Source organism: Streptomyces sp. NPDC019890, assembly GCF_044903445.1.
GTDB lineage: Bacteria > Actinomycetota > Actinomycetes > Streptomycetales > Streptomycetaceae > Streptomyces.
Genome location: NZ_JBJDQK010000009.1, coordinates 1 through 115343, shown reverse-complemented (window position 1 = coordinate 115343; position 115343 = coordinate 1). Strand labels below are relative to the sequence as shown.

The window sequence follows — 115343 nt, the reverse complement described above, 5'->3', positions numbered from 1 at the left end:
GAGCCGACCACGACGGCCTTCCAGCGGCCCTGGGACTTCTCTTCGACGCCGTGGAGGGAAAGCCCCTGCTGGGTGCGGATGGCGCGGAGCTTGGCCCCGAGCTGTTTTGCGTATTCGCTGGACATATAGCTCCCCGGACGCTGAGACAACGTGCGGCTCCGCCGCGCGGCTGGTAACTCACTGTGAGGTTACGCAGCGTTACTTGGATGCGTCAAGCCGAAATGGTCCGGACCGGTCTCTTGTCAGGGCCGCGACCGACGCCCCGGCAAGGCCCTGGTACCGTAGGTGGCGCAATTTAGACGTCCTTTAAGGTCCGTCCCGTGAGGCGGAGAAGGAGGTCCGTTTCATATGGACGCACAGCACAGCCCTGATGTGGCACGCCCCGTTCTGGAGGCGCCCGACATCGCGCGGGTACTGACCCGCATCGCCCACGAGATCGTCGAACGCGCCAAGGGCGCCGACGACGTGGTGCTTCTCGGCATTCCGACCCGCGGAGTCTTCCTCGCCCGCCGGCTGGCCGACAAGCTCGAAGAGATCACCGGCCGCAAGATCCCGGTCGGATCGCTCGACATCACCATGTACCGCGACGACCTGCGCATGCGGGCTCCCCGTGCGCTGGGCCGCACCGAGATCCCCGGTGACGGCGTCGACGGCAGGCTGGTCGTCCTGGTCGACGACGTGCTCTTCTCCGGCCGCACGATCCGCGCCGCGCTCGACGCGCTCGGCGACATCGGCCGGCCCCGCGCCGTTCAGCTCGCGGTCCTCGTCGACCGCGGCCACCGCGAACTCCCGATCCGCGCCGACTATGTCGGCAAGAACCTCCCCACGTCGCTGCGGGAGACGGTCAAGGTCCAGCTCGCCGAGGAGGACGGCCGCGACACCGTGCTGCTCGGTCTGCGTGAGCCCGCCCCGGCGGGCGAGCAGTAGCACCACCCCTCGTACGACCGGTGATCCGCCGTACGACCGAGCCTGCTCGTCCGCATGCCTGCCCGGCTTCCGGGAGCTGCCACACCAGCGGCCGACGCCGCGGGCCCCGGACCCCGACCTCCACAGACCTGGAGAACACCCAGATGAAGCGCCACCTCATCTCGGCCGCCGACCTCACCCGCGACGACGCCGTGCTGATCCTCGACACCGCCGAGGAGATGGCCCGGGTCGCCGACCGGCCGATCAAGAAACTGCCGACCCTGCGCGGCCGCACCGTCGTCAACCTCTTCTTCGAGGACTCGACGCGGACCCGGATCTCCTTCGAGGCCGCCGCCAAGCGGCTCTCCGCGGATGTCATCAACTTCTCCGCCAAGGGGTCGTCGGTCTCCAAGGGCGAGTCGCTCAAGGACACCGCGCTGACCCTGGAGGCGATGGGCGCGGACGCCGTCGTCATCCGGCACGGCGCTTCCGGAGCCCCCTACCGGCTCGCCACCTCCGGCTGGATCGACGGCGCGGTCGTCAACGCGGGCGACGGCACCCACGAGCACCCCACCCAGGCGCTGCTCGACGCCTTCACCATGCGCCGCAGACTGGTCGGGGCCGACGCCGGCACAGGGCGCGGTCTGGACGGCCGCAGGATCACCATCGTCGGCGACATCCTGCACAGCCGGGTGGCCCGCTCCAACGTCCTGCTGCTGAACACCCTCGGCGCCGAGGTCACCCTGGTCGCCCCGCCGACGCTGGTGCCGATCGGCGTCGAGAACTGGCCGTGCGAGGTGTCGTACGACCTCGACGAGGTGCTGCCGAAGTCCGACGCGGTGATGATGCTGCGCGTGCAGCGCGAGCGGATGAACGCCGCCTTCTTCCCGACCGAGCGCGAGTACTCGCGCCGCTACGGCCTGGACGGCGACCGCATGGCCCGGATGCCCGAGCACGCCATCGTCATGCACCCGGGACCGATGAACCGCGGCATGGAGATCACCGCCCAGGTCGCCGACTCCGACCGCTGCACGGCCGTCGAGCAGGTCGCCAACGGCGTCTCGACCCGGATGGCCGTCCTGTATCTGCTTCTGGGCGGCAATGAGCCCGCCGTCAGCCCCAACCACGCCCGCACCGAGGAGAACAAGTAGCCATGAGCAAGACCCTTATTCGCGGCGCGAAGGTGCTGGGCGGCGAGGTCCAGGACGTCCTGATCGACGGCGAGACCATCGCCGCGGTCGGTACGGGCCTGCAGGCCGAGGGCGCGACGGTGATCGAGGCCGAGGGCCAGATCCTCCTCCCCGGCCTGGTCGACCTGCACACCCACCTCCGTGAGCCCGGCCGCGAGGACTCCGAGACCGTCCTCACCGGCACCAAGGCGGCCGCCGTCGGCGGCTTCACCGCCGTGCACGCCATGGCCAACACGTTCCCGGTCGCCGACACCGCCGGTGTCGTCGAGCAGGTCTACCGCCTCGGCAAGGAGTCCGGCTACTGCGACGTGCAGCCCGTCGGCGCCGTCACCGTCGGCCTGGAGGGCAAGCAGCTCGCCGAGCTCGGCGCCATGAACGACTCCGCCGCGGGTGTGAAGGTCTTTTCCGACGACGGCAAGTGCGTCGACGACGCCGTGATCATGCGCCGCGCCCTGGAGTATGTGAAGGCTTTCGACGGTGTCGTCGCCCAGCACGCCCAGGAGCCCCGGCTGACCGCGGGCGCCCAGATGAACGAGGGCGTCGTCTCCGCCGAGCTGGGCCTGGGCGGCTGGCCGGCAGTCGCCGAGGAGTCGATCATCGCCCGCGACGTCCTCCTCGCCGCCCACGTCGGCTCCCGCGTCCACATCTGCCACCTCTCCACCGCGGGCTCGGTCGAGATCGTCCGCTGGGCCAAGTCCAAGGGCTGGAACGTCACCGCCGAGGTCACCCCGCACCACCTGCTCCTCACCGACGAGCTGGTGCGTACGTACAACCCCGTCTACAAGGTCAACCCGCCGCTGCGCACCGAGGCCGACGTGCTGGCCCTGCGTGAGGCCCTCGCCGACGGCACCATCGACTGCGTCGCCACCGACCACGCGCCGCACCCGCACGAGGACAAGGACTGCGAGTGGGCCGCGGCCGCCATGGGCATGGTGGGCCTGGAGACCGCGCTCTCCGTCGTCCAGCAGACAATGGTCGACACCGGCCTGATCGACTGGGCGGGTGTCGCGGACCGGATGTCCTTCCGCCCGGCGCAGATCGGCCGCCTCGAGGGCCACGGCCGCCCCGTCTCGGCAGGTGAGCCCGCGAACCTCACGCTCGTCGATCCGGCATACCGTGGACTCGTGGACCCCGCGGGCTTCGCATCCCGCAGCCGCAACACCCCCTACGAGGGCCGTGAGCTGCCGGGTCGCGTCACCCACACCTTCCTGCGGGGCCGTGCCACGGTCGTCGACGGGAAGCTCGCGTGACAACTGACATCATCCTGGCCGCCGAGGAGAAATCGGCGGAGGTGACCAACTGGGCCGGACGCATCGGCTGGGTGGTCGGACTGCTGCTCTTCGTCGCCTTCGTCTACTGGCTGATGCGCCAGGGATGGAAGTGGCGCGGCAGCCTCCAGTCCGACCTTCCCGAGCTGCCAACCGCGCCCGAGTCGCCGGGCGAGCCGACACTGAAGCTGACCGGCCGCTACCACGGCTCCACGACCGCCGGGCAGTGGCTGGACCGGATCGTGGCCCACGGCCTGGGCGTACGCAGCCGGGTCGAGCTGAGCCTCACGGACGCGGGCCTTGAGGTCGTACGCCCCGGGGCGAGCGACTTCTTCGTCCCGAAGGCGGCCCTGCGCGAGGCCAGGCTGGACAAGGGCATCGCGGGCAAGGTCCTCACCGAGGGCGGGCTCCTGATCGTCACCTGGGCGCACGGCGAAAGGCTGATCGACTCCGGCTTCCGCTCCGACCACGCGGCCGAACAGGCCGCCTGGGTCGACACCATCAACAGCATGATCAACACGACGGAAGGCACCGCACGATGACGACCTCCACTCGGGGAGCCGCCAAAGCTCCCGCCGTACTCGTCCTGGAGGACGGCCGCACCTTCCGCGGCCGCGCCTACGGGGCCGTGGGGGAGACCTTCGGCGAGGCGGTGTTCAACACCGGCATGACCGGCTACCAGGAGACGCTCACCGACCCGTCGTACCACCGCCAGGTCGTCGTGATGACCGCCCCGCACATCGGTAACACCGGCGTCAACGACGAGGACGACGAGTCCAAGAAGATCTGGGTCGCCGGCTACGTCGTGCGGGACCCCGCCCGCGTCCCGTCCAACTGGCGCTCGCAGCGCACGCTCGACGACGAACTCGTCGCCCAGGGCGTCGTCGGTATCAGCGGCATCGACACCCGCGCGCTGACGAGGCACCTGCGCGAGCGCGGCGCGATGCGCGTCGGCATCTTCTCCGGCGAGGCGCTCGCCGACGAGGCCACGCTGCTCGCCCGGGTGCAGGAAGCCCCCCAGATGAAGGGCGCGAACCTCTCCGCCGAGGTCGCCACCACCGAGCCGTACGTCGTGCCCGCGATCGGTGAGAAGAGGTTCACCGTGGCTGCCATAGACCTCGGCATCAAGGGCATGACCCCGCACCGGATGGCCGAGCGCGGCATCGAGGTGCACGTCCTGCCCGCCACCGCCACGGTCGACGAGGTGTACGCGGTCAGCCCCGACGGCGTCTTCCTCTCCAACGGCCCCGGCGACCCCGCCACCGCCGACCTGACCGTCGTCAAGGGCGTCCTCGAGCGCAAGACGCCGCTCTTCGGCATCTGCTTCGGCAACCAGCTGCTCGGCCGCTCGCTCGGCTTCGGCACGTACAAGCTGAAGTACGGCCACCGCGGCATCAACCAGCCCGTGCAGGACCGCTCGACCGGCAAGGTCGAGGTCACCGCGCACAACCACGGATTCGCCGTCGACGCGCCGCTCGACAAGGTCTCCGACACCCCTTACGGCCGGGCCGAGGTCTCTCACGTCTGTCTCAACGACAACGTGGTGGAGGGCCTTCAGCTGCTCGACCAGCCGGCCTTCAGCGTCCAGTACCACCCCGAGGCGGCCGCGGGCCCGCACGATGCCGCGTACCTCTTCGACCGCTTCGTAACCCTGATGGAGGGCCAGCGTGCCTAAGCGCTCCGATATCCAGTCCGTCCTGGTCATCGGCTCCGGCCCGATCGTCATCGGCCAGGCAGCCGAGTTCGACTACTCCGGCACCCAGGCCTGCCGGGTCCTGAAGTCCGAGGGTCTGCGCGTCATCCTGGTGAACTCCAACCCGGCGACGATCATGACCGACCCGGAGATCGCCGACGCCACCTACGTCGAGCCGATCACCCCCGAGTTCGTCGAGAAGATCATCGCCAAGGAGCGCCCCGACGCGCTGCTGCCCACCCTCGGCGGCCAGACCGCGCTCAACACCGCCATCTCCATGCACGAGCAGGGTGTGCTGGAGAAGTACGGTGTCGAGCTCATCGGCGCCAATGTCGAGGCGATCAACAAGGGCGAGGACCGCGACCTGTTCAAGGGCGTCGTCGAGGCCGTCAACGCCAAGATCGGTCACGGCGAGTCCGCCCGCTCCGTCATCTGCCACTCCATGGACGACGTCCTGAGCGGCGTCGACGAGCTCGGTGGCTACCCCGTCGTCGTACGGCCGTCCTTCACCATGGGCGGCGCCGGCTCCGGCTTCGCGCACGACGAGGACGAGCTGCGCCGCATCGCCGGCCAGGGCCTCACGCTCTCGCCGACCACCGAGGTGCTCCTTGAGGAGTCCATCCTCGGCTGGAAGGAGTACGAGCTGGAGCTGATGCGCGACAAGCACGACAACGTCGTGGTCGTCTGCTCCATCGAGAACTTCGACCCGATGGGCGTGCACACCGGCGACTCGATCACCGTCGCGCCGGCGATGACGCTGACCGACCGTGAGTACCAGCGGCTGCGTGACGTCGGCATCGCGATCATCCGCGAGGTCGGCGTGGACACGGGCGGCTGCAACATCCAGTTCGCCGTCAACCCCGAAGACGGCCGGATCATCGTCATCGAGATGAACCCGCGCGTCTCGCGCTCCTCGGCGCTCGCGTCGAAGGCGACCGGCTTCCCGATCGCCAAGATCGCCGCCAGGCTCGCCGTCGGCTACACCCTCGACGAGATCCCCAACGACATCACCGAGAAGACCCCGGCGTCCTTCGAGCCCACGCTCGACTACGTCGTGGTCAAGGTGCCGCGGTTCGCCTTCGAGAAGTTCCCCTCCGCCGACGCCACCCTCACCACCACCATGAAGTCGGTGGGCGAGGCCATGGCGATCGGCCGGAACTTCACCGAGGCGCTGAACAAGGCGCTGCGCTCGCTGGAGAAGAAGGGCAGCCAGTTCTCCTTCACCTCAGAGCCCGGCGACAAGGCGGGGCTGCTGGAGACCGCCAAGGTTCCCACCGACGGCCGGATCAACACCGTCATGCAGGCCATCCGCGCGGGCGCCACGCCCGAGGAGGTCTTCGAGGCGACCAAGATCGACCCGTGGTTCGTCGACCAGCTCTTCCTGATCAAGGAGCACGCCGACGAGCTCGCCGCCGCCGAGAAGCTCGACCCCGAGCTGCTTGCGGACGCCAAGCGCCACGGCTTCTCGGACGCCCAGATCGCCGAGATCCGCGGGCTGCGCGAGGACGTCGTACGTGAGGTCCGGCATGCGCTGGGCATCCGCCCGGTCTACAAGACGGTCGACACCTGCGCCGCCGAATTCGCCGCGAAGACCCCGTACTTCTACTCCTCGTACGACGAGGAGAGCGAGGTCGCGCCGCGTGAGAAGCCGGCCGTGATCATCCTCGGCTCCGGCCCGAACCGCATCGGCCAGGGCATCGAGTTCGACTACTCCTGTGTCCACGCCTCTTTCGCGCTGAGCGACGCGGGCTACGAGACCGTGATGGTCAACTGCAACCCGGAGACCGTCTCCACGGACTACGACACCTCCGACCGGCTCTACTTCGAGCCGCTCACGCTGGAGGACGTACTGGAGATCGTGCACGCCGAGTCGCTGGCCGGGCCCATTGCCGGCGTCATCGTCCAGCTCGGCGGCCAGACCCCGCTGGGTCTCGCGCAGGCGCTCAAGGACAACGGCGTGCCGATCGTCGGCACCTCGCCCGAGGCGATCCACTCCGCCGAGGACCGTGGCGCCTTCGGCCAGGTGCTCGCCGACGCCGGTCTCCCGGCCCCCAAGCACGGCACCGCGACCACCTTCGCCGGGGCCAAGGCCATCGCCGACGAGATCGGCTACCCCGTCCTCGTACGCCCCTCGTACGTGCTCGGCGGGCGCGGCATGGAGATCGTGTACGACGAGGCGCGTCTTGAGGCGTACATCGCCGAGTCCACCGAGATCAGCCCCACCCGGCCGGTCCTCGTCGACCGCTTCCTCGACGACGCGATCGAGATCGACGTGGACGCCCTGTACGACGGCACCGAGCTCTACCTCGGCGGCGTCATGGAGCACATCGAGGAGGCCGGCATCCACTCCGGCGACTCGGCGTGCGCGCTGCCCCCGATCACCCTCGGCGGCTTCGACGTCAAGCGGCTGCGGGCCTCGACCGAGGCGATCGCCAAGGGTGTCGGCGTACGCGGCCTGATCAACATCCAGTTCGCGATGGCCGGCGACATCCTCTACGTCCTCGAAGCCAATCCGCGCGCGTCGCGGACCGTCCCCTTCACCTCGAAGGCGACCGCCGTTCCGCTGGCGAAGGCCGCGGCCCGCATCTCGCTGGGCGCGACCATCGCCGAGCTGCGCGCCGAGGGCATGCTCCCGGCGAACGGCGACGGCGGCACGCTCCCGATGGACGCGCCGATCTCCGTCAAGGAGGCCGTGATGCCGTGGTCGCGCTTCCGCGACATCCACGGTCGCGGTGTGGACACCGTGCTCGGCCCGGAGATGCGTTCCACCGGCGAGGTCATGGGCATCGACTCGGTCTTCGGGACGGCGTACGCCAAGTCGCAGGCGGGTGCGTACGGCCCGCTGCCCACCAAGGGCCGCGCGTTCATCTCCGTCGCCAACCGCGACAAGCGCTCGATGATCTTCCCGGCGCGCGAGCTGGTCGCCCACGGCTTCGAGCTGCTCGCCACGTCCGGCACGGCCGAGGTGCTCAAGCGCAACGGCATCAACGCCACGATCGTGCGCAAGCAGAGCGAGGGGCAGGGCCCGAACGGTGAGCGGACCATCGTCCAGCTCATCCATGACGGCGATGTGGACCTCATCGTCAACACGCCGTACGGAACGGGTGGCCGCCTCGACGGCTACGAGATCCGTACGGCGGCGGTGGCGCGCTCCGTGCCGTGCCTGACGACGGTGCAGGCGCTCGCCGCGGCCGTCCAGGGCATCGACGCGCTCAACCGCGGTGATGTGGGCGTCCGTTCACTCCAGGAACACGCGGAACACCTGACCGCGGCCCGCGACTAGCAATCGGAGAGGGGGACACCGGAAACGGTGTCCCCCTCTTTCTGAGGACACGTCTATGTACAAGCTCTTCTTCCACCTCGTCTTCAAGCGGATGGACCCGGAGCAGGCCCACTATCTGGCCTTCCGCTGGATCCGGCTCGCGGCCCGCATCCCCGTACTGCGCACCCTCGTCGCGGCCGTCCTCGCGCCTCGCTACAAGGAGCTGCGCACGGAGGCGCTCGGCCTGCGGATGCACGGTCCCTTCGGCCTCGCCGCCGGCTTCGACAAGAACGCCGTCGCCATCGACGGCATGTCGATGCTCGGCTTCGACCACATCGAGATCGGCACGGTCACCGGAGAGCCGCAGCCCGGCAACCCCAAGAAGCGCCTCTTCCGCCTCGTACCGGACCGCGCGCTGATCAACCGCATGGGCTTCAACAACGAGGGCTCCGCCGCCGTCGCCGAGCGTCTGAACGCGCGCGTGCCGGTCTTCAGGACCGTCGTGGGCGTCAACATCGGCAAGACCAAGGTCGTGCCGGAGACCGAGGCCGCCGCCGACTATGTGAAGTCGGCGGAGCGGCTCGCCCGCCACGCCGACTACCTCGTCGTGAACGTCTCCTCGCCGAACACGCCCGGCCTGCGCAATCTCCAGGCGACCGAGTCGCTGCGCCCGCTGCTCACCGCCGTGCGCGAGGCGGCCGACCGCAGCGTGGCGGGCCGTCGCGTCCCGCTGCTCGTCAAGATCGCCCCCGACCTGGCGGACGAGGACGTCGACGCGGTGGCCGACCTGGCCCTCGAACTCGGCCTGGACGGCATCATCGCCACCAACACCACCATCGCCCGCGACGGCCTCGGCCTGAAGTCCGACCCGGCGCTGGTCAAGGAGACCGGCGGACTGTCCGGCGCGCCGGTCAAGGACCGCTCGCTGGCGGTCCTGCGCAGGCTGTACGCGCGCGTGGGCGACCGGATCACGCTGGTGGGCGTCGGGGGCATCGAGAACGCCGAGGACGCCTGGCAGCGCATCCTGGCGGGCGCCACGCTCGTCCAGGGCTACAGCGCCTTCATCTACGAGGGCCCGTTCTACGCCCGTGCCATCCACAAGGGGCTGGCCGCGCGGCTCGCGGCCGGCCCGTACGCCACCCTCGCCGAGGCGGTGGGGGCGGCCGTCCCGAAGAACCACGCGTGAGAGCACCCGGAGGCGTCCGGCGGCTGCCGCCGGACGCCCGCCGCAGCCGCCTCGCCGCGCGCTGCACGATCATCCACGGAGGAACTGCCTTGACCGACACCACCGAGTCCTTCGGCGCGCGCCTGCGCCGCGCCATGGACAGCCGCGGTCCGCTCTGCGTCGGCATCGACCCGCACGCGTCCCTGCTCTCCGCCTGGGGACTGAACGACGACATCCGGGGTCTTGAGACCTTCACGCGTACGGTCGTCGACGCCCTGGCCGGCCACGTCGCCGTCGTCAAGCCGCAGAGCGCCTTCTTCGAGCGCTTCGGCTCGCGCGGCATCGCGGTCCTGGAGCAGGCCGTCGTCGACCTGCGGGACGCGGGCGCGCTGGTCGTCATGGACGCCAAGCGCGGCGACATCGGCTCCACCATGGCGGCGTACGCCGAGACCTTCCTGAGCAAGGACTCGCCGCTGTTCTCGGACGCGCTGACGGTCTCGCCGTACCTCGGCTACGGCTCGTTGAAGCCCGCGGTCGACCTGGCGCGCGAGAGCGGGGCCGGACTGTTCGTGCTGGCCCTCACCTCCAACCCGGAGGGCGCCGAGGTCCAGCGGGCGGTGCGCGAGGACGGCCGCACCATCGGCGCGACGATGCTCGGCCACCTCGCCGACGAGAACGCGGGCGAGACCCCGATGGGCTCTTTCGGCGCGGTCGTCGGCGCGACGCTCGGCGATCTGTCGTCGTTCGACCTGGACATCAACGGCCCGCTGCTGGCCCCCGGCATCGGCGCGCAGGGCGCGACCCCGGCCGATCTGCCCGGTGTCTTCGGCGCAGCCCTGCGGAACGTCGTACCGAACGTCAGCCGAGGCGTGCTGAAGTACGGCCCGGACGCGGCGGCGCTGCGCGAGGCCGCCGCGCGGTACGCGGACGAGGTCCGTTCGGCGGTTTCGGGCGCCTGACACCCCCGGCAGACGGTCCTCGCCGCGCCGACAGGTGTCCTCGCAAAGCTGTCCAACGACCGCATTGACAGATTCTTGGCCGAAATCCCAGTTGTTATGCCCTAAATGTCCTGGTCGGTCTATGCTGACCAGGACTTTTCGTCTGTTCTCGCTGACTGGAGCGGTCCTGGCCGCTAGTCTCCGTCGAAGAGCGAACGTGCAGTGCGTTGCTCGTTGCTCGCCAGGTGAGGGGCGACTAGGTTCCTCACCGGTCCGTATCCGACAAGTTCGACATCCGAGGTGACGTAGGCGTGGCTCTTCCGCCCCTTACCCCTGAACAGCGCGCAGCCGCGCTCGAAAAGGCCGCCGCGGCTCGCCGGGAGCGGGCCGAGGTCAAGAATCGACTCAAGCACTCCGGCGCCTCGCTCCACGAGGTCATCAAGCAGGGCCAGGAGAACGACGTCATCGGCAAGATGAAGGTCTCCGCTCTCCTTGAGTCCCTGCCAGGCGTGGGCAAGGTCCGCGCCAAGCAGATCATGGAGAGGCTCGGCATCTCCGAGAGCCGTCGTGTGCGCGGTCTCGGCTCTAACCAGATCGCCTCTCTCGAGCGCGAGTTCGGCGGCGGCGCCGCCTGACGTTCTCGGGCACTCCTGAGAACCTGGATAATCGCTGCATGGCAGCAGAGGTACGTCCGCGGCTGACCGTGCTCTCCGGCCCCTCAGGGGTCGGTAAGAGCACGGTCGTCGCCCATATGCGCAAGGCCCATCCCGAGGTATGGCTCTCGGTGTCGGCGACCACACGAAAGCCTCGCCCCGGCGAGCGCCACGGCGTTCACTACTTCTTCGTCACCGACGAGGAGTTCGACAAGCTGATCGCCAATGGCGAGCTGCTCGAGTGGGCCGAGTTCGCGGGCAACCGCTACGGCACGCCGCGCCGTGCCGTCCTCGAGCACCTCGAGGCGGGCGAGCCCGTGCTGCTGGAGATCGACCTTCAGGGCGCCCGGCAGGTGAAGGAGTCCATGCCGGACTCCCAGCTGGTCTTCCTGGCTCCGCCGAGCTGGGAGGAACTGGTCCGCCGGCTCACCGGTCGCGGCACCGAGTCCCCGGAGGTCATCCAGCGCCGACTGGAGGTCGCCAAGGTCGAGCTGGCCGCCGAGTCGGAGTTCGACATCACCCTGGTCAACACCTCCGTCGAGGATGTGGCGCGTGAGCTGCTAGCCTTGATGGCGGTGTCTCCTGGGGACTGAGCCTCAGATCCCCAGCACTGTTTGATCTTTTTCCCATCTTCGGAAGGTAGAGCGTGTCCTCTTCCATCACCGCGCCCGAGGGCATCATCAACCCGCCGATCGACGAGCTGCTCGAGGCCACTGACTCGAAGTACAGCCTCGTGATCTACGCCGCCAAGCGCGCGCGTCAGATCAATGCGTACTACTCGCAGCTCGGCGAGGGCCTGCTTGAGTACGTCGGTCCGCTCGTTGACACCCACGTGCACGAGAAGCCGCTCTCGATCGCCCTGCGCGAGATCAATGCGGGTCTGCTGACCTCCGAGGCCATTGAGGGCCCGGCTCAGTAAGGCGCACATCAGCACTTCATCCCAGGCCCGGCGGCGAGACTGCCGGGCCTGTGGTGTGTCATAGGTACCGAGTCGAGTGCGGGGAGATCCTGTGGACAAGCCGAAGGTCGTTCTGGGGGTCAGCGGGGGCATCGCCGCGTACAAGGCGTGCGAGCTGCTGCGCAGGCTCACCGAGTCGGGACACGACGTGCGCGTGGTGCCGACCGAGTCGGCGCTGCACTTCGTCGGCGCCGCGACCTGGTCGGCGCTCTCCGGCCACCCCGTGTCGACCGAGGTCTGGTCCGATGTGCACGAGGTTCCGCATGTACGGATCGGGCAGGGCGCTGATCTGGTGGTCGTCGCGCCCGCGACCGCCGACATGCTCGCCAAGGCGGCCCATGGCCTCGCCGACGACCTGCTCACCAACACGCTCCTCACCGCCCGCTGTCCGGTCGTCTTCGCGCCCGCGATGCACACCGAGATGTGGGAGCACCCCGCCACCCAGGAGAACGTCGCGACCCTGCGCCGCCGCGGGGCCGTCGTCATCGATCCGGCGGTCGGCCGGCTCACCGGCGTCGACACCGGCAAGGGCCGGCTGCCCGAGCCCGGCGAGATCTTCGAGGTCTGCCGCCGGGTGCTCGCCCGCGGCGTGGCCGCCCCGGACCTCGCGGGCCGCCATGTGGTCGTCAGCGCGGGCGGCACGCGCGAGCCGCTGGACCCGGTGCGCTACCTGGGCAACCGCTCCTCCGGCAAGCAGGGGTACGCGCTGGCCCGCACCGCCGCGGCCCGCGGCGCCCGCGTCACACTCATCGAGGCCAACACCGGACTGCCGGACCCGGCGGGCGTCGACGTCGTCCACGTCGGCACGGCCGTCCAGCTGCGCGAGGCCGTGCTCAAGGCCGCGGCGGACGCCGACGCCGTGGTGATGGCCGCGGCTGTCGCGGACTTCCGCCCCGCCACGTACGCCACCGGCAAGATCAAGAAGAAGGACGGCCAGGAGCCGGCCCCCGTCGAGCTGGTCCGCAACCCGGACGTTCTCGCCGAGATCTCCGCCGAGCGGGCACGCTCCGGCCAGGTGATCGTCGGATTCGCCGCCGAGACGGACGACGTACTCGCCAACGGCCGCGAGAAGCTGCGCCGCAAGGGATGCGACCTGCTGGTCGTCAACGAGGTGGGGGAGCGCAAGACCTTCGGCTCCGAGGAGAACGAGGCCGTGGTGCTCGCCGCGGACGGCGGCGACACGCCGGTGCCGTACGGGCCGAAGGAGTCCCTCGCGGACACGGTCTGGGACCTGGTCGGTCCACGGCTCGGGTGAATTCTTGATTTCGCCTCAGTGGCCGGAAGAAATCGCGTGAAATGCGACATATCTAGGCGAGAGTGAGGGCTCTCGCTCCAGCATTCTGCGTCTGTTCTGCGCCGCAGTACAGGTCACGCGGCTCCCACGGAGCGAGACGGGTGGACCGCTGTGGGAGGGCGGCAGATAAGCTGGCCGTGGAACGTCGCGGGGCGCAGCCCCCGGCCGGTCCGCCAATGATCAGCCAGCAGCCGCTGCAACCCCAGGGAGCATTGTGTCCCGTCGACTGTTCACCTCGGAGTCTGTGACCGAGGGTCACCCCGACAAGATCGCTGACCAGATCAGCGACACGATTCTCGACGCCCTTCTGCGGGAGGACCCGACGTCCCGGGTCGCCGTGGAGACCTTGATCACCACGGGTCTGGTGCACGTCGCCGGCGAGGTGACCACCAAGGCGTACGCCGACATCCCCACGCTGGTGCGCAACAAGATCCTCGAGATCGGCTACGACTCCTCGAAGAAGGGCTTCGACGGCGCGTCCTGTGGCGTCTCGGTCTCCATCGGCGCGCAGTCGCCGGACATCGCGCAGGGTGTCGACACCGCGTACGAGAAGCGGGTCGAGGGCGACGAGGACGAGCTCGACAAGCAGGGTGCCGGCGACCAGGGGCTGATGTTCGGCTACGCCTGCGACGAGACGCCCGAGCTGATGCCGCTGCCGATCTACGTGGCGCACCGGCTCTCCCGCCGGCTCTCCGAGGTCCGCAAGAACGGGACCATCCCGTACCTGCGCCCCGACGGCAAGACCCAGGTCACCATCGAGTACGACGGCGACAAGGCGGTGCGCCTCGACACCGTGGTCGTCTCTTCGCAGCACGCCTCCGACATCGACCTGGACTCGCTGCTCGCCCCTGACATCCGTGAGTTCGTCGTCGAGCACGTGCTCAAGCAGCTCGTCGAGGACGGCATCAAGCTGGACACCGACGGCTACCGGTTGCTGGTCAACCCGACCGGCCGCTTCGAGATCGGCGGCCCGATGGGCGACGCCGGCCTGACCGGCCGCAAGATCATCATCGACACCTACGGCGGCATGGCCCGCCACGGCGGCGGCGCGTTCTCCGGCAAGGACCCGTCCAAGGTGGACCGCTCGGCGGCGTACGCGATGCGCTGGGTCGCGAAGAACATCGTCGCGGCAGGCCTCGCCGCCCGCTGCGAGGTCCAGGTCGCCTACGCGATCGGCAAGGCCGAGCCGGTCGGCCTCTTCGTCGAGACCTTCGACACCGAGACGATCGAGGTCGAGAAGATCGAGCAGGCCATCTCCGAGGTCTTCGACCTGCGCCCGGCCGCGATCATCCGCGACCTGGAGCTGCTGCGCCCGATCTACGCGCAGACGGCGGCGTACGGTCACTTCGGCCGCGAGCTGGCGGATTTCACGTGGGAGCGCACGGACCGTGTGGAGGCACTGCGCCAGGCTGCGGGGCTGTAGGCCACGACGCACAGATGACGGCCCCGGACCGGCAGGTCCGGGGCCGTCCTGCGTCCGCAGGCGGGTCCCGGGCAGGTATCCGGGCCCGTCCTGGGCATGCGGGCGTATCCAGGCCGGTCGGACTGTCAGTGACGTCTGGTAGGAATTTGGCTGTGAGCAGCGACAACAAGCAGCCCGAAGAGCCCGCCGCCGGTGGGCCCGAGCAGCTTGCGCTCATACGGGAGACCGTGCGCAAGGCCCAGGTGCCGAAGGCCAAGCCGCGGACCTGGCGGGGGGCCGCGCTGGCCAAGGAGCTGCCCGTGGCCAGGGTGATGGTCAACAAGGGTGTGCTCCATCTCGATCAGTACTTCGACTACGCCGTGCCCGAGGAGCTCGACGCGGACGCCCAGCCCGGAGTGCGGGTGCGCGTGCGGTTCGGGGCCGGGGCGCATCGGGTGCGGGAAGGGCGGCGTGAAGGGGGCGGCCTGATCGACGGGTTTCTCATCGAGCGCCGGGCAGAGAGCGACTACGGGGGAGCGCTCGCCGCGCTCGCGTATGTCGTCTCGCCCGAGCCGGTGCTCAGCCCGGAGATGCTGGCCCTCGCGCGCGCCGTGGCCGATCGGTATGCGGGCAGCTTGGCGGATGTGCTGCAGCTCGCCGTCCCGCCGAGGAACGGCCGGGCCGAGGCGAAGCCGTCGCCGGAGCCGCTGCCGCCGCCCGCCGCGCCCGAGGTCGCGAGCTGGGTGCGGTACGGGCGGGGGGCGGCGTTCTTGGAGGCGCTGGCGGCCGGGGGTGCGCCGCGAGCCGTGTGGACCGCGTTGCCGGGGCCGCACTGGCCGGACGAGCTGGCGCGGGCCGTCGCCGCGACACTTGCCTCGGGGCGCGGCGCGTTGGTCGTCGTGCCCGACGGGCGGCGGGCGGCCCGGGTCGACTCCGCGCTCACCGCGCTGCTGGGAGAGGGCAGGCATGCGCTGCTGACGGCGGAGTCCGGTCCCGAGAAGCGGTACCGGCAGTGGCTCGCCGTGCGACGCGGGTCGGTGCGGGCCGTCGTCGGGACCAGGGCCGCGATGTTCGCCCCCGTCCAGGACCTCGGGCTGGTCGCGGTCTGGGACGACGGCGATTCCAGCCACAGCGATGAGAACGCACCGTTCCCGCACGTCCGCGAGGTGCTTGAGCTCAGGGCCGCGCACGACAAGTGCGGCTTCCTGCTGGGGAGTACGAGCTGCACGGTCGAGGCGGCCCAGCTGGTGGAGAGCGGCTGGGCGCTGCCGCTGATCGCCGACCGCGAGCAGGTCCGCGCCGCCGCGCCCCTGGTGCGTACGGTCGGGGACCAGGACCTGGCACGCGACGAGGCCGCACGGGCGGCCCGGCTGCCGAGTATCGCCTGGCAGACCGTGCGGGACGGGCTGAAGAGCGGACCGGTGCTGGTCCAGGTGCCCCGGCGCGGCTATGTGCCCAGGCTCGCGTGCGAGCGGTGCCGTGCGCCCGCGCGATGCCGGCACTGCGCGGGGCCGCTGGAGGCGCCCGACGAGCGCGATCTGACGTGTGGTTGGTGCGGTCGTGGTGCGCCGGACTGGCACTGCGTGGAGTGCGGGAGTGCGCGACTGCGCGCCCAGGTCGTGGGCGCACGGCGTACGGCGGAGGAGCTCGGCCGGGCCTTCCCCGCGGTCCAGGTCCGGACGTCCGGCCGGGACCATGTGCTGGATTCCGTGCCGCGGCGCCCCGCGCTGGTGGTGAGCACCCCCGGCGCGGAGCCGGTCGCCGAGGGCGGATACGCGGCGGCGCTGCTGCTCGACGGCTGGGCGATGCTCGGACGACCCGATCTGCGATCGGGCGAGGACGCACTGCGCCGCTGGATGGACGCCGCGGCTCTGGTACGGGGTCAGAGCGAGGGCGGCACCGTGGTGATCGTCGCCGAGCCGACGATGCGGCCCGTGCAGGCGCTGGTGCGCTGGGACCCGGTCGGGCACGCGCAGCGCGAGCTGGCGGAGCGGGCGCAGCTAGGGTTCCCGCCGGTGTCGCGGATGGCGTCGGTGACGGGGCGGGCAGAGACGATCGCCGCGTTCGTGGCGGCGGCCGAACTGCCGGGCGACGTGGAGGTGCTGGGTCCCGTGCCGCTGCCGGTCACGGACCCGGGCAGGCCACGGCGGCCGGGTGATCCCCCGGTGGGCGAGACCTGGGAGCGGGCGCTGCTGCGGGTGCGGCCGGGCAGCGGGGCGGCGCTGGCGGCGGCGCTGAAGTCGGCGCAGGCGGCGAGGATGGCGCGCGGGGGCGTGGATCCGGTGCGGATCAGGATCGATCCGCCCGACATCGGCTGACGGCCCGCGCCGCGGCTCGCGGTGCGCCGTCCGGCATTGGGCGGGCGGCTGCGCGCGGTGCGACGCCCGCCGCGCGCACGCAAGGCGGGTACGAGGTCATCCCGTGGCGGTTCGCCCGAGAAGCCACCCACCGGACAGCAACCGCCAACGCCCCCTGGCCCACGCCCACCACGAACCCGGTGACTCGCCCCGGCGTCTCGCACACATGGCGGCTGCCCCCACCCGTCAAAGGGCGGGGGCAGCCGGGGGAAGCTCAGCCGTTGCGCGGGCCGGGGAAAGCGCTCGGGCGGGCCTCCTCGCGGAGGGCTTGGCTGGTGATCGTCGGCTGTGGCGACATCGTGCGGGCGGCGGGGACGGCGGGCAGGGCCGGGACCACCGGCAGCGTGCGGGTCGTCGACGTCTCCGTGCCCCGGTCCACATCCGCGGAGCCCGACTGCTGCGCCGCTCGCCGCGCGCCGTAACGGCGGTGCACCGCCTGCTTGGTGACCCCGAGGGCCGAGCCCACCGCGTCCCACGAGAAGCCCAGCGAACGGTCGAAGTCCACCGCCGCCGTCACCAGTGTCTCGACGCTGTCCCGCAGCTCCTGCGCGAGACGGACGGTCGGGGCCGGGGCTCTGCCGTAGACGACGAAGCCCGTGGACGGGCCGGAGCGGCGCGGGCGGTAGACGTTCCCCAACTGGGCGGTGAGCGTGCGCAGTGCGTCCACCTGTCGGCGGACCCGCTCGATGTCGCGCACCAACAGGTGCAGGCTTGCCCGGGCTTGGGCGTCGTGGGTTGCGTGGTCGGCCATGGAAAAGCCTCTCGAACCGGCGTTGAAACGGGTCCGGGCCGCAACCGGGGCGGCCCGCTTCGGTCAATCTCTCTTGACCAACGCTCCACCCGGCAATGTGGTCACGCTCCTGAGGCGTATGCGCATATGCCAGGGGCGCGCGGTCATCCGTACGCCCCGCTGTCCGCCCCGGCCTGTGGACCGTCCCCCCGGCCAATAGACTGGTGCGTTGCCCGCCACCGACCCGAGACAGACAGGCAGTCAGCCACCGATGAAGCTCGTCTTCGCAGGCACCCCCGAGGTCGCCGTACCCGCCCTGGACGCCCTGATCGCCTCCGACCGGCATGAAGTGGCCGCCGTCGTCACCCGGCCCGACGCGCCTGCCGGACGGGGTCGCCATCTGGTGGCCAGCCCGGTCGCCCAGCGGGCCGAGGAGGCCGGGATCGAGGTGCTCAAGCCGGTCAAGCCGGGCGACGAGGCGTTCCTGGCCCGGCTGCGCGAGATCGCGCCGGACTGCTGCCCGGTCGTCGCCTACGGCGCGCTGCTGCCCAAGGTCGCCCTCGATGTGCCCGCCCGGGGCTGGGTCAATCTGCACTTCTCGCTGCTCCCTGCCTGGCGCGGCGCCGCGCCCGTGCAGCACGCGATCCTCGCCGGGGACGAGATGACGGGCGCCGCGACCTTCCAGATCGAGGAAGGCCTTGACTCCGGCCCCGTGTACGGCGTGATCACCGAGCATGTACGGCCCACGGACACCGCGGGCGACCTGCTCACCCGGCTCGCCTTCGCCGGCTCCGGGCTGCTCTCGGCGACGATGGACGGCATCGAGGACGGCACGCTCAAGGCCGTTCCGCAGCCGACCGAGGGCGTCTCGGTCGCGCCGAAGATCTCCGTCGAGGACGCCCACGTCGACTGGCACGCCCCGGCGCTCCGCGTCGACCGCGTCGTCCGCGGCTGCACCCCCGCGCCCGGTGCGTGGACGGTCTTCCGCGGGGAGCGGCTCAAGCTCATCTCCGTACAACTGCTTCCCGACCGCACGGATCTCGCGGCCGGTGAGCTCTCCGTCGGCAAGAACAATGTGTACGTCGGCACCGGATCGCATGCCGTCGAGCTGCTCTGGGTCCAGCCGCAGGGCAAGAAGCCGATGCGCGCCGCCGACTGGGCGCGCGGGGTGCGGATCGCCCCGGGCGAGAGGGTGGGCGCGCCGGACGTACGCTGAGAGGGTTCGTCCCATTCTCAAACGCGGAGCACCTTTGAACGAGCAGGCACGTCGCCGTCCCCACAAGCCGTACCGCCGCCCCAAGAAGGATCCTGTGCGGATGCTTGCCTTCGAGGTGCTGCGGGCCGTCGACGACCGGGATGCGTACGCCAATCTCGTTCTGCCGCCCCTGCTGAAGAAGGCACGGGAGAAGGACGACTTCGACGCGCGCGACGCGGCGCTCGCCACCGAGCTGGTGTACGGGACGCTGCGCCGCCAGGGCACGTATGACGCGATCATCGCGGCGTGCATCGACCGGCCGCTGCGCGAGGTCGATCCGCCGGTGCTCGATGTGCTCGCGCTCGGCGCGCACCAGCTGCTGGGGACGAGGATCCCGACGCATGCCGCGGTGTCGGCGAGCGTGGAGCTGGCACGGGTGGTGCTCGGCGACGGACGGGCGAAGTTCGTCAACGCGGTGCTGCGCAAGATCGCGCAGGACGATCTGGACACCTGGCTGGAGCGGGTGGCACCGCCGTACGACGAGGACGCCGAGGACCATCTGGCCATCGTGCACTCGCATCCGCGGTGGGTCGTCTCCGCGCTGTGGGACTCGCTCGGCGGTGGGCGCGCGGGGATCGAGGACCTGCTGGATGCCGACAACGAGCGGCCCGAGGTGACGCTCGTCGCCCGGCCGGGACGCTCCACGACCGACGAGCTGTTCGATGTGCTGGGCGAGGAGTCCGGGCTGCCGGGGCGCTGGTCGCCGTATGCGGTGCGGCTGGCCGAGGGCGGCGAGCCCGGCGCGATCGAGGCCGTACGGGAGGGGCGGGCCGGCGTGCAGGACGAGGGGAGCCAGCTCGTCGCGATCGCCCTGGCCAATGCACCGCTGGAGGGTTCCGACGAGCGCTGGCTGGACGGCTGCGCGGGCCCCGGCGGCAAGGCCGCGCTGCTCGCCGCGCTCGCCGCGGAACGGGGCGCGTCCCTGCTGGCCTCCGAGAAGCAGCCGCACCGCGCCCGGCTGGTGGAGCGGGCGCTGGCGGGCAACCCCGGCCCGTACCAGGTCATCGCCGCGGACGGCACCCGGCCGCCGTGGCGTCCCGGCTCCTTCGACCGGGTACTCGTCGACGTCCCGTGCTCGGGTCTGGGCGCGCTGCGCCGACGTCCTGAGGCCCGCTGGCGTCGGCGTCCCGAGGACCTGGAGGGCTTCGCTCCGCTCCAACGGGGGCTGCTGCGCGAGGCGTTGAACGCGGTACGGGTCGGGGGAGTGGTCGGATACGCGACCTGCTCGCCGCATCTCGCCGAGACCCGGGTGGTCGTGGACGATGTCCTGAAGGGCCGCGGCGGCCCGCCGATGGAGGCGGAGTGGCTGGACGCGAGGCCTCTGATGCCGGGCGTTCCCGCACTCGGCGACGGGCCGGACGTGCAGCTGTGGCCGCATCTGCACGGCACGGACGCGATGTATTTGGCCCTGCTGCGCCGCACGGCCTGACGCGACGCTGCTGCTGCTCCCCGCCGAGTCGGTCTCAGTGAGACTGCCCAGCCTTCTGCGACACGCTCAGGTCCGGTCCGGCCGATCTTGCCGGGCTCGCCTGGACAGGACCTAGGCGCAGGACGGGCACAGCCCGCGGTAGGTGACCTCGACCTCGGACACCGTGAAGCCGAACCGTTCCTCCGCCGGGAGGGCGGCCAGCGGGTTGCCGGTCGGGTGGACATCGCGGATGGTGCCGCAGTGGGAGCACACCAGGTGCTGGTGCGGGTGGTGCGCGTTGGGGTCGTAGCGCTTGGCGCGGCCTTCGGTGGAGACCTCTATGACCTCACCCAGGGAGACCAGCTCGCCCAGGGCGTTGTAGACGGTTGCCCGGGAAATCTCGGGCAGCCGCTCCGCCGCGCGGGCGTGCACCTCGTCGGCCGTGAGATGCACGTGGTCGCCGTCGAGGACCTCCGCAACGACACGCCGCTGGGAGGTCATTCGCCAGCCACGCCCTCGCAGTCGCTCCAGCAGGTCACTCATATCGGTTCACCTATTCATGCTCGGTGGGATACCCGAAGTTTACGGGTGGACATCCGGGTTCCTATTGGATATGGGTTTGGCGCGCTTATTGACTTGGACTCTGTCCATCGTAGGATCGGTTCCGGTAATAGCCAAGGGACAGGAAGACTCCAGTACGGCATGACCCAGAGACGTGACGGGACCACCGCCGAGGAACTGCGCGGTACCGGCCTGCGGGTGACGGCCGCCCGCGTCGCGCTGCTCGAGACCGTCACCTACTGGCGCCTGTGCCCCGGCTGCTCCACCGCCCGCAGTTCCTGAGCAACGTGATCCGCCCAGTCCGGAAGGATTCCCATGTCCGAGAACCACGATGCAATCGTCACAGACGCGAAAGCGGAGGGCGCAGGTGGCTGCCCGGTCGCGCACGGGCGCGCCCCGCACCCGACTCAGGGTGGCGGAAACCGCCAGTGGTGGCCGGAGCGGCTCAACCTGAAGATCCTCGCCAAGAACCCCGCCGTGGCCAACCCCCTCGGCGAGGAGTTCGACTACGCGGAGGCGTTCAAGACCCTCGACCTCCCGGCAGTGAAGCAGGACATCGCGGAGTTGCTGACGACCTCGCAGGACTGGTGGCCCGCCGACTTCGGCCACTACGGCCCGTTCATGATCCGGATGGCGTGGCACAGCGCGGGTACCTACCGGATCAGCGACGGCCGCGGCGGCGCCGGGGCCGGCCAGCAGCGCTTTGCCCCTCTGAACAGCTGGCCGGACAACGGGAACCTCGACAAGGCCCGCCGCCTGCTGTGGCCGGTCAAGAAGAAGTACGGCCAGAGCCTCTCGTGGGCCGACCTCATGATTCTCGCCGGCAACGTCGCCCTGGAGTCGATGGGCTTCGAGACCTTCGGCTTCGGCGGCGGTCGTGCCGACGTCTGGGAGCCCGACGAGGACGTCTACTGGGGTCCCGAAACCACCTGGCTCGGCGACGAGCGCTACACCGGCGACCGGGACCTGGAGAACCCCCTGGGCGCCGTCCAGATGGGCCTCATCTACGTCAACCCGGAGGGCCCGAACGGCAACCCGGACCCGCTCGCCGCGGCCCGCGACATCCGTGAGACGTTCCGCCGGATGGCGATGAACGACGAGGAGACGGTCGCCCTGATCGCGGGCGGTCACACCTTCGGCAAGACCCACGGCGCGGGCCCGGCGGAGAGTGTGGGCGCCGACCCCGAGGGAGCCTCGATCGAGGAGCAGGGCCTCGGCTGGAAGAACTCCTTCGGCACCGGCAAGGGTGGCGACACGATCACCAGCGGTCTCGAGGGCATCTGGACCAACACCCCGATCACCTGGGACAACAGCTTCTTCGAGATCCTCTTCGGCTACGAGTGGGAGCTGTTCCAGAGCCCCGCCGGTGCGAACCAGTGGCGGCCGAAGGAGGGTGCCGGGGCGGGCACCGTGCCCGACGCCCACGACGCGTCGAAGAGCCACGCCCCGACGATGCTCACGACCGACCTCTCGCTCCGTTTCGACCCGGCCTACGAGCAGATCTCGCGGCGCTTCCTCGAGAACCCCGACGCGTTCGCGGACGCCTTCGCCCGCGCGTGGTTCAAGCTGACCCACCGTGACATGGGCCCGATCGGGCGCTACCTCGGCTCCGAGGTGCCGACCGAGACGCTGCTGTGGCAGGACCCCCTCCCCGCCGTGACGCACGAGCTCGTGGGCGCCGAGGACATCGCCTCCCTCAAGAGCCAGATCCTGGCCTCGGGTCTGTCGGTGTCCCAGCTCGTGTCCACCGCGTGGGCGTCGGCCTCGTCCTTCCGCGGCAGCGACAAGCGCGGCGGCGCCAACGGCGCGCGCATCCGCCTCCAGCCGCAGAGCGGATGGGAGGTCAACGAGCCCGACCGGCTGGCGACGGTGCTGCGCACGCTGGAGGGCGTCCAGGAGTCCTTCAACGCGGCCCAGACCGGCGGCAAGCAGATCTCGCTCGCCGACCTGATCGTGCTCGCCGGTGGTGCGGCCGTCGAGCAGGCCGCCAAGGACGCCGGCTTCGACGTCGAGGTCCCCTTCACGCCGGGCCGCGCGGACGCGTCGCAGGAGCAGACCGACGTGGAGTCGTTCGCCGCGCTCGAGCCGACCGCCGACGGGTTCCGCAACTACGTCGGCAAGGGCAACAGGCTGCCGGCCGAGTACCTGCTGCTCGACAAGGCGAACCTGCTGACTCTGAGTGCTCCCGAGCTGACGGTCCTCGTCGGTGGCCTCCGCGTGCTGGTCGCGAACTACCAGCAGTCGCCGCTCGGCGCCTTCACCACGGCACCCGGGTCTCTGACCAACGACTTCTTCGTCAACCTGCTCGACCTGGGCACGACGTGGAAGGCGACGTCCGAGGATCAGAACACGTTCGAGGGCCGCGACGCGGCCACGGGCGAGGTCAAGTGGACCGGCACCCGTGCCGACCTCGTCTTCGGGTCGAACTCCGAGCTGCGCGCGCTCGCGGAGGTCTACGCGAGCGATGACGCGAAGGGGAAGTTCGTGAACGACTTCGTCGCGGCGTGGGACAAGGTGATGAACCTCGACCGGTTCGACCTCGTCTGATCCTGACGTCCAGGTCGGCCCGCGTCCGGCCGACCTGGACGTCCCCAGTCCGCGGAACCTGCCGCCGCCGTGATCCGCCGGAGTTCGAGTGGCTCGCTGCCGACCCGGACCGGTTGTCGGACCGCTCCGCTACGTTGCCGCCATGACGGAATTCGTACTTGTTGCAGGCGCGTGGCTCGGGTCGTGGGCATGGGACGAGGTGGTGCCGCAGCTGCGTGCGGCCGGCCACGGCGCCCACCCGTTGACGCTGTCCGGCCTCGCTGAGAAGCAGGGCGTGCCGGCCGGGCAGCAGACCCACGTCCAGGACATCGTTGACGAGGTCGAACGCCGGGATCTGCGCGGCGTCGTCCTGGTCGGGCACAGCTACTCGGGCATTCCGGTCGGTCAGGCCGCCGAGCGGATCGGCGACCGGCTGGCCCGCGTGGTCTTCGTCGACTCCAATGTCCCGGCCGACGGCGAGTCGTTCGTCTCCGGCTGGTGGGAGGGCCCGGCGAAGCTGGAGGCTTCGATCGCCGGGAACGGCGGATTCTGGGCACCGCTGACCGCGGCCGACTACGACGGTCAGGGCCTCACCAATGAGCAGATCGCACGGATCGTGGGCGGCTCGACGCCGCACCCCGGTGCCTCGCTGGCCGAGCCCGCCGTGCTGGCACGGCCACTCGGCGAGCTCCCGGCGACGTACATCAAGTGCCTGCTCGACGGCGCCGAGCCGAGCGACGACGTGGCCGAGCTGCTGACCGGCGAGCACTGGCGGCTCGTCGAGATGGACACCGGCCACTGGCCGATGTTCTCCCAACCGGGCGAACTGGCGCAGCTCTTGCTCGACGCGGCCGGGGAGTGACCGCAGTCCGAGCGCGCCGTGCACGGCAAGGGCGGAGCAGCGGCGAGGCCGGGCTGCTCCCTCCGTACGAAGAGAGCAGCCCGGCCTCGTACCGCCGCTGCGGTGGACGACCATCGGCCGCGGGCCCGGAAGGGGCGCGCGCGGTCGGTCAGCCTCCGAACGTGCCGGTGGTCTCCGGCTTCCAGGCACCGCCCGTGACCCTGTATACGGTGAGCTGCTTGTTGGTGGCGTCGCCGTATTCGTCGAAGGAGACCTTGCCCATGACTCCGTCGAAGGAGACATTCTGCAGGGCCTCGGTGACCTTGGCGCGGGCGTCGGAAGGCAGCTTGCCGTCCTTGGCCACGACCTTCACCGCCTGGATGATCGCCCAGGCCGAGTCGTAGGAGAAGCCGCCGTAGGCTCCGTACGCCTCCTTGTACCCGGCCGCCTTGTAGTCCTCGATGAACTTCTTGGCGGAGGGCAGGCCCTCGACGGGTGCGCCGACGGACGTGGCCAGGTCGCCGTCGCCGCGGGCGCCGGTCAGCTTGAGGTACTCGTCGCTGTAGATCGCGTCGCCACCGATGAGCGGGATCGTGGCGCCCGACTTCTTGACCTGCGCGCTGAGCGGGCCGGCCACCGGGTACTCACCGCCGTAGTAGACGACGTCCGCCCCCGAGTTCTTGATCTCCGTGGCCACCGAGCCGAAGTCCTTGGCCTCCGGGTTGACGTGATCGGTGCCGACGACCGTGCCGCCGAGCTTCTTGAAGTGGGCGGAGAAGGTCGCGGCCAGACCGGCGCCGTAGGTCTTCTTGTCGTCGACGACGAAGACCTTCTTCTTCTTGGCCGTGTTGTACAGATACTCGGCGGCGAACGGGCCCTGGATGGCGTCCGTGGTCGCGGTCCGGAAGTACGTCTTGAACGGCCGGGCCTTGTCGCCCTTGTCCCACTTGTCGCCCTGGGTGAGGGCGGGGTTGGTGTTCACCGAGACCTCGGACACCTGGGCGGCGTCGAAGACCTTCTGCATGGACTGGGCCACGGAGGAGTTCAGCGGGCCGACGACTCCGAGAACGCTCTTGTCGGCGACGAGCTTGGTGGCGTTCTGCTGGCCCGAGGAGGGCTGTGCCTGGTCGTCGAGAGCCTGGATCTTGAAGGTGACGCCCGGCACCTCCTTGTTCTTGTTGGCCTGCTTGACCGCGAGGTCGACCGAGTTCTTCATGCCGAGGCCGAGAGCGGAGAGCTCCCCGGTCAACGGCGCGTCGAAACCGATGGTGACGACAGTCGAGCCGTCGCCGGAGGCGTCGTTGGCCTTGCCTGTGTCACGGGAGCCGCACGCCGTGAGCGAGAGTGCTCCGGCGGCGAGCGCGGCGGTGACAGCTATGAGAGAACGGTTGCGCACGATCGGTCCTTTCCCCTTCGAGTCGCTGACCGCGCCGGGGCCGAAGATCGGCTCTCTGGCGCGGCGGCTGGCGTGACTCTAGATGGCGCCCACCCGAAGCGAGCAGAGGACACGAACCGATGTGATTCTCTTGTTATGGCGCTGCTCCGGCGGAGGACTTCCCTTCCGCAGGCCGGTTCCGCGGTCACCGTGCGGCGGTTGTGGGCTGCCCGGTCGGGCCCAAGTGGTCCGCCGGCTGCCCGGCCACAGTAAGCGGGCCGTCAGGGGCCGTCGCCCCGCGTCGTACCGTCGGTCGGGTCGCTCGGTCCCCGGCCGGCGCCGCTGTCAGGCGCCGGATCGACCGCCGCCGCGCTGCGCGCCGCCCGCGCGGCGACGGCTGCCGGGCCACCCGTCGTGAGCTCCTCGCGGGACAGCCGGTGTGGCCACCACACCCTTGGACCCACGTCCAGGAACAGGGCCGTGACCAGCACGGACCGTACGACAAGTGTGTCCAGCAGGACGCCCAGAGCCACCGCGAAGCCGATTTCCGCGAAAGCCACCATCGGCAGCGTGCCCAGCGCCGCGAAGGTGCCCGCCAGGACCAGGCCCGCCGACGTGATGACCGCGCCCGTTGCCGCCAGACCCGTGAGCACGCCCGCCCTCGTGCCCTGGTGGGTCGCCTCCTCGCGGATGCGGGTGGACAGGAAGATGTTGTAGTCGATGCCCAGCGCCACCAGGAAGACGAAGACGAAGAGCGGGAAGTCCGTCGACTCGCCCGCGTAGTCGAAGAAGTACCGGAAGGCGAGCGCGCTCAGGCCCAGGGCCGAGGCGAAGGACAGCACGACCGTCGCGATCAGCAACAGCGGGGCGATCACGGCGCGCAGCAGCACCGTGAGTACCAGCAGCACCACCGCCAGGACCAGCGGAATGATCAGCATGTTGTCGTGGGTGGTTGCGGCCTCCATGTCGAGCAGGGCGGCCGTGCCGCCGCCCACCCGGGCGTCGGCGTCCGGGACCGCGTGCACCGCGTCCCGTACCCGCTCGACGGTGTTCTTGGCAGCCGTGCTGTCCGCCGGGTCCGTCATCGTCGCCTCGAACAGCACCCGGCCGTCGTTCACCGGCCTGGTGCCGGGCGGCACGGCGATCGACCGCGGCACCACGCCACTCGTCGCGGCGACGGTCTCACCGACCTGACGGGCCTGTGCCGCATTGCTGACGATCACCAGCGGGTCGCCGCTGCCCGCGGGGAAGTACCGGGCCTGGACCTGCTGCCCGACGATCGAGTCGGGTTTGCCGGTGAACGAGTCGGCGTTGCTGATGCCCTCGGCCCGCAGCTGGGTCAGCCCCATGGCGAAGGCGGCCAGGATGAGCGCGGTGACGGCCCAGGTCGCACGCGGACGGGGGGCGATGCGTGCTCCCGTACGCGCCCAGAAGCCCCGCTCGGTGGGCTCGGACGAGCCGACGTGCGGGATCGCGGGCCAGAAGATCCACCGGCCGAAGATCACCAGCAGCGCGGGGAAGAGCGTCAGCATGGCCACCAGGGCGACCGCGACGCCGATCGCGGCGACCGGGCCGAGCCCGCTGGTGGAGTTCATCTCGGCGGCCAGCAGGACGAGCATGCCGAGCACCACCGTCGCGCCGCTGGCCAGCACCGCGGGCCCCGCGCGGTGCAGCGCCAGGGCCATCGCCTCGTGCCGGTCCTCGTGACGGCGCAGCTCCTCGCGGTAGCGGGCGACCAGCAGCAGGGCGTAGTCCGTGCCCGCGCCGAAGACGAGGACCGTCAGGATGCCCGCGCTCTGCCCGTTGACGGTCAGATCGGCGTGCTGCGCCAGCAGATAGATCAGTGCCTGCGCCGCGGCGAGCGCGCCGACCACCCCGATCACCGGGACCAGCAGGAGCGTGGGACTTCGGTAGGTGATCAGCAGAATCACGATCACCACGCCGAGCGCGGAGAGCAGCAGGGTCGAGTCGATGCCCTCGAACGCCTCGGAGAAGTCGGCCGCGGTGCCGCCAGGGCCGGTGATGTGCACCGTGAGGCCGGCCCCGCCCTCGCCGGTCTCGTCCCGGATGGAGCCGACGGCGGGCGCGATCCGCTCCCAGCCCTTCTCGTCCATCGTGATGGGTACGAAGACCTGGGCGGCCCGCGCGTTCTCGGGACGGTCCAGAATCGGGCCGCGTACCTCGTCGCCGCGCAGACCGTGGTCCCGCAGCTCCTTGATCGCAGAGACATCCTCGGCGATGCGCCGCTGGTCGGCCGCGGTCAGACCGCTCGGGCGCGCGTAGACGACGACCGCGGGGATGACCTCGGGCCTGAACCCCTTGGACTCCTGGAGGACTTGCGTGGACTCCGCGCTGCCGGGCAGCCACGATGCGGCGTCATTGTCCTGCGCGTCGGTGAGTTTCTGGGCCAGGGGGAAGGCGAGCATCATCACGGCCAGCCAGATCGCCACCACGACCCACTTGCTGCGCCGACCGCAGACCAGCCATGCGACGCCTGTCCGGGGCCGTTCTCTTCCCTGGTGTGCGTCCGGCATGACGCCCCCAATTGCACGTCGTGGTGGGCCGAAACGCCAGGATTGCACGGACTGTACTGATCCGGGGACCCCCAGGTCCGTACCGGAGGCCGTACCGGGGAGGGGAAGAGCCCCGGAACATGGCAGGCTTGGCCCATGGCCGTTCAGATCAGTCCCAGTATCCTCTCCGCCGATTTCTCCCGCCTGGCGGATGAGGCGAAGGCAGTCGAAGGCGCCGACTGGCTCCATGTCGATGTCATGGACAACCACTTCGTGCCCAACCTCACCCTCGGCGTGCCGGTCGTGGAATCCCTCAGCAGGGCGACGGACACCCCGCTGGACTGCCATCTGATGATCGATGACCCCGATCGATGGGCCCCGCAGTACGTCGAAGCGGGGGCCGGATCCGTCACCTTCCATGTCGAGGCCGCGGCCGCGCCCGTGCGTCTGGCGCGGGAGATCCGGGCCAAGGGCGCCCGTGCCTCGATGGCGCTCAAGCCCGCCACACCCATCGAGCCGTACGAGGACCTGCTCCCCGAGCTCGACATGCTGCTGATCATGACCGTGGAGCCGGGCTTCGGCGGCCAGGCATTTCTCGACATCATGCTGCCGAAGATCCGCCGCACCAGGGAACTCATCGCCAAGCACGGCCTCGAGCTGTGGCTCCAGGTCGACGGCGGCGTCTCGGATTCGACCATCGAACGGTGCGCGGAGGCGGGCGCGGATGTGTTCGTCGCCGGTTCGGCGGTCTACGGAGCCCAGGACCCGGCGCAGGCGGTGCGCTCGCTGCGTACGAAGGCGGAGCAGGTGACTGCCTCTGCGGCCTGGGCTTGCAACCACTGAGCCACAAGCAAGTGAACTCAGCCCATCAGGGCTGATCAAGAACCGTCGGATCTGACAGGATGACGGATCCGGAGTGTGTACAGCAGTGAGGAGATCGTGGTGTCGACGGGCCGGTCAGCCATGCGGATGGGACCCGCAGAGCTGGTGCAGGCGGCGGCCATGGCTCGCCGCTTCTATCTCGAGGGCAAATCCAAGATCCAGATCGCGGAGGAGTTCGGCGTAAGCCGCTTCAAGGTCGCGCGGGTCCTGGAGACGGCGCTCGAGCGTGATCTCGTACGGATCGAGATCCGTGTTCCCGCAGAGCTGGACGCGGAGCGCTCCGACGCGCTCCGTGCCCGCTACGGACTGCGGCACGCGGTCGTCGTCGAGTCTCCGGCGGAGGGCGCCGACGAGTCGCCCGACCCCGAGAACCTCGGCGAGGTGGCCGCCGATCTGCTGGGCGAGCTGGTCAACGAGGGGGATGTGCTGGGGCTGGCCTGGGGCCGGTCCACCATTCACATGGCCGCCGCGCTCGACCGGCTGCCGCCGTGCACGGTCGTCCAGCTCACGGGTGTGTACGACGCCGGGACCGCGGAGCGCGGCTCGGTCGAGGCCGTGCGCCGGGCCGCCCAGGTCTCCGGCGGCGAGGCGCACCCGATCTACGCGCCGATGCTGCTGCCCGACCCGGCCACCGCGGCTGCGCTGCGCAACCAGACCGGGATCGCGCGCGCCTTCGAGTACTTCGACAAGGTCACGGTCGCCTGCGTCTCCATCGGCTCCTGGGAGCCGGGCATCTCGACCGTGCACGACATGCTCACCGACGAGGAGCGCGCGCACTACGCCTCGCTCGGCGTCGCCGCCGAGATGTCCGCGCACCTCTTCGACGCGGAGGGGCGGCGGGTGGGGCGAGACCTGGGCGAGCGGTGCATCACGGTGGAGGCGGACCGGCTGCGCCGTATCCCCGAGGTGGTGGCGATCGCGGGCGGCCAGCGCAAGGCGGAGGCGATCGGAGCCGTACTGCGCTCCGGTCTGGTCACCAGCCTGGTGACGGACACGGCGGCCGCCGACGCGCTGCTTGTGGCGCACCCGGGCCCGCGGCCGGCGCTGGACCGGGCCGATCCGGACGACTGAGCGCGGCGGTCCCGACCCGGGCGGCTGGGCGGAGGGGCGGGATACGGACGGGGCTGGGGCGCGGACCGGGCGGCTGGGGCGCAGGGCGGGATGTGGGGCGGATATCGGCGGTGAGCCCGGCCAGGGGGTGGGTTCTTTGGAGGATCCGCTCGACGGCACGCCCAGGCGCTGGAGCTTTCTCCCGGGCCTCGCATGCACACCGCCATGGGACAATGAAGTACGTGCGATTTCCCCGGCTGACATGCCCGGGGGCCAACTCCGATCGACTGGGATGTTCAGCACGTGCGTTTCCTCAATGACCTGAAGCCGCCGTACGACCTCACGTATGACGACGTATTCATGGTGCCGAGCCGCTCCGCCGTCGGCTCCCGCCAGGGCGTGGATCTCTCCTCGCCCGACGGCACCGGCACCACCATCCCGCTGGTCGTAGCGAACATGACCGCCATCGCGGGCCGTCGGATGGCCGAGACGCTCGCCCGCCGCGGCGGCCTCGTCGTCATCCCGCAGGACATCCCGATCGAGGTCGTCACCGAGGTCATCTCCTGGGTGAAGTCGCGCCATCTGGTGCTCGACACCCCGATCGTGCTGGCCCCCACCCAGACCGTCGCCGACGCGCTCTTCCTGCTGCCGAAGCGGGCGCACGACGCGGGCGTCGTCGTCGATGCCGACCAGCGGCCGATCGGCGTCGTCACCGACGCCGACCTGTCCGGGGTCGACCGCTTCACCCAGCTGTCCGAGATCATGTCGAAGGACCTGCTGCTGCTCGACGCGGACATCGACCCGCGCGACGCCTTCAACAAGCTCGACAGCGCGAACCGCCGCTACGCCCCTGCCGTGGACAGGGACGGCCGCCTCGCCGGCATCCTGACCCGCAAGGGCGCGCTGCGCGCGACCCTCTACAGCCCCGCGGCCGACGCACAGGGCAGGCTGCGCATCGCCGCCGCCGTCGGCATCAACGGCGATGTGGCGGGCAAGGCCAAGCAACTCCTCGACGCCGGTGTCGACACTCTCGTCGTCGACACCGCGCACGGTCACCAGGAGTCGATGATCAGCGCGATCAAGGCGGTCCGCGGGCTCGACCCGCAGGTGCCGATCGTCGCGGGCAACATCGTCGCCGCCGAGGGCGTGCGCGACCTCGTCGAGGCCGGCGCGGACATCATCAAGGTCGGCGTGGGACCCGGTGCCATGTGCACCACCCGCATGATGACGGGCGTGGGCCGTCCGCAGTTCTCGGCCGTGCTGGAGTGTGCCGCCGAGGCGAAGAAGTACGGCAAGCACGTCTGGGCCGACGGCGGTGTGCGCCACCCGCGCGACGTCGCCATGGCGCTCGCCGCCGGTGCGTCGAACGTCATGGTCGGCTCCTGGTTCGCGGGCACCTACGAGTCGCCGGGCGACCTGCACCAGGACGCTGACGGCCGGCTGTACAAGGAGTCGTTCGGCATGGCGTCGGCCCGTGCCGTGAAGAACCGTACGAGCGAGGAGTCGGCGTACGACCGCGCCCGCAAGGCGCTGTTCGAGGAGGGCATCTCCACCTCGCGCATGTACCTCGACCCGGCCCGCCCGGGCGTCGAGGACCTGATCGACTCGATCATCGCGGGCGTCCGCTCCTCCTGCACCTATGCGGGCGCCGGCTCCCTCGAGGAGTTCGCCGAGAAGGCCATTGTCGGCATCCAGAGCGCCGCCGGTTACGCCGAGGGCAAGCCGCTGCACGCCAGCTGGAGTTAGGGCCTGCCCTGGCCCGGCCCCTGCGCGGTACGAACCACCCGCGTCCGGCCGTCGCGTTCGTCGCGGCGGCCGGACGCGGCGTTTCCCTCGCCCTCTCCGTCGAGTTTTCTGTCAACTCGTCGAATCCGCAGGCATGTGTCGAGTGAGCCGGGGTATACGCGCCCTGCATTGTCCACGAGCAGGGGAGGACGAAGTGTCCACGGCGAGCACGGTCGCGACCGAACTCACACAGCCTGGAACACAGCGCCCGAACATGGCGGAGCTGGATCTTCCGGACGTGCCGAATCCCGGGGAGGTTGCCCCCAGCGACGCACGCCAGATCTCGAAGGTCTTCTTCGTGCGGCTGGCCTCGCTGGAGGAAGGTACCCATGAGCACCAGTACGTTCGGAACACGCTCATTGAACTGAACCTGGCCCTGGTCAGGTACGCGGCAGGCAGGTTCCGCAACCGGGCGGAGCAGATGGAGGACATCGTCCAGGTCGGCACCATCGGGCTGATCAAGGCGATCGACCGGTTCGAGCTGAGCCGCGAGGTGGAGTTCGCGACGTTCGCCGTCCCGTACATCGTCGGCGAGATCAAGCGGTTCTTCCGCGACACGAGCTGGGCCGTCCATGTGCCGCGCAGGCTGCAGGAGTTGAGGATAGATCTGGCCAAGGCGACCGACGAGCTCTCGCAGGAGCTGGACCGCTCGCCGAGCACGGCCGAACTCGCCGAGCACCTCGGGCTGAACGAGGAGGAGGTCATCGAGGGTGTGGTCGCGAGCAACGGCTATACGGCCGGCTCGATCGACATGCCCGTCGACGACGCCTCCGACCATGCGCCGGTGCCGCTGTCGGACCGGCTGGGCGCGCCCGACGCCGATCTGGAGACGGCGGAGAACGTCCAGGCGCTCAAGCCGCTCATCCAGGAGCTCGACGACCGGGACAAGAGGATCCTGCGGATGCGCTTCGGCGAGGAGATGACCCAGTCGGAGATCGGCGTGGAGCTGGGTGTCTCGCAGATGCATGTGTCCCGGCTGCTGACGCGCATCACCTCGCGGCTGCGCGAGGGTCTGCTCGTCGTGGAATGACCCCCCACGGGAGAAGCGGCGTCCCGGCCGACCGGGGCGCCGCTCTGGCATGAGCGTGGGGACTGGGCGCCGCTTCGGCATGAGCTCACGAGCTTGGGCGGGCTGCGGTCAGCCTGCCTGTACGGCGTCCACCGCCGGCCGCTTCCAGGTCGCCTGCACACGCTTGCCGTTCGGCAGCGGGGAGATCTCGACCTGCCCGGCGAGTTTGAGCACCATGTGCCAGCCGAAACCGCCGCCACCAGTGAAGTCGGGCTCGCGCGGCACGGGCGGCAGTGGGCTGGAGTCGTCCATCTCCACCACCAGCTTGTCCTGTCCCGCCGTCAGATGCAGCCGCCACCAGCCGGCGGTGTGCCGTGCCGCATTGGCGACGAGTTCGGAGACGACCAGCAGCACCGCGTCCAGGTCGGCCCAGGGGCAGTGCTGCACCAGAAACTCCGCGGTGGCTCCTCGGGCCCCCGCGCTGTCCCTGTGGGGTGAGTGGTCGATCACCACATGCGGTTCTGCGTTCATCTCCGGTCGCATACCCCACGTGTCGCACCTTTATCAGCCGGTGCTCTTACAAAAGTTTCGTTCTGAGCGCCTCGGCCACCGCGGCCGCGATCACGGCGTGGCCCTCGTCATCGGGGTGCACGCCGTCGGCCAGCTGCCCCGGGCCGATCAGATCCCGTCCCGGCAACAGCGCGAGCCGCTTGTCGCCGAGCCGGCTCGACGCAGCGGACCCAGGGGCCCCGCCGGACCTACCGGACCCGCCGTCCATGCGGTCTCGTACCGCCTGTTCCATGGCTGTACGCAGCTCGGCGAGCGTGGCGCCCAGCCGGTTCGGTCTCTGCTCGGCCCCGGGGCGCAGCACGGGCGAGACCAGGAGCAGTGGGGTGTCCGGATGCCCCTGCCGTACGAGAGTGAGGAATGCGCGCGTCGTCTCGTACAGCAGCGGGGCCGAGAAGGGAATGCCGGTCCAGCAGTTGGTGCCGAAGGCGAGGGTGATCACATCGGCGGGCAGGTCCGAGAGCTGCTCCGCGATGGGAAGTTCGCCCCTGGCCGTGCCCGCGTAGCCGAGGTTGACCGTGTCCAGGCCGAGTAGGCGGCCGGTGGTGGCGGGCCACGAGTGGGCGGGGCGGGTGGACCACCAGCCCTCGGTGATGGAGTCGCCGTGCACCAGCCAGCGAGGCTGCCGGGGTGCGGGCGTGAGGGAGCCGCCGACGCCGCGCAGGCCCCGGATCACGGGGGACTGGGCCTGCGGCGGATGGATCGTGAACGGCGCGTCCGATCCGGTGGGGAGCGGGATGGTGATGACCGCCTCCTCGGCCGGCTCTGTGATCGTCTCGGAGACACAGCGGCCGCCCTGCCAGAGGGCGAAGCAGTGGGCGAGCGCCCGCAGAGCGTCGGTCTCACGCGGTACCGAGGCCCGGTAGCGGAGCTCGACCGACTGCGCGCCCTCGGCGGTGAACTCCAGCCGGACGCCGATGGGCAGTGCAGATCGTTCGGCGGTGTCCCATGGCAGCCGGGCCAGATCCGCCGGGTCGGCGCGCACCGGGCGCCCGTCGTCGAGCCAGGCCACACCGCGGAGAAAGGGTTTGGGGTCGAGCCAGTTCACTGACATTCACCTCGCGAGGACGGTCGGTCTGGGCCAGGGTGTCCGGGGGTCTTCCCCCGGGTAGGCACAGCTGTTGGGCCGGGACTGCGGGGGATGTCCTCCCGGGTTGGGTCGGTTACCTGCAGGAACATTGCGCTGTCCATGCCACTTCCCGTAGCTTGACTGCCCCTACCCGACGGTAACCATCGCAATCAGTTGTCCTATTTGCTCTCTGGGGAGACCATGCGCCGGCGACTGCGCCGACCCACGATCCGAGGACGGATCGTGACCCTGACGGTCGTACCCGTCATCGCACTGATGGCGCTGTGGACGTTCGCCATGGTGTCGGTGACCGGAGACCTGCGGGCCCTGATTCGCGTACAGGGTGTGTACGAGAGTTTCGGCACCCCGGTCGACACGGCCGTCGGCCAGATCCAGATCGAACGACGGATCTCCGCCCAGTATCTGGGCGCGGGACGCAAACAGAGCCCGGTCGCCGTCGCCGCCCTCACCGCGCAGCAGCGCTCGACGGACCGGGCCGTGCGTGCCATGCGCGAGGCGATCGGCAACCAGGAGCGGCGAGGAGACCTGTCCGACCGTCAGCGGCAGTCTCTCGATGCGATGGCCGGCGCCGTCGACGGGCTCGAGGACCTGCGGGACAAGGTGATGGCCCGCACGATCTCCTGGGACGAGGCCGTCGAGGCGTACACCGCAATGGTCGAGCCGACCTTCGACGTGCAGTCCACGCTCACGGCGCTGCAGGCCGGTCAGCTGGCCCGTGAGGCGCAGGTCGTCGTCGAGCTGGTGCGAGTGAGGGAGTTCGTCTCGCACGAGGACGCACTCGTCGCCGGGGCGCGCGCCGCCGGGGAGCTCAGCGATCGCCAGTACGACACTCTCACCGCCACCATCGAGGACCGGCGGGTCTTCCACCGTACGTACGTCGCCGACCTCCCGGACGACTCCCGGCAGCTGTTCACGGACTTCGAGCAGAGCACGGAGTACCGGTCGCTGACCGCGGGCGAGGACGCCCTGCTGCGGGCGGGCGCGTCCGGTGCGGGCAGCGCCATGGCCGCGGACTCCTGGCGCAGCACGACGGATCGCGCGGTCAAGCGCTACATGCTGCTGTGCACCCGGTCGGCGCTCAACACCGCCGACCGCGGCCGGGCCTTCGCCTACCGCGAGATGGTCAAGGCCGCCGTCGTCGGTGTGGTCGGACTGATCGCGGTCGGTCTGTCGATCCGGTTCTCGGTGGTGGCGGGACGGCGCATCTCACGCCGTCTGGAGGAGCTGCGCGACGCCGCCGAACTGCTGGCCACCCGCCAGCTGCCCGAGGTGATGGAACGGCTCGGCGCGGGCGAGGAGGTCGACGCCGCCGCGGCCGCCCCGCCGCTGGACTTCAGCGACGAGTCCCACGGCATCGACGAGATCGGCCAGGTCGGAGAGGCCCTCAACACGGCGCGCCTGGCGGCCGTCGAGGCCGCCGTCAAGCAGGCGACACTGCGCCGCGGCGTCTTCGCGGTACTGCTCAATATCGCCCGCCGCAACCAGGCGCTGGTCCACCGCCAGTCGAAGCTGGTCGACACCCTGGAGCGGCGCACCAGCGATCCGGACACGCTCGAGGACCTGTTCCGGATCGACCATCTGACGACCCGGATGCGCCGCCATGCGGAGGGGCTCATCATTCTCTCCGGTGCCACGCCCGGACGCCGCTGGCGCAAGCCGGTGCCCGTCGTCGACATCGTGGCTGCGGCGGTCGGCGAGATCGAGGACTACACCCGTGTCGTGGTGCCGCCGATGCCGTCCGTCGGCATCAGCGCGGAGGCGGTCGCCGACGTGGTCCATCTCGTCGCCGAACTGGTCGAGAACGCTGCCGTGTTCTCCCCGCCGCACACCCAGGTGACCATGCGGACCGGGCAGGCCCGTAACGGCTTTGTGCTGGAGATCGACGACCGCGGTCTCGGCATGGACGCGGAGGAACTGGAGCAGGCGCACGGGACGCTGGCCCGTCCCCGTGACTTCGACCCGGCGCAGGACGAGCGCCTCGGTCTCTATGTCGTCGGCGTGCTCGCCGAGCGGCACGGCATCGGGGTCACGCTCACCAGGTCCCCGTACGGCGGCACCACGGCCGTGGTGCTGCTGCCGCACACGATCCTCGCGCCGGTCGACCAGCCGCCCGCCGCGGAACCGGAACAAAGGCCGCGGCCCGTGCGGCCCGTGCCCGCCGCGCGGGCGCTCGAGGCCGTGCCGCCGGTGCACGACCGCGTCGCCGAGGAGCCCCCACCGGCGCCGTCGGACGGGACGGGCCCGCCGGTCCACGGGCTGCCGACCCGGGTGCGCCAGGCCTCGCTCGCAGCCCCGCTGCGCGATGCGCCCGCCACCGAGCCGGCGGGCTCCGAACGTGAGGTGTCCGCGGAAGAGATGCGCTCGATCTTCGGGGCTTTCCAACGGGGCCTCGACCGCGGCCGCAAGGGCGATACGGTCGGCTCCGAGTCGGCGGGTTCCGCACCGCGCCCCCGTACGACAGATGAAGGGACGGCCGACGATGGCTGACGAAAACACCGGCGACCAGTCGGGCCTCGGCTGGCTCCTCGACGATTTGCTGGCCAGAACCGACCACGTCCGCCAGGCGGTGCTGCTGACGGCGGACGGCCTGGTCAACTGCGCCTCCCGGGGCATGGTCCGCCGGGACATCGAGCATCTGTCCGCCGTGTGTGCGGGCTTCCACAGCCTCGCCAAGGAGACGGGCGACCGCTTCCAGGCCGGGAACGTCCGGCAGACCATGGTCATGCTCGACAACGCCTTCCTCTTCATCACCCCGGCCGGTGACGGCAGCCGGCTCGCGGTGCTGTCCGACATCGAGACCGACGTCGGACAGCTCGCCCACGAGATGGCGCTGCTGGTCAAGCGAGTGGGACGGCATATGGCCGTGCCCACCCGGTCGGCCGCCGAGGCCGCCACGCCCGACCCGTGAGCGACCACTGGTACGAGGACGAGACCGGGCCCCTGGTGCGGCCGTACACCGTCACCCGGGGCCGGACCCGTCCCGCCTCCGAGCACCACATCGATCTGATGTCCCAGGTCACCGCCCTCGATACGGTCGATCCCGAGCCACGGCTCGACCATGCCCGCAGGTCGCTGCTCGAGCTGGTGCGCCGTGAGCCGCGCCCCGTCGCGGAGGTCGCCGCCGATGCGGACCTGCCGCTGACTGTCGTACGCGTCCTGCTCGCCGATCTCGTCGACGCCGGCCTCGTCAAGGTCAGCGCCCCGGTCACCCACGAGGGCCTCGACGACCCCGATCTGCTGCGCGAAATCGTTGCTCGTCTTCGGGAGCTGTGAGGGTCTCGTTCATCCGAGCGCAATGTTTCCCCGTGGCGCCGGTCAGCGCGCAATGATCGTCCGCGGATGCGCAACAACGATGCATTACGGGCTGTAGCCGACGGCTCATAGGCTCAGGCCCCGAACCTGGAGTGGCGGTGGACCGTCTGCTCGGCGGTCCCCCTCATGCACGGGCACATCCGTCATGCCCGTGGGCCGCAGCCGGTCACCCGTCGCCGACCCGCAGCCATGAAGGAGCCCCGCAGTGCTGGACCACGGCGAAGCCCCACCCACGACCGAGCAGGCCACCGCCCCGAGCCAGGGCGCGAGCCAGGGCTTCGGCGCCCGGCTGATGCGGCGCAAGCCCGTCGAGACCCTGGTCGCCGAGGGCGGCCAGGGTGAGGGCGGCACACTCCGCCGCTCGCTCACCATGTGGCAGCTCACGATGATCAGCATCGGTGCCACCCTGGGCACCGGCATCTTCGTCGTACTCGGCGAGGCCACGCCGCTGGCCGGCCCGGCCGTCGCCATCTCGTTCGTCATCGCAGGCCTGACCGCCTTGTTCTCTGCGCTCTCCTATGCCGAACTCGCCGGTTCCATACCGGTCGCCGGCTCTTCGTACTCGTACTCGTACGCCACCATGGGCGAGGTCGTCGCCTGGATCTGTGGATGGTGTCTGATCCTGGAGTACGGCGTCTCGGTCGCGGCCGTGGCCGTCGGCTGGGGCGAATACCTCAACGAACTGCTCGACGGCACCATCGGTGTGACCATCCCGGCAGCGATCTCCGCTCCGCTGGGCGAGGGCGGCTTCATCAACCTGCCGGCGCTGGTCGTCGTGCTGCTTGCCATGGTCTTCCTGATGGGCGGCGCCAAGGAGAGCGCCCGGGTCAACTCGATCATGGTCGGTGTGAAGATCGTGACGCTGCTGCTCTTCATCGGCATCGGCTTCATGGGCATCAAGGCCGGCAACTACACCCCGCTCGCCCCGCTCGGCGTCACCGGGATCAGCGCCGCCGCGGCCAGCCTCTTCTTCTCGTACATCGGCTTCGACGCGGCCTCCACCGCCGGTGAGGAGGCCAAGAACCCCAAGCGGGACCTGCCGCGCGCGATCATGCTGTCGCTGCTGATCGTCACTGTGCTGTACTGCCTGGTCGCGCTCGTCGCCGTCGGCGCCATGCCGTGGCAGGACTTCGAGGGCACCGAGGCGGCCCTGGCCCAGATCATGAAGGACGTCACGGGCCAGAGCGTCTGGGGCGTGGTGCTCGCCGCGGGCGCGGTCGTCGCCATCGCCTCCGTGGTCTTCGCCGTGCTCTACGGCCAGACCCGCATCCTGTTCGCGATGTCCCGCGACGGCCTGGTCCCCAAGCTGTTCGCCAAGGTGAACCCGCGTACCGGTGCCCCGCGCGCCAACACCGTCATTGTCTCGATCTTCTGCGGTGCCCTCGCGGCCTTCATCCCGCTGGGCGAACTGGCCAACGCCACCAGCATCGGCACCCTCTTCGCCTTTGCACTGGTCAACGTCGCCGTGGTGATCCTGCGCTACAAGCGCCCCGACATGAACCGCACGTTCAAGGTGATGCTCTTCCCGGTCACCCCGATCCTCGGCTTCCTCTTCTGCGGCTACCTGATGTACACGATGCCGAGCACCACCTGGATGGTCTTCGGAGGCTGGATGATCGTCGGCCTCGTGTTCTACTTCGGTTACGGCATGCGCCGCTCCCGACTGGCCACGGCAGAGAAGTGATCCACCCGCAGTGCGACTGAACGATCTCGACGAACGCATCGTCCACGCCCTCGCCGAGGACGCCCGCCGCTCCTATGCGGACATCGGCTCCGAGGTCGGCCTCTCCGCGCCCGCCGTCAAACGGCGGGTCGACCGACTGCGCGCCGAAGGTGCCATCACCGGATTCACCGTTCGGGTGGACCCGGCGGCGCTCGGCTGGGAGACCGAGGGTTACGTCGAGATCTACTGCCGCCACAACACCTCGCCCAACGACATCCGCCGCGGCATGGAGCGCTATCCAGAGGTCGTGTCCGCCTCCACCGTCACCGGTGAGGCGGACGCGATCGTCCAGGTATTCGCCTCCGACATGCGCCACTTCGAGCGGGTGCTCGAGCGGATCGCGGGCGAGCCGTTCGTGGTGCGCACCAAGTCGGTGCTGGTGCTCTCCCCGCTGCTGCGGCGGTTCTCGTCGGGCGCGCCCGCCTGAGCCGAGGGAACCCGAGGCGTCAGGGGCCCTCCCCCGCCCGGCGGGGGAGGGCCCAGTCGGCTGCCGCCGCAGCCGCAGGGCGGTACGACCGTGGTCTGACGGAGCAGCGCGCAACGAATCACCGGCAGTGCCTCCGATTGCGCAATGGATCGACCATCGGCGCGCAACGCTCGCGCCTTGTCCGGGCAGACGCCCGAACGTACCGTCGTAAATGTCTTCCTCATCCCTGCACACCGCCGAGGTCAGCCCATGCCGCCGCTGCGCACCGCACTGCTCCAGAGTTCCGGCCGACCGGGCTCGGTCGCCGAGAACCTCAAGGTGCTCGACGATGCCGCGAGCAATGCCGTTGCCGCCGGCGCCCGGCTGCTGGTCTGCCCCGAGATGTTTCTGACCGGGTACGCGATCGGCGACGAGGTGCCGGTGCTGGCCGAGCCTGCCGACGGCCCCGGAGCCCGGGCCGTCGCAGAGATCGCCGGCCGCCACGGCATCGCGGTGATGTACGGCTACCCCGAGCGGGACGGCGAGAAGATCTTCAACTCCGGGCAGCTGATCGGCCCCGACGGCGTCAGCCTCGCCAACTACCGCAAGACTCACCTCTTCGGCTGCTTCGAGCAGCAGTGGTTCACCCCGGGGGAGCAGCCCGTCGTCCAGGCGGAGCTCGACGGGATCACGATCGGCATGCTGATCTGCTACGACGTGGAGTTCCCGGAGAACGTACGGGCGCATGCACTCGCCGGCACCGATCTGCTGCTGGTGCCCACCGCGCAGATGCATCCCTTCCAGTTCGTCGCCGAGTCCCTCGTGCCCGTGCGGGCCTTCGAGAACCAGATGTACATCGCGTACGTCAACCGGACGGGCCCGGAAGGGGAGTTCGAGTTTGTCGGCCTCAGCTGCCTGGCGAGCCCCGACGGAACGACCCGCGTCCGGGCCGGTCGCGGCGAGGAGCTGGTCGTCGGCGAGGTGGACCTCGCCCTGCTGAGCGCCTCACGCAAGACCAATCCGTATCTGCGTGACCGCCGCCCCGGTCTCTACGCGTCCCTGATCTGAACCCTCCCCGCTCGGAAGCCCTCCCCGCTCGCCGCACACGCTTTGTCGCAAGGAGTCCGTACCTCATGACGTCCACGGTGCCCACCACTGCTGTCCAGCACACCGACGAGCAGCCGCCGATCACCATGTTCGGTCCGGACTTTCCGTACGCGTACGACGACTTCCTCGCCCACCCGGCCGGCCTGGGCCAGATACCGGCGACCGAGCACGGCACCGAGGTCGCGGTCATCGGCGGTGGACTCTCCGGCATCGTCGCCGCGTACGAGCTGATGAAGATGGGCCTCAAGCCCGTCGTCTACGAGGCCGACCAGATCGGCGGCCGGCTGCGCACCGTCGGCTTCGACGGCTGTGATGACGAGCTGAGCGCCGAGATGGGCGCCATGCGCTTCCCGCCCTCCTCCACCGCGCTGCAGCACTACATCGACCTGGTCGGCCTGACCACGCAGCCCTTCCCCAACCCGCTCGCCCCTGTCACCCCGTCGACCGTCGTCGACCTCAAGGGCGAGTCGCACTACGCGGAGACCATCGACGACCTGCCACAGGTCTACCGCGACGTGATGAACGCGTGGAACGCCTGCCTCGAAGAGGGCGCCGACTTCTCCGACATGAACCGCGCCATGCGCGAGCGCGATGTGCCCCGCATCCGCGAGATCTGGGCGAAGCTGGTGGAGAAGCTCGACAACCAGACGTTCTACGGCTTCCTCTGCGAGTCCGAGGCCTTCAAGTCCTTCCGGCACCGCGAGATCTTCGGCCAGGTCGGCTTCGGCACCGGCGGCTGGGACACCGACTTCCCCAACTCCATCCTGGAGATCCTGCGCGTCGTCTACTCCGAGGCCGACGACCACCACCGCGGCATCGTCGAGGGCAGCCAGCAGCTGCCGCTGCGGCTCTGGGAGCGCGAGCCGGAGAAGATCGTGCACTGGGCGCAGGGCACCTCGCTGTCCTCCCTGCACGACGGTGAGCCGAAGCCGGCCGTGACCCGGCTGCACCGCACCGCGGGCAATCGGATCACCGTCACCGACGCCGCCGGTGACATCCGCACCTACCAGGCGGCCGTCTTCACCGCGCAGTCCTGGATGCTGCTCTCCAAGATCGCCTGTGACGACTCGCTCTTCCCCATCGACCACTGGACGGCGATGGAGCGGACCCACTACATGGAGTCGTCCAAGCTGTTCGTACCGGTCGACCGGCCCTTCTGGCTGGACAAGGCCGTCGACAGCCAGGGAAACGCGACCGGCCGGGACGTCATGTCGATGACGCTGACCGACCGGATGACGCGCGGCACCTATCTGCTGGACAACGGTCCGGACAAGCCGGCCGTCATCTGCCTCTCGTACACCTGGTGCGACGACAGCCTCAAGTGGCTGCCGCTGTCCGCGAACGAGCGGATGGAGGTCATGCTCACGTCGCTCGGCGAGATCTACCCGAACGTCGACATCCGCAGCCACATCATCGGCAACCCGGTCACCGTGTCCTGGGAGAACGAGCCGTACTTCATGGGCGCGTTCAAGGCGAACCTGCCCGGTCACTACCGCTACCAGCGGCGGCTGTTCACCCACTTCATGCAGGACCGGCTGCCCGCGGACAAGCGTGGCATCTTCCTCGCGGGTGACGACATCTCCTGGACGGCGGGCTGGGCCGAGGGCGCCGTGCAGACCGCGCTGAACGCGGTGTGGGGCGTGATGGCCCACTTCGGCGGTACGACCGACCCGAGCAACCCCGGCCCCGGTGACCTGTACGACGAGATCGCTCCGGTCGAGCTGCCGGAGGACTGAGACCAACCGTCCGGGGCCGGCCGCGATCCGGCCGCCCCCGGACGGTGTTCAACTGCTCGGGCGCCGGCCCCATCAGGCCGACTTACGGCCAGGGTGTGAGCAGGCAGCGGCCGACGAGGCCGACGCCGGCGTCGAGGCGCTGCGTGAACTCCTCGGCCAGATCCGGGAGTTTCCGCACTCCCCAGAGCAGCCGCGCCGCCGACCAGGCTCCGTCGCGGGCCCGCTCCAGGCTCCAGGAGCCGAGCAGATGCGTGAGCGGATCGGCGATCTCCAGCAGGTCGGGTCCCGGCATCAGATCCTCCCGGATGCGCTCCTCAAGGAGCGTGAGGATGTCACCGACGCGGTCGAACTCTCCTTCCAGATCGGCCGGTTCGCAGCCCAGCGCACGACAGGTGTCCACCACGGCGAGCGCCAGATCGTGCCCGATGTGGGCGTTGATCCCGGCGAGCGCGAACTGCAGGGGCCGTACGCCGGGATGGCGCCGGTACTGGAACAACGGCCGCCAGCAGGCCGGCGGGCGGCGTCCGGCGGCCGCAGTGTCCACGGCCGTGAGATATCGCCGGGCGAAGAGGACATCGAGTGTGACGGCGGCACGCCGGTCGGCGAACTCGCCACCGTCGATGCGCCGGCCGATCTCCTCGGTCACCGCCAGATAGACCCGGTTGAAGACCGCGAGCCCGTCCGCCGCCGGCCAGTTCGCGCGGAACGAGCGCATGCGCTCCACCACGGAGCCGACCGGGGGAGGGCTGCGGTCGGCCCGTGTGTCGAACTGTTCCGTCTGTGCCATTCAGGCAGCGTCCCAGCCGACCGCCCGATGACGCGGTGACGGGCCGGGGCTTCCCCGGAACGGGGGAGTGGCCCTACGCTCGCACGGTCTCGTTCATGAATCCCGTTCACATATCTGATGGGAGTGCTCGATGACCGGAAGACCCCGACGCCCCCCGGGAGTTCTGCTCACCGCTGTGGCCGCCTGTGTCACCGTCCTGGTGCCGATCGCATCGTCGCAGGCCGCCGCCGTGTCCGGCCCGCACCGGGTGCCGAAGACGGTGGTGATCGACGGAGATCGGCTCCAGCAGGCCAAGGCGCGGCTCGGCCACGGCGATCCGGCACTGCGGAAGGCCGCCAGAAGTCTGGTCGCCCGCGCGGACGGCTGGCTCGGGCAGGGACCTTGGACCGTCGTGGACAAGCCCAAGCCGGCGCCGAGCGGCGACATGCACGACTATCTGAGCCAGGCGCCCTACTGGTGGCCCTCCCGGCCCAAGACGCCCGAGAATCCATGGGGTTGTCCGTACGTCCAGCGCGACGGCGAGCGCAATCCCGAGGTCGACACCGGCACCGACCGCCCCGATATCGGCAAGGTCGTGAACTCGGTGACCACGCTGAGCCTCGCCTGATACTACACCGGCAAGAAGCAGTACGCCGAGCACGCGTCGAAGATCCTGCGCACCTGGTTCGTGGATCCGGCGACCCGGATGAACCCCCATCTGAACCACGGCCAGTTCATCCCCTGCAAGTACGACGGCCGGGCGATCGGCATCATCGACTTCTCGCAGCAGTACACCAGCGTCCTGGACGCCATCGCGATCCTCGACACCGGGGCGCCCGGCTGGTCGAAGGGTGACCGGGCCGGCATACGGGCGTGGAACACCGCCTTCCTGGACTGGCTGGTGAACTCTCGCTTCGGCAACGAGGAGGCGGCGGCGAAGAACAACCACGGGACCTTCCACGGACGGCAGCCAGCCGCAGGAGCTCGCGCGGACCCGCAGCTGGCACTACTCGACCTTCGATCTGGTCGCGTACACCCGGCTGGCGGCGATCGGCTCGCACGTGGGCGTGGACCTGTGGGCCTATCGGGGGCCGCAGGGGCAGAGCCTGTTCAAGGCGGTGGAGTATCTGCTGCCGACGGCGACGGGTTCGGTTGCGTGGCCGCATCCGGAGCTGGAGTTCTACCGGTACGCGGCGAGCGACGTGGTCCACGCGGCGGCGGACGCGGGCGACGTCGGGGCGCGGGCGGCGGTTTTGCGCTTGGAGGCGCCGCCGGGGGGTGACGTGTGGGCGTTGCGCCCTGCGGCGGAACAGCTCGACTCGATCGCGGGCTGATTCATTGGAGCCCGTCCGGCGATTGAGGACATGCGGCCGAAGGTCGCATGTGGGGGTCCGGGGGCGGAGCCCCCGGTGGCGGGGTCCAGGGGCGGAGCCCATGGTTCGGGAAGGGGCGGGGTGGGGAACTGTTCGCCTCTGCTCGGGCTCAGCGCCGCGGCTCCGCAACCGCCTCCGCCGACCCCGACTCCACCCTCCCGCCGCCCCCCGACCGCAGCACCCCCGCCCCCACCACCAAGCCGCAGGCCAGCGCCGTCACCAACCCGAACGACACCACCAGGCTCGTCGCGTCCGCGACCGCGCCGATCGCCGAGGGGGCGATCAGGCCCGAGGTGTACGTGATCGTGGCGACGCCGGCGATGGCCTGGCTCGGGTTGGGGCCGCTGCGCCCCGCCGCCGCGAAGGCCAGGGGTACGACGACCGCGACACCGAGCCCGATGAAGGCGAAGCCGGTCATCGCCACGGCCGGATGCGGCGCCACGACCACCAGGAGACCGCCCGCGGTCGCCAGCACCCCGCCCACCCGAACCGTGCGCACCGATCCGAAGCGGTCCACGATCCGGTCGCCCACCAGCCGCGCCATCGCCATCGTCAGCGCGAAGGCCGTGGTGGAAGCGGCCGCCAGCCCGGCCGATGTGTCCATCACATCGCGCAGATAGACCGCCGACCAGTCCAGACTCGCACCCTCCGCGAACACCGCGCAGAACCCGACCGCGCCGATGAACAGCGCCGACTTCGGCGGCAGTGCGAACGTCGGCGGCGGCTCCTCGTCCGGCGCGCTGCGCAGGTCCAGTACGCCCTGACAGGCGATCAGCCCGAGCGCCGTGAGCGTCGCGGCCGCGATGGCATGGTGCAGGCGGGCGTCGCTGCCCAGATGCGCGGCGAGCGTGCCGCCCGCCGCGCCGATCAGCGCGCCGACGCTCCACATCCCATGCAGCCCGGACATGATCGAGCGGTGGAGCCGGTTCTCGACCTCGACGCCCTGCGCGTTCATCGCCACGTCCGACATTCCCGCCGTCGCTCCGTACACGAAGAGCGCGCCGCAGAGCATGAGCGGATTCGACGCGAAGGACGGCAGGATCAGTGAGAGGGTCCACAGGGCGAGCAGACCGCGCAGGGCGTTGCGCGCGCCGAAACGGTGGCTGACCGCGCCGGCCAGCGGCATCGCCACGGACGCGCCCAGCGCGGGGAAGGCGAGTGCCAGTCCGAGCTGTCCGGCGCTGACCCCGGCATGGTCCTGGATCCAGGGGATACGCGTGGCGAAGCTGCCGGTGACCGCACCGTGCACACAGAAAACGGCAGCGACGGCATACCGCGCCCGCTTCAACTGCCGAGTGCCGAAGACGACTTCGTACGCCATGCCGATGCCCCTCCGTCGACCTTTTGAGTAAACTATCAGGAACCCTGCCTGATAAATAGTGGCGGCAGGCATCTGGAAGGATTCCGGCATGCCCGCATCCCCTAGCACCGCCCGGGCCATCAACGACCGGCTTGCACTCCAACTGCTCCAGCAGGAAGGCCCGTTGACGGCAGGGCAGTTGAAGACCATGACCGGACTCTCCCGTCCCACCGTCGCCGATCTGGTGGAACGGCTGCAGGGCTCCGGCCTGATCCAGATCGTCGGTGAGGCGGGCGCGGAGCGGCGCGGCCCCAACGCCCGCGTCTACGGAATCGTCGCCGACCGCGCGCATCTCGCCGCCCTCGACGTACGCACCCAGAGCGTGACCGTCGTCGTCGCCGATCTGCTCGGCGCCACCCTCGCCGAGGCCGCACTGCCCATCGGCAGCGACACCGGTACCGAGCCCGCCGTCGAGCGGGCGGTCGCGCTGGTCGAGCGGACCGCGCGGGAGGCGGGCGCGGCCCGGCTGCACAGCGTCGGCATCGGCGCGCCGGGACTCATTGATCCGGACAGCGGCGAACTGCGCGACACCAGCGGCCTGCCCGCCTGGCACCGCAGCCTCGTCGCCGCGCTCCAGGAGCGGCTGCCGGCCAGTGTCGTCGTCGAGAACGAGACCAATCTGGCGGCCGTCGCCGAGAAGCGCCTCGGCGTGGCCCGCGACCGGGACACCTTCGTCTTCCTGTGGCTGGGACACGGGGTCGGGGCCGCGCTCTTCCTGGACGGCAGGCTCCGCCGGGGAGCCTCCGGCGGCGCGGGGGAGATCGGCTTCCTGCCGGTGCCCGGCACGAGAGGTGTGCCGTCCGCGGTCGACTGCGAGGGCGGCTTCCACTCGCTGGCCGGGTCCGGCGCGATCTGCGCGCTCGCGGCGGAACACGGGATCGCGGCGGACGGGTCCCAGGAGCCCGCGGCCGCGGCGCTCGTGCGTGCGGCGGTGGCAGCCGGGCACGACGAGTTCCTGGACGCCCTCGCCGGGCGGCTGGCGCTGGGCGCGGCCGCGGTCGCCGCCGTGCTCGACCCGGGCTGCGTGGTCCTCGGCGGCGAGGTCGGCCACGCGGGAGGCGCGGAGCTGGCCGCCAGGGTCGAGTCCCGGCTGGTCCCGCTCTCCCCGCTGCGTACGGAGGTGCGCGCCGGTGCGCTGGGCGGTGCGGGGGTCCTGAGCGGCGCCCTGATCACCGCGCGCGAGGCGGCGCAGGACGAGCTTTTCCCGCCGGCGAACCGCGCAGGCTGAGCCACGGCAGCGCGATGAGCACGGCCCCGCAGGCAGCGGGCGAAGCCGGGTTCATCGGGTTGAACGGCGGCAGCGCGGCGGCCAGGGGGCCGAGACCCCACGAAGCAATCCGCGGCCGTGCCTGCTCACGCGGGCCGTGCCTGCACGCGGGGCGTCTGGCGCGCCCGTGCCGGCTCGCGCACCCGTGCCCGTTCATCGCTCCCTGCGCACTCACCCGACCCCGCCCGCGCGCCCCTCCCTGCCCCCGCCGAAGCGCTCGTCGAGGAACTCCTCGAACGTCCGCTTGCCCACGGCCCGTTCCGGCGTCAGATGCCTCCCGTCCCGGAACCCGGCGTACGCCTTGCCCGCCAGCCGTACCGGGACGATCGGCCGCCTGCGGCCCGTCGCCTGCAGACAGGCGCGAGCCAGCTCCGGCAGTGCCCGGACCTGCGGACCGCCCATCTCGGGGACAAAGCCCGCGGGCCCGCCCACCGCCAGTTCCGCCAGCCGTCCGGCGACCTCGGCCGTGTCGATCGGCTGCACGCTCACGCCTGCCGGCAGCAGCATGACCGGCAGCTTCGCCGACGACGCCAGTGTCTGCAGCACCAGATCGTGGAACTGTGTCGTCCGCAGCACGGTCCAGCCCAGACCCGAGTCCTCAACCATGCGCTCGACCGCGCGCTTGGTCTTGTAGTAGCCGAGCGGCAACCGGTCCACGCCGACTATCGAGATATAGACCAGATGCGGCACCCCGGCCCGCCGCGCGGCCTCGATCAGATGCCCGGCCGCCCGGTCGTCGCCGCCGCGCGGGCTGGTCGCGCAGTGGACGATGACATCCACACCCCGGACCGCCGCGTCGAGCCCCGTCCCCTCGCGCAGATCGACCGCGTACGGCTTCGAGTGGCGGCTCAGCGCCCGCACCTCGTGCCCGTCCGCGCGCAGCCGGTCCGTCACCGGCCGGCCGAGCGTGCCGGTAGCGCCGGTCACCAGGATTGTGGTCATTACGTTTCCTCTCGGGGCCGGCTGTCCGGGGAACGCCAACCGGCGTGAGACAGCCCACACATATTCACTCGCATGGCCGACGATCAGTCGTGGCACACTGACTCTGTACCAGAAGCAGCGCACTCCGGGGTCGGTGAAAGTCCGAACCGGCGGTTACAGTCCGCGACCCGGCCGCATCCAGTGGCCGGTTGACCAGGTGAAATTCCTGGACCGACGGTTAAAGTCCGGATGGGAGGCAGTGCGCGGCGGGCGGGCACCCTGCACGCCGCCGTCGGCTTGTCCTTGAGGCAGGCCACATTCGGCGTTGCTCTCGGTGTCGCTGTCCGTACGTTCTGTCGTCATCGACAGGCCCCGGAGTTCGTGCCCGAAGAGGCAGGAGAACCCGGTGGCCACCGCAGCCGACACCGACGCCATGCGCCGAGCGATCCGGCTCGCCGCTCGCGGACTCGGCTCCACCAGCCCCAACCCGGTCGTCGGGTGCGTCATCCTCGATGCCTCCGGACACCAGGTGGGCGCGGGCTACCACCAGCGGGCCGGCGGCCCGCACGCCGAGGTCCACGCCCTGCGCGAGGCGGGCGAGCGCGCCCGCGGCGGCACTGCGTACGTCACCCTCGAACCCTGCAACCACACCGGCCGCACCGGCCCCTGCGCCCAGGCGCTGATCGAGGCCGGGATCAGCCGCGTCGTGTACGCGGTCAGCGACCCGAACCCGCAGGCCACCGGCGGCGGCGACACCCTGCGCGCCGCCGGTGTCCAGGTCGAGTCCGGCCTGCTCGCCGAAGAGGCCGAGGCGGGCAACATCGCCTGGCTCACCTCCCTACGCCTCGGCCGGCCCTACGTCCTGTGGAAGTACGGCGCCACTCTCGACGGACGCATCGCCGCGCAGGACCGCACCAGCCGCTGGATCACCTCGCCCGAGTCGCGTGCCGACGTCCACCGGCTGCGCGCCGAGGCCGACGCGGTGATCGTCGGATCCGGCACGGCCCGCACCGACGACCCGCACCTCGCGGTCCGCGGGACGGAAGGCGCCGTGCAGCCGTTGCGGGTCGTCGTCGACACCAATGCCACCGCCGTCAAGTCCGGCGCCCGGGTCCTCGACGACGCCGCGCCCACGCTGATCGCGGTCGCCGAGGACGCCGAGCCCCAACTGCCCGACGCCGTACAGGTCGTACGGCTGCCCCGCGCTGCGAGCGGCCTGTCCGTACCGGCGCTGCTGGAGGACCTGTACCGGCGCGGTGTCCGCTCCGTGCTCCTCGAAGGCGGCCCGACCCTCGCCGGGTCCTTCGTCGCCGCGGGAGCCGTCGACCAGGTCGTCGGCTATCTCGCCCCCGTACTGCTCGGCGCGGGCCCCGCCGCCCTCGCCGACGCCGGAATCTCCACCATCACCGAAGCGTTGCGGCTCGAGCTGACCGAGACCGTGCGCATCGGCCCCGATCTGCGTATCTCCGCCGTCCCCGCAACAGCCCCCAAGGAGCGCTGAGTGTTCACCGGAATCGTTGAAGAGCTGGGTGAGGTCACCGCCGTCGAGAACCTCGGCGACTCCTCCCGCTTCCGACTGCGCGGCCCCCTCGTCACCGAAGGCGCGAAGCACGGCGACTCCATCGCCGTCAACGGCGTCTGCCTCACCGTCGTCGACTTCGGCGACGGCGAGTTCACCGCCGATGTGATGGCCGAGACGCTGAACCGCTCCAGTCTCGGCGCGCTCCAGGAAGGCTCCCGTGTCAACCTGGAGCGGCCGATGGCCGTGGGTGACCGGCTCGGCGGGCACATCGTCCAGGGTCATGTGGACGGAACGGGCACCATTGTCGAGCGCAAGCCGTCCGAGAACTGGGAGATCGTCAAGATCTCGCTCCCCGCCGACCTGACGCGCTATGTCGTCGAGAAGGGGTCCATCACGGTAGACGGCGTAAGCCTCACGGTCGTCGACGCGGGCCCCGACTACTTCACCATCAGCCTGATCCCGACCACCCTCGCGCTGACCACGCTCGGCATCAAGCAGCCCGGCGACCCGGTCAACCTCGAGGTCGACGTCATCGCCAAGTACGTCGAGCGGCTGCTCGGCGCGGACGCCAAGGAGACAGCCAAGTGAGCGCCCTGTCCTGGCTGAACTCGGTGGCCTTCACCGCCTTCGAACAGCCCATCAAGTGGTCCGACATGATTGGCAACATCGTCGGCCTGATCGCGCTCGCGCTGGGCTGGCGGCGCTCGCTATGGACCTGGCCCGCCCAGTTCGCCTCCGGTGTCATCCTTGTCGCCGCGTACGCCTCCGCCCAGCTCAGCGGCGGAGTCGGCAAGCAGCTCCTGGTCATCGGCGTCGCCGTGTGGGGCTGGCGGCAGTGGACCCGCGGCAAGCAGCAGGCCCAGGACGGCACCATCGCCGTGCGCTTCGCCTCCTGGCGCGAGCGCGCAGTGCTCGTCGCCGGTGCGGCCGTCGGCACGCTGGCCGTCGGCGGGCTGTTCACTCTCTACCCGTCGCTGTCCTGGAGCCCGTGGGCCGACGCGTACATCTTCATCGGGACGCTCGTCGCGATGGTCGCCCAGGCGCGTGGTCTGGTCGAGTTCTGGTTCGCCTGGCTGCTCGTCGACGTTGTCGGCGTGCCGCTGGCCTTCAACAGTGACCTGGCCTTCTCCGGTCTGGTCTACGTGGTCTATTTCGCGCTCGTGCTGTGGGGCATGCGCGACTGGTGGCTGCGCTCCCGCAAGAGCGCCCAGCCCGTCCTGGAAGGAGCGGCGGCATGACTGCACTGCCCACTTGGTACTCCACCGACAACGTCGAGGATCTGGCCCTCGACCCGGTCGAGCAGGCCATCCGCGACATCGCCGCCGGACGCCCGGTCGTGGTCGTCGACGACGAGGACCGCGAGAACGAGGGCGATCTCGTCATCGCCGCCGAGAAGGCCACGCCCGAGATCGTCGCCTTCATGATGAGCGAGTGCCGCGGTCTGATCTGCGCCCCCATGGAGGGCGAGGAACTGGACCGGCTCGACCTGCCGCAGATGGTCGAGCACAACACCGAGTCGATGCGGACGGCCTTCACGGTCTCCGTCGACGCGGGCCCCGCCTACGGCGTCACCACCGGCATCTCGGCCGCCGACCGCGCGACCACCCTGCACATGCTCGCCGGCGGCGAGGCCCAGGCCTCCGACTTCGTACGCCCCGGCCATATCTTCCCGCTGCGTGCCAAGCCCGGCGGAGTGCTGGTGCGCAACGGCCACACCGAGGCCGCCGTCGACCTCGCCCGCCTCGCGGGCCTGCGTCCTGCCGGTGCGATCGTCGAGATCGCGGGCGAGGACGGGGTGATGCTGCGGCTGCCCGAGCTCATTCCGTTCGCCCGCAAGCACGGCCTGACGATCATCTCCATCGAGGACCTGATCGCCTACCGCCGCTCCTCGGAGCCGACCGTCAAGCGCGAGGCCGAGGTCAATCTGCCCACCGCCTTCGGGCAGTTCACCGCCTACGGATACCGCTCCACCGTCGACGGCATAGAACATGTCGCGCTCGTCCACGGCGAGATCGGCGACGGTGAGGACGTCCTGGTCCGGATGCACTCCGAGTGCCTGACCGGCGACATCTTCCACTCGCTGCGCTGCGACTGCGGCCCCCAGCTGCAGGCCTCCATGGAACACATCACCGAGACCGGCCGCGGCGTCGTCGTCTATCTGCGCGGCCACGAGGGGCGCGGCATCGGCCTGCTGTCCAAGCTGCGCGCGTACGAACTCCAGGAGCGCGGGCGCGACACGCTCGACGCCAACCTCGAACTCGGACTGCCCGCCGACGCCCGCGACTACGCGGCAGGCGCCCAGATCCTCGAGGACCTCGGGGTACGCAGCCTCCGGCTGATGACCAACAACCCCGAAAAGGAAACCGCGCTCGTCCGGCACGGCCTCACGGTCCACGGCCGCGAGCCGATGCCCGTCCAGGCGGGTGAACACAATCTCCGGTATCTGCGCACCAAGCGGGACCGGATGGGACACGACCTGCCCTGGCTCGACGCCTCCAGCGCGTCGGCCTGCGGCAACCAGTAAGTCAGTAAGCGTCAAGGGAGAGACATGAGCGGCAAGGGTGCACCCGAACTGTCCGTACGCAACTGCGGTGACCTGCGGGTGGCGGTCATCGCGGCGCAGTGGCACGAGAAGGTCATGGACGGCCTCGTAGACGGTTCTCTGCGGGCACTGCACGAGCTGGGCATCGACGAGCCGACGCTGCTGCGGGTCCCCGGCAGCTTCGAGCTCCCGGTGGTCGCCAAGGTGCTCGCGGGCCGCGGCTACGACGCGATCGTCGCGCTCGGCGTCGTCATCCGGGGCGGCACCCCGCACTTCGACTATGTGTGCCAGGGCGTCACCGAGGGCCTCGTCAAGGTCTCCGTGGACACCGGCGTCCCGATCGGCTTCGGCGTGCTGACCTGCGACACCGAGGAGCAGGCGCTGGACCGGGCGGGCCTGGAGGGCTCGAACGAGGACAAGGGGCACGAGGCGGTCACCGCGGCACTCTCCACCGCCGCCACGCTGCGCACCGTCAGCGAACCCTGGCGCTGAGTCCCGGGGTCGCACCCCTTACCCTGGGGACCATCATGGCGAACAAAACCTTCGAAGAGCTCTTCGCCGAGCTGCAGCTCAAGGCGAAGAACGGCGACCCTGCCACCTCCCGTACCGCCGAGCTGGTGGACAAGGGTGTGCATGCCATCGGCAAGAAGGTCGTCGAGGAGGCCGCCGAGGTCTGGATGGCCGCCGAGTACGAGGGCAAGGAAGCCGCAGCCGAGGAGATCTCTCAGCTGCTCTACCACGTCCAGGTGATGATGGTCGCCAGGGGAATCTCCCTCGACGACGTCTACGCCCACCTCTGATCACCCGCACCAGCATCTCCGTAGCCGCGAACACGTACACGCGAACAAAGGAAGCCCGTCTCATGCTGCGCATCGCTGTCCCCAACAAGGGTTCACTGTCCGGACCTGCGTCGGCGATGCTCCATGAGGCCGGCTACCAGCAGCGCAAGGAGTCCAAGGAGCTGGTGCTCGTGGACCCCGAGAACGAGGTCGAGTTCTTCTACCTCCGCCCGCGCGACATCGCGATCTACGTCAGCTCCGGCAAGCTCGACATCGGCATCACCGGCCGTGATCTGCTGCTGGACTCCGGCGCGAACGCCGAGGAGATCCTTGAGCTCGGCTTCGCCCGCTCCACGTTCCGCTACGCCACCAAGCCGGGCACGGCCGCAGGCGTCGGCGACTTCGGCGGAATGACGATCGCCACCTCCTACGAGGGCATCGTCGCCAAGCACCTCGCCGACGAAGGCATCGACGCCTCCGTCGTGCACCTCGACGGCGCGGTCGAGACGGCGATCCAGCTGGGCGTCGCCCAGGTCATCGCGGACGTCGTGGAGACCGGTACCAGCCTGCGCAATGCCGGCCTGGAGGTCATCGGCGAGCCGATCATGAAGTCCGAGGCCGTCGTCATCCGCCGCATCGGCGCGGAGTCCGACGATCCGAAGATGCAGCAGTTCCTGCGCCGTCTCCAGGGCGTCCTGGTCGCCCGCAGCTACGTGATGATGGACTACGACTGCCGGGCCGAGCACCTCGAGCAGGCCGTCGCCCTCACCCCGGGCCTGGAGTCACCGACCATCTCGCCGCTGCACAACGAGGGCTGGGTCGCCGTGCGAGCCATGGTCCCGGCCAAGGAGGCGCAGCGGATCATGGACGATCTGTACGACCTCGGCGCGCGGGCGATCCTCACCACGGCCATCCACGCCTGCAGGCTCTGAGGGATGCCCGCCACCATGCCCGCCGATGCGCCCGAAGTCCCCGCGCTGCCGGTCACATTCAGGCCGACCCGTACCCGGATCGTCCTGCTGACCGTGGGCGCGGCGATGTTCTCCGTGATCACCGCGATCGCCCTGCTGCTGGACAAGCTCAGTGCGGGGGAGCGGAGCAGCTTCGTCTTCACCGCGCTGCTCTTCTTCGGCGTACTGGCCCTGCTGAGCAGGCCCAAGGTGGTCGCCGACGAGACGGGTGTCACTGTCGTCAACCTCACTCGTATGCGCCGTCTCGAGTGGGCGGAGATCCTGCGGGTCAACCTCCGCCCGGGTGACCCCTGGGTCTTCCTCGACCTCAGCGACGGCACCAGCCTGCCGGTGATGGGCATCCAGCCCGGCATCGCCAGGGAACACGCCGTCCGTGACGCCCGCGCGTTGCGGGCGCTCGCGGAGAGCCGGGGGACACGCCCGGACGAGGACTGAACGTTACTCTGGTGGCGGTGGCGCCAAGTGCGCCCCGCCCCGCACCACCGGGCCGCCAGCGGCCCGCGGGGCCACCTGCGACCCGAGGAGTGACTCCCTCCAGCAATGGACGGATCGTCCGGTAGTACCTGCGCCGCCCCCTCCCAGGAGGCGGCGGCATGATTGTCCCCCTGTTGCTGCTCGCCGCAGCCTTCCTTCTGATCCTCGCCAACGGCTTCTTCGTGGCGGCCGAGTTCGGCCTCGTCACCGTGGAGCGTGCGGACGCCGAGCGTGCGGCCGCCGAGGGAGACCGCCGCGCCCGCCGCGTCGTCACCTCCCTGCGGGAGCTGTCCTTCCAGCTCTCCGGCACCCAGCTCGGCATCACCATCACCTCGCTCGTCGTCGGCATGCTCGCCGAACCGGCGCTGGCCCGGCTGTTCGACGGGCCGCTGACCGCGACCGGCCTGCCCGAAGGGGCCGTCTCCGGGATCGCCGTTGTGGTCGGGATGCTGCTCGCCTCCGCCGTCCAGATGGTGATCGGCGAGCTCGTGCCCAAGAACTGGGCGGTGTCCCACCCGTTGCAGGTCGCCCGGTTCGTCGCCGGACCGCAGCATCTGTTCTCGAAGGTGTTCCGCCCGGTCATCACCCTGCTCAACACCGTCGCCAACCGGCTCGTGCGGCTTCTCGGCGTCGAACCGGCCGATGAGCTGGCATCCGCCCGCACCCCCGGTGAGCTGGTGGCGCTGGCCCGCCACTCGGCGCAGGCCGGCGCGCTGGAGCAGGACACAGCCGATCTGTTCGTACGCACCCTCTCGCTCGGGCATCTCACGGCACAGCATGTGATGACCCCGCGGGTGAAGATGAGTGCCCTGCAGAGCGACGCCACTGCCGCGGACGTCCTCAACCTCACCCGGGCGACGGGCCTTTCGCGCTTCCCCGTCTACCGGGAGCGCATCGACGAGATCGTCGGGATGGTGCACCTCAAGGACGCCCTCGCGGTCCCCGCCGCCGAGCGGCTGCGCACCCCGGTGGCCCGGGTCGCCGTGCCGCCGCTGCTGGTGCCCGAGACGCTGCCCGTGCAGCAGCTCCTGGAACGGCTGCGCAGCGAGCAGCCCATCGCCGTGGTGGTCGACGAGTACGGCGGCACCGCCGGTGTCGTCACGCTTGAGGACATCGTCGAAGAGCTCGTCGGTGAGGTACGCGACGAGCACGACGCCGAGGCCGACGCCCGGCCGGAACTCGCCCCCGCAGCTGCGGAGGAGGGCCGGCCCGCCTGGGAGGCCGACGGCAGCTGCCGGGTTCTCACGCTGCGCCGGATAGGCCTTGAGGTGCCCGACGGGCCGTACGAGACCGTGGCCGGGCTCGTCGCCGATCTGCTGGGACGCATCCCCGCGCCCGGCGACCGGGCCGAACTGCCCGGCTGGCGCCTCTCGGTGCGCCAGGTGGAGCGCTATCGCGCCGAGCGGGTGCGCCTGGTGCGCACCGCCGACGCCCCGGCCGCGCCGGAGGCAGTGCGATGAGCCTGATCCAACTGCTGTTCGCGGTGCTGCTGGTGCTCGCCAACGGCTTCTTCGTCGGAGCCGAGTTCGCCCTCGTCTCCGTACGCCGCAGCCAGATCGATCCACTCGCCGCGCAGGGCTCGTCGCGGGCCCGGCAGGTGCTGCACGGCCTGGAGAATCTGCCGCAGATGATGGCCGCCGCGCAGTTCGGCATCACCATCTGCTCGCTGACGCTCGGCGCGGTGGCCGAACCGACCGTGGCGCAGCTGCTGGAGCCGGTCTTCCACGCGGCTCATGTGCCCGGAGGGCTGATCCATCCACTGGGCTATGTCATCGCCCTGGCCGTGGTCGTCTTCCTGCATCTCGTCATCGGCGAGATGGTCCCGAAGAACCTCGCCATGGCCGCCCCCGAGAAGACCGCGCTCTGGCTCGGCCCCGGCCTGGTCGGCTTCGCCCGGCTGTGCCGCCCGGTCACCGTGGGGCTGGGAGCCTGCGCCCGGCTGGTGCTGAAGGCCTTCCACGTCGAGCCCAAGGACGAGGTGGAGGCGGCGTTCACCAGCGTGCAACTGGGACGCCTGGTCGAGGACTCCGGCCAGGCGGGGCTGCTCGAACCCGCTGAGCAGGAGCGTCTTGAGGACGCCCTGGAGCTGGGCAGCCGTCCGGTGACCGATGTGCTGATCCCGCGCGCCACGCTGGTGACGGTGCCGCCTTCGGTCACTCCACGGCAGATCGAGGAGTTGACCGTACGCACCGGTTTCTCCCGTTTTCCGGTCTGTGCCGAGGGCGGCGGTCCCTATATGGGCTACCTCCACGTCAAGGACGTACTCGACATGGAGGACGGCACACGGGCGGTGCCCCAGCAGATCTGGCGCCCCATGGCGACTCTGCGGGCCGAGCTTCCCCTGGACGACGCCCTCACCGTGATGCGCCGGGCGGCCACGCACCTCGCCCAGGTCGCCGACGCATCGGGGCGGGTGCTGGGTCTGGTGGCTCTGGAGGACGTCCTGGAGATGCTGGTCGGCGAGGTCCGCGACCCGTCCCACCGGGTGACGGTGCCCCGGGCGCCGCAGGCGGCCCTGGACTCCGCCCTGGTCGGCTGACTCAGCCCGGAGGATCCTGCGGGTCGCGGTCCACCGGACCGCGACCCGACAGGACCTCGCCGTACGCCTGCATCAGATCGGGCAGCCGCAGCGTGGCGAGGTCCTCGCGGGTCGGTGTGCCCGGGTAGCCGGACAGCCGCAGATCGCGGTAGGCGCAGCTCTTCTCGTACAGCGTGCGCAGAAAGCGGCCGTTGCCGAGCTCGTCGATCCAGCTCTGGTCGACCACATGGCCGCTGATGGAGCGCAGCTCCTCGCGGGCCTCGTCGTCCCACACATCGCCGTTCTCGGCGGCCAGTACCTCACCGATCGCGGTCAGTTCGAGAGGGCGGTACGAGGGGAAGTCGACCCGGGTGGTGAAGCGCGACGACAGTCCCGGGTTGGTGGCGAGGAGCCGGTCCATGCCCTCCGGATAGCCGGCCAGGATGACCACCAGATGGTCGCGGTTGTCCTCGGCGCGCTTGAGGAGGACCTGCAGTGCCTCGTCGCCGTATGCATCGCCCTTGGTGTAGCCGGAGTTGGAGAGGCTGTACGCCTCGTCCACGAACAGCACGCCGCCGAGCGCCGAGTCGATCAGCTCATTGGCCTTCACCGCCGTCTGGCCCAGGAACTCGCCCACCAGATCGGAGCGCTGGGCCTCCACCAGATGGTCGCCGCCGAGCAGCCCGAGGGCGTAGAAGACCCGGCCGAGGATACGGGCGACGGTGGTCTTGCCGGTGCCGGAGGGGCCGGAGAAGACAAAGTGCCGTTTCGGCGGCTGGACCGGAAGGCCCTGGCCGGCCCGCAGCCGGGCCATTTTCAGCTGCGCCGACAAGGCTTTGACCTGCCGCTTGACCGGCTCCAGGCCGACCATCCGCTCCAGCTGCGCAAGTGCCTCGGCGAGCAGCACCGGATCGGTGGGGCCCGCGGGGAAGGCCGGGGGAGCCGACTGCGCGGGGACCACCGCCTTGTGCCGTATGCCCTCGGGCGGGGTGCTCGGCACCGAGCCCGGGAGCTGGGTCTGCGGATCGACTCCGATGCGTGCCTCGGGCGCGAGCGGCCCGTCGCCCTCTGCCTGCGCGTCCACCACGTCCTGTCCGACGCCTGCCAGGGACACGGCCGCGAACCCTGCGGCCTCGTCGTACCCGTCGATGCCGTCGTACTCCGCGATCGCGGCGAGGCGCGCGGAGGTGTCCATGAACGCCGGGTCGATCCGGTGCACCGCCCGGTACAGCGGCAGGGCGGCCGCGCTGCGGCCGGTGCCCTCGTGCGCCCGCGCCAGCCAGTACCGCAGCTCCTTGCGCTGCGGCTGCTCGCTGCGACAGCGCATCAGGGCGGCGGAGAGCAGCGGCTCGGCCTGCCCGTACATCTCCAGGCGCACCCGGGCCATGCCGCCGAACAGCCCGGCCTCGATGCCCAGCAGCGGATCGTTGACCAGCGGCTCGGTGTGGCGTACGAGCTGTTCCCAGTCCTTGACCAGATACGCCCGGCAGGCGTGCAGAAAGCGCACCTGGGGATCGGCGTCCACCGGCGGCAGCGCGGCGAGCGCCCGGTCCAGTTCGGGCACATGGCGGCCGTCCAGCCAGTGAGAGGCGTGTGCGAGGAGCAGATCGCGCCGGCTCTCCAGGACCGGCTGGACCCACCAGCCCAGCCAGTACCAGGAGTTCAGGGTGCGGCGATGGCGGGCGCGCTGTTCACCGAAGCGCTCGCGGGCCCGGTACATGCGCAGTAACGCGGTCGTGGTGTCGACGCGCAGCGCATGCAGCCCGAGCCAGCCGTCGGCCATTCCGGGATCGAGTCGCACCGCGGTCCGGAACTCCTCCTCCGCCTGCGGATACGCACCCATCGTGTAGGCGTCCACGCCGCGCACCCAGGCGAGGTCGGCCGGGGCCGGTGCGCCCTGCGTGCCGATGTCCATCAGATCCCCCACAAACGTGCGTGATCCCGCCGGGCGGACGCCCGACCGCAGCGTACAGAAACGCCTTGCCGTGGACGGGAATTGACCCCACCGAGGTGCATCGTACCTGCGCAAAGGGGTTGCCACTAAGGGTGCCGCGAGCGATCCGGTGGCGGTGACCCAGGGTGAGCGGGGGCATGTGGCCGCGCCGCTGACGTGGGGGGTGAGGGCAGAACGAAGCCCCCGATCACGGGGGAACAACCGGGGGCTTCGCGTCTGCGGCGGCTCCGGAAAGCCGCACATTGAGAACGTAAGACCTGTGCGCCCCGTCGGTCAAGAAGACTTCAGGCACTCTTGAGGCGGAATCCCGACTGTTCAGTATGGAGCTCAGGAAGCCGGGGGAAAGTGGTCACTCTGTGTGATGAGTTGGTTCGGTCGCGCTGTCGCAGGAGGTCCCGGCAGCCACTCGTACCCCTCCTGCCACTCACGTACCAGGGCATTCGCGAACGGACGAGAAGGGTCCGCGGCGAAATGGCGTGTCTCCGCCACCGTCCAGTCGTCCCAGAAAGTGGACAGTTCGCTGCCGTCGCGCCGACGGCCCCGCTGCCAGGACTCTTCGGCCTCTCTCTCCATCCACAGCAGCCACGCCAGATACGGGCGCAACACCTGTCGCCCTGCACCGACCCCCTCGATCAGCACGAGGGGAGCCGCTTCGAGAGCACGCGGAGAGGTGAAGCGGCGCAGATTCCAGTCGTACGGGTGAAAGTGCGCGGTGCGGCCCAGCGCGAGGGGCGCGATCACCTCGGACAGCATCCGGTGCGTCCAGGCGAAGGGCTCCTCATGGCTGGCGAGATCGTCGAGGTGCAGCACCGGCACGCCGTCGCCGAGGGCCGCCGCGAGCCGGGTGGCGAAGGTGCTCTTTCCCGACCCCGCGTGGCCGTCGACCGCGATCAGCCGCACCGGCCCGCAGGAGGGCGGGAGCGCGCGCAGGGCCAGAGCATGCCGATCGAGGTCGTCCATCCCGCCAGCCTACGAGGGCCGCGCGCCCCCGTCGTGGGTCACTCTCCCTGCGGCGGGACCCCCACTGGACGAGACCAATATTGCTGCCGCGACGCGCCTCCTGACGCTGGCAGAAGTCCGCCAGGACGGGCGATAGTTGCCCCACTGCCGCGCACCTGACTTGGGGGTCCCATGGCCAGACCGACTTCGCGCAGGACCGTGCTGGGCGCCGCGATCGCGGCCGCGGCGGGTACGGGCGCGCTCTCCTCCTCCGCCGTCCCGGCCGCAGCGGTACCGGCCGGCGCCGCACCGGCCGCAGAGCCCGCTGGACGCGTCGTGCCCGCCTCGGGGATCGACAACCACTTCTGGACCTCGTACACCGACTGGCGCTCCGGCTCGGCCGCCGGCACCCGCGCGGTCGCGGGCAGCCGCCCCGGGCTCGTCATCGCCGCTCCGTCGGGCCGTACCGACTACACGGACCCGCACACCGGGCGGACCACGACCTGGGAGTACGGCACCTGGACCTCGCCCGTCCACATTTCCCGGGTGCCCGCAACAGAAGTCGTCGCCTCCTGGAACGCGTCCACCCCCGCCGGCACCTGGCTCCAGGTCGAGCTGCGGGGCCGCTACTCCGACGCGACCTCGACCCCCTGGTTCGTGATGGGCCGCTGGGCGGCGGGCGACGGCGACATCCTGCGCACCTCGGTCGACGACCAGAGCGACGGCAGGGCAAGCATCTGGACCGACACCTTCTCGATCGACACCGCGTCTGGTCAAGAGGGGGCGAGCGGGCTGCGGCTCAACTCGTACCAGCTGCGGTTGACCCTCTACCGCACGCCGGGAACGAGCCTCACGCCCATCGTCCGGCGGCTCGGCGCGATGGCTTCCGACGTCCCGGACCGCTTCACCGTGCCCGCCTCGACGCCGGGGCTCGCGCGCGAGCTGCCCGTGCCGCGGTACTCGCAGAACACGCATGTCGGCCAGTACCCCGAGTACGACGACGGCGGCGAGGCCTGGTGCAGCCCCACCTCCTCGCAGATGATCATCGAGTACTGGGGCCGGAGGCCCACCGCGGCCGACCTGGCCTGGGTGAACCCGGCCTTCGCCGACCCGCAGGTCTGCCATGCCGCACGCTTCACTTTCGACCACCAGTACAAGGGCTGCGGAAACTGGCCCTTCAACGCGGCCTACGCGGCCACGTACGCGGACATGAACGCGGTCGTCACCCGGCTGTCCTCGCTCACCGACCTGGAGTCGCTGATCCGGGCCGGCATCCCGGCCATAACGTCGCAGTCCTTCCTCAAGGAGGAGCTGACCGGGGCGGGGTACGGCACCTCCGGCCATCTGATGACCGTGATCGGTTTCACAGCGGGCGGCGATGTGATCGCCAACGATCCCGCATCGCCCAGCAACGAGGCAGTGCGCCGTGTCTACAAGCGCGCCGAGTGGGAGAAGATCTGGCTCCGCACCAAGCGCTACAACGCCACCGGCAAGGTGGTGTCCGGCACAGGCGGCGTCTGCTATCTCTACTGGCCCGCCCGGCCCACGGCCGCCCAGCGCAAGGCTCTGGCGGCCTTCGGCATCCACTGAGACACCGCCCCGCCCCGCGGGTCAGTGACGGGCGTCACTGACCCGGGCCGGTGTCGCTGGCACTGTGAACGGGTCAGCGGGGGGAGCCGCCACACCTGCCGGACGACTGCGAGACACACCATGACTTCGACCGTTGCCACCGCCGACCGCGCCGAGACCCGCACCCGCACGGGCGGCCCCGACGAGAGCTCCAAGGTGCTCGAGCACATCCTCGGCTGGACCCTCGTCGTCGTCCTCGCCATGCTCGTCACCCAGCTCGGCCTTCTCTGAGCAGAGCCGGCCGGGACGGCCTCTGCCGTCCGCCGAAGGGGCTCCGCGCAGGTCTGCCATACTGCGGTGATCCTGTGGCAGTTGGAGACTAGGGCTCAATTTGAATAATAGTCAGCACCGTGCCGTGACCGGAAGATCCCAGGTGCGCCGTGGTGAACTCATCGCAACCGGACGGAAGTTGTTCGCCGACACTTCCTACGACGCGCTCTCGATGGACGACATCGCCAAGCACGCCGGGGTCGCCAAGGGCCTGATCTACTACTACTTCGACAGCAAACGCGGCTACTACCTCGCCATCATCGAGGACTCGGTGGCCGAACTCGTCTCGCGCGCCGCCCAGGACACCGAACTGCCGCGTGCCGAGCGCGTGTACCGCACGGTCGACGACTACCTCCGCTACGCGCAGAGCCACCAGGCGGCGTTCCGCACGATCGTCACCGGCGGCGTCGGCTTCGACACCCAGGTGCAGTCCATACGGGACGCGGTGCGCGAGGAGTTGATCGCGACCATCGCCGACGGCGCGTACGGCAGGCGCGACATCCCCATGCTCGCCCGGCTCGCGCTGCTCGGCTGGCTCAGCAGCGTCGAGGGGATCACGCTCGACTGGCTGGGGAACCAGGAGCTGAAGCGGGAGACCGTGTGCGCGCTGCTGATGCGGTTGCTGCGCGGCACGGTGCGCACGATCGCGGAGTTCGAGCCGGAGTGCCCGGAGCCGCCGAACGAGCCGCTGCCCGCGGCCCTGAGCGATGCTGTGCGCGCCCCGGTCGAGGCCTGAGGCGCGGGCCGGTCCAGGTATGAGGCGCGCGCCGGTCGAGGCCTGAGGCGCGGGCCGGTCCAGGTATGAGGCGCGCGCCGTTCGAGGCGTGAGACGAGGGCGGGCGACCGCGTCGGCCGCCCGCCCCCACATCACCATCTCTTGACGCTAGTTGATGGCCTTGATCAGCTCGCCGTTCGAGGTGTCACCGCTGAGCTCCCAGAAGAAGGTTCCTCCCAGACCCTGCTGGTTCTTGTAGGTCATCTTCCCGGCGATGGTGGAGGGGGTGTCGTAGCTCCACCACTGGTTGCCGCAGTGCGCGTACGCCGTCCCGGCGACGGTCCCGTTGGCCGGGCACTTGGACTTCAGCTCCTTGTAGTCGTCGATGCCCGGCTCGTACTTGCCGGGTGCGGCGCCCGTTGCGGTCCCGCCGGGTGCCTTCTGCGTCACGCCCGTCCAGCCGCGTCCGTAGAAGCCGATCCCGAGCAGCAGCTTCGAGGACGGGATGCCGAGGCCCTTGAGCTTCTTGATCGCCGCGTCCGTGTTGAAGCCCTGCTGCGGAATGCCGGTGTAGGAGGTGAGCGGCGAGTGCGGGGCGGTGGGCCCCTGCGCCGCCCAGGCGCCGAAGAAGTCGTACGTCATCGGGTTGTACCAGTCGACGTACTGGGCAGCGCCCGCGTAGTTCGCCTTCTCGATCTTGCCGCCGGACGAGCCGTCCGCGGTGATCGCCGCGGTCACCAGGTTGGAGCTGCCGAACTTCGAGCGCAGCGCGGACAGCAGGTTCTTGAAGGACTCGCGCCCGCTGGTGTCGCAGCTCAGGCCGCAGGCGTTGGGGTACTCCCAGTCGATGTCGATGCCGTCGAAGACATCCTTCCAGCGGGGGTCCTCGACCAGGTTGTAGCAGGACTGGGCGAAGGCGGCGGGGTTGGCAGCGGCCTGGCCGAAGCCGCCGGACCAGGTCCAGCCGCCGAAGGACCACAGCACCTTGAGGCCCGGGTGCAGCTTCTTCAGCTTGCGCAGCTGGTTGAAGCTGCCACGAAGCGGCTGGTCCCAGGTGTCGGCGACACCGTCGACGCTCTGTGCGGCGGTGTAGGTCTTCTCGTAGTCGGCGAAGGAGTCGCCGACCGTGCACTTGCCGCCCTGGACGTTGCCGAAGGCGTAGTTGATGTGGGTGAGTTTGTTCGCCGACCCGGAGGTCTGGATGTTCTTGACGTGGTAATTGCGGTCGTAGACGCCCCATTCGGTGAAGTAGCCGACCACCTTGCTGCCGGCCTTCGGCGCGGCGGCGGCCTGCGCGGTCGGCTTTGCGGCGGAGGCGAAGTGGGCGCCGGTGAACAGGGTCGCGCCGATCGCGGCGGTACAGGCGGCGGCGATGAGCGCCTTCAGCCGGGCGCGGGGGCGGCGGTGGAGTCCGAGCATCAGGTCTCCTCGTGGGGGAGGGGGAGAACGAGTGGGGGACTTGCGGTGGACCGTCGGGCTTCTTTGGCATGAACGCGGCCATGCGCTGAGGGGCAACGGTAGAAGGACTAGACCATTGGGTCAATGGTTCGGACCAATTTCCCGTGCGCGCCCAGGGGGAGACGGTCCGCCCGTGACGTAAGTCCGCTGATCGGGCATACTCAACGCGCCACAGCCGCCGTCGAGCCTCTTTCGTGACCCGGAAGGGCAGCATCGGCCTGGCAGTAAGACCGGCGGCGCGCCCACACCCTTCGCGCGCGACCGCCGCAGCGCCCGACAGGGAGGAGAGCGCCGCAATGCCCGACCGCGCCCCGCAGCCGGTGGATCGTCAACTGCCCACCGAGGAGTCCAGGGATCTGATCGCCCTGGTACGCGACATCATCCAGCGGGAGATCGCTCCCCGGGCGGCCGAGGAGGAGGACTCCGGGCACTTCCCGCGCGAGGTGTTCTCGCTCCTGTCCGAGTCCGGACTGCTCGGCCTGCCGTACGACTCCGAGTACGGCGGCGGAGACCAGCCGTACGAGGTCTATCTCCAGGTACTCGAAGAGCTCGCCGCGGCTCGTCTCACCGTCGGTCTCGGTGTCAGCGTCCACTCCCTCGCCTGCCATGCGCTCGCCGGCTACGGCTCCAAGGAGCAGCAGGGCGAGCATCTGCCCGCCATGCTCGGCGGCGGCCTGCTCGGTGCGTACTGCCTCTCCGAGCCCGCATCCGGCTCGGACGCCGCATCACTGCGTACCAAGGCGGTGCGCGACGGCGACAGCTGGGTGATCACCGGCACCAAGTCCTGGATCACCCACGGCGGGATCGCCGACTTCTACACGGTGCTGGCCCGCACCGGCGGGGAAGGCGCCCGCGGCATCACAGCCTTCCTGGTCCCCTGCGATGTCCCGGGGCTGAACGCCGCCGCGCCCGAGAAGAAGATGGGCATGAAGGGCTCGCCCACCGCTCAGCTGCACTTCGACGGCGTGCGTGTCCCCGACTCCCGCCGGATCGGCGACGAGGGCCAGGGCTTCGCGATTGCGCTCTCCGCTCTCGACTCGGGGCGGCTCGGCATCGCGGCCTGCGCCATCGGCGTTGCCCAGGCTGCCCTCGACGAGGCCGTCTCGTATGCCACCGGGCGTGAGCAGTTCGGGAGGCCCATCGCCGACTTCCAGGGGCTGCGCTTCATGCTCGCGGACATGGCCACCCGGATCGAGGCGGGCCGTGCGCTGTATCTCGCCGCGGCCCGGCTGCGTGATGCGGGCCGGCCGTTCTCCCGGCAGGCGGCGATGGCCAAGCTGTTCTGCACGGACACGGCGATGAGCGTCACCACCGACGCCGTCCAGGTGCTGGGCGGCTACGGGTACACCCTGGACTTCCCGGTCGAGCGCTATATGCGCGAGGCGAAGGTGCTCCAGATTGTGGAGGGCACCAACCAGATCCAGCGGATGGTTATTGCGCGTCACCTGGCCGGCCCCGAAACTCGCTGACGTTCAGTCCCCCTGGTTCATCGTTGCCCTGGGCCAGGGGACTCAGTCCAGGGCATGGCGTTTCTGTCTGGTCTTCGGGGCGGATTTCTGACGTACCGTCAATTCCCTTGCCCGGGAGGTCAGCCGTGTCCGACGACCGCCCTCGACGAATACCCGGTCCACCAGGCGCCCCTGTCGATGAAGCACCTGGTCACCGGCGACCGCAATGCCTACGTCATGCTGCGCGTCGCCCACCGCCAGATCCACTTCGGCGAGGCCCAGGTCCCGCAGGACCCGGACAGCCTGATCCTGCACCACGGCAGTCTCGCCGCCATGGTGCAGGGAAGCTACTGGACCTAGGGACTCAAGGCCCTGTCCGGACGGGACCTACGCGGCGTGGCGCCGCAGCTGCGGCACCCGCAGCGGGCGCGAGCCCGGGCCGCCGACATGCGAGAAGGGCTGCGTCCGCCAGTCGAGCCCCTGAGGGAGGGTCAGCAGCAGTGCGGTGTCCTGCTCCTGGACCTCGAGGGTCTCGTCGGCGGGGCGGGCCTGTGCGGCGGTACGGCCGGTGCCGGCGCACACCGTGAGCCCGAACGGGTTCCACGGCGTGGGGCACAGCGCATGCTCCGGCAGGACGTCCTCGTCCGCGAGGAGTGCGATGGGCTGTACGCAGTCCGGGCAGATGACCCGGTACATCTCAAAGGTGTCGTACGCGTCGAGCTCTTCGATATCAGCCTGTTCGGCCGAATCAACAGGCTCCGGTTCGGTACGTCCGGTGTTCTTGACACTCTGCATGGAGAATCTCCCCCTCGGGTGGGCCGACCAGGCACTTACGGCCTCGACCACAGCAAGCAATTCCCCACCCGCCCGGCGGGTAACCGTGCGGTCACGACGGACCGTGCGGCGAGCCTGTGGCATTCGTCACATGCCCGCCGCAGGTGCCTCCGCGGGCCGCAATGACTGTGCCGGAAGCGACCTGGGGCAATAGGTTGATCCGCATGGAGGAGCTGGACAGACAGATCGTGGAATTGCTCGTCAAGGACGGGCGGATGAGCTACACCGACCTGGGCAAGGCCACCGGCCTGTCCACCTCGGCGGTGCATCAGCGCGTCCGCCGCCTGGAACAGCGTGGCGTCATCCGCGGCTATGCCGCCGTCGTCGACCCCGAGGCCGTCGGGCTGCCGCTGACGGCGTTCATCTCCGTCAAACCCTTCGACCCGAGCGCGCCCGACGACATCGCGGAACGTCTCGCCGACGTACCCGAGATCGAGGCCTGCCACAGCGTCGCGGGCGACGAGAACTACATCCTCAAGGTGCGTGTGGCGACCCCCCTGGAGCTGGAGCACCTGCTCACCCACATCCGCTCGCTGTCCGGGGTCTCCACGCGCACGACGGTCGTACTCTCCACCCCGTACGAGGCACGCCCGCCGCGTATCTAGGCTGGTCCCCATGACCGAGAGCACCGCCCCCCAGAGCGAACACCGCACCGTGCTGCTGCGCGGTGGAGAAGTCCACAGCCCCGCCGACCCCTTCGCCACGGCGATGGTCGTCGAACGAGGACATGTCGCCTGGGTGGGCTCCGAGGGCGCCGCCGACGCCTTCGCCGCCGGGGTCGACGAGGTGATCGATCTCGAAGGGGCTCTGGTCACCCCGGCGTTCACCGACGCACATGTGCACACCACGGCGACCGGCCTCGCCCTCACCGGCCTCGACCTGTCCGGCGCCCGCACCCTGGCCGATGCTCTGTCTCTCGTACGGGAACACAGCGCCGCACACGCCGGCGACACGGTTCTCCTCGGTCATGGCTGGGACGCCACGCGCTGGCCCGAGCAGCGCCCCCCGTCCCGCGCCGAACTCGACGCGGCGAGCGGCGGCCGTCCCCTCTATCTGCCCAGGATCGACGTCCACTCGGCCGTGGTCACCACCGCCCTGCTCGACCGCGTTCCCGGCGTCACCGGGCTCGACGGCCACCACACCGAGGCGCCGCTGACCGGCGCTGCCCACCACGCCGTGCGCGCCGCCGCCCATGGCGCGATCACACCTGCCCAGCGCACCGCCGCCCAGCGCGCAGCCCTCCGGCGGGCCGCATCACTCGGCATCGGCACCGTCCATGAGTGCGCGGGGCCCGACATCTCCGACGAGGGCGACTTCACGTCCTTGCTGGCACTGGCCGACGCCGAGCCCGGCCCCCGGGTCGTCGGCTACTGGGCCGAACGGGTCGCGAATGCGAAGGACGCCCAGCGCATCCGCGAACTCGGCGCGATCGGCGCTGCCGGCGATCTCTTCGTCGACGGCTCCCTCGGCTCGCACACCGCCTGCCTGCACACCCCGTACGCGGACGCGGCGCACACCGGCACCGCCCACCTCGACGCGGCCGCCGTCGCCGCCCATGTCACCGCCTGCACCGAGGCCGGACTGCAGGCCGGCTTCCACGCCATCGGCGACGCGGCGCTCACCGCGGTCGTCGACGGCGTCCGGGCCGCCGCCGACGCACTCGGCCTCGCCCGCGTCCGCGCCGCCAGGCACCGCGTCGAGCATGCCGAGATGCTCACCCCCGAAACCATCGCGGCCTTCGCGGAGTTCGGCCTCACGGCCTCCGTGCAGCCCGCCTTCGACGCCGCCTGGGGCGGCGACGAGGGAATGTACGCGCAGCGCCTCGGCGTCGAGCGGGCCCGCACTCTCAACCCGTACGCCGCGCTGCTGCGCGCCGGAGTCCCCCTGGCCTTCGGCTCGGACAGTCCGGTGACGCCGCTGGACCCCTGGGGCACCGTGCGAGCCGCGGCCTTCCACCGCACCCCCGAGCACCGGGTCTCCGCGCGGGCCGCCTTCACCGCCCATACGCGCGGCGGCTGGCGTGCCATCGGCCGCGACGACGCCGGCCTCCTGGTCCCGGGCGCGCCCGCCGACTACGCCGTGTGGCGCACCGAGGAACTTGTCGTCCAGGCACCCGACGACCGCGTCGCCCGCTGGTCCACCGACCCGCGTTCCGGCACTCCCGGCCTGCCCGACCTCACCCCCGGCGCCGAACTGCCCGTCTGCCTGCGGACAGTGGTCTTCGGACAAACCGTCTTTGCGCGGCCGAACGAGTGACGTGCGGATATTTCGTACGGCCGATCGTTGCTCCCCGCGCTCGGCCGCGACCTGCGGATCTTCCGTGCTGACCTGCTGATTTGGGTAAACCTCGCAGATCAGGCGACTGTTGACACAGAGCGCCCACCGGCCGGTAGGTTCGGCCGAGTCCACCGCAGGACGTCCGGCCGGCAAACCTCCACGCAGTCGTCGAACGCCGCTGGGTCATGGGGCAGTGTGCCGCACTGGCCCACTGCCACTGGGAGCCAGGTTCAGCGCCCGCGCCTCGGGGGCCGAGGGAAGGTTTCAGCCGGTCGGCAGGTGAGACCCGGGTGGGGCCCGGCGTTCAGTAGACAACGGCTCTCGGTCGACCCGCAGCCAGCGGGCCCCAGGTCGGCCCGAAGGACGCCGGGTCCCGATCCGCGGCCCACGGGGGAGCCCTGCCCACACCCCGTCACCCGGCACACGACACCCCAGGTCCGTGCCGCCGTATCCCGGCACCGTGCGCTCGCTATGGTGGGGCTCTGTGCACGGACTTTAAGGGGCAGCAGTGAATGACGGCGGTCAGCGGCGGTACGGCCCGCTCGGCAGAGCCTTGGTGATCATCCCGACCTACAACGAGGCCGAGAACATCAAGCCGATCGTCTCCCGGGTGCGCGCGGCTGTGCCCGATGCGGACATTCTCGTTGCCGACGACAACAGCCCCGATGGCACCGGCAAGATCGCCGATGAGATCGCGGCCCAGGACCAGCAGGTTCACATACTGCACCGCAAGGGCAAGGAGGGCCTGGGCGCGGCCTACCTCGCGGGCTTCGCCTGGGGAATCGAGCACGGCTACGGCGTACTCGTCGAAATGGATGCCGACGGCTCGCACCAGCCGGAGGAACTGCCGCGGCTGCTGACCGCCCTCAAGGGCGCGGACCTGGTGCTCGGCTCGCGCTGGGTCCCCGGCGGCCGCGTGGTCAACTGGCCCAAGCACCGCGAGTTCCTCTCCCGCGGCGGCAGCACCTACTCCCGGCTCCTGCTCGGCGTCCCCATCCGGGACGTCACCGGCGGCTTCCGGGCCTTCCGGGCCGAGACCCTCGAAGGCCTCGGTCTTGCCGAAGTGGCATCCCAGGGCTACTGCTTCCAGGTCGACCTCGCCCGCCGGGCCGTCGCCGCCGGATACCACGTCGTGGAAGTCCCGATCACCTTCGTCGAGCGCGAACTCGGCGACTCCAAAATGAACCGGGACATCGTCGTGGAGGCGCTGTGGCGGGTCACCGCCTGGGGAGTGGGAGGCCGGGCGAATCGTCTGCTCGGCCGCAAGCAGTCTCCTTGACCGGCCCCTTTACTGACCGGCGCCTTACTGATCGGCCGCTTACGCCGCTCCAGCGGGCGTCCAGGCACACTGGGAGCATGACGACCGGCGCACCGACCCCGACAGCCCCGAAGCGCTCACGCGCCCGCAACCTCGTCCCGCTCGGCATAGCCGTCTGGCTGGTGCTGGAGGTCTGGCTGCTGACCCTTGTCGCGGGTGAGGCCGGCGGACTCACCGTCCTCGCCCTGCTGGTCGGCGGCGCAATCCTCGGGGCCGCCGTCATCAAGCGGGCCGGCCGCCGTGCCTTCCGCAGTCTGACCGAGACCCTGCAGCAACAGCAGGCGGGCCAGAGCCCGGCTGCCGACTCCGGCACGGGCACGGGAAACACGGACAAGGGCAGCACGGGCAAGGGCAGCACGGGCAACGGCTTCCTGATGCTCGGCGGACTGCTTCTGATGCTGCCGGGCCTGATCTCGGACGCGGTGGGCCTGCTGCTTCTGCTGCCGCCCGTCCGTGCGGCGCTCGGGCGGTACACGGAACGGTCGCTGCAGCGCCGCATGCGCGCCGCGGCGCCCGGCAGCCTGGGAGACGCCTTCCAGCAAGCCCGCATTCACCGGCCGGACGGAAAGATCGTGCAGGGTGAGGTCATCCGGCCGGACGGGACGCCTCCTCCGCGCAGCTACGACGCCGAGGGCCCCAGGCCGCCGCTGACCCCTTGAGGCTGACGCCCTGGGGGAGAGCGCAGGGACTGACGGCGAGCGCACGAACGAAGCCGCGCAGAACGAAGCCGCACACAACAGCCGCGGGCCGTCTCACACTCGCTGTGAGACGGCCCGCGGCTGTTGTGTCGTTGTTGTCTTATGACGCTGTACGTGCGGTGTTACGCGGTCAGGCGGACTTCCGGCTGTCGCGCGGATGCACGGCGATGTTCATGGCGCCGGAGCGCAGGACCGCCAGCCTCTCGGCCAGCACCTCCTCCAGCTCCTCGCGAGTGCGCCGCTCCATGAGCATGTCCCAGTGCGTTCGCGCCGGCTTGCCCTTCTTCTCCTCGGGGCCATCCCCGTCCACCAGGAGTGCCTGGGCGCCGCACGCCTTGCACTCCCACTCCGGCGGAATCTCCGCCTCTACCGAGAACGGCATCTCAAAACGATGTCCGTTCTGGCATGCGTACTCCACCGCCTGGCGCGGGGCCAGATCGATGCCGCGGTCCGTCTCGTAGCTGGTAACCACGAGGCGCGTACCGCGGAGAGCTCGCTCACTCATGAATCGTGCCTCCCGGGCTTGTCGCCCACAGGACAGGTGTCGCTGTCGTCGTCATCCGGTCAACGTCCGGTCGGCAGTAAAGATTCCCGTTCCGGGTCATGCGTCGCCCGTCGTGCCGCTGCTTATCCAGGGTTTGGGTACCCACCAGTGCCCGGTTTGTCACATCTGACAGAAAGTGTCACCCAGTGATTTCACTTCTTCAGCGCGCAGTAACGGTCCGCCTGGCAGGCCAAAGGCGTACACTACCGGCCTTTCACTTCAACGTCTAAATCCGCTCCGGCACCGGGTTGCCCGCGGCGGCCACCGCGCGCCTCACCGGCACCCGCGCAAGCAGCACGAAACCGAGCGCGAAGAAGACCACCAACGAGATGATCGCATCGCGATAACTGCCGGTCAGCTGGTATGCGAGGCCGAACACCAGCGGCCCCAGCCAGCTCAGCCCGCGGTCGCTCATCTCGTACGCCGAGAAGTACTCCGCCTCCTTGCCGCGCGGCACCAAATGTGAGAACAGCGACCTCGACAGCGCCTGACTGCCGCCCAGCACCAGCCCGATCGCGCCGGCCAGCGCGAAGAACCAGAGGGGCGCCCCGGCCGGCAGGAAGTATCCCGCCGCCAGGATCAGCGTCCAGACGGCGAGCGAAGCGAGGATCGTGCGCTTGGCGCCATGGGTCCTGGCCAGCCGCCCCATGCCCAGCGCGCCCACCACCGCGAGCACCTGCACCAGGAGTACCGCGGTGATCAGCGTCGTCTGATCGAGGTCCAGCTCCTCGGAGCCGTAGATCGACGCCTGTGAGATCACCGTCTGGACGCCGTCGTTGTAGATCAGATACGCCAGCAGGAACGACAGCGTCAGCGGATGCCTGCGCATGTCCCGCAGTGTGGCCAGCAGCTGTCGCCAGCCGGAGCCCACCGCGCCCTCGCCGCTCGGCGCCGTCTGCCGGTCCCGCAGACGGCGCAGTGGCACCAGAGTGAAAGCTCCCCACCACAGTCCGGCCGAGGCCAGACAGATCCGCACCGCCTCCCCTTCGGAGAGGGAGAACGAATCGTGGCCCGAGTACAGGACAAGATCGAGTACCAGCACCAGAGCGCCCGATGTGTACCCGAACGCCCAGCCCCGTGAGGACACCGTGTCACGCTCGTCCGGCTCCGCGATCTGCGGCAGATACGCGTTGTAGAGCACCATCGACACCGACAGGGACGCGTTCGCGACGATCAGCAGGAACGCGCCGAGCAGATACCGCTCACCGTCCAGGAAGAACATCCCCGCCGTTGCGGTCGCCCCCACGTACGCCGCCGCAGCCAGCAGTGGCTTCTTGCGGCCCGTACGGTCCGCCGCCGCGCCCGCCAGCGGCATCACCAGCACCGCGAGCACCACCGATATCGACACGGCGTACGCGAAGACCGAGCCCGCGCGTATGGGAATGCCCAGCGGATGCACAAAGCCCTCGGCATCCGCCGCGGCCTTCGCCACGGACGTCAGATACGGCCCCAGGAAGACCGTCAGCACACTCGTCGAATAGACCGAGCAGGCGAAGTCGTAGAAATACCAGCCGTGTTGCTCGCGCCTGCGCTCAGTCGCCCCGGTCGTCCGGTCCGCGGTGTCGTTCGTCATCCCGCGCCCCCTCGCTCGTCCCGTTGTGCAGACGCGCGGGGTTCAGACCCAGACTCCCCGGTCGGTCAATACCGTGCGCAACGTCTCCAGATGATCGGTCATGATGCCATCCACACCCAGGTCCAGGAGTGCGGCCATCCGATCCGCGTCGTTCACGGTCCAGACATGGACCTGCAGACCCCGCGCATGCGCCGCGCGCACAAAGCGCCTGTCGACCACCCGGATGCCGCCCTGGGACTCCGGGACCTGCGCACAGACCGCGCCCATCCGCAGGGCCGCCGGGATGCCGTACGAGCGCAGCCGCAGGCCCACCACACCGCGCACCCCGTACGAGGTCGCAAGCCGCGGGCCCGCGAGACGCATCGCCCGTGTCACCCGGCCCTCCGAGAACGAGCCGATGCACACCCGGTCCCAGGCGCCCGCCCGGCGGATCAGATCGACCAGCGGGACCAGTGCAGGCTCCGCCTTGATGTCCACGTTCCAGCGGGCGCCGGGGAACTCGTCGAGAAGATCCTCGAAGAGCGCGAGCGGCTCCTTGCCCCCGACCCTGGCCTGCTGCACCTCGCTCCAGGGCAGCTCCGCGAGCTTGCCGCGCGCGTCCGTGACCCGGTCCAGCGTCGTGTCGTGGAAGGCGACCAGCTTGCCGTCCGCCGTGGTGTGCACATCGGTCTCGAAGTAGCGGTAGCCGAGACCGGCGGCCCGCCGGAAGGCGGCCGCGGTGTTCTCGATCCCGTCCGCAGCCCCGCCGCGATGGGCGAAGGCGAGCGTTGAGGGATGGTCCAGATAACGGTGGAGTACGCGGGTCACCTCCGTAGTATCGCCTGCTCAGGTGTCCCGCGGGCGACGACCGTGCTGCCGTCGTGCTGATCAGGGATGGCGAAGACGCGCAGGAAGAGCTGCGCCAGCGGCCCGATGGCCAGGGCGTAGGCGACCGTTCCGACTCCCACCGAACCGCCGAGTACGAAACCGGTCGCGACCACGGCCACCTCGATCGCCGTACGGACCAGCCGGATCGAACGGCCGGTGAGCCGGTGGAGACCCGTCATCAGGCCGTCGCGCGGGCCCGGGCCGAAGCGCGCGGAGATGTACAGGCCCGTCGCCACGCCGTTGAGCACGATGCCCACGATCATCACCGGAATCTGCGTCCCGAGCCCGTGCACGTCCGGGACCAGCGCGAGCGTGCCGTCCATCGCGATGCCGATGACGAAGACATTGGAGACCGTGCCGAGCCCCGGCCGCTGCCGGATCGGGATCCACAGCAGCAGCACGACCGCGCCGACGATGATCGACACGACGCCGATCGTCAGCCCCGTCCGCTCGGCCAGCCCCTGATGCAGCACCCCCCACGGCTCAAGCCCGAGCCCGCCGCGCACAAGGAGCGCGGAGCTCACTCCGTACAGCGCCAGACCGATGTAGAGCTGCAGCACCCTGCGGGTGAGATGCGCGGACCGTGCGGTCACCATGACGCCCCCCTCTGGTGGTAGTGGACTGACGCATGACACTCTGTGGCTATAGAACAAGCGTCAACCATGGCCAATTCGAGGAAGGTGGACTGACTTCCATGACTCAGTGGACCTCGGCGGTGGGCGCGGCCCAGCTCGCCCGGCAGCTCACCGCCCAGCAGTCACGCCCGGCCGGGCCCGGCACCCGCAAGCCCCCGGCCTACCGCGCCCTCGCCGACGGCATCCGGCTGCTCGTCCTCGAAGGGCGGGTCCCCGTCGCCGCCCGGCTGCCCGCCGAGCGCGAGCTCGCGCTGTCGCTGTCCGTCAGCCGCACGACCGTCGCGGCGGCGTACGAGGCGCTCCGCGCCGAAGGCTTCCTGGAGTCGCGCAGGGGAGCGGGCAGTTGGACCGCCGTGCCGGCCGGGAACCCACTGCCCGCTCGCGGCCTGGAACCCCTGCCGCCCGAGTCGCTCGGCTCGATGATCGACCTCGGCTGTGCGGCCCTGCCCGCCCCCGAGCCATGGCTCACCCGGGGAGTCCAGGGCGCACTGGAGGAACTGCCGCCGTACGCCCACACGCACGGCGACTACCCGGCCGGTCTGCCCGCGCTGCGGCAGACGCTCGCCGACCGTTACACCGAGCGCGGCATCCCCACCATGCCCGAGCAGATCATGGTCACCACGGGCGCGATGGGCGCGATCGACGCCATCTGCCATCTCTTCGCGGGACGTGGCGAGCGCATCGCCGTCGAATCCCCCTCCTACGCCAACATCCTGCAACTGATGCGCGAGGCCGGGGCCCGGCTCGTACCGGTGGCCATGGCCGAAGGGCTGACCGGCTGGGACCTGCCGCGCTGGCGGCAGGTGCTGCGCGACGCGGCGCCCCGGCTCGCGTATGTGGTGGCCGACTTCCACAACCCGACCGGCGCGCTGGCCGACGAGGACCAGCGCCGCCGCCTGGTCGACGCCGCGCGTTCGGCCGGCACGGTCCTCGTCGTCGACGAGACCATGTCCGAGCTCCATCTGGACGAGAACATCGAGATGCCGAGGCCCGTCTGCGCCTTCGACCCGGCCGGCAGCACGGTCCTCACGGTCGGCTCGGCCAGCAAGGCGTTCTGGGCGGGCATGCGCATCGGCTGGGTGCGCGCGGCGCCGGACGTGATCCGCTCGCTGGTCGCGGCGCGCGCGTACGCCGACCTGGGCACCCCGGTCCTGGAACAGCTCGGCGTCAACTGGCTGATGCAGACCGGCGGATGGGAGGAGGCCGTCGCCATCCGGCGGGCTCAGGCGCGCGAGAACCGTGACGCGCTGGTCGCGGCGGTGCGCCGGGAGCTGCCCGACTGGGAGTTCGACGTGCCGAGTGGCGGGCTCACGCTCTGGGTGCGCACGGGAGGTCTCTCCGGCTCCCGGATCGCCGAGGTCGGTGAACGGGTGGGGGTGCGGGTGCCGTCGGGGCCCCGCTTCGGAGTCGACGGGGCCTTCGAGGGCTATGTACGGCTGCCGTTCACGGTCGGCGGTCCGGTCGCGGACGAGGCGGCGGCACGGCTCGCGGCGGCTGCGCGCCTTGTCGAGACGGGCGCGAGCACCGGGACGGAAGCACCGCGGACGTTCGTCGCCTGACGGGCGGCGTCAGCGCGGGTCGGGCGCGGGCTCGGGCGCGCCTCCGATGTCGCCGGACGGGTGGCCTCAGCCCTCCGCGGGCACGGGGGCGGCCACGACGGCGGGCGCGGGCTCGGGTGCTGCCGCCTCGACCCGCTCCTGCCGTTCCGGCAGCAGCTCCAGCACCGCCTGCCGGTGCGCCTCGCTGGTGGCCTCGTCGTACGGGTCCGGGGTCGCCGGCACCTGAAGCCTCAGCACCGGACCCGTGCCGAGCCGGGCATATCCACGGCCCGGCGGGACGTCGGGCGTCGGCGTGGTGTGCGGCTCCCTGCCCAGTACGGACTTCACCTGCTCGAAACTGGCGGGGCCCAGCACCACGCGGGCACGGGTGTGCGTCCGTACCGTCTCGGTCAGCGATTCGACGCTGTCGAACTGCTCGGCCACGACCACCGTGACCTGCGCGGCCCTGCCGTGCTGCAGCGGCACCGGCAGCAGCTGTTGCGGATCGGCGCGACCGTCGGCCGCCGCGATATGGCCGAGGATGCTCGGCCGGTCCAGCAGGATCCACAGCGGCCGCTTGGTGTCGTCGGGCGCGGGATGGCCGGCCTGCCTGGCACGGTTGGCGGCGATCAGCCGCCGTTCGGTCTCGTGTGCCGCCCACTCGAGGCTGGCCAGCGCCCCGGCAAGACCGCATTCGACGGCGAGTACGCCCGCGCGCCCCGTCAGGCAGGCGTACTCGCCGGTCCCGCTGCCCTCCACGATCAGCACGTCTCCGTGCTGCAGGGCCTGGAGGGCAATCGATCGGAGCAGGGTCGTGGTGCCGCTGCCGGGCTCGCCGACCGCCAGCAGATGTGGCTCGGTGGAGCGTGGCCCGGTGCGCCACACGACAGGCGGCGCGTCGCGGGTCTCCTCGCCCTCTGCCACCGGCACGGTGCGCTGCACCGCGCCGGTGTCGGTGAAGCCCAGCACGGTCTCGCCGGGGACGGTGACGAAACGCTGGGCGGCGATGGCGGTGGAGAGGGCGGGCAACACGCTCATCACGAGCTGGTTGCCCTCCTCGTCCCAGCTGAAGAGGTACTCGCGGCCGCGCCCGGACTTGGCGTGCAGCAGCTGCTCGATACGGGTGCGGGCCTCGGCCTCCCCGTCGGTGAAGTACGCGGGGTACGTCACCCGGAGCCGGGTCAGCCGGCCGTTGCCGTCGAACTCGTAGTCGCTGAACGCCTTGCTCCACTCCCCGCCGTGGGCGAACAGCGGAGCCGGGTCCTCGGCGACCGAGAAGTACGGCACGAGCGCTTCGTACAGCGCCTTCAGCCGCGCGGTCTCCGCCTCGTCGGGGCCGGTCCTGGCGGGGGTGCGCACCCGGCCCTTCCAGGCCGCCGCGGCCATCACCGAGATCAGGGCGAACAGCGGCCCGTACGGGATGAGCGCGACCACCAGCACGATCGCCGCAACCAGGAACAGCGTGGGACCGCGCCGTTCCTTGGGCGTCGCGGTCCACTTGTGCCCGGCCATGGCGGCCAGCTGCCGCAGGCCACGGGTGACCGTGATCAGCGGCTGGAGGACATCCGTGGCGCTGTCGGCGGCCGTGCGCGCGATCTCGCGGCTCCGGGCGATCTGTGCGCTGCCGCTGCGCAGAATGCGGGGGAGTGGTCGCCGGGCCACATCGGTCTCCTGAAGGTGCCGAAGGTGCTGATCGTGCTGATGGTCTTGATGGTGCTGAGATGCTTCGAGGGACTGCCTGGGGCTGCGGGTGTCAGAACTTGATCCCGCCCAGGAGGCTGGCGAGGCTTGCGCTGCCGGCCTTGATGCTGGGGGCGATCGCGGTGCCCGAGACGAAGAAGCCGAAGAGTCCGCAGACGACTGCGTGGGACCCCTTGAGCCCGTCCTTCTTGAAGAAGAGGAAGACGACGATTCCGAGCAGGACGACGCCTGAGATGGAGAGGATCATGAGAGGTTCTCCTGGTTGAGGGGACAGTCACCATGAGTACTTCCATGCTCACAGGAAGTATCTATGTGATAAAAGGTGCAAATGGGTGAACTTCTCGGTCTTTCACTCCACTGGAGGACGGCGGGTCCCCGGTCGGCGGGCACACTGCGCGGTTGCACGGCACAGTGCCTCTCGCCCGCCGGGTTCGCGGTGATCCCTGCCACGGGCGCGCCGCGTCGTGTCGCAGCACGGGCAGTACCCTGTCGATTCACTCGTACGGCTGCTCTTGCCGTGCGCCCCAGGTCAACGCAGTGAAAGGCGGTCCCTCCGAATGAGCGAAGCCCCGGATCCCGAGGTGATCGAACTCGCGACCAAGGTCTTCGACCTGGCGCGGCAGGGAGAGACCGAGGCGCTCGCCGCGTACATCGACGCCGGTGTCCCCGCGAATCTCACCAACGACCGCGGCGACACCCTCGTCATGCTCGCCGCCTACCACGGGCACGCCCCGGCCGTGGAGGCGCTCCTCGCCCGCGGTGCGGAGCCGGACCGGGCCAACGACCGCGGCCAGACGCCGCTCGCCGGTGCCGTCTTCAAGGGCGAGGACGCCGTCATCCGCGCACTGCTGGCCGGCGGAGCCGACCCGGAAGCGGGCACACCGTCCGCGATGGATACGGCGCGGATGTTTGGGAAGACAGAGCTCTTGGAGCTGTTCGGCGGCCATTGAGCGGTCGCTGAGAGGCCGCTGGGAAGGGCGCCGTAAATGTGGTCGCGGTGGCGAAATGGGTGGGTCATCATGACGTCGAGCCCTATCCCGGACTTCATCCGGGAGTTCCCCTGGGGCCACCGACGAGAGGCAGAGGAAGATGGTCTACACCAAGCGGAAGACGACGGGCGGCCCTACATGTTGCTGCGCGGCCTAGGCATCTCCACTCCCCGGTTGCGTCGACAGCTTGATGTGAGGCTTTCCCCATGTTCGATCCAGTCATAGCGCCGAGCGGCACGCTGCTCGGCCTGCTGCAGAGGGGCCGCGGTGACGGCACGCTGCACGCGCTCGCCGCGCCCCGCGCCGAAGCGCTCGCCTCCCTCAACCACTGCGTACTGAACGACCCCCGCCACGACTGGCAGGTCGAGAACCGCTCCCTGTACTACGCACGCCTCTACCTGGATCTCCACGGCGGTCTCGAGGAGATCGAGCGGCACCTCTGCGACACCGACGACTGCCTCGACACCGACGAGGCCAGGACCGGCCTCTCGCTCGCGGTGCTCGGGCACCTCGCCTCCTACGGCAGACAGGACGCCCTCGCGCTGCTGCGGCGGTACGCCGCGAGCGGCGCCAACTGGGCCTGGGCCCTCGACGAGCTCGCCCTGCGCGACGACGACAGCGGCCTGCGGGCCCTGGCCGCGCCGGTCCTCGCCCGTTTCCCGGCCACCCCGGAGGGCGATGCCGAACTGGCCGTCGCCGTCCGCGACGCCTTCGAACCGCGGCCGTGGCGGCTGTGGGCGGAGGACCAGCAAGACGCGATCGGCGCCCGGGTGCGAGCGGCCCGGGAAGCAGGCTCCTTCGACCGCTGGCAGCGCCAGATGCGACCCACCGGGCCCCGTCCCGGCTGGAGCGTCCAGGCAGTCCTCGACTGGGCCGACCAGGGCATGGAGCGCGGCAGCGCCCTCCATGTGCCCGCGGCCCGCTGTCTGTCCGCGGTCGCCGGACCCGAGGACCGGCCCGCCATCGTCGAGGCCGCACGCGAGGGCTCCGACGGCGCCCGCTGCGCCGCCCTGCACTATCTCGCCGAGTCACGCGACCCCGTCGTCCTCGATCTGATCGAGGCCGCGGCGGCAGACGCCTCCCGGGCGGTCGCCGACGCCGCTGTCTCCGCCTTCGAGCGGATGTGCGGCGAGGAGGCCGTCGACCGCGCCCGCGGCTGGGTCCACCGGCCCGATGCGCTCGGGGCGTCGGCGGCGGGTGTGCTCGCGTGCCGGGGCACCGCCGAGGACGCCAAGCTGGTCCTCGGCGCGCTGCGCGAGACCGTACGGGCGGATGGCCCCGACGCGCCGTTGCTGTGGAGGCTCGTCGACGGGGCCGGCCGGCTCGGCGTCGACTGCGCCGCACCCGTGCTGCGCCATGTGTACCGGGAGACCGCCTCCTCGCAGCTGCGCGGGCGCGCGGCCCGGGCGCTCGCGGCCACCGACGCCTCCTTCGCCACCGGATTCGCCGTCGAATGCCTGTGGGACTGCGAGGAGACCACCAGAGAGGTCGCCGCGCTGCACGCCGAGACCGGCGATGTGCGCGTCGCCGAGCGGCTGCGCCGACTGGCCGCGGATCCGGCCGAGGAGGCCGAGGTGCAGAGCGCCGTACGGAGCAGAATCGGGCCGGACATGCCCGCGATATGACATTCGGGACGTTGTGCAGGGGTGTCACGGGGGCCCCGCCACAAACGCTCATGGGACGTTCCACAAGCGGAAAGATCCACGTTGGCGCAGCCACCCCGGACCAGACGACAACACGGGTATGCGAGTCGTCATCGTCACCGAATCCTTCCCGCCCGACGTCAATGGTGTGGCGCACTGCGCCCTGCAGACCGCCCGGCATCTCGCCGCGCGCGGTCATGACCCGCTCGTCATAGCCCCGGCGGTCGCCGGGGCCGCCGACGGCTCCGACCAGAGCGCGCCCTGCCCCGTGGTGCGCGTCCCCTCCCTTCCGCTGCCCGGATATCCCCAGGTACGGGTGGCACTCCCCAGCCGCCGGGTGGCCGCCACGATCGCCGCGCACCGGGCCGAGCTGGTGCACCTGGCCAGCCCGTTCGTGCTCGGTGTGCGCGGCATGGCCGCCGCGGCCAAGCTCGGCCTGCCGGCCCTCGCCGTCTACCAGACCGACCTGGCCGGATACGCCCGTACGTACGTCGGCGCGGGCGAAAATGCCGCCTGGCGGCGCATCCGCGCGGTGCACAACACCGCGGACCGTACGCTCGCACCCTCCAGCGCTGCCCTGCGCGATCTGGAGGAGCACGGGGTCGAACGGGTGCGGCTGTGGCCGCGTGGCGTGGACACCGCGCGCTTCAGGCCCGAACTGCGGGACGAGGAACTGCGGCGTCAGCTCGCCCCCGACGGCGAGCTGATCGTCGGCTATGTGGGCCGGCTCGCCCCCGAGAAGCATGTCGAACTGCTCGCCGAAGCATGCGCCACGCCCGGTGTACGGGTCGTGGTCGTCGGGGACGGGCCCAGCGAGACCTCGCTGCGCACCGCGCTGCCCGGGGCCGTCTTCCTCGGCCGCCGGACCGGCGACGACCTCGCCCGGATCTTCGCCTCGCTGGACGTCTTCGCCCACACCGGTCCGTACGAGACGTTCTGCCAGACCGTGCAGGAAGCCATGGCCGGCGGGGTGCCGGTCATCGCGCCCGCCGCGGGCGGGCCGCTCGATCTGGTCGACCACGGGCGTACTGGGCTGCTGGTCGAGCCGCTGTCCGCCGACGCGGTGCGGACGGGCGTCGCCACGCTGGCGGCCGACCCGGAGCTGCGGGCCGCGTACGGCCGGGCGGGCCGGGCCGCGGTCGAGGGCCGGACCTGGGCCGTGATCGGCGATCTGCTCATCGACCACTACGCCGAGGTGCTCGGTGCGCGTACGGCGGTGGCGGCATGAGCGCGCTACGGATCGTACGTCTTGCCAACTTCGTCACCCCGGCCTCCGGTGGCCTGCGCACGGCGCTGCGCGAGCTGGGCAAGGGGTATCTGGCCGCGGGCCACGAGCCCGTGCTGATCGTGCCCGGCGACGTGGAGAGCGACCAGTTCACGCCGCAGGGGCGGGTGATCACCCTGCCGGGACCCGAGCTGCCCGGCACGGGCGGCTACCGCGTGCTGGCCGCCCGGCGGCGGCTGCGGGACGTCCTGGAGATCCTCGAGCCCGACCGGCTGGAGGTCTCCGACCGCACCACGCTGCGGTGGACCGGCGAGTGGGCGCGGCGCCGGCGGATCCCGTCGGTGATGGTCTCGCACGAGACGGCGGACGGGGTGCTGCGCACGTGGGGTCTGTCCGAGTCGCTCGCGGGCCGGACCGCGGACCGGCTCAACCGCCGCACGGCGTGGGCGTACTCGAGGATCGTCTGCACGACGGAGTGGGCGGAGCGGGAGTTCGTACGCATCGGGGCGCGCAATGTGGTGCGCGCACCGCTCGGTGTCGATCTGCGCCGGTGCCGGCCGGGGCGCCGCAGCACCGTCCTGCGGGCGAAGTACGCAGCCGGGGCGGAGGTCCTGCTGCTGCTCTGCTCCCGTCTGTCGGTGGAGAAGCGCCCGGGCATGGCCCTGGACGCGCTTGCCGAGCTGCGCGGGCGCGGCGTGCGGGCGTCCCTGGTGGTCGCGGGCGACGGCCCGCTGCGGACCGCGCTGACCCGCAGGGCCCGCGCGGAACGGCTGCCCGCGGTCTTCCTCGGCCATGTCGGCGACCGCGAAGCGGTGGCCGACCTTCAGGCATCGGCGGACCTGTGCCTGGCACCGGGGCCCGCCGAGACCTTCGGCCTCTCGGCCCTGGAGGCGCTGGCCTGCGGCACCCCGGTCGTCGCGAGCGCGTCGTCGGCACTTCCCGAGGTGGTGGGCGACGCGGGAGCGGCCGCCGTGGACACGCCGGAGGACTTCGCCGACGCGGTGGAGAAGCTGCTCGCCCGCCCGGAGCCCGACCGCCGCGAGGCGGCAAGGGCACGGGCCGAGCTCTTCGACTGGCAGCGATCGGTGGACGCGTTCCTGTCCGCCCACGACGCCCCGCCGGTGCGCGAACGGATCAAGGGAGAGGGGATACGGGCGTGACGACCGGGACGGCACTGGTGGACGACCCGGGCGACGCGGAGCTCGATGCGCGGGCCGCTCCTGGGCGTACGGGCGTGGTCTCCGACGGGGGACCATCGCCCTTCGGCGGGGAGCCGGCCCTCGCCGAGGCATGCGGGGCGGCGAGGCTCGCCGTCCGTGACGGTGATGCGGGTTCGTGCGGCCCCTCCCGCGCGCCGCGCTTCGTCGCGCTCGGGGACTCCCTCACCGAAGGCGTCGGCGATCGCGTCGGTGACGGGTGGCGCGGGTGGGCCTCATTGCTCGCAGGGGGGATCGGGGGCGACGAAGCGCCCGCCGAGTTCCTCAGACTTGCCGTCAGCGGTGCCCTCACCGAAGACGTCGCCGAGCGGCAGCTGCCCGAGGCGCTGGCCTTCGAACCCGACATCGCCTCCGTACTCGTCGGGGTCAACGACACCCTGCGCTGCACCTTCGACATCGAGAACCTCACCCGGCGGCTCGACGACGTCTGCGCACAGCTCACGGCCCGCGGCACCGTACTGCTGACCGCCTGTCTGCCCGACCCCGGCGGCATGCTCGGGCTGCCCCTGCCGCTGGCCCGGCCCCTCGCCAGGCGGCAGCGGGCCGTCAACGCAGTCGTACACGCCCTGTCCGCCCGCTACGACGCCGTCCATCTGCACGCCGCGGACGCCGCCTGGGTCGCCGACCGGGCCATGTGGAGCGCCGACCGGCTGCACCCGGGGGAGCGGGGGCACCGGATGATCGCCCGGCGCTTCCACGAACTGCTGGTCGAGCGTGGCCTCGCCCACGGGACCGCGCCCGGCTGCGAGCCCGAGCAGCCGGCGCCGACTCGCTCCGCGTCCCTGCTGTGGCTCGCCACGGCGGGCACCGGCTGGGTGGCACGCCGTTGCACCGACCTGCTGCCGCAGTTGCTGCAGTTGGCGGGCGCCGAGGTGCGCCACTGGGCGCGCGGCACCAGCGCCCGGCTCGACCGCAGCGCCGAACACGCGCTTTCGGCCGCGCTCGCTGCGGTGTCCCTGGACGCTTCCCTTGCCAGAATGGGGGAATGAGCGGGCGCTGGGAGTTCTGGATCGACCGTGGCGGCACCTTCACCGACATCGTGGGCAGACGCCCCGACGGACGGCTCGTGAGCCGGAAACTGCTCTCGCACAATCCCGAGCGGTACCGGGACGCGGCCGTCGCCGGGATCCGGCTGCTGCTCGGCGTCGGCCCGGACGAGCCCATCCCGGCCGACCGGGTCGACAGCGTGAAGATGGGCACGACCGTTGCCACCAACGCGCTGCTGGAGCGCCGTGGTGAGCCGACCGTCCTCGTCATCACCGAGGGCTTCCGGGACGCCCTGCGCATCGCCTACCAGAACCGGCCCCGGCTCTTCGACCGCCGGATCGTGCTGCCGGAGGCGGTGTACGAGCGTGTCATCGAGGTCCCCGAACGCCTCGACGCGCACGGCGAGACCGTCCGGCCGCTCGATCTGGCAGCCGTCACCGAGCAGTTGAAGGCCGCCCGCGCCGACGGCTTCCTCAGCGCCGCCGTCGTACTGCTGCACGGCTACCGCCACCCTGCCCACGAGAGCCGGATCGCCGAAGTCGCCGGTGACCTCGGCTTCACCCAGGTCAGCTGCTCCCACGAGGTCAGCCCGCTGATCAAACTCGTACCCCGCGGCGACACGACCGTCGTGGACGCCTATCTGTCACCGATTTTGAGGCGGTACGTCGAAGAGGTCGCCGCCGAACTCGAGGGCATCCGCCTGATGTTCATGCAGTCCAACGGCGGTTTGCGCGAAGCCGCCCACTTCCGCGGGAAGGACGCCGTGCTGTCGGGACCGGCCGGCGGCGTCGTCGGCATGGCCCGTACCTCCGAGCAGGCGGGCTTCGGCCGGGTCATCGGCTTCGACATGGGCGGCACCTCCACCGATGTGTCGCACTACGCGGGTGAGTTCGAGCGCGAGCTGGGCACCCAGGTCGCCGGCGTCCGGATGCGCGCGCCCATGATGAACATCCACACCGTCGCGGCGGGTGGCGGCTCCGTGCTCCACTTCGACGGCCGCCGCTACCGCGTCGGCCCCGACTCCGCGGGCGCCGTACCCGGCCCCGCCTGCTACCGCCGCGGCGGCCCCCTCACCGTCACCGACGCCAATGTGATGCTCGGCCGCATCCAGCCCGACCACTTCCCCGCCGTCTTCGGACCCGACGGCGACCAGCCCCTGGACGCCGAAACCGTCCGCGAGCGCTTCGCCGCGCTCGCCGCGGAGGTGCACAAGGAGAGCGGCACGCGGCGCACCCCCGAGGAAGTCGCCGCCGGTTTCCTGGAGATCGCCGTCCTCAACATGGCGAACGCGGTCAAGAAGATCTCCGTACAGCGCGGCCACGACATCACGCGCTATGCCCTCACCTCCTTCGGCGGCGCGGGTGGCCAGCATGCCTGCGCGGTCGCCGACGCTCTGGGCGTCAACACCGTGCTTGTGCCGCCGCTGGCCGGAGTGCTCTCCGCGTACGGCATCGGTCTCGCGGACGCGACCGCCATGCGCGAGCAGTCCGTGGAGGCGGAGCTGGCGGAGAGGGCGGTCACGCGCGTACGCACACTCTGCGACGAGCTCGCCGCCCGCACCCGCGCCGAACTGCGCGCCGACAACATCCCGGACGACGCGATCAGCACGCACGCGCGCGTGCTGATCCGTTACGCGGGAACGGACGCGAGCCTGCCCGTGCAGTTGGACACCGTCACCGCCATGAAGGAGGAATTCGAGACGACCCACCGCGCGCGTTACGCGTTCACCATGGACAAGCCTCTTGTCATCGAGGCCGTCTCGGTCGAAGCCGTGGGCTCGGCGGGTGAGGTCGGCACGTATGTCGTCGATGAGACCGAGAGGGAGGGCGAGTTCGCTCCGCGCGCCATGGTGCGGATGTTCGTGGACGGCGAGCGGCGCGAGACTCCCCTGTACCGGCGCCGGGATCTGAGCCCCGGCGACGGCGTCGAGGGGCCCGCGATCATTGCCGAAACCGATGCCACCACCGTCGTCGAGTCCGGCTGGCGCGCCGCCGCCGACGAGAACGGGCAGCTGCTGCTGACGCGCGTACGCCCACGCCCCGGCAGGACCGCCGTCGGCACCGATGTCGACCCGGTCCTCCTGGAGGTCTTCAACAACCTCTTCATGGCCATCGCCGAGCAGATGGGCGTACGGCTGGCGAACACCGCCCACTCCGTGAACATCAAGGAACGGCTCGACTTCTCCTGCGCACTGTTCGACGAACACGGCAACCTGATCGCCAACGCGCCCCACATCCCCGTACATCTCGGCTCGATGGGCGAGTCCATCAAAGAGGTGCTGCGCCGCAACAAGGACGGGAGCACCATGCGACCGGGCGATGCCTACGCGATCAACGACCCCTACCACGGCGGCACCCATCTGCCCGATGTCACCGTCGTGACGCCCGTGTTCGAGGGGGACGAGCTGCGCTTTCTGGTGGCTTCGCGCGGGCACCACGCCGAGATCGGCGGCATCACCCCCGGCTCCATGCCCGCCTTCAGCAGAACCATCGACGAAGAGGGTGTGCTCTTCGACAACTGGCTGCTCGTGCGGGACGGGCGGCTGCGCGAGGCCGAGACGCGGGAACTGCTGACCACCGCCGCCCATCCGTCCCGCGCGCCCGACACCAATCTCGCCGACCTGCGCGCCCAGATCGCGGCCAACGAGAAGGGCATCGCCGAACTGCGCCGCATGGTCGACGAGTTCGGGCTCGACGTGGTCCAGGCCTATATGCAGCATGTGCGGGACAACGCCGAGGAGTCGGTGCGCCGGATCGTCGCCGATCTCAGCGACGGCGAGTACCGCTACGAGACCGACAACGGCGCCGTCATCCAGGTGGCCCTGCGCGTGGACCGCGAGGCGCGCAGCGCCGTCATCGACTTCACCGGCACATCGCCGCAGCAGCCGGGGAACTTCAACGCCCCCACGTCCGTCGTGATGGCGGCGGTGCTGTACGTGTTCCGCACGCTGGTGACCGACGACATCCCCCTCAACAGCGGCAGCCTGGAGCCGCTGGAGGTGCGTGTGCCGGACGGCTCGATGCTCGCGCCCGCCTACCCCGCGGCAACCGTCGCCGGCAATGTGGAGACCTCGCAGGCCGTCACCGGCGCACTGTACGCCGCGCTCGGCGTCCAGGCCGAGGGCTCGGGCACGATGAACAATCTGACCTTCGGCAATGACCGTGTGCAGTACTACGAGACGGTGGCCAGTGGCTCCGGCGCAGGCGACGGCTTCGACGGCGCGGACGCCGTGCAGACCCATATGACCAACTCCCGCCTCACCGACCCCGAAGTGCTGGAGTGGCGCTATCCGGTGCGTGTGGACGCCTTCGCGGTACGGGACGGCAGCGGCGGCCGCGGGCGCTGGAGCGGCGGCTGCGGAGTGATCCGCAGAATCCGCTTCCTGGAAGCGATGACGGTGGCGCTGCTCACCGGGCACCGCCGCGTCCCGCCCTACGGCATGGCGGGCGGGGAAACCGGTGCGCTCGGTCACAACCTCGTGGAGGGGGCCGACGGGAGTGTGACGCAGTTGCACGGCGTGGACTCGGTGGACGTCGGGCCCGGGGATGTGCTGGTGATGAAGACCCCGGGCGGCGGGGGATACGGCACTCCGCAGCGGTAGTCGACAGACCTGCCGGGCAGACCTGCCGGGCAGACCCGGCGGGCTCGGCCCTGCGCCGAGGGCAGGCCGGGGTGGCGGGCTCGGCGCGGGCGGGGAGGGCCCGGGGCGGGGTGCCCGTGCTCGGGGCAGATGGAACGCACCGTAGCCGGGCGGTCGCTTCTGCGCCGTTTCGACCGTTGTCAGTGGGAGGACCTAATCTGTGCAGCGTGACTTCGCCTGTCTCGACTGCCTCGACGGAATTCGTTCCGCACCAGCTCAGCGCGGGGCCGCGGCCCGCGCAGGGCCCGGCCGCCGACGAAGGGCTCGCGCGGCGGCTGCGCGCGCTCGCCTGCACCGCCCCGCTGCACGACCTCGACACCCGCAAGGCGAATCTCGCTGGGGAGTACACGGTGTATGCGATGGCGGAGGTCGCCCTCGCGGCCATCGACCTCGTCACGCTCAACATGGACTTCGACACCGGTGCCGACCACGACCAGATAGTGGCGAGGCTGCTTCCCCGGGTTGCCGCCCAGGCCCCGCAGCGCCCGGTCGCCGAGCATGAGCGGGTCGCCCGCTGGGTCCTGGAGAACCTGATCAATGTGGGCAGCGTGGACCGCGGCTTCCGCGCGGTGTACGGCACATTCGGACCCGACGGCGTCTACACCCGCCGTGACTACGACTTCAAGCTGATCGAGGAAGTGCCGGGATACGGCGGAAGCGTCTATCTCCGTACGACGGACGAAGCGGTCAACGTCCTGGTGGGCGCGCTCGACACGGACGTCACCAGCGCACAGATCGCGGCCGAGGTGAAGCTGGAGGTCCTGATCAACCGGGGCCGGCTGGCCGACGCGCAGCTCGCGGCGGAACAGGCCAGGTACCGCACCGTGCAGTACGCGGAGACGCTGCGCAGGACGCTGGAGGCGACCCGGCGCAATGTGCGGGCCGTCGACTGGCTCAACGCGGTGCCCGACATGATCGCCGAGGCGCTCGACCATGTCGCCGACCGCTACCGCCATGAGAACGCGATCCTGACGAACATCCGCAAGGCACGCGACGAGGCGGAGGACCCCGAGCACAAGCGGCGCGCGGCCGAGCTCGTCGACATAGTCAAGGACTGCATCCGCCGCCACACACAGCTGCAGTCCCGCCTCCTCGAGGCGGGCCCGCTCTTCCGCGCCGAACAGGACCGCCAGGCCTTCGCCGGACCCTCGGCGCGCACCGGGCTGGATCTGTACGGGCAGCTGGTCGCCCCGCTCCTGCCGCTTGCCGTGGAGGGCGCGATCCGTGTCACGGACGCGTTCTTCGCCCGCGGCACCGGGCTGCGCACGCCCGCGTCGGTACGGGTCGGGGACCTGGTCGAGATGCTGCTGACCCCGCCGGTGGAGCGCGAGCATCTGGGCGCGGAGATGCCCGAGCCCGATCTGATCGCCACGCCCGACGACAGCCGCTTCAGCGAGGAGCAGCTGGCGAGCGCGATGGAGCTGCTCGACCTGGAACACGACGCGCCGCGCCGTCTCTCGGGCCTGCTGGCCGAGGCCCGCCGCCGCGACCCCGAACTGCCGTACCTGGTCGCCCTGCTGGCGATCCACGCGGCAAGCCCCCCGGTCGGCACGGCCTACCGCCAGGGCGAGGAGCGCCTTCTGTTCGCCGTCGACGACGGCACCGAACTGCACGACCCGGAATTCGGCGGCGCGGACCTGATCGTGGGCACGGCGCTGCTGGACGCGGCGGGCATGGCGGCGGCGCGCACGGAGGCGGCGTGAGCACCCCGCCGGGGCTCCGCCCCGGACCCTCCCCCTACGCCCTGCGGGCGTGGGGGGACCCCCACGCCTCAATCGCCGGCGGGGCTCCATTGGATCCCGTCCGGCGATTGAGGACACGCCCGAAGGGCGTCTGGGGGTCTGGGGGCTTGCCCCCAGTTACGGGATGGGGGTACCTCCCACGGCCGCAGGCCGTAGGGGGAGGGCGGGTAGGGGACAGGCCCGCCGCAGGCGCTCCGTCCCGACCCGCACCACACCCCCTCAGCCCAGACCTTCCGCAGGAGCACCCGTGACCGATCACCCCGCCGAGCACCACGCCTGGCGTGAGGCCGACGCCCATGACGCGTCGGCTCCGGCCACTCCCGCCCCCGTCACGCCCGCCGACGCCGCCGACGCCGCCCGCCTCGTCTCCTTCGGGCTGCAGCCCAAGCTGCTCCCCGCCCGCGATGCCGAGTACGCCGAACTGCTGCGCCGCTACCGCGAAGAACCCGCCTTCGCCCGGCTCGCCGACGCCGTCGCCACCGGCCTCGGGCTCGTCGTGCTCGAAGTCTCCCCGCGCGCGGGCATGGCCGTGGCCGCCGGTGAGGACTCCGTCTTCGCCGTCCGGATGGGCGACTACGCCCGCCGCGCATCCGCCGACTCCGCGGACCGCTTCCTGCACGGCCTCGCCCATCTCGCCGTCGCCGCCATGGCGTTCCCCCGCCCCGAAGACCTCGCCGACGACGGATACATCGGCCGGATCACGGTCAACGGCGTCGACGCCTTCGTACGCCAGGCCTGCCGCCGCCTCGAAGAGCGTGCCGACGAGCAGGGCGAGAACACCGACCCCGCCACCGAGGTGCCCGGCCTGGAGGCCGCCTGGCGGATCTACGCACGGCGCAGCGCCACCGGCGCCACCAAGGACGCGCGCCGCCTCGCCGGATCCACCACCGGCATCATCGGCAAGGCCGTCGCCTTCCTCACCGACTCCGGCTTTCTCCAGCGGACCGGCGACGACGCCGGAGGCGCGTACCGCACCACCGCCCGCTACCAGTTGCAGGTGCGCGACATGGCCGGCAGCGCGGCCATGGCCGAGCTCCTGGAGCTCGGCGTCGTGCCGGTCAGCGACGGCACCGCCACCCTGGTTCCGCCGCCCGACGCCGACGACCTGGAACTGGCTGCCGACGCCGGCCTGCCCTTCCACGCCTGACCCCCCGTATCTGCCCCTCACATCTGCCACTTACGAGAGTCCGCCGCCATGTACGAGCTGTCCCGGGTACGCCTCTACTCCATCGGGCCCGCCGGTGCGCGCTATGCCGACACCGTGCTGGACCTGCGCGGAGTCGGCGAACCGGTGCCCCATCCCGCCCCCACCCAGGCGGAGTTCTTCGAGGAGGAGCCGGTCGGCCCGCCGCGCCGCCCCGCGCCCGCCGGCGTGCTCTTCCTGGAGAACGGCGGCGGTAAGTCCGTACTGCTGAAGCTGATCTTCTCGGTGATGCTCCCGGGCCACCGCAACACCCTCGGCGGCGCCAGCTCCGGCGTGCTGCGCAAGTTCCTGCTCGCCGACGACTGCGGCCATGTCGCCCTGGAGTGGCAGCACACGCTCACCGGCGAGCTGGTCGTGGTCGGCAAGGTCAGCGAGTGGCGCGGGCGCCAGGTGTCCAACGACCCGCGGAAGTTCGCCGAAGCCTGGTACTCCTTCCGGCCAGGCCCCGGGCTCAGCCTCGACTCGCTGCCCGTCGCCGAGTCCACGGCCGTCCGCCCGCCCGTGGAGGGCGCCTCGGGCGCGCAGGGCCGTCGCCGCACGATGAAGGGCTTCCGGGACGCCATCACCGAGGCGGGCAAGGCGTATCCGCACCTCGATGTGTACTGGGAGGAGATCCACGACCGCTGGAACGAGCACCTGGGCGACGTGGGTCTCGACCCCGAACTCTTCCGCTACCAGCGGGAGATGAACGCCGACGAGGGCGAGGCGGCGGGGCTCTTCGCGGTCAAGAAGGACTCCGACTTCACCGATCTGCTGCTGCGCGCCGTCACCGACACGCGCGACACGGACGGGCTCGCCGATCTCGTCGGCAGCTTCGGCAACAAGCTCGGCCGCCGCGCCGAACTGACCGCCGAGCGCGACTTCACGGCCGGTTCGGTCGATCTGCTCGGCCGGATCGTGGAGGCGGCCGAGGCCCGCACCAGGGCGCGGGACATCCACGCGGGCGCGGAGCGCCGCACGCGTACGCTCGCGCGCCGTCTCTCGGCCCGCGCCGCCGAGGAGCGGGGGCGTGCGGCCGAGCTCGCCCAGCAGGTCACCGCCGCCTCGCACACCGTGACCGAGGCGGAGCAGGCCCGCAGCCGCGGCTCGCTGATCGCCGCGGAACTGGCCTACCGGCACGCCTCGTTGGCGCTGACCGTCGCGGAGAAGGGCGCGAGTGCCCAGCGCCGCGAACTGACCGACGCGCGCACGCTGCACTCCGCCTGGCAGGCAGCGGAGGCCGTACTGCGCCACCGCGCCGCCGGGGACCGCTCCGTGCGTGTCGCCGCGGCGATCCGCGAGGCCGAGCGGGACGCGGCCCCGGCGCTCGCCGCCCGCGCCAAGGCCGCCGCCGACCTGGTCCGCGCGCTGCACTCCGCGGCGGCGGACGGCGAGCGGGTGGCCAACGAGGAGGAGGAGCGTTCCGCCGCCCTCCAGGAGGCGGGCGAGGCCGCCCACCGCGATGCGACGGCCGCGGCCACGGAGGCGCAGCGCGCCCGCAGCGAGATCGGTCATCTGCGGCAGCGGCTGAGCGAGGTCGAGCAGGAGACGGCCGAGGCGGTACGGGCGGGCTGGCTGGACGACACGGCGCCGGACGCCGACCCGGCGAGGGCCGCGCTGGCGGCGAGCGACGCGGAGAAGACGGCGGTCGCGGGGTGGGACACGGCCCGCGAGGCCGCGCGCACGACGGCGGATCGCGCGAAGGACGCGGCCGCGGCGGAGGCTCGCGCGGAACTGGCGGCGGCCCGCGCGTCGGACGCGGCGCTGGCCGCCGACAACGCGTACGAGGCGGAGCGACGCGCGGCGGACTCGATCGCCCAGGACGAACGCCTGGCGGAGCTGCTGAGCCTGCCGCCGGCGGTGCACGCGACGGTGCCGTCGCCACGCCGGGCCGCGGCGGCGGACGGCCCCTCGCCGGAAGGCCTCGGGCAGGAGCGCCGGGCAAGCGAGGACGGCACCGAGGCGGCCGATGCATCGGACGGCAGCCTCGCGGACGGCACGGGCGAGGGGCGCGACGCCGTCGTCGCGAGCGACCGAACGGCCCGTACCGGCGAGGGGCCGGACTCCGCGAACGGTAGCCCACACCCCACCACACCCTCCCGTACCGCCGAAGAGCCCCTCTCCGCCGAGGAGTTGGACCGGTACGCCGACGAGCTGCGCGAGGTCCTCGACCAGCACGTCGCCTCCGCCGAGCGCCAGCTGTTCGACCTGCGCACCGCTGCCGCCGACGACGCCCGCATCCTAGGAGCGCTCGGCGACGGTGGCCTCCTGCCGCCCGGACCCGACGTCCTCGCGACCGTCGAGTACCTCGGTGAGCACGGCATCCCGGCCCTCCCCGGCTGGCGCTACCTGGCGCAGGCCGTCGACCCGGCCGACCACGCCGCCGTGCTGGCCACCCGGCCCGAGCTGGTCGACGGTGTGGTGATCACCGATCCGGCCTCGCACGCCCGCGCACGCGACATCCTTGCCGGGGCCGCGCTGTTGCCCCGCTCCACCGTGGCCGTCGGCACGGCCGCCGCGCTGCTCGCGCCGGTGCCGAGCCCCGGCACGGGCGGCGCAGGGGACGGGGACGTGTTCCTCGTACCGCCGAACCCGGCCATGCACGACGAGCACGCCGCCGACGAGGAGCGGCACGCGCTGCGGGCCCGGGCCACCGCGCGGGACGAGGAGATCCGTGCGCTCGCGGCGCGGCTCGCCGGGGACCGTTCGCTCGCCGCCCGCCTCGGCTCGTGGCGGGCGGAGTGTCCGCCGGGCATGCTCGCCGAGCTCGCGCAGGGTGCGCAGGCCGCGAGCGAAGCCGCCGAAGAAGCAGACGCCGCGCTCGCCGAGGCCCGTACCGTGCGCGCCGAGGTGGACGAGGCCGCGGCCGACGCCGCCCGAGTCCGCGACGAGCGACAGGACGCGGCCCAGCGCGCCCGTCGGGCCGCCGACGCGCTCGCGGGCCTGGCCTTCCGGCTCCGCGAGCGCGCGGGCTGGCAGCTGAAGCTGCGTGAACTGGCCGACGACGCGGCCGAGTCCGAGGCCCGGGCCGCGACCTGCCTGGAGCGGGCGAAGGCCGCCGACGAGGACCGTCGGGCCGCCCAACGCGCGGGGGACGACGCCCGTCGCACCGCCCGCGCGCTGCGCGCCGAGCGTGCCGAGATCGCCGGTGCGCCCGAGACACTGCCGGAGGCTGACGAGAACGCACCGCGTCACGCGCTGCCCGCCCTGCGCGAGGCGTACCGGGCCGCATCGCAGCTGTACGAAAAGGTGGGAGTCGGCGCGGACCTGCGCGCCGAGCAGGCCAGAGCCGAGAGCGACGAGAGCGCCGCCCTCGCTGAACTCGACCGGCTCACCAACAAGGTCCGCACCCGGGCCGCCCAGCTCCTGGAGGGCACCGACGGCGCCGACGGGCCGTCCCGCCAGGCGGCGGCCGCGCGCGCGGAGTCACTCGTACAGATGCTGGAGTCGCGTGCGTCGGAGGCGAGCGAGAAGCTGGGCAGGCTCCGCGGCGAAGCCGAGCGACTGGCCCCTGCCGACGGCCAGTCGCACACCGAGCTCCCCGAGGAGCTGGTGCCGGCCGACGCCGAGCAGGCGCAGGCCCTGCTGCGCACGGCCACGGCGGAACTGGCGTCGCGGACCGATGCGTTGGAGACGGCCCGGGCCGCCCACGCCGGACTGCTCCAGGCGCACCGGGTCGCCGAGGACGCGACAGGCGGCTTCGACGAGACCGCCGCGCTCCTGCGGGACCTGCTGCGGGAGCACCACGACGAGGAGGGTCCGGAAGCGCCCGAGCCCTACCCCGGCACCCTGGAGGAGGCGCGGCACTCGGCCGCCGAGGCCCGCCGCTCACTGCGCGGCTGCGCCACCGATCTGTCCGCCGCCGAGGCCGCCGTGCGGGAAGCGAGCGACATCCTCGTACGGCACGCCAACTCCAGCCGGTACGAGCAGGTGCGCACCCCTGCGCGCCAGCAGATTCGCGAGCTGCCCGCCGCGGCGCTGCCTGAGCACGCCGCGAAATGGGCGGAGGCCTTCGCCCCTCGGCTGCGGGTGCTGACAGACGAGCTCCAGCAGTTGGAGCGCAACCGCGACACGATCGTGGACCGGCTGCGCGGGCTGGTGGAGTCCGCGCTGACGACGCTCCGTTCGGCGCAGCGGCTGTCCCGTCTGCCGGAGGGGCTCGGCGAGTGGTCGGGGCAGGAGTTCCTGCGGATCCGCTTCGAGGAGCCGGACCAGACGACGCTCGCCGAGCGGCTCGGCGAGGTCATTGACGAGGCGACCCGGGCTGCCGTGAAGAAGAACTCCGCGGCGGCGTACGGGGAGGGGCGCCGGGACGGGATGTCCCTGCTGTTGCGCGGCGTTCAGGCGGCGCTGCAGCCGAAGGGCATCGCGGTGGAGATCCTCAAGCCGGACGCGGTGCTGCGGGCGGAGCGGGTCCCGGTCGGGCAGATGGGCGACGTCTTCTCCGGCGGCCAGCTGCTCACCGCGGCGATCGCCCTGTACTGCACGATGGCCGCGCTCCGCAGCAACGACCGCGGCAGGGACAAGCACCGGCACGCCGGTACGCTCTTCCTCGACAATCCGATCGGCCGCGCCAACGCGACGTATCTGCTGGAGCTCCAGCGGGCGGTCTCGGATGCGCTGGGCGTCCAACTGCTCTATACGACGGGCCTCTTCGACACCACGGCCCTCGCCGAATTCCCGCTGGTCATCCGGCTGCGCAATGACGCGGACCTGCGCGCGGGCCTGAAGTACATCAGCGTCGAAGAACACTTGCGGCCCGGTCTGCCGCAGCAGGACCCGACGTGCGAGACGGTCCACGGCGAAATCACCGCGACGCGGATGTTCAAGCGGTAACCGGGCCCCGGGGTACGGGGGTCGGCGGTGCGGGTCTTGGGTTTGTCCGGTGTGCCGGGTCCGCGGGTGCGGGCGTCCGCTTGTCCGGGGTGCCCGGGTCCGTGGGTGCGGGGGTCCGCGGTGCGGGTCTTGGGCCGTCCGGTGTGCCCGGTCCGCGGGTGCGGGGGTCCGCGGTGCCGGTCTTGGGCCGTCCGGTGTGCCCGGTCCGCGGGTGCGGGCCTGGGGCCGCTCCGGGGCTCGAATTCTGGACTGCTTTCCTCACCGCGCTTCGCGCGAGCTGCGCCGCTTTACGTCCAGAACACGACCCCTACGCGTCCCCCTGCACGGCAACGCTCACGGGCACCCCCGCGTGCAACTGTGCCGCGAGGCCACCGCAACGGCGGGCTCGTACATCCAAGCCGCGAAGCTGGCGAATCGGCAACGACGGGTCCCTATATCCGCGCCGCGAAGCTGGCGTATCGGGGTGTGGGGGCGTCAGCCCCCACGTACTCCTTCCCCCGGCAGGGGGTCTGGGGGCGTCCCCCAGTTTCGGGAAGGGGCGGGGTGGGGGGGGCAAAAGCGCCCGCACCCCGGGCCCGGACGTCAACCCGTCGCCGACAGCCGCCTGCCCGGCTCCCTTCGCCGTATCCGCGCACTCTCACGCGCCGCCGCTCGCGCCGTCTTCCGCGCCCTGCGGCGCTCCCGGCGCAACTGCCGTGCCGTGCTGCTGGGCATGGACACCACGCCATTGCGCTGGTTCCACACCTGGCGGGTCACCCATACGTCCAGCACCGCCCACGTCGCCACCACCGTGCTGGCCACGCTGCTGAGCACCATCGGGAACGCCAGCCACGACCCCGCCAGCGTGCACAGGAACGCGATCATCGCCTGAATCATCGTCAGCGATGCGATGATCACCGCCCGCACGGCCGCCGAACGGACCGGCTCGGCCATGCGCCGTCGCACAGCCGGCTCCTCCACCCAGAGCTGACGCGGGACTTCCGCATAACCCGCCGCCTGCACCCCGCTGCGACGCTCGTCCGTGTCCATGGACCCTGTCACTCCCACCTCTGTCCGACTTCAGGGTGGCTGCCCGGAATCCGCTGCCTTACTCCGGCCGCTGCGGCGCCGCATCGAATGCGGCGAACCCCCGTGCCCCTGCCGACGTACACAGCCCCCGTACACAAGGACGATTGACCGGGTCGGATGATTCCCGCGGAGCGAAGAATTCCAGCCATCTACGACGGTCCGAAAGATGACGTGCCGCCAGGTGTACTGCGGGACTGCCGGGAATGCCATCTCCCCGAATACCAGGACAACCCATGATCAACACGTCTGTTGTCGGCCGAAAATAGTCCGGACGTGCCTTCGAGTTGTCTGTGTGACAGTAGTAGGCTCACGCCGTTTGTTGACGGAGGAACGCCACCCGCACCGGGCGGGTTTGAGCAGGGGGAGGCCATGCGCTTTCGCGGGAAGTCCATCCGCCGGAAGATCGTGGCGTTGTTGCTGGTGCCGCTTGTCTCCCTCACCGCCCTGTGGGGCTTCGCCACCGTACTGACCGGTCGGGAGGCCAATCAGCTTCTCGACGTCACTTCCGTTGTGGAAGAAGTCGGTGATCCGGTCGCGGACACCGTCGGCGTCATCCAGAGAGAACGCCGTCAGACGCTCATCTACCTTGCGGACCGCCGGGCTTCGGACGCGCTGCCCAATCTGCGTCGCGAGCGCGAGGCGACCGACAAGGCCATCGCCAAGATCAAAACGAATATGGGGAAGCCCGGAGTCCGCGACGACATGCGCTCCGACAGCTCCCATGAACTCAACTCGCTTCTCGAAGCACTCGACGGTCTTGGCGCCCTGCGCCGCTCGGTCGAGACGGGCACCGTCTCCCGCACTCAGGCACTGGAGTACTACAACCGCCTCGTCGACCCCTGCTACAGCTTCCTGCTGACGCTCCACGCACTCAACAACGCGGAGATGGAACGGCAGGCCCGAGCCCTCGTCGGCCTCGCCCGCGCTCTCGAAATGCTTTCCCGTGAAGACGCGTTGATCGCCTCCTCCCTCGTCACACGCAATGTCACGGCAGCCGAGATCCGCGCGCTCTCCGACTTCGTCGCCAAACGCGAGCTGTACTACGAGACCAATCTCGAAGTCCTGCCCGCCGGCGAACGCGAGATCTACAGGCAGTACTGGCGCAGCCCCAAGACCGCCCCTCTGCGCAACGCCGAGGAACGCCTCATCACGGCAGGCCCCGTCGAGAAGACGGGCGCATCGGAGGCATCGCGCTGGCAGGCGGCCGCCACCCCCGTCATCGACGACCTCGGCCGCGAGGCCAAGGACGCCGGCGTGCGCTACCAGGACCGCTTCAAGCCCGCCGCGTACAGCGTCTTCGTCAAGGCCGGGGTCGCCGGCGTGCTGGGCTTCCTCGCTCTCCTCGTCTCGGTGATCGTCTCCGTACGCATCGGCCGTGACCTGGTACGCGACCTCTCCCGGCTGCGCAAGGAGGCCCACGAGGTCTCCGGCGTACGGCTGCCCAGCGTGATGCGGCGGCTCGCCGCGGGTGAGCATGTCGACGTGGAGACCGAGGCGCCGCGTCTCGACTACGACTCGGACGAGATCGGCCAGGCGGGCCAGGCGCTCAACACCCTTCAGCGCGCCGCGGTCGAGGCAGCCGTCCGGCAGGCCGACATGCGGCGCGGGGTCTCCGAGGTCTTCGTCAACCTCGCCCGCCGCAACCAGGTGCTGCTGCACCGTCAGCTGACGCTCCTCGACACGATGGAGCGCCGCACGGAGGACACCGAGGAACTCGCGGACCTGTTCCGCCTCGACCACCTCACCACCCGTATGCGGCGGCACGCCGAGGGCCTGGTGATCCTCTCCGGTGCCGCCCCGTCCCGCCAGTGGCGCAAGCCGATCCAGCTGATGGACGTCGTACGGGCCGCGGTCGCCGAGGTCGAGGACTACGAGCGCATCGAGGTGCGCCGGCTACCGCGCATCGGGGTCGGCGGCCCGGCCGTCGCCGACCTCACCCACCTCATCGCCGAACTCCTGGAGAACGCCACGGTGTTCTCGCCCCCGCACACCGGCGTCCAGGTGCACGGCGAGCGGGTCGCCAACGGCTTCACCCTCGAAATCCACGACCGCGGTCTCGGCATGGCCCCCGAGGTGCTCCTCGACGCCAATCTGCGGCTGGCGGAGACCCCGGAGTTCGAGCTCTCGGACACCGACCGGCTCGGCCTCTTCGTCGTCAGCCGGCTCGCCCAGCGGCAGAACGTCCGCGTCTCGCTGCAGCCTTCGCCGTACGGAGGGACCACCGCGGTCGTCTTCATACCCGCGGCCCTGCTCACCGAGGCCCCCGAGACCCAGGGCACCGGCTTCCGCCTCGACCGCAAGAGCGAGAGTGCTGCCGGACGGCGCGGCAGTGACGGCAAGCTCTCGGCGCTCGCCAAGGTGCCCACCGGTCTCGGCGGCTCCGCACTGCTCGACGGGCCCGTCGAACTGGAGCCGCCCGTTGGCGCGTTGGGCTTCGACGACCGGACGGTGCTCGGCGGTGTCGACCCCATGACCGGTGTCGACGCGATCAGCGGGGACGGCGACATCGATGACACCGAGAGCGAGCGTGGCGGAATCTTCCGGGCCCGGGCCCGCGACCGGCGGCGTCAGGCCCCGGACGAGCAGCACCAGCAGGCGCTGGACCAGATGCCCGAGCGGCTGCCGGGACCGGTGCCACTGCCCCGCCGCAAGCCGCCGACCCTGGTCACCGACCACGGCCGCAGGGTGGACGAACGGGGCCGTACCCACCCGGCTCCGGCGCCCGGGCCGGGCCACGCCGACGAACCCGCGCTCGCGCCCGCCCCGGAGCCACGTCCGGAACCACGTGCCGAGCCGCGCCATGCGCCCTGGCCCGCACCGGCCCCGGCGGCTCCCGCGCCCACGCCCGCGCCCAAGAAGGCCCCGTTGACCGACCAGGCATCCACGTCCGAGCCTGCCCCGTTCGACGGCCTGCCCCGTCGCGTCCGCCAGGCCAGCCTCGCCCCCCAGCTCAGGGAGGGCACCGCCGCCGACCAGACGTCGGCCCCGGCCGCGGAGCAGGACATCGAGCGCGACGCGGAACAGGTACGCAACCGTATGGCTTCCATGCAACGAGGCTGGCAGCGCGGCCGCCGCCAGAACGCCGAAGAGGCCGAAACCACCGACCAGGCCACCGGCCCCGGCGAGACCGCACCAGGAACGACTTTCGAGGGGGACGGTCGATGACCGCACCGCATGCCGCAGCACCGGGCGCCCTGGGCGCCACGCCGACCGCCAAGGGAGCAGGCGAGCTCAACTGGCTTCTCGACGAACTCGTCGACCGGGTGGCCACCATCCGCAATGCACTGGTGCTCTCCGGTGACGGCCTCGCCACCGGCACCTCCCGTGACCTGACCCGCGAGGACGGCGAGCACCTTGCCGCCGTGGCCTCCGGATTCCACAGCCTCGCCAAGGGTGTCGGCCGCCACTTCGAGGCGGGCCGGGTCCGCCAGACCGTCGTGGAGCTGGACGAGGCCTTCCTCTTCGTCACGGCGGCGGGCGACGGCAGCTGTCTGGCCGTCCTCGCCGACGCGGACTCCGACGTCGGCCTGGTGGCGTACGAGATGACGCTGATGGTCAAGCGGGTCGGAGTCCACCTGTCCACCGCGCCACGGACCGGTCAGGCCGCCGGAGGGTGAGTGTGGGGCATGAGTGACTCGGCTCAGCACGCTCAGCAGCAGCGCCACTTCTTCGACGCCGACGCGGGTCCGGTGGTCCGTCCGTACGCGATGACCCGCGGCCGGACGAGCAGCGCGACCCGCCACCGCCTTGATCTGATCGCCCTGGTGGTACCGGAGGCCGCGGCCGACGACCCCGGCCGCGACCAGTCGCTCTCGCCGGAGCATGTGGAGATCGTCGAGCGGTGCGGCGACACCCCACAGTCGATCGCCGAACTGGCGGCCACCCTGGACCTCCCGGTCGGAGTGGTACGCGTCCTGGTCGGCGATCTCGTCGAGGACGCGCTGGTCCACGTAACCCGTCCCGTTCCGCCGGCCGAACTGCCGGACGTGAGCATTCTCCGCGAGGTGATCAATGGTCTTCGGGCGCTCTAGCCGCCGAAAGCCGCTTGTCGAGCCGGTGACCCTGAAGATCCTGGTCGCGGGCGGGTTCGGCGTCGGCAAGACGACCCTGGTGGGTGCGGTCAGCGAGATACGACCGCTGCGCACCGAGGAGGCGTTGAGCGAGGCGGGCCGGCCCGTCGACGACATCGAGGGCGTCGAGAGCAAGACGACCACTACGGTGGCCATGGACTTCGGGCGCATCACGCTCCGCGAGGACCTGGTGCTCTATCTCTTCGGCACACCGGGGCAGGACCGCTTCTGGTTCCTCTGGGACGAGCTGGCGCAGGGGGCGCTGGGCGCGGTCGTGCTCGCGGACACCCGCCGCCTGGAGGACTCCTTCGCGGCCATCGACTACTTCGAGCGCCGTGCCATTCCGTTCACTGTCGCCGTCAACTGCTTCGAAGGCGCAGGCCGTTTCCCCGGTGAGACGGTGCGGGCCGCCCTCGACCTGGACTCCGAGGTGCCGCTGCTGATGTGCGACGCGCGTGAGCGCGAGTCCGCCAAGGAGGTGCTGGTCGCGGTGGTGGAGCATGCGCTGGCCCGCGCCGACCGGCAGCGCGAGCATGCCACGACCTGACGCGGCGGACAGAGCAGGACACGGCCCGTACCCCCACCGACTGGGGTACGGGCCGTGAGCCTTTCGGCGTTGCAGGCCTACGAGGTCCGCCGTGCAGGCTTACGAGGTCGGCCTTGCAGGCTTACGAGGTCGGTGTCGGGGGGCCTACGAGGGTCACGCCCCGTCCTCCTCGTGCCAGCCGAAGCTCCGCTCCACCGCCTTGCGCCAGTTGTGGTACTCGCGCTCGCGCACATCGGCCTCCATACGCGGCGACCACTCCACATCGCGCCGCCAGTGCGCCTTGAGCTCGTCGAGGTCCGACCAGACGCCGGTGGCGAGCCCCGCCGCGTACGCAGCCCCCAGACATGTCGTCTCGGAGACCTTCGGCCGGATCACCGGCACCCCCAGCACATCCGCCTGATGCTGCATCAGCAGATTGTTGGCCGTCATGCCGCCGTCGACCTTGAGCGTGGTGATCTGCACCCCGGAGTCCTGGTACATCGCGTCGACGACCTCACGCGTCTGCCAACTGGTGGCCTCCAGCACCGCCCTCGCCAGATGCCCCTTGGTGACGTACCGGGTCAGGCCGGTGATGACTCCGCGCGCGTCGGAGCGCCAGTACGGGGCGAAGAGCCCGGAGAAGGCGGGCACGATGTACGCACCGCCGTTGTCGTCCACGCTCGCCGCCAGCGTCTCGATCTCGTCGGCGCTGCGAATGATGCCCAACTGGTCCCGGAACCACTGCACCAGCGCACCGGTGATGGCGATCGAGCCCTCGAGACAGTAGACCGGTGCCTCGTCGCCGATCTTGTAGCCCAGCGTGGTGATCAGTCCGCTCTTGGACGGCACGGGCCGATTGCCGGTGTTCAGGAGCAGGAAGCTGCCGGTGCCGTACGTGTTCTTGGCCGTGCCTGTGTCGTAGCAGGCCTGTCCGAAGATCGCGGCCTGCTGGTCGCCGAGCGCCGAGGCCACCGGCACGCCCGCGAGCTGGCCGACCGCCGTCCCGTACACCTCCGCCGACGACCTGATCTCCGGGAGCACCGCCTGCGGGACGTTCATCGCGGAGAGGATCGCCGGATCCCATTCGAGGGTCTGGAGATTCATCAGCATGGTGCGCGACGCGTTGGTCACATCCGTGACATGGACCCCGCCCTCCGTGCCGCCCGTGAGGTTCCAGATCAGCCAGGAGTCGATGGTGCCGAAGGCGATCTCGCCGCGCTCGGCCCGGCTGCGCAGCCCGGGCACATTGTCCAGCAGCCAGGCCGCCTTGGGCCCGGAGAAGTAACTGGCGAGCGGCAGCCCGGTCGCGTCGCGGAAACGGTCCTGTCCGTCCGTGCCCCCCAGCTCGTTGCAGAGCCCGGAGGTACGGGTGTCCTGCCAGACGATCGCGTTGTGCACGGGCTTTCCGGTCGACCGGTCCCAAAGAACCGTCGTCTCCCGCTGGTTGGTGATGCCGAGCGCGCTGAGCTGGTCGGCGCGCAGCCCCGCCTTGGCGATCGCCCCCGCCACCACCGCCTGCACCTTGGACCAGATCTCGGTGGCGTCGTGCTCCACCCAGCCCGGCTTGGGGAAGATCTGACGGTGCTCACGCTGGTCGACGGCGACGATCGCGCCGTCCTGGTTGAAGATGATGCAGCGGCTGGACGTGGTGCCCTGGTCGATTGCGGCGACGAACTTGTCCGTCATGACGTCCCCTTGTCAATGAGGCCGGAAGGCCTAGAAGGCTGCGTTGAAGATGAGGCCGGCCAGCAGCCCGCCGATAACGGGTCCGGCCACCGGCACCCAGGCGTAACCCCAGTCGGAGGTGCCCTTGTTGGGGATCGGCAGCAGTGCGTGGGTGATGCGTGGTCCCAGGTCACGGGCCGGGTTGATGGCGTAACCCGTCGGTCCGCCGAGCGACAGACCGATGCCCACGACCAGCAGCGACACCAGCAGGATGGAGATGCCCGAGCCGTAGATCCCGGCGTTCTGCCCGGGTATCTGGCCGATGCCGATGCCGTCGTTCTTGCCGAAGGCGAGAATCGGCAGCACCAGGCCGATCGTCGCGATGATCTCGGTGATCAGGTTGGCCACGGGATTACGGATCTCCGGCCCGGTCGAGAAGATCCCGAGCGTGGGCTGCGCGTTCGCCGTGTCCGCATTGGCCCGGAACTGCGCGAAGTAGACGAGATAGGCCAGTACGGCGCCGAGGATCGCGCCGACCATCTGCGCCAGGATGTAGAGCGGGACCTTGCTCCACTCCCCGGTGTCGACGGCGACGCCCAGCGTCACGGCCGGATTGAGATGCCCGCCCGACAGCGGTGCTGCGGTGTACGCGCCCGCCAGCACGCCGAAGCCCCAGCCGAAGGCGATGACGACCCAGCCCGCGGCCTTTGCCTTGGAGTGATGGAGCGTGACGGCGGCGCAGACGCCCGCGCCGAAGAGGATGAGTATCGCGGTGCCGATGACCTCACCGACGAAAATGTCTCCGTTGCTCATGGCGGCTCCTAGGCCCTCGCCCGGGGCCGGGCCCCGGTACTCAGTGCAGGGTGCTTGCTCCATGGCATGCCATGGCTACGGAGCCGGAGGCAGCGGAGTCCGCGCCCTGCCCGGCGTCCGTGACGAGCATGGTGAGCGTGCCGAAGTGCGGCGATGCCGACGAAGAGGCAGTGTTCACCGGCCGTGATGGGGCGTCAAGGTCGTTGACATCAAGTGCAGTTCACGGCCGATGCGTTTGACACGCTAGCGGGGAACGTAAGGCAGCGGGAGTACGCCTCGAAGGTTCTTCAGCGAATGGCCACGATCGCCGAACCATGGCCGAAAAGCCCCTGGTTCGCGGTGATTCCGGTGCTGGCACCCGGCACCTGGCGCTCTCCGGCAGTGCCCCGCAACTGCCAGGTCAGCTCGCAGACCTGGGCGATGGCCTGGGCGGGCACCGCCTCACCGAAGGAGGCGAGGCCGCCGCTGACGTTCACCGGGATACGGCCGCCGAGCGCGGTGGCGCCCTCGCGCACCAGCTTGGCGCCCTCGCCGGTCCCGCACAGGCCGATGTCCTCGTACCACTCCAGCTCGAGCGCGGTGGAGAGGTCGTACACCTCGGCGAGCGAGAGGTCCTCGGGGCCGATGCAGGCCTCCTCGTACGCGGCCCGGGCGATGGAGGCCCGGAAGGAGTCCGGCGACGGTGCCACGACGGCTGCCGAGTCGGTCGCGATGTCCGGGAGGTCGAGTACGGCCTTCGGGTACGTCGGTGTGACGGTGGAGACCGCGCGGATACGGACCGGGTCGGCGGCACCGTGCCGGCGCGCGAAGTCCATGCTCGACAGCACCAGTGCGGCCGCGCCGTCGGACGTCGCGCAGATGTCGAGCAGCCGCAGCGGATCGGCGACGACGGCGGAGGCGGCGACGTCCTCGGCCGAGACCCTTGTGCGGTAGCGGGCGTTGGGGTTGAGCGCACCGGCCGCCGCGTTCTTCACCTTGACCAGGGCGAAGTCCTCGGGGGAGTCGCCGTACAGGGCCATACGGCGGCGGGCGTAGAGCCCGAAGTAGGCGGGGTTGGTCGCGCCGAGCAGCCGGAAGCGCAGCCAGTCGGGATCGTCGGGCCGCTCGCCTCCGGCCGGTGCGAAGAAGCCCTTGGGCGCCGAGTCCGCGCCCACCACCAGGACGACGTCGGCCAGGCCGGCCAGGATCTGCGCGCGTGCGGTGCCGATCGCCTGCGCTCCGGAGGCGCAGGCCGCGTAGACGCTGGTGACGCGTGCCCCCTGCCAGCCCAGTGCCTGCGCGAAGGTCGCCCCCGCCACATACCCCGGATAGCCGCAGCGCACGGTGTCCGCGCCGACCACCGACTGCACGTGCCGCCAGTCGATTTCCGCGTCGGCGAGCGCGGCTCTGGCCGCCGCCGTCCCGTACTGGACGAAACTGCGGCCCCATTTGCCCCAGGGATGCATTCCGGCCCCGAGGACCGCCACATCGCCGGTCATGAAGCCACCCCCACGGGCCGCCAGTGCCAGGTCGTCCAGATCGTGCCCGGGTCCTCGTTCAGCACGCCCGGCACGACCTCGACCTCCATCCCGACCGCGAGATCGGCGACCGTCACGCCGGGCACGGCCTGCCCGAGGACCACCATGCGCTCGGCCTCGAGCTCGACGGCGAGGAGCGTGTACGGCTCCCACTCGGCGGCCGGATCGGAGACATACGGCGCGGGCGGGCGGTAGCGCCCGTCCGTGTACGACCACACCCGGCCCCGCTTGGACAGGGGTACCTCCACCAGTTCCCCGCCCCCGCACGCCGGGTTGCGGCAGAACGAGTCCTCGCGCGGGAAGAAGACGGACGAACAGGCCGTACAGCGGGTGCCGAGCAGTTGGAAGTCCTCCTCACCGCCTTCCTGTGTGAACCATCCGGCCACCACGGGCCGCTGCGGCGCGCTCGTCAAGGTCCCTCCCCGGCACAGTGATCTGACGGTACGTCAGAAGTGTGCCACGGATCGGTGATTTCCGGCGACCGACCGCGAAGAGACGGGGAAGTCGAAGTAGGTGTCAGGGAACGGCTCCGGTTTGTAGGTGAAGTGCCACCACTCCTCAGGCAGATTCACAAAGCCGAGCGCGCTCAGCGTGCTCTTGAGGAGCTGCCGGTTGGCGCGCTGCTCGCCCTGGATCCTGGGGTCGTCGGTGTGTGACAGCGTGTCGAAGCAGTCGAAACCGGTCCCCATGTCCACGGAATTGTCCGGGAAGCGCGCGGACCTGGGCGCGTAGCAGGGGATGAGGGGCTCGCCCGGGATGTACGGCCTGGTCGGCAGTGCCGGGAGCTTGACGATGGTGAGGTCGACCGTGCTGCCACGGCTGTGCCCGGACTTCTCGGCGATATAACCGTCCGCGAACAGACGCGACTTGTCGACGTGTGGATAGAACTCCTTTTTCATGGCCTCGTCCTCGAGGTCCTTTGCCCACCGTACGAAGTGGTCGACGGCCCGCTGGGGCCGGTAACAGTCGTACACCTTCAGTGAGTAGCCCTGCCGCAGCAGCCTCTGCTGCGCCCGGTGAAGCGCCTGCGCGGCAGGCTGCGTGAGGATGCAGAGCGGTTGGCGATAACCGTCGATCCGCTCGCCCACGAAGTTGTGCGGGGTGATGTAGCGCAACTCCTGAATGATCGTCCGGTCCACAGTGCACAGCGCCACGAACTCGCGAGGCGCCGTGGGCTCCGAGTGGGACCGGGCGGCGGGGGCTGCTGCCGCGGTGGACGCGGTGACGGCGAGCAGGGCGGCGGCCGTCGCGACGAGGGTGCGGAAGGCGGAAGCAAGTCCTGTCATGAGCACATCGTCCATCAGTTCCCGGCCCTGTGGGAAAAGGTGATCCGATACAGTCCGCGCGTGCCCAAGGACTCCCACTGCGCCAACTGCGGAGCGCCGTACGGCCCGGTCACCGACTGGCCCCGCACCTGCGCGGCCTGCGGCGACACGGCCTACCGCAACCCACTGCCCGTCGCCGTCGCGCTACTGCCCGCGCGGTCGGCGGACGGAACCGGACTGGTCGTCATCACCCGCACGATCGACCCCGGACGCGGAGGCGTCGCGCTGCCGGGCGGCTTCATCGACCATGCCGAGGAATGGCAGCAGGCGGTCGTCCGGGAACTCAGGGAGGAGACCGGCATCGACGTGTCCCCCGCCGAGGTCCGCCTCGCGGACGCCCTCAGCTCCCCGGAGAGCCACTTGCTCCTGTTCGGCCTGCTGCCGGAACGGGACGCGACGACACTCCCGCCCCCGCGCCAGACGGACGAGACGACGGGCTGGCACCTGCTGCACGCGCCGACGGAATTGACGTTCCCGCTGCACACGATCGCGGCGAGGCGATGGTTCGACGGTCACTACAACTAGGGAGAAAAGCCCCTCCGGCGATTGAGGAGCTGGGGGTCCGGGGGCGGAGCCCCCGGGTTCGGCAGCACGGCCCCGCCCACCCCGACCGCGCCCCCCAGCCCCCCCAACCCCCCCCCCCCAACCCCCCCCCCCGCGGGGGGGGCCCCCCGCCCCGGGGGGGGGCCCCCCCCCGCACCCCCCCCCCCCCCCCCCCCCCCCCCCCCGCGGGGGGGGGGCGGGGGGGGGGGGGGGGGGGGCCCCCCCCCCCCCGGTTCGGCAGCACGGCCCCGCCCACCCGGACCGCGCCCCCTAGCCCCCCAACCCCCGCACCCTCACCCGCCAGCGCGGCGGCCCCGAGCCCTCGGGCCGCTTGTGCTTCACCACGACCCGGCCGTCCACCAGACGCGTCGTGTACCGCTCCACCTCCGCCGCCTCCCAGCCGTCGCCCACGTCCGGGACCACCAGGCCGCCGCCCTTGCGCCCCTCCGCCGGCGCCCAGACCTCCAGCTCCATCGCGCCGTCCGCGCCCCGCACCGGTATCACCGCACCACCCCGTGCCAGCACCGGGATACGTGACAGGGGCGCGTCCACAAGCACCTGCCCGGGTCCGTCGTACGCCCGCTCCGTCGCCGTGTCGTACCACCGCCCCCGCGGCAGCCGCACCGCCCGCCGGTCCGTGCCGGGCTCCAGTACCGGCGCGACCAGCAACGCGTCCCCGAGCAGAAACGCGTCCTCGCAGTCGCGCAGCACCCTGTCCTGCGGGGCGCCCCACCACAGCGGCCGCGCATAGGGCGCCCCGGTCAGCCGGGCCAGCTGGGCCAGCGTGACGAAGTAGGGCAGCAGCCTCTCCCGCTCGACGAGCGCGGCCCTCGCATGGGCGAGCACCTCGGGCCCGAATTCCCACGGCTCCCTGCGCCCCGCGTCGATCGCCGCATGCGTACGGAACAGCGGCAGCTGCGCACCCAGCTGGAACCAGCGCAGATACAGCTCGGGCGACGGACTGCCGTCGAAGCCGCCGATATCGGGACCGGAGTACGGCACGCCGCACAGCCCGAGCCCCAGTACGAGCGAGAGCGAGGCGCGGAGCCCCGGCCAGCCGGTGGACACATCACCGGACCAGGTGCCCCCGTACCGCTGCATACCCGCCCAGCCGGAGCGGGAGAAGAGAAACGGCCGTTGCTCGGGGCGCAGCCGACGCAGTCCCTCGTACCCCGCACGCGCCATCGCAAGGCCGTACAGATTGTGCGCCTCCCGGTGGTCGCCCCCCTTCCCGTCCAGCGCGTGCCGGGCGGACCGCGGCAGCGTCATGTCGCCGAAGGGAGTGAAGGACACCGGCTCGTTCATGTCGTGCCACACCCCGGAGAAGCCCTGCGCGAGCCGCTCCTCGTACCGCTCGCCCCACCACCGGCGCACCGCCGGATCGGTGAAGTCCGGATAGACGCAGTCGCCCGGCCACACGACGCCCCGCACCTCCCGCCCCTGGGCGTCGCGCACGAACGCCCCCGCCGCGGACCCGCTGTCGTACATCGCGTTCCCGCGCTCCGCCTTCACCGCCGGGTCGACGATCGAGACCGTGCGCACCCCCTCTTCGCGCAGATCCTTCGCCAGCCCCGGCAGGTCCGGGAAGCGCTCCCGGTCCACGGTGAAGACCTGAAACGCGTCGTAGTGGTCGATGTCGAGATGGACCGCGGACAGCGGCAGCTCCCGCTCCCGGTAACCGGCCACGATCCGGCGCACTTCCCGCTCGCTGCCGAACCCCCACCGCGCGTGCTGCGGGCCGAGCGCCCAGGACGGTGGCACCGCGGGCGGGCCCGTCAGCCGGGTCCAGCCGCGCAGCACCCGCGCCGGCGTGCCCACCACCACCCAGCAGCGCAGCGGCCCGCCGTCCATGCGCACCTCGCTGGTGCCGGGGCGGTCGTGCCCGGAGCCGGCGCCCTCCTCGCCCTCCCACAGGGTGACCCGGCCGTCCCAGGAGTTGTCGTGGAAGGCGAGATGCGTGCCCGCGTCGGCGACCACCAGCTGGACCGGCATGGTGATGTACAGCGGATCGTCGTCGGGGCCGAAGGCGCCCCGGGGATCGGTGTTCCACAGCCGGTAGCTGCCGTTCCGCAGCCGGGGACCGGACGCCCGGCCGCCGAGCCCGAAGAAGCGTGCGTCCGCGGGCACTTCGGTCCGCTGCACCCACCGCGCCGGCCCGCCCTGCACCGGCTCCCACCAGCGCGGTGGCAGATCCCGGCGCAGTACGACACCGCCGGGCGTGCGGATCTCCACGGCACCGTGCCGGGACACCTCCACCGTCACCCGCTCCGAAACCACTCGCCAGCCGCCGTCCTTGTCGGGCTCCAGCTCCGCCCGCGGATCCGGCTGAGGGGAGCCTGCGAGGGCGTACGAAGGTTCGGGCCCGGCGCCGTCCCAGCCCCAGAAGACCGCACCGCCCGCCGTGACCCGGATAAGCAGTTCAGAACGGGCGAACCTGACGATCCCGCCCCCCGGCAGCGGCTCGGCCCCGTCCACCAGGCCGGGCACTCTGGCTCGCTCCGCCCCTCTCGACGGCAACCCCCGGGCGTCGGTCCGCCACTGCCGCCAGGCCGAGCGTGCCGCGCGCACCCCCTGCACCGTTCCGAAGATCCTCACCGAGCGCACCAGACCACGACCGTTCATGCAGCTCAGCCTGCCATCCGGCCGAGGTCGCGCGGGGTTTGTTCAACTCCCGTTCACCCGTGGTGAGACCACATATTCCATGGCGCGACCATGGGTGGGGAGCCCTGGTGCGAAAGACGATCACATGGCATCGTCCCTGTCAGCCGCGTCACGCGCACACCCCGCACGTGCGCGCGACACACGCAGACACCGCGTAGAGCCACCCGGGAGCCGTCCATGACCTCAGCAGCGAACCCTGCCCCCCTGTGGCAGCCGGACCCCGAGCGCATCGCCGCCGCGAGGATCACCGGCTTCCAGGCCTGGGCCGCCGAACGCCACGGGGCACCCGCCGAGGGCGGCTACGCGGCGCTGCACCGCTGGTCCGTCGACGAGCTCGAGACCTTCTGGCAGGCGGTCGCCGAGTGGTTCGACATCCGGTTCTCCACTCCGTACGAGCGCGTCCTCGCCGACCCCGCCATGCCCGGGGCCCGGTGGTTCCCCGGCGCCACCCTCAACTACGCCGAGCACGCGCTGCGCGCCGCCGAGGACCGCCCCCACGATCCGGCACTGCTCCATGTGGACGAAACACATGAGCCGACCCCGATCAGCTGGTCCGAGCTCCGCCGCCAGGTGGGCGCGCTCGCCGCCGAACTGCGCGCTCTCGGCGTACGCCCAGGGGACCGGATCAGCGGCTATCTGCCCAACATCCCGCAGGCCGTCACCGCTCTGCTCGCCACCGCGGCCGTCGGCGCGGTGTGGACCTCCTGCGCCCCCGACTTCGGCGCCCGCAGCGTCCTCGACCGCTTCCAGCAGGTCGAGCCCGTCGTCCTGTTCACCGTCGACGGCTACCGCTACGGCGGCAAGGAGCACGACCGCACCGAGACCGTCGCCGAGCTCCGCCGCGAACTTCCCACCCTGCGCGCGGTGATCCACATCCCGCTGCTCGGCAGCGAGGCCCCCGAGGGCGCACTCGAATGGTCCGCGGTGACCTCGGGCGACACGGAAGCCGCCTTCGAGCAGGTGCCCTTCGACCACCCGCTGTGGGTCCTGTACTCCTCCGGCACGACCGGCCTGCCCAAGGCCATCGTCCAGTCGCAGGGCGGCATTCTGCTGGAGCACTTCAAGCAGCTCGGCCTGCACTGCGACCTCGGCCCCGAGGACCGCTTCTTCTGGTACACCTCGACCGGCTGGATGATGTGGAACTTCCTCGTCTCCGGCCTGCTCACCGGGACGACAGTCGTGCTGTACGACGGCAGCCCGGGCTTTCCCGACACCGGCGCCCAATGGCGTATCGCCGAGCGCACCGAGTCCACCCTCTTCGGCACCTCGGCGGCGTACGTCATGGCCTGCCGCAAGGCCGAGGTGCACCCGTCCCGGGACTTCGACCTCTCCCGGATCAAGTGCGTCGCAACCACCGGCTCCCCGCTCCCGCCCGACGGGTTCCGCTGGCTCCACGACGAGGTGGCGGACGACCTGTGGATCGCCTCGGTCAGCGGCGGCACGGACGTGTGCAGCTGCTTCGCCGGCGCGGTGCCCACCCTGCCCGTACACATCGGCGAACTCCAGGCCGCCTGTCTCGGCACGGACCTCCAGTCCTGGGACCCCCAGGGCAAGCCGCTCATCGGCGAGGTCGGCGAACTGGTCGTCACCAACCCCATGCCGTCCATGCCGATCCGGTTCTGGAACGACCCGGACGGCAGCCGCTACCGCGACAGCTACTTCGAGATGTTCCCCGGCGTCTGGCGGCACGGCGACTGGATCACGATCACCGACCGCGGCTCCGTCATCATCCACGGCCGCTCCGACTCCACCCTCAACCGCCAGGGCGTACGGATGGGCTCGGCCGACATCTACGAGGCCGTCGAACGACTCCCCGAGATCCGCGAATCGCTGGTCATCGGTCTGGAGGAGCCGAACGGCGGCTACTGGATGCCGCTCTTCGTGCACCTCGCCGAAGGGGCCGCCCTCGACGACGCGCTGCGTGCCCGCATCAAGAAGACGATCCGGGAGCAGCTCTCACCGCGCCATGTCCCGGACGACATCATCGAGGTCCCGGGCGTCCCGCACACACTGACCGGCAAACGCATCGAGGTCCCGGTGAAGCGCCTCCTCCAAGGCACGGCCCTGTCCAAGGCGGTCAACCCCGGCTCGGTGGACAACCTCGAACTGCTGCGCTTCTACGAGAACCTGGCACGCACGCGAACCTCGAGCCCCGCGGACGACTGAGGCCATCAAGCCCGTCCGCCCGGCTCAACCCGGTCCGGGCCGCGAAGCCGGCGCGCGGAGTCCCGGGGCCCCCGAATCAAGCCCGTCCGGCGATTGAGGACACGCGCGAAGCACGTATGTGGGGTCTCGGGGCATGCCCCCAGTTCATTGTCAGTGCCGTCGATTACGGTGAGTCACCAGTAGTCAGCAGCACGCCCAGGGGGAGAAATGGCGTACATCAAGCAGCCCAGGCAGCCCAAGCGACCCAGGTCGCCCAAGAACTCCAAGCCGTCCAAACAGTCCAGTCGCCAGCGGTCCAGGAACGACGCAGCCCTGCGGCGCACCCTTCGCCGCGAAGTCCCCAGCACCGTTGGCATCCTGGCGGACGAGCAGGACTTCACCGCGATGCGGCAGTACCGCACCTTCACCTTCGACGACCACCCGAGCTACCTCCGGCAGATCGAAGCCCTCCTCAAAACTCTCGCCACCGGTCAACTCCACACCACCGTCGCCCTCTTCGATCCCGACGACTTCGCGGAGTACTGCGCAGAAGCCGGACTCGAACCGGACACCGCCGCGAGCCGCAGCCGCTACACCGCCGAGATCGCCGGCCGCGGTACCAGCCTGGCGTACACGGGACAGCCGCTCGACGGCCTGCTGCCCCAGCTCATCAACAAGGCAGTCCGCCAAGCCACTTGGGAGTACGCGACGATGCTCCTCGCCGACCTCGGCGAGTGCGCCGACTGCGGCCAGGACGTCGGCCGTGCCGCCTTCGACCGGGCATCGCGCATCCTGATGCGGCTGCTCGAAGTGGCCGGACGAGGCAGACACCACCTCGTCCGCTCACCGCGGGCGAGGTGTTCAGCGCCTACTGCACCGACGTCGCCACCGGCGAACCACTGTCCCCCGAGCCCGGCGTCGAGTACTGCGCGGGCTTCGACATCACCACCGACGACCCGGATAACCACCACTGAACGTCGATGGGGCTTCCCACCGTCCGGCGGGAAGCCCCATCGATCACCTGCTGACCACTGCGTAACGGCTACTCGCCGGAGAGAACCGCCTGCGCGGCGACCCGCGCCTCCTCAGCGGTGTCCGTGGCGCGCGCCGCGAGGGCAGCCCGCTCGCACTGGGCAAGCGTGTATTTCGCCAGCGTCGCCCGCACATAAGGAATCGACGCCGCACCCATCGACAGCGAGGTCACACCGAGACCGGTGAGCACACACGCAAGCAGCGGATCGGAGGCAGCCTCACCACACACACCACAGCTCTTGCCCTCGGCCTTCGCGGCCTCGGCCGACACTGCCACCAGATCCAGCAACGCCGGCTGCCAAGGATCCTGCAGCCGGGAGACCGCACCCACCTGACGGTCGGCGGCGAACGTGTACTGCGCGAGGTCATTGGTGCCCAGCGACAGGAACTCCACCTCCTGCAGGATCGAACGCGCCCGCAGCGCGGCGGACGGGATCTCCACCATCGCGCCGAACTTCGCCTGCAGCCCGGCCTCACGGCATGCGTCGGCGAACGCCTTCGCGTCCGTACGGTCCGCCACCATCGGGGCCATGACCTCGAGGTACACCGGCAGCCCCTCGACGGCCTTGGACAGCGCCGTCAGCTGGGTACGTAGTACATCGGGGTGGTCGAGCAGCGTGCGCAGCCCGCGCACACCCAGCGCGGGGTTCGGCTCGTCGGCCGGAGTCAGGAAGTCGAGCGGTTTGTCCGCGCCGGCATCCAGCACACGCACGACCACCCGGCCCTCGGGGAATGCCTCGAGCACCTTGCGGTACGCCTCGACCTGCTTCTCCTCCGACGGCGCCGTCTTGCTGTCGTCGAGGAAGAGGAACTCCGTACGGAACAGCCCGACACCCTCGGCACCGGCCTCGACCGCGGCCGGAACATCGCCGGGCCCGCCGACATTGGCCAGCAGCGGCACCTTGTGCCCGTCGGACGTCTCACCCGGCCCACTGGAAGCGGCCAGCGCGGCCTTGCGCTCCGCCGCGGCCCGCTCCAGCCCACTCCGCTTCTCGTCGCTCGGCTCGACGAAGATCTCACCGGTGCTGCCGTCGACCGCGATCAACGTGCCCTCGGCCAGCTCGCAGGCCCCCGGCAGCGCCACCACCGCGGGCACCCCGAGCGCCCGCGCCAGAATCGCGCTGTGGCTGGTCGGCCCGCCCTCCTCCGTGACAAAACCGAGCACCAGGGTCGGGTCGAGCAGCGCCGTGTCCGCCGGCGCGAGATCCCGCGCGATCAGTACGTACGGCTCGTCGCTGTCCGGCACACCCGGCATCGGCACACCGAGCAGCCGCGCCACAATCCGGTTCCGCACGTCGTCCAGGTCCGCGACGCGTCCGGCCAGATACTCGCCCGCATTCGCCAGGAGCGCCCGGTACGCGGCGAACGCGTCGTACACCGCACGCTCGGCAGTGCTGCCGACGGTGATGCGCCGCTCCACGTCGGCCATGAGCTCCGGGTCCTGCGCCATCATGGCCTGCGCCTCGAGCACGTGCTGTGCCTCGCCACCCGCCAGATTGCCGCGAGCAATGAGGTCGGCCGCCACAGCCTCGACGGCCTGGCGGGCGCGCCCCTGTTCGCGCTCCGCATCCTGTGGCGGTATCTGCTTGGCCGGCGGCTCCAGAACCGCCGTGCCCATGTGCCGAACCTCGCCGATCGCCACACCGTGGCTTACGCCGACGCCTCGCAGCGTTGTCTCCATTTGACCCGTCTCCCTTTGAGCGACGGCCCGTGCCGCCGCGATGGATGTCCCACTCGCCGCCACCGCGGCGTCTGCATCACTGCCAGCTGAAGAGCTCGTCGCCGGCCTTCACGTCGCCGTCCTCACGGAGGTCGGAGAGGGAGTCGGCCGTGGCCTCGAGCGCCACGATCGGGCAGATGGGGGACTTGCCGGCGATCTCGACGTCCGACGGGTTCCAACGGACCACGGCCTGTCCCCGCTGAACCGTGTCGCCCTTGTTGACGAGCAGCTCGAAGCCCTGGCCATTGAGCTGAACGGTGTCGATACCGAGGTGCGTCAGCACGCCGCGCCCCTGGCCGTCGACGACGACGAAGGCGTGCGGGTGCAGGGAAATGATGACGCCATCAACGGGGGCGACGGCCTCCTGTGCCTCACGGACGGGATCAATGGCGGTGCCAGGACCGACCATCGCACCGGAGAACACCGGGTCCGGCACGGCCGCGAGTCCGATGGCACGTCCAGGAAGAGGGGACGTGACTGTGGTCGTGGTCATGGAGCCTCCCAGGGGTGGAGCTTGGTGAGTCGCCGTCGCTGCCCAGACCCGGACGGCGCGCTGTTCAGAAGGGTAAATCATGAGATGTCCTAGTTCCGCACGATAGTTACCAGTTCGCGGACCTAGGGGTGCACCGGAACGATTTGCCTCAACTCCCGGTGCCAGGTACTGTCGTACCCCTGCCTGGCCCCAACGCGACGTTGAGTCGGGGGTCGGCAGCACCTATCAAGCCGCGATCCTAACTGGTCTACACCTCTGCATGCTCGCAGGGCGGTGGTCAGGAGGAGCGAAAAGGCCTGATACAGTTTGGAAACACCGAAGGGAAGCGCCCGGAGGGCCCGATAAAAAGGGTCTGAAGGAAGCGTCCGTTCCTTGAGAACTCAACAGCGTGCCAAAAGTCAACGCCAGATATGTTGATACCCCGGCCTGTTTCGGCAGGTTCGAGGTTCC

95 protein-coding genes, 3 pseudogenes and 1 riboswitch (1 of these 99 running past the window's edge) are annotated in these 115343 nt (G+C 70.8%); of the genes and pseudogenes, 68 read left to right on the top strand and 30 right to left on the bottom strand.

The genetic code is table 11. From position 1 onward, the window contains the following. Nucleotides 1–125 carry the start of a transcriptional regulator BldD gene (gene bldD / locus ACI2LP_RS24060; protein ID WP_266489365.1) on the bottom strand. The gene continues 376 nt to the left of window position 1, outside the view, so the window shows 125 of its 501 coding nt (coding positions 1–125); it begins with the start codon at nt 123–125; its stop codon lies off the left edge, out of view. A gap of 223 nt (nt 126–348) precedes the next feature. Between bldD and pyrR the strand changes: the two genes are divergently transcribed. From pyrR to ACI2LP_RS23990, 14 genes are all read left to right on the top strand, one after another. Then, on the top strand, nt 349–927 hold the full coding sequence (gene pyrR / locus ACI2LP_RS24055) for a bifunctional pyr operon transcriptional regulator/uracil phosphoribosyltransferase PyrR (RefSeq protein ID WP_404726574.1): 579 nt from the start codon (nt 349–351) through the stop codon (nt 925–927). Between the two features lie 143 nt (nt 928–1070). After that, nucleotides 1071–2057, top strand: a complete 987-nt coding sequence (locus ACI2LP_RS24050) for an aspartate carbamoyltransferase catalytic subunit (RefSeq protein ID WP_404726573.1) — start codon at nt 1071–1073, stop codon at nt 2055–2057. Nucleotides 2058–2059: 2 nt separating this feature from the next. Further along, on the top strand, nt 2060–3346 hold the full coding sequence (locus tag ACI2LP_RS24045; protein ID WP_404726572.1) for a dihydroorotase: 1287 nt from the start codon (nt 2060–2062) through the stop codon (nt 3344–3346). Further along, nucleotides 3343–3906, top strand: coding sequence for a hypothetical protein (locus ACI2LP_RS24040; RefSeq protein WP_404726571.1), 564 nt, complete (start codon nt 3343–3345; stop codon nt 3904–3906). Before ACI2LP_RS24045 ends, ACI2LP_RS24040 begins: the two co-directional genes overlap by 4 nt. Then, a complete protein-coding gene (gene carA / locus ACI2LP_RS24035) occupies nt 3903–5039 on the top strand; it encodes a glutamine-hydrolyzing carbamoyl-phosphate synthase small subunit (protein WP_404726570.1) in 1137 nt (378 codons plus the stop codon). Before ACI2LP_RS24040 ends, carA begins: the two co-directional genes overlap by 4 nt. Next, the gene (gene carB, locus ACI2LP_RS24030; RefSeq protein WP_404726569.1) at nt 5032–8340 is read left to right on the top strand and encodes a carbamoyl-phosphate synthase large subunit; all 3309 of its coding nucleotides are present in this window, start codon (nt 5032–5034) and stop codon (nt 8338–8340) included. The genes carA and carB overlap by 8 nt, the downstream gene beginning before the upstream one ends. A gap of 55 nt (nt 8341–8395) precedes the next feature. Further along, nucleotides 8396–9505 carry a quinone-dependent dihydroorotate dehydrogenase gene (locus tag ACI2LP_RS24025; RefSeq protein ID WP_404726568.1) on the top strand — a complete coding sequence of 370 codons (1110 nt, stop codon included), beginning with the start codon at nt 8396–8398 and terminating at the stop codon, nt 9503–9505. Between the two features lie 89 nt (nt 9506–9594). After that, nucleotides 9595–10443: an orotidine-5'-phosphate decarboxylase gene (gene pyrF, locus ACI2LP_RS24020; protein WP_404726739.1), complete on the top strand. Its 849-nt coding sequence runs from the start codon at nt 9595–9597 to the stop codon at nt 10441–10443. Between the two features lie 290 nt (nt 10444–10733). Then, a complete protein-coding gene (locus ACI2LP_RS24015) occupies nt 10734–11057 on the top strand; it encodes an integration host factor (protein ID WP_005319887.1) in 324 nt (107 codons plus the stop codon). Between the two features lie 38 nt (nt 11058–11095). After that, nucleotides 11096–11668 carry a guanylate kinase gene (gene gmk / locus ACI2LP_RS24010; protein WP_404726567.1) on the top strand — a complete coding sequence of 191 codons (573 nt, stop codon included), beginning with the start codon at nt 11096–11098 and terminating at the stop codon, nt 11666–11668. A 53-nt stretch (nt 11669–11721) separates the two neighbouring features. After that, complete coding sequence (gene rpoZ, locus ACI2LP_RS24005) at nt 11722–11994, top strand: DNA-directed RNA polymerase subunit omega (RefSeq protein WP_005319902.1); 273 nt, start codon at nt 11722–11724, stop codon at nt 11992–11994. A 91-nt stretch (nt 11995–12085) separates the two neighbouring features. Then, nucleotides 12086–13288 (top strand): bifunctional phosphopantothenoylcysteine decarboxylase/phosphopantothenate--cysteine ligase CoaBC, encoded by a 1203-nt coding sequence (coaBC, locus tag ACI2LP_RS24000; RefSeq protein WP_404726566.1) that lies wholly within the window; start codon nt 12086–12088, stop codon nt 13286–13288. A gap of 253 nt (nt 13289–13541) precedes the next feature. After that, nucleotides 13542–14750 carry a methionine adenosyltransferase gene (gene metK / locus ACI2LP_RS23995; protein ID WP_404726565.1) on the top strand — a complete coding sequence of 403 codons (1209 nt, stop codon included), beginning with the start codon at nt 13542–13544 and terminating at the stop codon, nt 14748–14750. Nucleotides 14751–14902: 152 nt separating this feature from the next. Beyond that, entirely contained in the window at nt 14903–17047 is a 2145-nt protein-coding gene (locus ACI2LP_RS23990; RefSeq protein ID WP_404726564.1) for a primosomal protein N', read from the top strand. Between the two features lie 253 nt (nt 17048–17300). Here the strand turns inward: ACI2LP_RS23990 and ACI2LP_RS23985 are convergent, their stop codons facing one another. Beyond that, on the bottom strand, nt 17301–17837 hold the full coding sequence (locus ACI2LP_RS23985; protein ID WP_404726563.1) for a hypothetical protein: 537 nt from the start codon (nt 17835–17837) through the stop codon (nt 17301–17303). A gap of 250 nt (nt 17838–18087) precedes the next feature. Here ACI2LP_RS23985 and fmt point away from each other — a divergent pair, with 250 nt between their 5' ends. After that, nucleotides 18088–19032 (top strand): methionyl-tRNA formyltransferase, encoded by a 945-nt coding sequence (fmt, locus tag ACI2LP_RS23980; protein ID WP_404726562.1) that lies wholly within the window; start codon nt 18088–18090, stop codon nt 19030–19032. A 34-nt stretch (nt 19033–19066) separates the two neighbouring features. Further along, entirely contained in the window at nt 19067–20500 is a 1434-nt protein-coding gene (locus tag ACI2LP_RS23975) for an RsmB/NOP family class I SAM-dependent RNA methyltransferase (RefSeq protein WP_404726561.1), read from the top strand. Nucleotides 20501–20611: 111 nt separating this feature from the next. Here the strand turns inward: ACI2LP_RS23975 and ACI2LP_RS23970 are convergent, their stop codons facing one another. After that, nucleotides 20612–21022, bottom strand: a complete 411-nt coding sequence (locus ACI2LP_RS23970; protein WP_360882220.1) for a Fur family transcriptional regulator — start codon at nt 21020–21022, stop codon at nt 20612–20614. A 159-nt stretch (nt 21023–21181) separates the two neighbouring features. On the opposite strand from ACI2LP_RS23970, the gene ACI2LP_RS23965 reads away from it, so the two are divergent. From ACI2LP_RS23965 to ACI2LP_RS23955, 3 genes are all read left to right on the top strand, one after another. Continuing rightward, on the top strand, nt 21182–21322 hold the full coding sequence (locus tag ACI2LP_RS23965; RefSeq protein ID WP_404726560.1) for a hypothetical protein: 141 nt from the start codon (nt 21182–21184) through the stop codon (nt 21320–21322). 33 nt (nt 21323–21355) lie between these two features. Continuing rightward, entirely contained in the window at nt 21356–23587 is a 2232-nt protein-coding gene (katG, locus tag ACI2LP_RS23960; protein WP_404726559.1) for a catalase/peroxidase HPI, read from the top strand. Between the two features lie 142 nt (nt 23588–23729). Continuing rightward, a complete protein-coding gene (locus tag ACI2LP_RS23955; protein ID WP_404726558.1) occupies nt 23730–24428 on the top strand; it encodes an alpha/beta fold hydrolase in 699 nt (232 codons plus the stop codon). 148 nt (nt 24429–24576) lie between these two features. On the opposite strand, the gene ACI2LP_RS23950 is transcribed toward ACI2LP_RS23955, so the two are convergent. Both ACI2LP_RS23950 and ACI2LP_RS23945 read right to left on the bottom strand, forming a co-directional pair. After that, complete coding sequence (locus ACI2LP_RS23950) at nt 24577–25803, bottom strand: branched-chain amino acid ABC transporter substrate-binding protein (protein ID WP_404726557.1); 1227 nt, start codon at nt 25801–25803, stop codon at nt 24577–24579. Between the two features lie 260 nt (nt 25804–26063). Further along, nucleotides 26064–28316, bottom strand: coding sequence for an MMPL family transporter (locus ACI2LP_RS23945; protein WP_404726556.1), 2253 nt, complete (start codon nt 28314–28316; stop codon nt 26064–26066). 135 nt (nt 28317–28451) lie between these two features. Between ACI2LP_RS23945 and rpe the strand changes: the two genes are divergently transcribed. The 4 genes from rpe to ACI2LP_RS23925 all read left to right on the top strand — a co-directional run bounded on the left by rpe (nt 28452) and on the right by ACI2LP_RS23925 (nt 33042). Continuing rightward, nucleotides 28452–29138, top strand: a complete 687-nt coding sequence (gene rpe / locus ACI2LP_RS23940) for a ribulose-phosphate 3-epimerase (RefSeq protein WP_404726555.1) — start codon at nt 28452–28454, stop codon at nt 29136–29138. A gap of 75 nt (nt 29139–29213) precedes the next feature. Further along, the gene (locus ACI2LP_RS23935; protein WP_404726554.1) at nt 29214–30248 is read left to right on the top strand and encodes a sugar-binding transcriptional regulator; all 1035 of its coding nucleotides are present in this window, start codon (nt 29214–29216) and stop codon (nt 30246–30248) included. Between the two features lie 282 nt (nt 30249–30530). Next, nucleotides 30531–31973: a GuaB1 family IMP dehydrogenase-related protein gene (locus ACI2LP_RS23930; protein ID WP_404726553.1), complete on the top strand. Its 1443-nt coding sequence runs from the start codon at nt 30531–30533 to the stop codon at nt 31971–31973. A 193-nt stretch (nt 31974–32166) separates the two neighbouring features. Then, a complete protein-coding gene (locus ACI2LP_RS23925; RefSeq protein WP_404726552.1) occupies nt 32167–33042 on the top strand; it encodes an RNA polymerase sigma factor SigF in 876 nt (291 codons plus the stop codon). 108 nt (nt 33043–33150) lie between these two features. Here the strand turns inward: ACI2LP_RS23925 and ACI2LP_RS23920 are convergent, their stop codons facing one another. Beyond that, the gene (locus ACI2LP_RS23920; RefSeq protein ID WP_404726551.1) at nt 33151–33552 is read right to left on the bottom strand and encodes an ATP-binding protein; all 402 of its coding nucleotides are present in this window, start codon (nt 33550–33552) and stop codon (nt 33151–33153) included. Nucleotides 33553–33598: 46 nt separating this feature from the next. Then, entirely contained in the window at nt 33599–34636 is a 1038-nt protein-coding gene (locus ACI2LP_RS23915) for a GDSL-type esterase/lipase family protein (RefSeq protein WP_404726550.1), read from the bottom strand. 264 nt (nt 34637–34900) lie between these two features. Here ACI2LP_RS23915 and ACI2LP_RS23910 point away from each other — a divergent pair, with 264 nt between their 5' ends. From ACI2LP_RS23910 to ACI2LP_RS23880, 7 genes are all read left to right on the top strand, one after another. After that, a complete protein-coding gene (locus tag ACI2LP_RS23910; RefSeq protein WP_404726549.1) occupies nt 34901–37165 on the top strand; it encodes a nitrate- and nitrite sensing domain-containing protein in 2265 nt (754 codons plus the stop codon). Next, nucleotides 37158–37586, top strand: coding sequence for a roadblock/LC7 domain-containing protein (locus tag ACI2LP_RS23905; RefSeq protein ID WP_404726548.1), 429 nt, complete (start codon nt 37158–37160; stop codon nt 37584–37586). Before ACI2LP_RS23910 ends, ACI2LP_RS23905 begins: the two co-directional genes overlap by 8 nt. Beyond that, nucleotides 37583–37951, top strand: coding sequence for a DUF742 domain-containing protein (locus ACI2LP_RS23900; RefSeq protein ID WP_404726547.1), 369 nt, complete (start codon nt 37583–37585; stop codon nt 37949–37951). Before ACI2LP_RS23905 ends, ACI2LP_RS23900 begins: the two co-directional genes overlap by 4 nt. Nucleotides 37952–38195: 244 nt before the next feature. Continuing rightward, nucleotides 38196–39674, top strand: coding sequence for an amino acid permease (locus ACI2LP_RS23895; protein ID WP_404726546.1), 1479 nt, complete (start codon nt 38196–38198; stop codon nt 39672–39674). Between the two features lie 10 nt (nt 39675–39684). Further along, on the top strand, nt 39685–40140 hold the full coding sequence (locus ACI2LP_RS23890) for an Lrp/AsnC family transcriptional regulator (protein ID WP_404726545.1): 456 nt from the start codon (nt 39685–39687) through the stop codon (nt 40138–40140). Between the two features lie 249 nt (nt 40141–40389). Further along, nucleotides 40390–41187 (top strand): carbon-nitrogen hydrolase family protein, encoded by a 798-nt coding sequence (locus ACI2LP_RS23885; RefSeq protein WP_404726544.1) that lies wholly within the window; start codon nt 40390–40392, stop codon nt 41185–41187. A 65-nt stretch (nt 41188–41252) separates the two neighbouring features. Then, on the top strand, nt 41253–42962 hold the full coding sequence (locus ACI2LP_RS23880) for a flavin monoamine oxidase family protein (protein ID WP_404726543.1): 1710 nt from the start codon (nt 41253–41255) through the stop codon (nt 42960–42962). 82 nt (nt 42963–43044) lie between these two features. On the opposite strand, the gene ACI2LP_RS23875 is transcribed toward ACI2LP_RS23880, so the two are convergent. Then, nucleotides 43045–43749, bottom strand: coding sequence for a DUF5995 family protein (locus ACI2LP_RS23875; protein ID WP_404726542.1), 705 nt, complete (start codon nt 43747–43749; stop codon nt 43045–43047). Between the two features lie 130 nt (nt 43750–43879). On the opposite strand from ACI2LP_RS23875, the pseudogene ACI2LP_RS23870 reads away from it, so the two are divergent. Further along, nucleotides 43880–45062, top strand: a pseudogene (locus ACI2LP_RS23870) (alginate lyase family protein). 148 nt (nt 45063–45210) lie between these two features. On the opposite strand, the gene ACI2LP_RS23865 reads toward ACI2LP_RS23870, so the two are convergent. Continuing rightward, entirely contained in the window at nt 45211–46422 is a 1212-nt protein-coding gene (locus tag ACI2LP_RS23865) for an MFS transporter (protein ID WP_404726541.1), read from the bottom strand. A gap of 88 nt (nt 46423–46510) precedes the next feature. Between ACI2LP_RS23865 and ACI2LP_RS23860 the strand changes: the two genes are divergently transcribed. Beyond that, a complete protein-coding gene (locus ACI2LP_RS23860) occupies nt 46511–47689 on the top strand; it encodes an ROK family transcriptional regulator (protein WP_404726540.1) in 1179 nt (392 codons plus the stop codon). A 210-nt stretch (nt 47690–47899) separates the two neighbouring features. Here ACI2LP_RS23860 and ACI2LP_RS23855 read toward each other — a convergent pair whose 3' ends face one another. Further along, on the bottom strand, nt 47900–48670 hold the full coding sequence (locus ACI2LP_RS23855; RefSeq protein ID WP_404726539.1) for an SDR family oxidoreductase: 771 nt from the start codon (nt 48668–48670) through the stop codon (nt 47900–47902). A gap of 115 nt (nt 48671–48785) precedes the next feature. Further along, nucleotides 48786–48916: riboswitch (FMN riboswitch) on the top strand. Between the two features lie 139 nt (nt 48917–49055). Between ACI2LP_RS23855 and ribD the strand changes: the two genes are divergently transcribed. The 10 genes from ribD (at nt 49056) to ACI2LP_RS23805 (ending at nt 57476) form a co-directional block, all read left to right on the top strand. Continuing rightward, nucleotides 49056–50150: a bifunctional diaminohydroxyphosphoribosylaminopyrimidine deaminase/5-amino-6-(5-phosphoribosylamino)uracil reductase RibD gene (gene ribD / locus ACI2LP_RS23850; protein ID WP_404726538.1), complete on the top strand. Its 1095-nt coding sequence runs from the start codon at nt 49056–49058 to the stop codon at nt 50148–50150. Next, entirely contained in the window at nt 50151–50759 is a 609-nt protein-coding gene (locus ACI2LP_RS23845) for a riboflavin synthase (RefSeq protein ID WP_404726537.1), read from the top strand. Further along, nucleotides 50756–51409: a nicotinamide riboside transporter PnuC gene (locus tag ACI2LP_RS23840; RefSeq protein WP_404726536.1), complete on the top strand. Its 654-nt coding sequence runs from the start codon at nt 50756–50758 to the stop codon at nt 51407–51409. The genes ACI2LP_RS23845 and ACI2LP_RS23840 overlap by 4 nt, the downstream gene beginning before the upstream one ends. Next, a complete protein-coding gene (locus ACI2LP_RS23835; RefSeq protein WP_404726535.1) occupies nt 51406–52695 on the top strand; it encodes a bifunctional 3,4-dihydroxy-2-butanone-4-phosphate synthase/GTP cyclohydrolase II in 1290 nt (429 codons plus the stop codon). The genes ACI2LP_RS23840 and ACI2LP_RS23835 overlap by 4 nt, the downstream gene beginning before the upstream one ends. Before the next feature lie 24 nt (nt 52696–52719). Further along, a complete protein-coding gene (gene ribH / locus ACI2LP_RS23830) occupies nt 52720–53205 on the top strand; it encodes a 6,7-dimethyl-8-ribityllumazine synthase (protein WP_404726534.1) in 486 nt (161 codons plus the stop codon). A 35-nt stretch (nt 53206–53240) separates the two neighbouring features. Further along, entirely contained in the window at nt 53241–53513 is a 273-nt protein-coding gene (locus ACI2LP_RS23825; protein ID WP_142215995.1) for a phosphoribosyl-ATP diphosphatase, read from the top strand. Between the two features lie 62 nt (nt 53514–53575). Further along, nucleotides 53576–54424 (top strand): ATP phosphoribosyltransferase, encoded by an 849-nt coding sequence (gene hisG, locus ACI2LP_RS23820; RefSeq protein WP_360883573.1) that lies wholly within the window; start codon nt 53576–53578, stop codon nt 54422–54424. Nucleotides 54425–54427: 3 nt separating this feature from the next. Continuing rightward, nucleotides 54428–54898, top strand: coding sequence for a PH domain-containing protein (locus ACI2LP_RS23815; RefSeq protein WP_404726533.1), 471 nt, complete (start codon nt 54428–54430; stop codon nt 54896–54898). Nucleotides 54899–55056: 158 nt separating this feature from the next. Beyond that, nucleotides 55057–56397: a hemolysin family protein gene (locus ACI2LP_RS23810; protein ID WP_404726532.1), complete on the top strand. Its 1341-nt coding sequence runs from the start codon at nt 55057–55059 to the stop codon at nt 56395–56397. Next, nucleotides 56394–57476, top strand: coding sequence for a hemolysin family protein (locus ACI2LP_RS23805; RefSeq protein WP_404726531.1), 1083 nt, complete (start codon nt 56394–56396; stop codon nt 57474–57476). Before ACI2LP_RS23810 ends, ACI2LP_RS23805 begins: the two co-directional genes overlap by 4 nt. 1 nt (nt 57477) lies before the next feature. On the opposite strand, the gene ACI2LP_RS23800 is transcribed toward ACI2LP_RS23805, so the two are convergent. Next, nucleotides 57478–59370 carry an AAA family ATPase gene (locus ACI2LP_RS23800; protein ID WP_404726530.1) on the bottom strand — a complete coding sequence of 631 codons (1893 nt, stop codon included), beginning with the start codon at nt 59368–59370 and terminating at the stop codon, nt 57478–57480. A gap of 366 nt (nt 59371–59736) precedes the next feature. Beyond that, a complete protein-coding gene (locus ACI2LP_RS23795; RefSeq protein ID WP_404726529.1) occupies nt 59737–60369 on the bottom strand; it encodes a uridine kinase in 633 nt (210 codons plus the stop codon). A gap of 171 nt (nt 60370–60540) precedes the next feature. On the opposite strand from ACI2LP_RS23795, the gene ACI2LP_RS23790 reads away from it, so the two are divergent. The 3 genes from ACI2LP_RS23790 to ACI2LP_RS23780 all read left to right on the top strand — a co-directional run bounded on the left by ACI2LP_RS23790 (nt 60541) and on the right by ACI2LP_RS23780 (nt 62983). Next, nucleotides 60541–61938 (top strand): peptidase C39 family protein, encoded by a 1398-nt coding sequence (locus tag ACI2LP_RS23790; RefSeq protein ID WP_404726528.1) that lies wholly within the window; start codon nt 60541–60543, stop codon nt 61936–61938. A 120-nt stretch (nt 61939–62058) separates the two neighbouring features. Beyond that, nucleotides 62059–62208 (top strand): SCO1431 family membrane protein, encoded by a 150-nt coding sequence (locus ACI2LP_RS23785; RefSeq protein ID WP_404726527.1) that lies wholly within the window; start codon nt 62059–62061, stop codon nt 62206–62208. Nucleotides 62209–62308: 100 nt separating this feature from the next. Then, nucleotides 62309–62983, top strand: coding sequence for a TetR/AcrR family transcriptional regulator (locus ACI2LP_RS23780; RefSeq protein WP_404726526.1), 675 nt, complete (start codon nt 62309–62311; stop codon nt 62981–62983). A gap of 147 nt (nt 62984–63130) precedes the next feature. Here the strand turns inward: ACI2LP_RS23780 and ACI2LP_RS23775 are convergent, their stop codons facing one another. Continuing rightward, nucleotides 63131–64381 (bottom strand): glycoside hydrolase family 18 protein, encoded by a 1251-nt coding sequence (locus ACI2LP_RS23775; protein ID WP_404726525.1) that lies wholly within the window; start codon nt 64379–64381, stop codon nt 63131–63133. 335 nt (nt 64382–64716) lie between these two features. Here ACI2LP_RS23775 and ACI2LP_RS23770 point away from each other — a divergent pair, with 335 nt between their 5' ends. Both ACI2LP_RS23770 and ACI2LP_RS23765 read left to right on the top strand, forming a co-directional pair. Then, complete coding sequence (locus ACI2LP_RS23770; RefSeq protein WP_404726524.1) at nt 64717–65889, top strand: acyl-CoA dehydrogenase family protein; 1173 nt, start codon at nt 64717–64719, stop codon at nt 65887–65889. A 201-nt stretch (nt 65890–66090) separates the two neighbouring features. Next, nucleotides 66091–66228: pseudogene (locus tag ACI2LP_RS23765) on the top strand (phosphotransferase family protein); the annotation flags it as partial. 27 nt (nt 66229–66255) lie between these two features. On the opposite strand, the gene ACI2LP_RS23760 reads toward ACI2LP_RS23765, so the two are convergent. Further along, nucleotides 66256–66663 (bottom strand): hypothetical protein, encoded by a 408-nt coding sequence (locus ACI2LP_RS23760; protein WP_404726523.1) that lies wholly within the window; start codon nt 66661–66663, stop codon nt 66256–66258. A 203-nt stretch (nt 66664–66866) separates the two neighbouring features. Here ACI2LP_RS23760 and ACI2LP_RS23755 point away from each other — a divergent pair, with 203 nt between their 5' ends. From ACI2LP_RS23755 to fxsA, 4 genes are all read left to right on the top strand, one after another. Then, a complete protein-coding gene (locus ACI2LP_RS23755) occupies nt 66867–67307 on the top strand; it encodes an Lrp/AsnC family transcriptional regulator (protein WP_360883610.1) in 441 nt (146 codons plus the stop codon). Nucleotides 67308–67317: 10 nt separating this feature from the next. Beyond that, nucleotides 67318–68958: an amidohydrolase gene (locus ACI2LP_RS23750; RefSeq protein ID WP_404726522.1), complete on the top strand. Its 1641-nt coding sequence runs from the start codon at nt 67318–67320 to the stop codon at nt 68956–68958. A gap of 529 nt (nt 68959–69487) precedes the next feature. Continuing rightward, the gene (locus ACI2LP_RS23745) at nt 69488–70258 is read left to right on the top strand and encodes a polyprenol monophosphomannose synthase (RefSeq protein WP_404726521.1); all 771 of its coding nucleotides are present in this window, start codon (nt 69488–69490) and stop codon (nt 70256–70258) included. A 77-nt stretch (nt 70259–70335) separates the two neighbouring features. Further along, nucleotides 70336–70956 carry an FxsA family membrane protein gene (gene fxsA, locus ACI2LP_RS23740; RefSeq protein ID WP_404726520.1) on the top strand — a complete coding sequence of 207 codons (621 nt, stop codon included), beginning with the start codon at nt 70336–70338 and terminating at the stop codon, nt 70954–70956. 169 nt (nt 70957–71125) lie between these two features. Here fxsA and ACI2LP_RS23735 read toward each other — a convergent pair whose 3' ends face one another. The 4 genes from ACI2LP_RS23735 to ACI2LP_RS23720 all read right to left on the bottom strand — a co-directional run bounded on the left by ACI2LP_RS23735 (nt 71126) and on the right by ACI2LP_RS23720 (nt 74575). Continuing rightward, nucleotides 71126–71500 (bottom strand): RNA polymerase-binding protein RbpA, encoded by a 375-nt coding sequence (locus tag ACI2LP_RS23735; RefSeq protein WP_003959706.1) that lies wholly within the window; start codon nt 71498–71500, stop codon nt 71126–71128. A 265-nt stretch (nt 71501–71765) separates the two neighbouring features. Then, entirely contained in the window at nt 71766–73112 is a 1347-nt protein-coding gene (locus tag ACI2LP_RS23730; RefSeq protein WP_404726519.1) for an MFS transporter, read from the bottom strand. A gap of 42 nt (nt 73113–73154) precedes the next feature. Continuing rightward, nucleotides 73155–73919, bottom strand: coding sequence for a glycerophosphodiester phosphodiesterase (locus ACI2LP_RS23725; RefSeq protein ID WP_404726518.1), 765 nt, complete (start codon nt 73917–73919; stop codon nt 73155–73157). Continuing rightward, complete coding sequence (locus tag ACI2LP_RS23720; protein WP_404726517.1) at nt 73916–74575, bottom strand: YitT family protein; 660 nt, start codon at nt 74573–74575, stop codon at nt 73916–73918. Before ACI2LP_RS23720 ends, ACI2LP_RS23725 begins: the two co-directional genes overlap by 4 nt. Nucleotides 74576–74673: 98 nt before the next feature. Between ACI2LP_RS23720 and ACI2LP_RS23715 the strand changes: the two genes are divergently transcribed. Next, nucleotides 74674–76173 carry a PLP-dependent aminotransferase family protein gene (locus tag ACI2LP_RS23715; RefSeq protein WP_404726516.1) on the top strand — a complete coding sequence of 500 codons (1500 nt, stop codon included), beginning with the start codon at nt 74674–74676 and terminating at the stop codon, nt 76171–76173. A gap of 66 nt (nt 76174–76239) precedes the next feature. Here ACI2LP_RS23715 and ACI2LP_RS23710 read toward each other — a convergent pair whose 3' ends face one another. Next, a complete protein-coding gene (locus tag ACI2LP_RS23710; protein ID WP_404726515.1) occupies nt 76240–77814 on the bottom strand; it encodes a hypothetical protein in 1575 nt (524 codons plus the stop codon). 91 nt (nt 77815–77905) lie between these two features. After that, nucleotides 77906–78100, bottom strand: a complete 195-nt coding sequence (locus ACI2LP_RS23705; RefSeq protein ID WP_360884770.1) for a hypothetical protein — start codon at nt 78098–78100, stop codon at nt 77906–77908. A 310-nt stretch (nt 78101–78410) separates the two neighbouring features. On the opposite strand from ACI2LP_RS23705, the gene ACI2LP_RS23700 reads away from it, so the two are divergent. The 9 genes from ACI2LP_RS23700 to ACI2LP_RS23660 all read left to right on the top strand — a co-directional run bounded on the left by ACI2LP_RS23700 (nt 78411) and on the right by ACI2LP_RS23660 (nt 95315). After that, on the top strand, nt 78411–78803 hold the full coding sequence (locus tag ACI2LP_RS23700; protein WP_360884767.1) for an ankyrin repeat domain-containing protein: 393 nt from the start codon (nt 78411–78413) through the stop codon (nt 78801–78803). Between the two features lie 245 nt (nt 78804–79048). Beyond that, nucleotides 79049–80467: a HEAT repeat domain-containing protein gene (locus tag ACI2LP_RS23695; protein ID WP_404726514.1), complete on the top strand. Its 1419-nt coding sequence runs from the start codon at nt 79049–79051 to the stop codon at nt 80465–80467. Between the two features lie 118 nt (nt 80468–80585). After that, nucleotides 80586–81713, top strand: coding sequence for a glycosyltransferase family 4 protein (locus tag ACI2LP_RS23690; RefSeq protein ID WP_404726513.1), 1128 nt, complete (start codon nt 80586–80588; stop codon nt 81711–81713). Further along, nucleotides 81710–82870, top strand: coding sequence for a glycosyltransferase (locus tag ACI2LP_RS23685; RefSeq protein ID WP_404726512.1), 1161 nt, complete (start codon nt 81710–81712; stop codon nt 82868–82870). Before ACI2LP_RS23690 ends, ACI2LP_RS23685 begins: the two co-directional genes overlap by 4 nt. Then, the gene (locus ACI2LP_RS23680; protein WP_404726511.1) at nt 82867–83916 is read left to right on the top strand and encodes an SGNH/GDSL hydrolase family protein; all 1050 of its coding nucleotides are present in this window, start codon (nt 82867–82869) and stop codon (nt 83914–83916) included. The genes ACI2LP_RS23685 and ACI2LP_RS23680 overlap by 4 nt, the downstream gene beginning before the upstream one ends. Continuing rightward, complete coding sequence (locus tag ACI2LP_RS23675; protein ID WP_404726510.1) at nt 83913–87515, top strand: hydantoinase B/oxoprolinase family protein; 3603 nt, start codon at nt 83913–83915, stop codon at nt 87513–87515. The genes ACI2LP_RS23680 and ACI2LP_RS23675 overlap by 4 nt, the downstream gene beginning before the upstream one ends. A 206-nt stretch (nt 87516–87721) precedes the next feature. Beyond that, complete coding sequence (locus ACI2LP_RS23670; RefSeq protein WP_404726509.1) at nt 87722–89257, top strand: hypothetical protein; 1536 nt, start codon at nt 87722–87724, stop codon at nt 89255–89257. A gap of 286 nt (nt 89258–89543) precedes the next feature. Continuing rightward, nucleotides 89544–90443, top strand: a complete 900-nt coding sequence (locus tag ACI2LP_RS23665) for a hypothetical protein (protein WP_404726508.1) — start codon at nt 89544–89546, stop codon at nt 90441–90443. Nucleotides 90444–90491: 48 nt separating this feature from the next. Further along, nucleotides 90492–95315, top strand: a complete 4824-nt coding sequence (locus ACI2LP_RS23660) for a hypothetical protein (RefSeq protein WP_404726507.1) — start codon at nt 90492–90494, stop codon at nt 95313–95315. 582 nt (nt 95316–95897) lie between these two features. On the opposite strand, the gene ACI2LP_RS23655 is transcribed toward ACI2LP_RS23660, so the two are convergent. Next, nucleotides 95898–96344 (bottom strand): hypothetical protein, encoded by a 447-nt coding sequence (locus ACI2LP_RS23655; protein ID WP_404726506.1) that lies wholly within the window; start codon nt 96342–96344, stop codon nt 95898–95900. A gap of 408 nt (nt 96345–96752) precedes the next feature. On the opposite strand from ACI2LP_RS23655, the gene ACI2LP_RS23650 reads away from it, so the two are divergent. The 4 genes from ACI2LP_RS23650 to ACI2LP_RS23635 are packed head-to-tail and all read left to right on the top strand — an operon-like array spanning nt 96753 to nt 101000. Then, nucleotides 96753–99548, top strand: coding sequence for a nitrate- and nitrite sensing domain-containing protein (locus ACI2LP_RS23650; protein WP_404726505.1), 2796 nt, complete (start codon nt 96753–96755; stop codon nt 99546–99548). Continuing rightward, nucleotides 99545–100000 carry a roadblock/LC7 domain-containing protein gene (locus ACI2LP_RS23645; protein ID WP_404726504.1) on the top strand — a complete coding sequence of 152 codons (456 nt, stop codon included), beginning with the start codon at nt 99545–99547 and terminating at the stop codon, nt 99998–100000. The genes ACI2LP_RS23650 and ACI2LP_RS23645 overlap by 4 nt, the downstream gene beginning before the upstream one ends. A 9-nt stretch (nt 100001–100009) precedes the next feature. Next, the gene (locus tag ACI2LP_RS23640; protein ID WP_404726503.1) at nt 100010–100414 is read left to right on the top strand and encodes a DUF742 domain-containing protein; all 405 of its coding nucleotides are present in this window, start codon (nt 100010–100012) and stop codon (nt 100412–100414) included. Further along, nucleotides 100395–101000, top strand: a complete 606-nt coding sequence (locus ACI2LP_RS23635) for an ATP/GTP-binding protein (protein ID WP_360884646.1) — start codon at nt 100395–100397, stop codon at nt 100998–101000. The genes ACI2LP_RS23640 and ACI2LP_RS23635 overlap by 20 nt, the downstream gene beginning before the upstream one ends. Before the next feature lie 153 nt (nt 101001–101153). Here ACI2LP_RS23635 and glpK read toward each other — a convergent pair whose 3' ends face one another. From glpK to ACI2LP_RS23605, 6 genes are all read right to left on the bottom strand, one after another. Further along, nucleotides 101154–102665, bottom strand: a complete 1512-nt coding sequence (glpK, locus tag ACI2LP_RS23630) for a glycerol kinase GlpK (RefSeq protein ID WP_404726502.1) — start codon at nt 102663–102665, stop codon at nt 101154–101156. Nucleotides 102666–102695: 30 nt separating this feature from the next. Continuing rightward, entirely contained in the window at nt 102696–103457 is a 762-nt protein-coding gene (locus ACI2LP_RS23625) for an MIP/aquaporin family protein (RefSeq protein WP_404726501.1), read from the bottom strand. 40 nt (nt 103458–103497) lie between these two features. Then, the gene (locus tag ACI2LP_RS23620) at nt 103498–103635 is read right to left on the bottom strand and encodes a hypothetical protein (RefSeq protein ID WP_404726500.1); all 138 of its coding nucleotides are present in this window, start codon (nt 103633–103635) and stop codon (nt 103498–103500) included. Between the two features lie 109 nt (nt 103636–103744). Further along, nucleotides 103745–104935, bottom strand: coding sequence for a lipid-transfer protein (locus tag ACI2LP_RS23615; protein WP_404726499.1), 1191 nt, complete (start codon nt 104933–104935; stop codon nt 103745–103747). Continuing rightward, nucleotides 104932–105363 (bottom strand): Zn-ribbon domain-containing OB-fold protein, encoded by a 432-nt coding sequence (locus ACI2LP_RS23610; RefSeq protein ID WP_404726738.1) that lies wholly within the window; start codon nt 105361–105363, stop codon nt 104932–104934. Before ACI2LP_RS23610 ends, ACI2LP_RS23615 begins: the two co-directional genes overlap by 4 nt. Before the next feature lie 57 nt (nt 105364–105420). Next, on the bottom strand, nt 105421–106260 hold the full coding sequence (locus ACI2LP_RS23605; protein WP_404726498.1) for a M15 family metallopeptidase: 840 nt from the start codon (nt 106258–106260) through the stop codon (nt 105421–105423). Between the two features lie 60 nt (nt 106261–106320). On the opposite strand from ACI2LP_RS23605, the gene ACI2LP_RS23600 reads away from it, so the two are divergent. Further along, nucleotides 106321–106824, top strand: coding sequence for an NUDIX domain-containing protein (locus ACI2LP_RS23600; RefSeq protein ID WP_404726497.1), 504 nt, complete (start codon nt 106321–106323; stop codon nt 106822–106824). Between the two features lie 288 nt (nt 106825–107112). On the opposite strand, the gene ACI2LP_RS23595 is transcribed toward ACI2LP_RS23600, so the two are convergent. Then, a complete protein-coding gene (locus tag ACI2LP_RS23595; protein WP_404726496.1) occupies nt 107113–109464 on the bottom strand; it encodes a glycoside hydrolase family 31 protein in 2352 nt (783 codons plus the stop codon). 216 nt (nt 109465–109680) lie between these two features. Here ACI2LP_RS23595 and ACI2LP_RS23590 point away from each other — a divergent pair, with 216 nt between their 5' ends. Further along, complete coding sequence (locus ACI2LP_RS23590; RefSeq protein WP_404726495.1) at nt 109681–111669, top strand: acetoacetate--CoA ligase; 1989 nt, start codon at nt 109681–109683, stop codon at nt 111667–111669. A gap of 207 nt (nt 111670–111876) precedes the next feature. Continuing rightward, nucleotides 111877–112622, top strand: a pseudogene (locus ACI2LP_RS23585) (hypothetical protein). A gap of 68 nt (nt 112623–112690) precedes the next feature. Here ACI2LP_RS23585 and ptsP read toward each other — a convergent pair. Both ptsP and ACI2LP_RS23575 read right to left on the bottom strand, forming a co-directional pair. Then, nucleotides 112691–114361 carry a phosphoenolpyruvate--protein phosphotransferase gene (ptsP, locus tag ACI2LP_RS23580; RefSeq protein ID WP_404726494.1) on the bottom strand — a complete coding sequence of 557 codons (1671 nt, stop codon included), beginning with the start codon at nt 114359–114361 and terminating at the stop codon, nt 112691–112693. A 76-nt stretch (nt 114362–114437) separates the two neighbouring features. Then, complete coding sequence (locus ACI2LP_RS23575) at nt 114438–114893, bottom strand: PTS glucose transporter subunit IIA (RefSeq protein WP_404726493.1); 456 nt, start codon at nt 114891–114893, stop codon at nt 114438–114440. Nucleotides 114894–115343: the final 450 nt, after the last annotated feature.

Excerpts from the sequence above, each read along its gene's own strand:
- glpK (WP_404726502.1), bottom strand. The coding sequence starts at position 102,665 with ATGACGGACAAGTTCGTCGCCGCAATCGACCAGGGCACCACGTCCAGC.
- ACI2LP_RS23715 (WP_404726516.1), top strand. The coding sequence starts at position 74,674 with ATGACTCAGTGGACCTCGGCGGTGGGCGCGGCCCAGCTCGCCCGGCAG.
- ACI2LP_RS23885 (WP_404726544.1), top strand. The coding sequence starts at position 40,390 with ATGCCGCCGCTGCGCACCGCACTGCTCCAGAGTTCCGGCCGACCGGGC.
- ACI2LP_RS23905 (WP_404726548.1), top strand. The coding sequence starts at position 37,158 with ATGGCTGACGAAAACACCGGCGACCAGTCGGGCCTCGGCTGGCTCCTC.
- ACI2LP_RS23720 (WP_404726517.1), bottom strand. The coding sequence starts at position 74,575 with ATGGTGACCGCACGGTCCGCGCATCTCACCCGCAGGGTGCTGCAGCTC.
- ACI2LP_RS23700 (WP_360884767.1), top strand. The coding sequence starts at position 78,411 with ATGAGCGAAGCCCCGGATCCCGAGGTGATCGAACTCGCGACCAAGGTC.
- ACI2LP_RS23875 (WP_404726542.1), bottom strand. The coding sequence starts at position 43,749 with ATGGCACAGACGGAACAGTTCGACACACGGGCCGACCGCAGCCCTCCC.
- ACI2LP_RS23795 (WP_404726529.1), bottom strand. The coding sequence starts at position 60,369 with ATGGACGACCTCGATCGGCATGCTCTGGCCCTGCGCGCGCTCCCGCCC.
- ACI2LP_RS24045 (WP_404726572.1), top strand. The coding sequence starts at position 2,060 with ATGAGCAAGACCCTTATTCGCGGCGCGAAGGTGCTGGGCGGCGAGGTC.
- ACI2LP_RS23860 (WP_404726540.1), top strand. The coding sequence starts at position 46,511 with ATGCCCGCATCCCCTAGCACCGCCCGGGCCATCAACGACCGGCTTGCA.
- ACI2LP_RS23855 (WP_404726539.1), bottom strand. The coding sequence starts at position 48,670 with ATGACCACAATCCTGGTGACCGGCGCTACCGGCACGCTCGGCCGGCCG.
- ACI2LP_RS23755 (WP_360883610.1), top strand. The coding sequence starts at position 66,867 with ATGGAGGAGCTGGACAGACAGATCGTGGAATTGCTCGTCAAGGACGGG.
- ACI2LP_RS23955 (WP_404726558.1), top strand. The coding sequence starts at position 23,730 with ATGACGGAATTCGTACTTGTTGCAGGCGCGTGGCTCGGGTCGTGGGCA.
- ACI2LP_RS23650 (WP_404726505.1), top strand. The coding sequence starts at position 96,753 with ATGCGCTTTCGCGGGAAGTCCATCCGCCGGAAGATCGTGGCGTTGTTG.
- carA (WP_404726570.1), top strand. The coding sequence starts at position 3,903 with ATGACGACCTCCACTCGGGGAGCCGCCAAAGCTCCCGCCGTACTCGTC.
- ACI2LP_RS23790 (WP_404726528.1), top strand. The coding sequence starts at position 60,541 with ATGGCCAGACCGACTTCGCGCAGGACCGTGCTGGGCGCCGCGATCGCG.
- ACI2LP_RS23625 (WP_404726501.1), bottom strand. The coding sequence starts at position 103,457 with ATGAGCAACGGAGACATTTTCGTCGGTGAGGTCATCGGCACCGCGATA.
- ACI2LP_RS23695 (WP_404726514.1), top strand. The coding sequence starts at position 79,049 with ATGTTCGATCCAGTCATAGCGCCGAGCGGCACGCTGCTCGGCCTGCTG.
- ACI2LP_RS23615 (WP_404726499.1), bottom strand. The coding sequence starts at position 104,935 with ATGACCGGCGATGTGGCGGTCCTCGGGGCCGGAATGCATCCCTGGGGC.
- pyrR (WP_404726574.1), top strand. The coding sequence starts at position 349 with ATGGACGCACAGCACAGCCCTGATGTGGCACGCCCCGTTCTGGAGGCG.
- ACI2LP_RS23760 (WP_404726523.1), bottom strand. The coding sequence starts at position 66,663 with ATGCAGAGTGTCAAGAACACCGGACGTACCGAACCGGAGCCTGTTGAT.
- ACI2LP_RS23690 (WP_404726513.1), top strand. The coding sequence starts at position 80,586 with ATGCGAGTCGTCATCGTCACCGAATCCTTCCCGCCCGACGTCAATGGT.
- ACI2LP_RS24050 (WP_404726573.1), top strand. The coding sequence starts at position 1,071 with ATGAAGCGCCACCTCATCTCGGCCGCCGACCTCACCCGCGACGACGCC.
- ACI2LP_RS23595 (WP_404726496.1), bottom strand. The coding sequence starts at position 109,464 with ATGAACGGTCGTGGTCTGGTGCGCTCGGTGAGGATCTTCGGAACGGTG.
- ACI2LP_RS23685 (WP_404726512.1), top strand. The coding sequence starts at position 81,710 with ATGAGCGCGCTACGGATCGTACGTCTTGCCAACTTCGTCACCCCGGCC.
- ACI2LP_RS23575 (WP_404726493.1), bottom strand. The coding sequence starts at position 114,893 with ATGACCACGACCACAGTCACGTCCCCTCTTCCTGGACGTGCCATCGGA.
- katG (WP_404726559.1), top strand. The coding sequence starts at position 21,356 with ATGTCCGAGAACCACGATGCAATCGTCACAGACGCGAAAGCGGAGGGC.
- ACI2LP_RS23810 (WP_404726532.1), top strand. The coding sequence starts at position 55,057 with ATGATTGTCCCCCTGTTGCTGCTCGCCGCAGCCTTCCTTCTGATCCTC.
- ACI2LP_RS23945 (WP_404726556.1), bottom strand. The coding sequence starts at position 28,316 with ATGCCGGACGCACACCAGGGAAGAGAACGGCCCCGGACAGGCGTCGCA.
- ACI2LP_RS23730 (WP_404726519.1), bottom strand. The coding sequence starts at position 73,112 with ATGACGAACGACACCGCGGACCGGACGACCGGGGCGACTGAGCGCAGG.
- ACI2LP_RS23750 (WP_404726522.1), top strand. The coding sequence starts at position 67,318 with ATGACCGAGAGCACCGCCCCCCAGAGCGAACACCGCACCGTGCTGCTG.
- fmt (WP_404726562.1), top strand. The coding sequence starts at position 18,088 with ATGAAGCTCGTCTTCGCAGGCACCCCCGAGGTCGCCGTACCCGCCCTG.
- fxsA (WP_404726520.1), top strand. The coding sequence starts at position 70,336 with ATGACGACCGGCGCACCGACCCCGACAGCCCCGAAGCGCTCACGCGCC.
- ribH (WP_404726534.1), top strand. The coding sequence starts at position 52,720 with ATGAGCGGCAAGGGTGCACCCGAACTGTCCGTACGCAACTGCGGTGAC.
- gmk (WP_404726567.1), top strand. The coding sequence starts at position 11,096 with ATGGCAGCAGAGGTACGTCCGCGGCTGACCGTGCTCTCCGGCCCCTCA.
- ACI2LP_RS23705 (WP_360884770.1), bottom strand. The coding sequence starts at position 78,100 with ATGATCCTCTCCATCTCAGGCGTCGTCCTGCTCGGAATCGTCGTCTTC.
- ACI2LP_RS23655 (WP_404726506.1), bottom strand. The coding sequence starts at position 96,344 with ATGGACACGGACGAGCGTCGCAGCGGGGTGCAGGCGGCGGGTTATGCG.
- ACI2LP_RS23590 (WP_404726495.1), top strand. The coding sequence starts at position 109,681 with ATGACCTCAGCAGCGAACCCTGCCCCCCTGTGGCAGCCGGACCCCGAG.
- ACI2LP_RS23825 (WP_142215995.1), top strand. The coding sequence starts at position 53,241 with ATGGCGAACAAAACCTTCGAAGAGCTCTTCGCCGAGCTGCAGCTCAAG.
- ACI2LP_RS23985 (WP_404726563.1), bottom strand. The coding sequence starts at position 17,837 with ATGGCCGACCACGCAACCCACGACGCCCAAGCCCGGGCAAGCCTGCAC.
- ACI2LP_RS23920 (WP_404726551.1), bottom strand. The coding sequence starts at position 33,552 with ATGAACGCAGAACCGCATGTGGTGATCGACCACTCACCCCACAGGGAC.
- ACI2LP_RS23785 (WP_404726527.1), top strand. The coding sequence starts at position 62,059 with ATGACTTCGACCGTTGCCACCGCCGACCGCGCCGAGACCCGCACCCGC.
- ACI2LP_RS23775 (WP_404726525.1), bottom strand. The coding sequence starts at position 64,381 with ATGCTCGGACTCCACCGCCGCCCCCGCGCCCGGCTGAAGGCGCTCATC.
- ACI2LP_RS23805 (WP_404726531.1), top strand. The coding sequence starts at position 56,394 with ATGAGCCTGATCCAACTGCTGTTCGCGGTGCTGCTGGTGCTCGCCAAC.
- ACI2LP_RS23880 (WP_404726543.1), top strand. The coding sequence starts at position 41,253 with ATGACGTCCACGGTGCCCACCACTGCTGTCCAGCACACCGACGAGCAG.
- ACI2LP_RS23800 (WP_404726530.1), bottom strand. The coding sequence starts at position 59,370 with ATGGACATCGGCACGCAGGGCGCACCGGCCCCGGCCGACCTCGCCTGG.
- ACI2LP_RS23735 (WP_003959706.1), bottom strand. The coding sequence starts at position 71,500 with ATGAGTGAGCGAGCTCTCCGCGGTACGCGCCTCGTGGTTACCAGCTAC.
- ACI2LP_RS23965 (WP_404726560.1), top strand. The coding sequence starts at position 21,182 with ATGACCCAGAGACGTGACGGGACCACCGCCGAGGAACTGCGCGGTACC.
- ACI2LP_RS23970 (WP_360882220.1), bottom strand. The coding sequence starts at position 21,022 with ATGAGTGACCTGCTGGAGCGACTGCGAGGGCGTGGCTGGCGAATGACC.
- ACI2LP_RS23640 (WP_404726503.1), top strand. The coding sequence starts at position 100,010 with ATGAGTGACTCGGCTCAGCACGCTCAGCAGCAGCGCCACTTCTTCGAC.
- ACI2LP_RS23835 (WP_404726535.1), top strand. The coding sequence starts at position 51,406 with ATGACTGCACTGCCCACTTGGTACTCCACCGACAACGTCGAGGATCTG.
- rpe (WP_404726555.1), top strand. The coding sequence starts at position 28,452 with ATGGCCGTTCAGATCAGTCCCAGTATCCTCTCCGCCGATTTCTCCCGC.
- ACI2LP_RS23660 (WP_404726507.1), top strand. The coding sequence starts at position 90,492 with ATGTACGAGCTGTCCCGGGTACGCCTCTACTCCATCGGGCCCGCCGGT.
- ACI2LP_RS24025 (WP_404726568.1), top strand. The coding sequence starts at position 8,396 with ATGTACAAGCTCTTCTTCCACCTCGTCTTCAAGCGGATGGACCCGGAG.
- ACI2LP_RS23635 (WP_360884646.1), top strand. The coding sequence starts at position 100,395 with ATGGTCTTCGGGCGCTCTAGCCGCCGAAAGCCGCTTGTCGAGCCGGTG.
- ACI2LP_RS23645 (WP_404726504.1), top strand. The coding sequence starts at position 99,545 with ATGACCGCACCGCATGCCGCAGCACCGGGCGCCCTGGGCGCCACGCCG.
- ptsP (WP_404726494.1), bottom strand. The coding sequence starts at position 114,361 with ATGGAGACAACGCTGCGAGGCGTCGGCGTAAGCCACGGTGTGGCGATC.
- hisG (WP_360883573.1), top strand. The coding sequence starts at position 53,576 with ATGCTGCGCATCGCTGTCCCCAACAAGGGTTCACTGTCCGGACCTGCG.
- ACI2LP_RS23675 (WP_404726510.1), top strand. The coding sequence starts at position 83,913 with ATGAGCGGGCGCTGGGAGTTCTGGATCGACCGTGGCGGCACCTTCACC.
- ACI2LP_RS23770 (WP_404726524.1), top strand. The coding sequence starts at position 64,717 with ATGCCCGACCGCGCCCCGCAGCCGGTGGATCGTCAACTGCCCACCGAG.
- ACI2LP_RS23865 (WP_404726541.1), bottom strand. The coding sequence starts at position 46,422 with ATGGCGTACGAAGTCGTCTTCGGCACTCGGCAGTTGAAGCGGGCGCGG.
- ACI2LP_RS23815 (WP_404726533.1), top strand. The coding sequence starts at position 54,428 with ATGCCCGCCACCATGCCCGCCGATGCGCCCGAAGTCCCCGCGCTGCCG.
- ACI2LP_RS23605 (WP_404726498.1), bottom strand. The coding sequence starts at position 106,260 with ATGACAGGACTTGCTTCCGCCTTCCGCACCCTCGTCGCGACGGCCGCC.